Source organism: Nonomuraea typhae (assembly GCF_009760925.1).
Taxonomy (GTDB): Bacteria; Actinomycetota; Actinomycetes; order Streptosporangiales; family Streptosporangiaceae; genus Nonomuraea; species Nonomuraea typhae.
In genome coordinates this window covers 507,085-622,427 of the sequence record NZ_VRLV01000001.1, presented here as the reverse complement: position 1 = coordinate 622,427, position 115,343 = coordinate 507,085, and the positions used below count along the sequence as shown (strand labels likewise).

General features: G+C 71.5%; 98 protein-coding genes and 1 tRNA gene (1 of these 99 running past the window's edge). 44 read left to right on the top strand and 55 right to left on the bottom strand.

Going from position 1 to position 115,343, the window contains the following annotated elements; all coding sequences use genetic code 11:
* Positions 1 to 98: 98 nt before the first annotated feature.
* A complete protein-coding gene (locus FVE25_RS02860; protein WP_157244781.1) occupies positions 99 to 1,394 on the top strand; it encodes a M4 family metallopeptidase in 1,296 nt (431 codons plus the stop codon).
* A gap of 760 nt (positions 1,395 to 2,154) precedes the next feature.
* On the opposite strand, the gene rpsA is transcribed toward FVE25_RS02860, so the two are convergent.
* From rpsA to polA, 3 genes are all read right to left on the bottom strand, one after another.
* A complete protein-coding gene (rpsA, locus tag FVE25_RS02855; protein ID WP_157244780.1) occupies positions 2,155 to 3,639 on the bottom strand; it encodes a 30S ribosomal protein S1 in 1,485 nt (494 codons plus the stop codon).
* Positions 3,640 to 3,853: 214 nt separating this feature from the next.
* Positions 3,854 to 5,017, bottom strand: coding sequence for a polysaccharide deacetylase family protein (locus tag FVE25_RS02850; protein WP_246266556.1), 1,164 nt, complete (start codon positions 5,015 to 5,017; stop codon positions 3,854 to 3,856).
* A gap of 148 nt (positions 5,018 to 5,165) precedes the next feature.
* On the bottom strand, positions 5,166 to 7,841 hold the full coding sequence (gene polA, locus FVE25_RS02845; protein WP_246266554.1) for a DNA polymerase I: 2,676 nt from the start codon (positions 7,839 to 7,841) through the stop codon (positions 5,166 to 5,168).
* A gap of 137 nt (positions 7,842 to 7,978) precedes the next feature.
* On the opposite strand from polA, the gene FVE25_RS02840 reads away from it, so the two are divergent.
* From FVE25_RS02840 to FVE25_RS02815, 6 genes are all read left to right on the top strand, one after another.
* Positions 7,979 to 8,323 carry a PaaI family thioesterase gene (locus FVE25_RS02840; RefSeq protein ID WP_157245473.1) on the top strand — a complete coding sequence of 115 codons (345 nt, stop codon included), beginning with the start codon at positions 7,979 to 7,981 and terminating at the stop codon, positions 8,321 to 8,323.
* A 482-nt stretch (positions 8,324 to 8,805) separates the two neighbouring features.
* A complete protein-coding gene (locus FVE25_RS02835; protein ID WP_246266552.1) occupies positions 8,806 to 10,113 on the top strand; it encodes a branched-chain amino acid ABC transporter permease in 1,308 nt (435 codons plus the stop codon).
* A gap of 11 nt (positions 10,114 to 10,124) precedes the next feature.
* On the top strand, positions 10,125 to 11,111 hold the full coding sequence (locus tag FVE25_RS02830) for a branched-chain amino acid ABC transporter permease (protein ID WP_157244778.1): 987 nt from the start codon (positions 10,125 to 10,127) through the stop codon (positions 11,109 to 11,111).
* On the top strand, positions 11,101 to 12,039 hold the full coding sequence (locus tag FVE25_RS02825; protein WP_157244777.1) for an ABC transporter ATP-binding protein: 939 nt from the start codon (positions 11,101 to 11,103) through the stop codon (positions 12,037 to 12,039). Before FVE25_RS02830 ends, FVE25_RS02825 begins: the two co-directional genes overlap by 11 nt.
* Complete coding sequence (locus tag FVE25_RS02820) at positions 12,036 to 12,821, top strand: ABC transporter ATP-binding protein (RefSeq protein WP_157244776.1); 786 nt, start codon at positions 12,036 to 12,038, stop codon at positions 12,819 to 12,821. The genes FVE25_RS02825 and FVE25_RS02820 overlap by 4 nt, the downstream gene beginning before the upstream one ends.
* Before the next feature lie 60 nt (positions 12,822 to 12,881).
* Positions 12,882 to 13,331, top strand: coding sequence for a hypothetical protein (locus tag FVE25_RS02815; RefSeq protein ID WP_157244775.1), 450 nt, complete (start codon positions 12,882 to 12,884; stop codon positions 13,329 to 13,331).
* 52 nt (positions 13,332 to 13,383) lie between these two features.
* On the opposite strand, the gene FVE25_RS02810 is transcribed toward FVE25_RS02815, so the two are convergent.
* A complete protein-coding gene (locus FVE25_RS02810) occupies positions 13,384 to 14,679 on the bottom strand; it encodes an ABC transporter substrate-binding protein (RefSeq protein WP_157244774.1) in 1,296 nt (431 codons plus the stop codon).
* Between the two features lie 210 nt (positions 14,680 to 14,889).
* Positions 14,890 to 16,179, bottom strand: a complete 1,290-nt coding sequence (locus FVE25_RS02805; RefSeq protein ID WP_157244773.1) for an ABC transporter substrate-binding protein — start codon at positions 16,177 to 16,179, stop codon at positions 14,890 to 14,892.
* 178 nt (positions 16,180 to 16,357) lie between these two features.
* Between FVE25_RS02805 and FVE25_RS02800 the strand changes: the two genes are divergently transcribed.
* Positions 16,358 to 17,197 (top strand): hypothetical protein, encoded by an 840-nt coding sequence (locus FVE25_RS02800; RefSeq protein ID WP_157244772.1) that lies wholly within the window; start codon positions 16,358 to 16,360, stop codon positions 17,195 to 17,197.
* A 29-nt stretch (positions 17,198 to 17,226) separates the two neighbouring features.
* Here FVE25_RS02800 and FVE25_RS02795 read toward each other — a convergent pair whose 3' ends face one another.
* Positions 17,227 to 17,802 carry an ANTAR domain-containing response regulator gene (locus tag FVE25_RS02795; protein ID WP_157245471.1) on the bottom strand — a complete coding sequence of 192 codons (576 nt, stop codon included), beginning with the start codon at positions 17,800 to 17,802 and terminating at the stop codon, positions 17,227 to 17,229.
* A 125-nt stretch (positions 17,803 to 17,927) separates the two neighbouring features.
* Between FVE25_RS02795 and FVE25_RS02790 the strand changes: the two genes are divergently transcribed.
* Positions 17,928 to 18,011, top strand: a tRNA-Leu gene (locus FVE25_RS02790).
* 12 nt (positions 18,012 to 18,023) lie between these two features.
* Here the strand turns inward: FVE25_RS02790 and FVE25_RS02785 are convergent.
* Together FVE25_RS02785 and FVE25_RS02780 are read right to left on the bottom strand one after the other, a co-directional pair.
* Entirely contained in the window at positions 18,024 to 19,217 is a 1,194-nt protein-coding gene (locus tag FVE25_RS02785; protein ID WP_157244771.1) for an ABC transporter permease, read from the bottom strand.
* The gene (locus FVE25_RS02780) at positions 19,217 to 19,813 is read right to left on the bottom strand and encodes an ATP-binding cassette domain-containing protein (RefSeq protein ID WP_157244770.1); all 597 of its coding nucleotides are present in this window, start codon (positions 19,811 to 19,813) and stop codon (positions 19,217 to 19,219) included. Before FVE25_RS02780 ends, FVE25_RS02785 begins: the two co-directional genes overlap by 1 nt.
* Between FVE25_RS02780 and FVE25_RS02775 the strand changes: the two genes are divergently transcribed.
* On the top strand, positions 19,802 to 20,233 hold the full coding sequence (locus FVE25_RS02775) for a sensor histidine kinase (protein WP_246266550.1): 432 nt from the start codon (positions 19,802 to 19,804) through the stop codon (positions 20,231 to 20,233). The genes FVE25_RS02780 and FVE25_RS02775 overlap by 12 nt on opposite strands.
* Before the next feature lie 76 nt (positions 20,234 to 20,309).
* Complete coding sequence (locus tag FVE25_RS02770) at positions 20,310 to 20,885, top strand: pentapeptide repeat-containing protein (RefSeq protein WP_157244768.1); 576 nt, start codon at positions 20,310 to 20,312, stop codon at positions 20,883 to 20,885.
* Here FVE25_RS02770 and FVE25_RS02765 read toward each other — a convergent pair.
* Complete coding sequence (locus FVE25_RS02765; RefSeq protein ID WP_157244767.1) at positions 20,864 to 21,238, bottom strand: hypothetical protein; 375 nt, start codon at positions 21,236 to 21,238, stop codon at positions 20,864 to 20,866. The genes FVE25_RS02770 and FVE25_RS02765 overlap by 22 nt on opposite strands.
* Before the next feature lie 79 nt (positions 21,239 to 21,317).
* Between FVE25_RS02765 and FVE25_RS02760 the strand changes: the two genes are divergently transcribed.
* Both FVE25_RS02760 and dapD read left to right on the top strand, forming a co-directional pair.
* Complete coding sequence (locus tag FVE25_RS02760) at positions 21,318 to 21,737, top strand: pyridoxamine 5'-phosphate oxidase family protein (protein ID WP_157244766.1); 420 nt, start codon at positions 21,318 to 21,320, stop codon at positions 21,735 to 21,737.
* Positions 21,738 to 21,755: 18 nt separating this feature from the next.
* Complete coding sequence (gene dapD / locus FVE25_RS02755; protein ID WP_157244765.1) at positions 21,756 to 22,718, top strand: 2,3,4,5-tetrahydropyridine-2,6-dicarboxylate N-succinyltransferase; 963 nt, start codon at positions 21,756 to 21,758, stop codon at positions 22,716 to 22,718.
* Between the two features lie 597 nt (positions 22,719 to 23,315).
* On the opposite strand, the gene pyk is transcribed toward dapD, so the two are convergent.
* Genes pyk through FVE25_RS02740 form a run of 3 tightly spaced genes read right to left on the bottom strand, consistent with a single transcriptional unit; the run spans position 23,316 to position 26,874 of the window.
* Positions 23,316 to 24,746, bottom strand: a complete 1,431-nt coding sequence (pyk, locus tag FVE25_RS02750) for a pyruvate kinase (protein WP_157244764.1) — start codon at positions 24,744 to 24,746, stop codon at positions 23,316 to 23,318.
* Positions 24,747 to 24,791: 45 nt separating this feature from the next.
* On the bottom strand, positions 24,792 to 25,178 hold the full coding sequence (locus FVE25_RS02745; RefSeq protein WP_157244763.1) for a DUF2784 domain-containing protein: 387 nt from the start codon (positions 25,176 to 25,178) through the stop codon (positions 24,792 to 24,794).
* Positions 25,179 to 25,191: 13 nt separating this feature from the next.
* Positions 25,192 to 26,874: a S8 family peptidase gene (locus FVE25_RS02740; RefSeq protein WP_157244762.1), complete on the bottom strand. Its 1,683-nt coding sequence runs from the start codon at positions 26,872 to 26,874 to the stop codon at positions 25,192 to 25,194.
* A gap of 155 nt (positions 26,875 to 27,029) precedes the next feature.
* Here FVE25_RS02740 and FVE25_RS02735 point away from each other — a divergent pair, with 155 nt between their 5' ends.
* The gene (locus tag FVE25_RS02735) at positions 27,030 to 27,821 is read left to right on the top strand and encodes a neutral zinc metallopeptidase (RefSeq protein WP_157244761.1); all 792 of its coding nucleotides are present in this window, start codon (positions 27,030 to 27,032) and stop codon (positions 27,819 to 27,821) included.
* Positions 27,822 to 27,881: 60 nt separating this feature from the next.
* Here the strand turns inward: FVE25_RS02735 and FVE25_RS02730 are convergent, their stop codons facing one another.
* Positions 27,882 to 28,748 carry an alpha/beta fold hydrolase gene (locus FVE25_RS02730; RefSeq protein WP_157244760.1) on the bottom strand — a complete coding sequence of 289 codons (867 nt, stop codon included), beginning with the start codon at positions 28,746 to 28,748 and terminating at the stop codon, positions 27,882 to 27,884.
* Positions 28,749 to 28,854: 106 nt separating this feature from the next.
* Between FVE25_RS02730 and FVE25_RS02725 the strand changes: the two genes are divergently transcribed.
* Together FVE25_RS02725 and FVE25_RS02720 are read left to right on the top strand one after the other, a co-directional pair.
* On the top strand, positions 28,855 to 29,343 hold the full coding sequence (locus FVE25_RS02725; protein ID WP_157244759.1) for a hypothetical protein: 489 nt from the start codon (positions 28,855 to 28,857) through the stop codon (positions 29,341 to 29,343).
* Positions 29,330 to 30,142, top strand: a complete 813-nt coding sequence (locus FVE25_RS02720) for an alpha/beta fold hydrolase (protein WP_219825275.1) — start codon at positions 29,330 to 29,332, stop codon at positions 30,140 to 30,142. Before FVE25_RS02725 ends, FVE25_RS02720 begins: the two co-directional genes overlap by 14 nt.
* A gap of 46 nt (positions 30,143 to 30,188) precedes the next feature.
* Here the strand turns inward: FVE25_RS02720 and FVE25_RS02715 are convergent, their stop codons facing one another.
* Together FVE25_RS02715 and gltB are read right to left on the bottom strand one after the other, a co-directional pair.
* Positions 30,189 to 31,670, bottom strand: a complete 1,482-nt coding sequence (locus FVE25_RS02715; protein WP_157244757.1) for a glutamate synthase subunit beta — start codon at positions 31,668 to 31,670, stop codon at positions 30,189 to 30,191.
* Positions 31,671 to 31,679: 9 nt separating this feature from the next.
* Positions 31,680 to 36,188, bottom strand: coding sequence for a glutamate synthase large subunit (gltB, locus tag FVE25_RS02710; protein ID WP_157244756.1), 4,509 nt, complete (start codon positions 36,186 to 36,188; stop codon positions 31,680 to 31,682).
* A gap of 209 nt (positions 36,189 to 36,397) precedes the next feature.
* Here gltB and FVE25_RS02705 point away from each other — a divergent pair, with 209 nt between their 5' ends.
* Positions 36,398 to 37,924, top strand: coding sequence for a bis-aminopropyl spermidine synthase family protein (locus tag FVE25_RS02705; protein WP_157244755.1), 1,527 nt, complete (start codon positions 36,398 to 36,400; stop codon positions 37,922 to 37,924).
* Positions 37,925 to 38,065: 141 nt separating this feature from the next.
* Here the strand turns inward: FVE25_RS02705 and FVE25_RS02700 are convergent, their stop codons facing one another.
* The 19 genes from FVE25_RS02700 to FVE25_RS02610 all read right to left on the bottom strand — a co-directional run bounded on the left by FVE25_RS02700 (position 38,066) and on the right by FVE25_RS02610 (position 61,125).
* Positions 38,066 to 38,662, bottom strand: a complete 597-nt coding sequence (locus tag FVE25_RS02700) for a hypothetical protein (protein ID WP_157244754.1) — start codon at positions 38,660 to 38,662, stop codon at positions 38,066 to 38,068.
* Between the two features lie 49 nt (positions 38,663 to 38,711).
* On the bottom strand, positions 38,712 to 39,521 hold the full coding sequence (locus tag FVE25_RS02695) for a hypothetical protein (RefSeq protein WP_157244753.1): 810 nt from the start codon (positions 39,519 to 39,521) through the stop codon (positions 38,712 to 38,714).
* The gene (locus tag FVE25_RS02690; RefSeq protein ID WP_157244752.1) at positions 39,518 to 40,222 is read right to left on the bottom strand and encodes a VIT1/CCC1 transporter family protein; all 705 of its coding nucleotides are present in this window, start codon (positions 40,220 to 40,222) and stop codon (positions 39,518 to 39,520) included. Before FVE25_RS02690 ends, FVE25_RS02695 begins: the two co-directional genes overlap by 4 nt.
* Entirely contained in the window at positions 40,219 to 41,316 is a 1,098-nt protein-coding gene (gene lgt, locus FVE25_RS02685) for a prolipoprotein diacylglyceryl transferase (protein WP_246266548.1), read from the bottom strand. Before lgt ends, FVE25_RS02690 begins: the two co-directional genes overlap by 4 nt.
* A gap of 114 nt (positions 41,317 to 41,430) precedes the next feature.
* Positions 41,431 to 42,183: a DsbA family protein gene (locus tag FVE25_RS02680; RefSeq protein ID WP_157244750.1), complete on the bottom strand. Its 753-nt coding sequence runs from the start codon at positions 42,181 to 42,183 to the stop codon at positions 41,431 to 41,433.
* On the bottom strand, positions 42,183 to 42,644 hold the full coding sequence (locus FVE25_RS02675; RefSeq protein ID WP_157244749.1) for a MauE/DoxX family redox-associated membrane protein: 462 nt from the start codon (positions 42,642 to 42,644) through the stop codon (positions 42,183 to 42,185). Before FVE25_RS02675 ends, FVE25_RS02680 begins: the two co-directional genes overlap by 1 nt.
* Positions 42,645 to 42,788: 144 nt before the next feature.
* A complete protein-coding gene (locus FVE25_RS02670) occupies positions 42,789 to 46,631 on the bottom strand; it encodes an endo-alpha-N-acetylgalactosaminidase family protein (RefSeq protein WP_157244748.1) in 3,843 nt (1,280 codons plus the stop codon).
* 44 nt (positions 46,632 to 46,675) lie between these two features.
* Positions 46,676 to 47,482, bottom strand: a complete 807-nt coding sequence (locus FVE25_RS54930; protein ID WP_157244747.1) for a helix-turn-helix domain-containing protein — start codon at positions 47,480 to 47,482, stop codon at positions 46,676 to 46,678.
* 41 nt (positions 47,483 to 47,523) lie between these two features.
* Positions 47,524 to 51,561: an endo-alpha-N-acetylgalactosaminidase family protein gene (locus tag FVE25_RS02660; RefSeq protein WP_157244746.1), complete on the bottom strand. Its 4,038-nt coding sequence runs from the start codon at positions 51,559 to 51,561 to the stop codon at positions 47,524 to 47,526.
* 176 nt (positions 51,562 to 51,737) lie between these two features.
* Positions 51,738 to 52,538 carry a tryptophan synthase subunit alpha gene (gene trpA, locus FVE25_RS02655; RefSeq protein ID WP_157244745.1) on the bottom strand — a complete coding sequence of 267 codons (801 nt, stop codon included), beginning with the start codon at positions 52,536 to 52,538 and terminating at the stop codon, positions 51,738 to 51,740.
* 11 nt (positions 52,539 to 52,549) lie between these two features.
* A complete protein-coding gene (gene trpB, locus FVE25_RS02650) occupies positions 52,550 to 53,755 on the bottom strand; it encodes a tryptophan synthase subunit beta (protein WP_219825332.1) in 1,206 nt (401 codons plus the stop codon).
* A gap of 38 nt (positions 53,756 to 53,793) precedes the next feature.
* Positions 53,794 to 54,612: an indole-3-glycerol phosphate synthase TrpC gene (trpC, locus tag FVE25_RS02645; RefSeq protein WP_181019425.1), complete on the bottom strand. Its 819-nt coding sequence runs from the start codon at positions 54,610 to 54,612 to the stop codon at positions 53,794 to 53,796.
* 121 nt (positions 54,613 to 54,733) lie between these two features.
* A complete protein-coding gene (locus FVE25_RS02640) occupies positions 54,734 to 55,183 on the bottom strand; it encodes a DUF2752 domain-containing protein (protein WP_157244744.1) in 450 nt (149 codons plus the stop codon).
* A gap of 17 nt (positions 55,184 to 55,200) precedes the next feature.
* Positions 55,201 to 55,704: a CD225/dispanin family protein gene (locus tag FVE25_RS02635; protein ID WP_157244743.1), complete on the bottom strand. Its 504-nt coding sequence runs from the start codon at positions 55,702 to 55,704 to the stop codon at positions 55,201 to 55,203.
* 129 nt (positions 55,705 to 55,833) lie between these two features.
* Positions 55,834 to 56,430 carry a DUF4190 domain-containing protein gene (locus FVE25_RS02630; RefSeq protein ID WP_157244742.1) on the bottom strand — a complete coding sequence of 199 codons (597 nt, stop codon included), beginning with the start codon at positions 56,428 to 56,430 and terminating at the stop codon, positions 55,834 to 55,836.
* Positions 56,431 to 56,529: 99 nt separating this feature from the next.
* Positions 56,530 to 57,090, bottom strand: coding sequence for a Trp biosynthesis-associated membrane protein (locus FVE25_RS02625; RefSeq protein WP_157244741.1), 561 nt, complete (start codon positions 57,088 to 57,090; stop codon positions 56,530 to 56,532).
* Positions 57,087 to 57,425 carry a phosphoribosyl-AMP cyclohydrolase gene (gene hisI, locus FVE25_RS02620; RefSeq protein WP_157244740.1) on the bottom strand — a complete coding sequence of 113 codons (339 nt, stop codon included), beginning with the start codon at positions 57,423 to 57,425 and terminating at the stop codon, positions 57,087 to 57,089. The genes FVE25_RS02625 and hisI overlap by 4 nt, the downstream gene beginning before the upstream one ends.
* A gap of 56 nt (positions 57,426 to 57,481) precedes the next feature.
* Positions 57,482 to 59,251, bottom strand: a complete 1,770-nt coding sequence (locus FVE25_RS02615) for an ABC transporter ATP-binding protein (protein WP_157244739.1) — start codon at positions 59,249 to 59,251, stop codon at positions 57,482 to 57,484.
* Positions 59,251 to 61,125: an ABC transporter ATP-binding protein gene (locus FVE25_RS02610; RefSeq protein WP_181019475.1), complete on the bottom strand. Its 1,875-nt coding sequence runs from the start codon at positions 61,123 to 61,125 to the stop codon at positions 59,251 to 59,253. The genes FVE25_RS02615 and FVE25_RS02610 overlap by 1 nt, the downstream gene beginning before the upstream one ends.
* 117 nt (positions 61,126 to 61,242) lie before the next feature.
* Between FVE25_RS02610 and FVE25_RS02605 the strand changes: the two genes are divergently transcribed.
* The 3 genes from FVE25_RS02605 (at position 61,243) to FVE25_RS02600 (ending at position 63,639) form a co-directional block, all read left to right on the top strand.
* Entirely contained in the window at positions 61,243 to 61,872 is a 630-nt protein-coding gene (locus tag FVE25_RS02605; protein WP_157244737.1) for a TIGR03085 family metal-binding protein, read from the top strand.
* A 185-nt stretch (positions 61,873 to 62,057) separates the two neighbouring features.
* Positions 62,058 to 62,219 (top strand): hypothetical protein, encoded by a 162-nt coding sequence (locus tag FVE25_RS53700; protein WP_181019424.1) that lies wholly within the window; start codon positions 62,058 to 62,060, stop codon positions 62,217 to 62,219.
* 61 nt (positions 62,220 to 62,280) lie between these two features.
* Positions 62,281 to 63,639, top strand: coding sequence for a glutamine synthetase family protein (locus tag FVE25_RS02600; RefSeq protein WP_157244736.1), 1,359 nt, complete (start codon positions 62,281 to 62,283; stop codon positions 63,637 to 63,639).
* On the opposite strand, the gene FVE25_RS02595 is transcribed toward FVE25_RS02600, so the two are convergent.
* The 10 genes from FVE25_RS02595 to hisD all read right to left on the bottom strand — a co-directional run bounded on the left by FVE25_RS02595 (position 63,636) and on the right by hisD (position 70,021).
* The gene (locus tag FVE25_RS02595; RefSeq protein WP_157244735.1) at positions 63,636 to 63,950 is read right to left on the bottom strand and encodes a nuclear transport factor 2 family protein; all 315 of its coding nucleotides are present in this window, start codon (positions 63,948 to 63,950) and stop codon (positions 63,636 to 63,638) included. The genes FVE25_RS02600 and FVE25_RS02595 overlap by 4 nt on opposite strands.
* An 8-nt stretch (positions 63,951 to 63,958) precedes the next feature.
* Positions 63,959 to 64,723, bottom strand: a complete 765-nt coding sequence (gene hisF, locus FVE25_RS02590) for an imidazole glycerol phosphate synthase subunit HisF (protein WP_157244734.1) — start codon at positions 64,721 to 64,723, stop codon at positions 63,959 to 63,961.
* Positions 64,720 to 65,109: a Rid family hydrolase gene (locus FVE25_RS02585; protein WP_157244733.1), complete on the bottom strand. Its 390-nt coding sequence runs from the start codon at positions 65,107 to 65,109 to the stop codon at positions 64,720 to 64,722. The genes hisF and FVE25_RS02585 overlap by 4 nt, the downstream gene beginning before the upstream one ends.
* Before the next feature lie 79 nt (positions 65,110 to 65,188).
* Positions 65,189 to 65,911, bottom strand: coding sequence for a bifunctional 1-(5-phosphoribosyl)-5-((5-phosphoribosylamino)methylideneamino)imidazole-4-carboxamide isomerase/phosphoribosylanthranilate isomerase PriA (gene priA, locus FVE25_RS02580; RefSeq protein WP_157244732.1), 723 nt, complete (start codon positions 65,909 to 65,911; stop codon positions 65,189 to 65,191).
* Complete coding sequence (locus FVE25_RS02575; protein WP_157244731.1) at positions 65,912 to 66,241, bottom strand: hypothetical protein; 330 nt, start codon at positions 66,239 to 66,241, stop codon at positions 65,912 to 65,914.
* A 7-nt stretch (positions 66,242 to 66,248) separates the two neighbouring features.
* The gene (gene hisH, locus FVE25_RS02570; RefSeq protein WP_219825274.1) at positions 66,249 to 66,878 is read right to left on the bottom strand and encodes an imidazole glycerol phosphate synthase subunit HisH; all 630 of its coding nucleotides are present in this window, start codon (positions 66,876 to 66,878) and stop codon (positions 66,249 to 66,251) included.
* Positions 66,875 to 67,030, bottom strand: a complete 156-nt coding sequence (locus FVE25_RS53695) for a hypothetical protein (RefSeq protein ID WP_181019423.1) — start codon at positions 67,028 to 67,030, stop codon at positions 66,875 to 66,877. Before FVE25_RS53695 ends, hisH begins: the two co-directional genes overlap by 4 nt.
* Positions 67,027 to 67,620, bottom strand: coding sequence for an imidazoleglycerol-phosphate dehydratase HisB (gene hisB, locus FVE25_RS02565; protein WP_157244729.1), 594 nt, complete (start codon positions 67,618 to 67,620; stop codon positions 67,027 to 67,029). Before hisB ends, FVE25_RS53695 begins: the two co-directional genes overlap by 4 nt.
* Positions 67,617 to 68,687 (bottom strand): histidinol-phosphate transaminase, encoded by a 1,071-nt coding sequence (locus FVE25_RS02560; protein ID WP_157244728.1) that lies wholly within the window; start codon positions 68,685 to 68,687, stop codon positions 67,617 to 67,619. Before FVE25_RS02560 ends, hisB begins: the two co-directional genes overlap by 4 nt.
* Positions 68,684 to 70,021 carry a histidinol dehydrogenase gene (hisD, locus tag FVE25_RS02555; RefSeq protein WP_157244727.1) on the bottom strand — a complete coding sequence of 446 codons (1,338 nt, stop codon included), beginning with the start codon at positions 70,019 to 70,021 and terminating at the stop codon, positions 68,684 to 68,686. The genes FVE25_RS02560 and hisD overlap by 4 nt, the downstream gene beginning before the upstream one ends.
* A 170-nt stretch (positions 70,022 to 70,191) precedes the next feature.
* Here hisD and FVE25_RS02550 point away from each other — a divergent pair, with 170 nt between their 5' ends.
* Positions 70,192 to 71,445 (top strand): MFS transporter, encoded by a 1,254-nt coding sequence (locus FVE25_RS02550; protein ID WP_157244726.1) that lies wholly within the window; start codon positions 70,192 to 70,194, stop codon positions 71,443 to 71,445.
* Entirely contained in the window at positions 71,442 to 72,908 is a 1,467-nt protein-coding gene (locus tag FVE25_RS02545) for an amidohydrolase family protein (protein WP_157244725.1), read from the top strand. The genes FVE25_RS02550 and FVE25_RS02545 overlap by 4 nt, the downstream gene beginning before the upstream one ends.
* A 53-nt stretch (positions 72,909 to 72,961) precedes the next feature.
* Here the strand turns inward: FVE25_RS02545 and FVE25_RS02540 are convergent, their stop codons facing one another.
* Entirely contained in the window at positions 72,962 to 74,089 is a 1,128-nt protein-coding gene (locus FVE25_RS02540) for an MFS transporter (protein WP_246266546.1), read from the bottom strand.
* An 84-nt stretch (positions 74,090 to 74,173) separates the two neighbouring features.
* Between FVE25_RS02540 and FVE25_RS02535 the strand changes: the two genes are divergently transcribed.
* From FVE25_RS02535 to FVE25_RS02525, 3 genes are read left to right on the top strand one after another with little or no spacing between them, the layout of a single operon-like run.
* Positions 74,174 to 74,899 carry a helix-turn-helix transcriptional regulator gene (locus FVE25_RS02535; RefSeq protein WP_157244724.1) on the top strand — a complete coding sequence of 242 codons (726 nt, stop codon included), beginning with the start codon at positions 74,174 to 74,176 and terminating at the stop codon, positions 74,897 to 74,899.
* 47 nt (positions 74,900 to 74,946) lie between these two features.
* Positions 74,947 to 75,453, top strand: a complete 507-nt coding sequence (ybaK, locus tag FVE25_RS02530; RefSeq protein WP_157244723.1) for a Cys-tRNA(Pro) deacylase — start codon at positions 74,947 to 74,949, stop codon at positions 75,451 to 75,453.
* Between the two features lie 10 nt (positions 75,454 to 75,463).
* Positions 75,464 to 76,834, top strand: coding sequence for an amidase (locus FVE25_RS02525; protein WP_157244722.1), 1,371 nt, complete (start codon positions 75,464 to 75,466; stop codon positions 76,832 to 76,834).
* Here FVE25_RS02525 and FVE25_RS02520 read toward each other — a convergent pair.
* Positions 76,831 to 77,310, bottom strand: coding sequence for a hypothetical protein (locus FVE25_RS02520; RefSeq protein WP_246266544.1), 480 nt, complete (start codon positions 77,308 to 77,310; stop codon positions 76,831 to 76,833). The genes FVE25_RS02525 and FVE25_RS02520 overlap by 4 nt on opposite strands.
* Before the next feature lie 141 nt (positions 77,311 to 77,451).
* Here FVE25_RS02520 and murA point away from each other — a divergent pair, with 141 nt between their 5' ends.
* The 3 genes from murA to FVE25_RS02505 all read left to right on the top strand — a co-directional run bounded on the left by murA (position 77,452) and on the right by FVE25_RS02505 (position 83,970).
* On the top strand, positions 77,452 to 78,756 hold the full coding sequence (gene murA / locus FVE25_RS02515) for a UDP-N-acetylglucosamine 1-carboxyvinyltransferase (protein ID WP_157244720.1): 1,305 nt from the start codon (positions 77,452 to 77,454) through the stop codon (positions 78,754 to 78,756).
* A 58-nt stretch (positions 78,757 to 78,814) separates the two neighbouring features.
* Complete coding sequence (locus FVE25_RS02510; RefSeq protein ID WP_246266542.1) at positions 78,815 to 81,016, top strand: transglycosylase domain-containing protein; 2,202 nt, start codon at positions 78,815 to 78,817, stop codon at positions 81,014 to 81,016.
* Positions 81,017 to 81,120: 104 nt separating this feature from the next.
* Complete coding sequence (locus tag FVE25_RS02505) at positions 81,121 to 83,970, top strand: AAA family ATPase (protein ID WP_157244719.1); 2,850 nt, start codon at positions 81,121 to 81,123, stop codon at positions 83,968 to 83,970.
* Positions 83,971 to 83,988: 18 nt separating this feature from the next.
* Here FVE25_RS02505 and FVE25_RS02500 read toward each other — a convergent pair whose 3' ends face one another.
* From FVE25_RS02500 to dnaE, 5 genes are all read right to left on the bottom strand, one after another.
* The gene (locus FVE25_RS02500; protein WP_219825273.1) at positions 83,989 to 87,456 is read right to left on the bottom strand and encodes a M28 family peptidase; all 3,468 of its coding nucleotides are present in this window, start codon (positions 87,454 to 87,456) and stop codon (positions 83,989 to 83,991) included.
* Between the two features lie 181 nt (positions 87,457 to 87,637).
* A complete protein-coding gene (locus FVE25_RS02495; protein WP_246266539.1) occupies positions 87,638 to 88,636 on the bottom strand; it encodes a TolB family protein in 999 nt (332 codons plus the stop codon).
* A gap of 2 nt (positions 88,637 to 88,638) precedes the next feature.
* The gene (locus FVE25_RS02490) at positions 88,639 to 89,808 is read right to left on the bottom strand and encodes an MFS transporter (RefSeq protein WP_157244718.1); all 1,170 of its coding nucleotides are present in this window, start codon (positions 89,806 to 89,808) and stop codon (positions 88,639 to 88,641) included.
* A complete protein-coding gene (locus FVE25_RS02485) occupies positions 89,809 to 91,098 on the bottom strand; it encodes a galactose-binding domain-containing protein (protein ID WP_157244717.1) in 1,290 nt (429 codons plus the stop codon).
* Between the two features lie 165 nt (positions 91,099 to 91,263).
* Entirely contained in the window at positions 91,264 to 94,791 is a 3,528-nt protein-coding gene (dnaE, locus tag FVE25_RS02480; protein ID WP_157244716.1) for a DNA polymerase III subunit alpha, read from the bottom strand.
* A 215-nt stretch (positions 94,792 to 95,006) separates the two neighbouring features.
* Between dnaE and FVE25_RS02475 the strand changes: the two genes are divergently transcribed.
* The 7 genes from FVE25_RS02475 (at position 95,007) to FVE25_RS56155 (ending at position 103,919) form a co-directional block, all read left to right on the top strand.
* Entirely contained in the window at positions 95,007 to 96,299 is a 1,293-nt protein-coding gene (locus FVE25_RS02475) for an amino acid permease (RefSeq protein WP_157244715.1), read from the top strand.
* A gap of 192 nt (positions 96,300 to 96,491) precedes the next feature.
* Positions 96,492 to 98,564: a serine/threonine-protein kinase gene (locus tag FVE25_RS02470; RefSeq protein WP_181019422.1), complete on the top strand. Its 2,073-nt coding sequence runs from the start codon at positions 96,492 to 96,494 to the stop codon at positions 98,562 to 98,564.
* Positions 98,565 to 98,574: 10 nt separating this feature from the next.
* Positions 98,575 to 100,323, top strand: a complete 1,749-nt coding sequence (locus tag FVE25_RS02465) for a serine/threonine-protein kinase (RefSeq protein ID WP_157244713.1) — start codon at positions 98,575 to 98,577, stop codon at positions 100,321 to 100,323.
* Entirely contained in the window at positions 100,320 to 101,150 is an 831-nt protein-coding gene (locus FVE25_RS02460; protein ID WP_157244712.1) for an AraC family transcriptional regulator, read from the top strand. The genes FVE25_RS02465 and FVE25_RS02460 overlap by 4 nt, the downstream gene beginning before the upstream one ends.
* A gap of 25 nt (positions 101,151 to 101,175) precedes the next feature.
* On the top strand, positions 101,176 to 101,838 hold the full coding sequence (locus FVE25_RS02455) for an AzlC family ABC transporter permease (RefSeq protein ID WP_157244711.1): 663 nt from the start codon (positions 101,176 to 101,178) through the stop codon (positions 101,836 to 101,838).
* Complete coding sequence (locus FVE25_RS02450) at positions 101,835 to 102,146, top strand: AzlD domain-containing protein (RefSeq protein WP_157244710.1); 312 nt, start codon at positions 101,835 to 101,837, stop codon at positions 102,144 to 102,146. The genes FVE25_RS02455 and FVE25_RS02450 overlap by 4 nt, the downstream gene beginning before the upstream one ends.
* Positions 102,147 to 102,155: 9 nt before the next feature.
* The gene (locus FVE25_RS56155; RefSeq protein ID WP_157244709.1) at positions 102,156 to 103,919 is read left to right on the top strand and encodes a serine/threonine-protein kinase; all 1,764 of its coding nucleotides are present in this window, start codon (positions 102,156 to 102,158) and stop codon (positions 103,917 to 103,919) included.
* Positions 103,920 to 104,002: 83 nt separating this feature from the next.
* Here FVE25_RS56155 and FVE25_RS02440 read toward each other — a convergent pair whose 3' ends face one another.
* Complete coding sequence (locus FVE25_RS02440; protein WP_157244708.1) at positions 104,003 to 104,629, bottom strand: SMI1/KNR4 family protein; 627 nt, start codon at positions 104,627 to 104,629, stop codon at positions 104,003 to 104,005.
* A 396-nt stretch (positions 104,630 to 105,025) separates the two neighbouring features.
* Here FVE25_RS02440 and FVE25_RS02435 point away from each other — a divergent pair, with 396 nt between their 5' ends.
* The 8 genes from FVE25_RS02435 to FVE25_RS02405 all read left to right on the top strand — a co-directional run bounded on the left by FVE25_RS02435 (position 105,026) and on the right by FVE25_RS02405 (position 112,672).
* The gene (locus FVE25_RS02435) at positions 105,026 to 105,364 is read left to right on the top strand and encodes a TcmI family type II polyketide cyclase (RefSeq protein WP_157244707.1); all 339 of its coding nucleotides are present in this window, start codon (positions 105,026 to 105,028) and stop codon (positions 105,362 to 105,364) included.
* Positions 105,361 to 107,013, top strand: a complete 1,653-nt coding sequence (locus FVE25_RS02430; RefSeq protein WP_157244706.1) for an acetyl-CoA carboxylase carboxyltransferase subunit alpha — start codon at positions 105,361 to 105,363, stop codon at positions 107,011 to 107,013. The genes FVE25_RS02435 and FVE25_RS02430 overlap by 4 nt, the downstream gene beginning before the upstream one ends.
* Positions 107,006 to 107,437: an acetyl-CoA carboxylase biotin carboxyl carrier protein gene (locus FVE25_RS54915; protein WP_157244705.1), complete on the top strand. Its 432-nt coding sequence runs from the start codon at positions 107,006 to 107,008 to the stop codon at positions 107,435 to 107,437. The genes FVE25_RS02430 and FVE25_RS54915 overlap by 8 nt, the downstream gene beginning before the upstream one ends.
* Positions 107,434 to 108,795, top strand: coding sequence for an acetyl-CoA carboxylase biotin carboxylase subunit (locus FVE25_RS02420; protein ID WP_219825272.1), 1,362 nt, complete (start codon positions 107,434 to 107,436; stop codon positions 108,793 to 108,795). The genes FVE25_RS54915 and FVE25_RS02420 overlap by 4 nt, the downstream gene beginning before the upstream one ends.
* 111 nt (positions 108,796 to 108,906) lie before the next feature.
* Positions 108,907 to 109,617, top strand: coding sequence for a dolichyl-phosphate beta-glucosyltransferase (locus FVE25_RS54240; RefSeq protein ID WP_219825271.1), 711 nt, complete (start codon positions 108,907 to 108,909; stop codon positions 109,615 to 109,617).
* On the top strand, positions 109,614 to 111,332 hold the full coding sequence (locus FVE25_RS02415) for a glycosyl transferase (RefSeq protein WP_219825270.1): 1,719 nt from the start codon (positions 109,614 to 109,616) through the stop codon (positions 111,330 to 111,332). The genes FVE25_RS54240 and FVE25_RS02415 overlap by 4 nt, the downstream gene beginning before the upstream one ends.
* Before the next feature lie 73 nt (positions 111,333 to 111,405).
* Positions 111,406 to 111,933 carry a SigE family RNA polymerase sigma factor gene (locus tag FVE25_RS02410; protein ID WP_157244704.1) on the top strand — a complete coding sequence of 176 codons (528 nt, stop codon included), beginning with the start codon at positions 111,406 to 111,408 and terminating at the stop codon, positions 111,931 to 111,933.
* Complete coding sequence (locus FVE25_RS02405) at positions 111,920 to 112,672, top strand: hypothetical protein (RefSeq protein ID WP_157244703.1); 753 nt, start codon at positions 111,920 to 111,922, stop codon at positions 112,670 to 112,672. Before FVE25_RS02410 ends, FVE25_RS02405 begins: the two co-directional genes overlap by 14 nt.
* A gap of 188 nt (positions 112,673 to 112,860) precedes the next feature.
* On the opposite strand, the gene FVE25_RS02400 is transcribed toward FVE25_RS02405, so the two are convergent.
* From FVE25_RS02400 to FVE25_RS02390, 3 genes are read right to left on the bottom strand one after another with little or no spacing between them, the layout of a single operon-like run.
* A complete protein-coding gene (locus tag FVE25_RS02400) occupies positions 112,861 to 113,790 on the bottom strand; it encodes an RluA family pseudouridine synthase (RefSeq protein WP_157244702.1) in 930 nt (309 codons plus the stop codon).
* Positions 113,787 to 114,353, bottom strand: coding sequence for a signal peptidase II (lspA, locus tag FVE25_RS02395; RefSeq protein WP_281367793.1), 567 nt, complete (start codon positions 114,351 to 114,353; stop codon positions 113,787 to 113,789). Before lspA ends, FVE25_RS02400 begins: the two co-directional genes overlap by 4 nt.
* Positions 114,317 to 114,706, bottom strand: coding sequence for a TraR/DksA family transcriptional regulator (locus FVE25_RS02390; RefSeq protein ID WP_181019421.1), 390 nt, complete (start codon positions 114,704 to 114,706; stop codon positions 114,317 to 114,319). The genes lspA and FVE25_RS02390 overlap by 37 nt, the downstream gene beginning before the upstream one ends.
* A gap of 405 nt (positions 114,707 to 115,111) precedes the next feature.
* Between FVE25_RS02390 and ileS the strand changes: the two genes are divergently transcribed.
* Positions 115,112 to 115,343 carry the start of an isoleucine--tRNA ligase gene (gene ileS, locus FVE25_RS02385; protein WP_246266535.1) on the top strand. 2,966 nt of this gene lie beyond the right edge of the window, so only the first 232 of its 3,198 coding nucleotides appear in the window; the start codon lies at positions 115,112 to 115,114; its stop codon lies off the right edge, out of view.

The window sequence follows — 115,343 nt, the reverse complement described above, 5'->3', positions numbered from 1 at the left end:
CCCGGCCGGCCCACGGGAGAGAAGATCACGCGGATCTTCCTGCCCTGACGCGTCATGTCCGCGGCCGGGGAGGAAGCCCGGGGAAGGAACAGAGCATCGTGAAAGCTCGCACGACCTTAGGCGGCGTCGCCTTGGCCCTCGTCCTCACCATGCTGCCGGTCGCGGCCGACGGGCATGGCCACTACAACGGCCTGGTCAAGATCGACGTCTCCGAGTCGAACGGCACGTACACCCTCACCGATCCGACCCGGCCCGGCCTGCGCTGCTCCAGGCCGGGAAACGCCCCGCTGCCCGCGGGGGTCGTCATCGGCAACGGCCAGCCGCGGGACACGACCACGGCGTGTGTCGACGTGCTGTACGGCGCGCAGCGGATGTCCGACATGCTGCGCGACTGGCTGGGCCGTAACGGCATCAACGGAACCGGTGGTTCCTTCCCCGCCTGCGTCGCCTCCTCCGTCGGCTGCCCCGTTCCCTTCCCCCTCTCCCCAAACCTGCGGGGCTTCCTGACCTCCCTGGACCTGGTCGGCCACCAGTACGGCCACGCCGTCTACGCCACCACCCCCGGCGGCACCGGCTCAGGCAACGAGAGCGGCGGCCTGCTCGAGGGAACGAGCGACATCCTCGGCACCCTCACCGAGGCATACACCGCCAACCCGAACGACCCGCCCGACTACGAGATCGGCGAGGAAGCCGGCCCGCCGCTCCGGATCATGTACCAGCCCAGCCGCGTGTCCGGCCACCCCGACTGCTACGGCCCGCAGATCCCCGCCACCGAGCCACACGCGGCGGCCGGCCCCCTGAACCACTGGTTCTACCTCCTGGCCGAAGGCAGCAACCCGGGCGGCGGCAAGCCCGCCAGCCCCATCTGCGCCGGCGGCCCGGCCACGGTCACCGGCATCGGCCTCGAGAAGGCCGGCAAGATCTTCATGGGCGCCCTCTACCGCAAGACCTCGAACTGGCGCTACACCAGCGCCCGCACCGCCGCCGTCCAGGCCGCCCTGCAGCAGTACGGCCCGTCCGAGTGCGCCGCGGTGAAGTCCGCCTGGTCGGCCGCGGGGGTCCCCGCCCAGCCCACCGAACCCGCCTGCCTCACCCTGCCGGACGAATGCACCATCTCCCTCAACCCGGCCTCCGCCACCGCCCTCCCCGGCACCTCCGTCACCACCACCATCGCCACCCACGGCAACGGCCGGATCGCGCAACTGTCCCTGCGCGGCCTGCCGGCGGGCATGACCGGCATCATCACCCCGACAACCATCACGTGCGGCCAATCGGCCCAGCTGACCCTGACCATCGCCGCCTCAGTCCCACCCGGCACCTACGCGCTCACCCTCACCGCCACCACCGCCTCCGGCGAGCGCTCCACAACCTTCACCCTCACCGTCACGTCCTAACTCACCGATTAGCTCACCGATAAGCTCACCGATAAGCTCACCGCGCCGTAGTTCTCGCGCCCTCTTGTACGGCGAGGCCGCGCCCGCTCCTTGCGCCCTCTTGTACGGCGAGGCCACGCCAGCCGCGCCCCGCCGTCAGGGGTGACCCCCGATCGGGGCGCTGGCCGACAGTCGCACGTGGTCCCCGCCGTTACACCGCCAGGAACCACGCGCCAGCGCCTCCGGTCACCTCCCGGTTACACCTGCCCAAGCCGGAACACCTCCGGCGCACCCAAGACACCCCGGCCAACGCCATCGCGAAGCAGAGCGGCGGCGGGCCAGGCCCCGGGTCCCTGGGGCCTGCCCTGGCCCCGTGCACGAGCGCCGCCCGCCCCTGCTCCGGCCTCGAACCCCGCCACCCTGAAGCCCCGCACCCAGAAGCCCCGCCCCCAGCCTCCGCATCCCGAACCCGCCACCCTTACGCCCCGCACCCAGAAGCCCCGCCCCGAGCCTCCGCATCTCGAACCCCGCCACCCTGAAGCCCCGCTCCGGAACCCCGCGCCTAAACCCCTGCCACCCTGAAGCCCCGCTCCGGAGCCCCCGCATCCCGAACCTCGCCACCCTGAAGCCCGCGCCAACCGGTGACCGGCCAAGCCCGCGCCCCAAGCCCAGCCCATGAAGCACCGAAGCGAAGGACCCACCGGAACGGGTGAGAAAACAGCGAAGCCCCGCACCCAGGTCGGGTGCGGGGCTTCGCCGGTTAAGCGGTTAGCCGGGCAGGTTAGCTCTGGCCGCCGGCGAGCTTCTCGCGCAGGGCGGCGAGAGCTTCGTCGGAGGCGAGGGCGCCGCTGGCCGGGGCCGAGGTGGACGAGCTGCTGGCCGGGGCCGGCGTCTCACCGCTGTAGGACGAGGGAGCGGCCTCGCCGGCCTCCGCCTCGGCCTTGCGGGCCTCCTCGATCTGCTTCTTGTGGGCCTCGAAGCGGGTCTGGGCCTCGGCGTACTGCCGCTCCCACTCCTCGCGCTGACGGTCGAAGCCCTCGAGCCATTCACCCGTCTCGGGGTCGAAGCCCTCGGGGTAGATGTAGTTGCCCTGGTCGTCGTAGGTGGCGGCCATGCCGTACAGGGTCGGGTCGAACTCGACCTCGGTGCCGACACCCTCGTTGGCCTGCTTCAGCGACAGGCTGATGCGACGGCGGTCGAGGTCGATGTCAATGATCTTGACGAAGATCTCGTCGCCGACCTGGACGACCTGCTCCGGGATCTCCACGTGGCGCTCGGCCAGCTCGGAGATGTGGACCAGGCCCTCGATGCCCTCTTCGACCCGGACGAACGCGCCGAACGGCACCAGCTTGGTGACCCGGCCGGGGACGACCTGGCCGATCTGGTGGGTGCGGGCGAACTGCTGCCACGGGTCTTCCTGCGTCGCCTTGAGCGAGAGGCTGACGCGCTCGCGCTCCATGTCGACGTCGAGGACCTCGACGGTGACCTCCTGGCCGACTTCGACGACCTCGGAGGGGTGGTCGATGTGCTTCCAGGACAGCTCGGAGACGTGGACGAGTCCGTCGACGCCACCCAGGTCCACGAAGGCACCGAAGTTGACGATCGAGGACACGACGCCCTTGCGGACCTGGCCCTTCTGGAGGGTGTTGAGGAACGTCTGGCGGACCTCGGACTGCGTCTGCTCGAGCCAGGCGCGGCGGGACAGGACCACGTTGTTGCGGTTCTTGTCCAGCTCGATGATCTTGGCTTCGAGCTCGCGGCCGACGTACGGCTGGAGGTCGCGCACGCGGCGCATCTCGACCAGGGAGGCGGGCAGGAAGCCGCGCAGGCCGATGTCGAGGATGAGACCACCCTTGACGACCTCGATGACGGTACCGGTGACGATCCCGTCCTCGTCCTTGATCTTCTCGATCGTGCCCCAGGCGCGCTCGTACTGAGCGCGCTTCTTGGACAGGATCAGCCGGCCCTCCTTGTCCTCCTTCTGGAGAACCAGGGCCTCGACGTGCTCGCCGACCTCGACGACATCCGCCGGATCCACGTCGTGCTTGATCGAGAGCTCACGCGAAGGGATAACGCCCTCGGTCTTGTAGCCGATGTCGAGAAGGACCTCGTCTCGATCGACCTTGACGACGGTGCCCTCGACGATGTCGCCGTCGTTGAAGTACTTGATGGTCTCGTCGATCGCTGCGAGGAAGGCTTCCTCGGACCCGATGTCGTTGACCGCTACCTGCGGGGTGCTCGAGGTGGCCTCGGTGCTGCTCGTCATGTGTGGAATTGCTCCGAACGCGGACAGGATGTCGATGTGGCGATGCGCGGCAGGCCCTCTTCCGCATCAAGCCGAGGAGTTACGACATCGACGTGACCGAGCGCGAGCCCGCTCCGTCTGAGGCACGCGCGAGCCCACAGCGCAGCGATCAGCATATGAGACCCAGCGGCGAGGGTCAATCCGAGAGGTGAACGACCTTCACCGGAACCCCCGGCTAATAGGCGTTGACCTGGGCCCTTCGCTTGGGATTGATATTACCCTGAAGTTTCCGGGGGATGGAGATGCGTTCGGGATCCCCGTCCGACACGTATCGCCAGCCGGGGTGCTTCTCCAGCCACTCGAGCCAGTACTGCGAGCACCACTTGCGGCATTCGCCCTTTTTGCCGTTACTTTGGATCCGCTGGATTGCGCCCGGGTCGTAGCCCTTGGCGAAGGGCGACAGCGACGGCTCGGCCCCGGCCAGAAAAACTCCGTCAAACTTGTACGGCGTGCCGCCCCACTCCCCCTTGGCCGCGGCCTTCTTCTTGTGCGGCAGGTTCCCGAACGGCAGCGCCAGCGTCGTGGACGGCGGCACCCCAAGCCTCTTCAGCATGCGCTCCAGCCGGACGATCTGCTCGCGCGCCTTCTTCGTGCTCAGCGCCCGCAGGTTGGGGTGGGACCAGGTGTGGTTGGCCACCTCGAAGCCCTGCCGGTGCAGCCACTGGACGGCGGCCGCCTGCTCGGCCTCCTTCTGCAGCCCGAAGGGGTAGTGGTTGACCCAGAACGTCGCGACCGGCCGGAACGACGGATACCTCCTGGCCACGTCGTTGATGATCGCCACCGCGGTGTCCTTCTTGGGCTGCCCGGCGGCGTCGAGCCCGAAGTGGCTGGAGTGCCCGTCGTCGAAGGTCAGCACCACCGGGAACTTCCCCGCGGGCACCGCGATGCGCCCGGCGGCGAACTCGGCCGCGGTGATCGGCACGTACCCCTGCTTGGCCAGCTTCTCCAGCTCCCGCCGCAACTGGTCGGGAGTGCGGTCGATCGAGGCGTAGCGCTTCTTGATGATCCGGTGATACATGATCACCGGCACCAGCCCGGCCTCGTTGGCCTTGACCTGCTTGGCGAACTCCGGCGTGGCCACCACCGCCGGCGGCTGGCCGGTCCCGGGGCCGGGCTCGGACGGCTGCGCGGACGGCGAGACGGGGGCGGTCGCGGGCGGGGTGGCGGTGCTGGTGGGAGTGGCGGCCCTCGGCGGCTGCCGCAACGACGCCTGCCCCGTCTTGGCCGCCGGCGCCGGCGGGTCCTCGCCGGGCAGGACCATCAGCGCGAGGACCGCGAGGAGGATGACCGCGACGTTGGCTGCGCCGATGACACGAGTGGAAGACAGTGAGGGCCGCACAGAACTCCCGTGCTGGTCGGAGAAACTGAAGGTTTAAGGGTAGTCCAGAACTTCCGCCCAGACGGCCCGCACACCATCGTGTCCACCATGTCACGTATCACAGTGCATATCGTGAGATGTCCGGTACGGCCAGCCGTACCGGACAGGCTCAGTGACCCGCGTCCTCCCAGGTGCGGCCGACGCCCACGGATACCTCGAGCGGGACGCGCAGCTGGTAGGCGGCGTTCATCTGGTCGACGACCAGCTGCTTGAGCTGCTCCAGCTCGCCCGGCGCCGTCTCGAAGACCAGCTCGTCGTGGACCTGCAGCAGCATGCGCGAGCGCAGCCCCTCCTCGCGCAGCGCCTCGCGCACGTTGAGCATGGCGACCTTGATGATGTCGGCCGCCGAGCCCTGGATGGGCGCGTTGAGCGCCATGCGCTCGGCCATCTCGCGGCGCTGGCGGTTGTCGCTGGTCAGGTCGGGCAGGTAGCGGCGGCGGCCCATGATCGTCTCGGTGTAGCCGTCGGTGCGTGCCTGGGAGACGATGGCGTTGAGGAAGTCGCGCACGCCGCCGAACTCCTCGAAGTACTCCTCCTTCAGCGCCCGCGCCTCGGCCACCGGGATGTTGAGCTGCCCGGCCAGCCCGAAGTCGGACAGGCCGTAGGCCAGGCCGTAGTTCATCGCCTTGATGCGCGCCCGCAGCTCGCCGTCGACCTGCTCCGGCGGCAGGTCGAAGACGCGCGAGGCGGTGGCGGCGTGGAAGTCGTGGCCCGACTCGAAGGCGGCGATCAGCGACTCGTCGCCCGACAGGTGGGCCATGATGCGCAGCTCGATCTGGCTGTAGTCGGCGGTCAGCAGCGTGTCGTAGCCCTCGCCGACCGTGAAGCCCTGCCGGATGCGGCGGCCCTCGGCGGTGCGGATCGGGATGTTCTGCAGGTTGGGCTTCTCCGACGACAGCCGGCCGGTGGCGGCGATGATCTGGTTGAAGGTGGTGTGGATGCGGCCGTCGTCGGCGATCTCCTTGATCAGGCCCTCGACGGTCTGGCGCAGCTTCTGCTGGTCGCGGTGGCGCAGCATGATGACCGGCAGCTCGTGGTCGGTCTGGGTGGCCAGCCAGGCGAGCTGGTCGGCGTCGGTGGAGTAGCCGGTCTTGGTGCGCTTGGTCTTGGGCAGGTTGAGCTTGCCGAAGAAGATCTCCTGCAGCTGCTTGGGCGAGCCGAGGTTGAACTGCTCGCCCACCACCCGGTGGGCCTCCTCCACGGCCTGCTTGACCGCGGCGGCGAACTGCGCCTCCATGCCGGTGAGGTAGTCGCGGTCGACGGCGATGCCGGCCCGCTCCAGCTCGGCCAGCACGCGCACCAGCGGCAGCTCCACGTCGCCCAGCAGCTGGGTGCCGCCGCGGCCGGCCAGGAACGCCTCCAGGGAGTCGGCCAGCTCGCGCACGGCGTGGGCGCGCAGGGCGAGGTCCTTGGCCGGGGCGTCCTCGTCGTCGCCGAACAGCGCCGCCTGCCCGCCGGACTCCTCCTCGACCTTGAGGTCGCGGTGGAGGTAGCGGCGGGCGAGGTCTTCGAGGGCGAAGGTGCGCTGGCCGGGCATGGCGAGGTAGGCGGCCAGGGCGGTGTCGGCGCTGAGGCCCTTCAGATCCATGCCCTGGGTCCACAGGGCCAGCAGCGGGCCCTTGGCGTCGTGCACGGCCTTCGGCCGGTCCTCGCCGGCCAGCCAGGCGCCGAGCGCGGTGAAGTCGGCCTCGGTGAGCTTGGCCGGGTCGATGTGGGCGGCGGTGCCGTCGGGCGAGGCGACGGCGATGGCGTCGATGCGGCCGGTGCCGCTGCCGTAGACGCCGCGGAAGGCCAGGCCCGCGCGGCCCTCGGGCATGGCGGCCAGCCAGCCGGCGACCCGGTCGGGGCCGAGGATGACGGTCTCGACCTCGAAGCCCTGCTCGGGCTCCTCCTCGCCGGAGCCGAGCGTCTTGAAGACGCGCTCGCGCAGCTCGCCGCGGATCTGGAGGGTGTCGAAGAGCTTGTTGACCTCCTCGCGGTCCCAGGCGCCCTGGGCGAGCTCGGCCGGGTGGACCTCCAGCGGCACGTCGCGCAGCAGCTCGGTGAGCCTGCGGTTCATCAGCACCTGGGCCACGTGCTCGCGCAGTTTGTCGCCGACCTTGCCCTTGACCTCGTCGACGCGGTCGACCAGCTCGGTCAGCGAGCCGAACTCGCGCACCCACTTGGCGGCGGTCTTCTCGCCGACGCCGGGGATGCTCAGGAGGTTGTCGCTCGGGTCGCCGCGCAGGGCGGCGAAGTCGGGGTACTGCTGCGGCGTGAGCTCGTACTTCTCGTAGACGGCCGCGGGCGTGAAGCGGGTCATGTCGCTGATGCCGCGGCGCGTCATCAGGACGGTCACCTGGTCGTTGACCAGTTGCAGCGCGTCGCGGTCGCCGGTGACGATCAGGACGTCCATGCCCTCGCCGGCGGCGCGGGTGGCCAGGGTGGCGATGAGGTCGTCGGCCTCGAAGCCCGCCTTGGACAGGCGCGGGACGCGCAGCGTGTCGAGCAGCTCGAAGATGAGCTGCATCTGGCCGCGGAAGTCTTCCGGCGTCTCGCTGCGGTTGGCTTTGTACTCGCTGTACTCCTCGTGCCGGAACGTCGGCTCGGAGCGGTCGAAGGCCACCGCGACGTGGGTGGGCCGCTCGTCGCGCAGGACGTTGGTCAGCATGGAGGTGAACCCGTAGACCGCCTCGGTGTGCTGACCGTCGGTGGTCATGAGGTTGGCATCCTTGAGCGCGTAGAACGCGCGGTAGGCCAGCGAGTGCCCGTCAAGCAGCAACAGGCTCGGTCGGTCAGGGGTCACGTCATTCTTCGGCACATCCGAAGCCTAGTCTCCAACTGCGACAGAAAACCTGAGCTCGGAAGACTGGAGGCTCCTCCTTGACGCAGATAGACCCGGTGTCGATCGACTCCATCCACCAGGGGACGCTCGCCGAACGCATGGGCATCGAGATCCTTCACGCCTCGCCGGAACGCGTGGTCGGCCGCATGCCGGTCGAGGGCAACACCCAGCCGTACGGCCTGCTGCACGGCGGCGCGTCGGTCGTGCTCGCCGAGAGCCTCGGCTCGATCGGCGCGGCGATCCACGCGGGCGAGGGCCGCATCGCCGTGGGCATCGAGATCAACGCCACCCATCACCGCTCGGCGAAGTCCGGTCACGTCACGGGCGTGGCCACGCGGCTGCACGGCGGCCGCTCACTGGCCACCTTCGAGGTCGTGATCACCGACGACGCGGAACGGCGCGTCTGCACCTCCCGCATCACGTGCATGCTGATGGAACGCTAGACACCCGAGACGAGTTCGGCTCACCCTTTGCACACGGCCCCCATGGGTCGCTACGGTTGTCCGGACAGAGCCCGCGGGGAGGCCGAGTAGATAACGTGTCCGGCCGGGGAAGCCCGACATGGTCCCAAAGGTCCCCCTCGGGCTCGCTTTTTTACGGTGATAAATAGCCGGTCATCCCACCTTTTACGGCGCGACGCACACTTCCCCCGTATCCGCAGCCTTTCCGACCGATCGTTATGGTCTCGTTTTCGTACGGCAGGCGGCCCGCGCCAGGTGTATACCTTGATTTAGCCCCTGACCAGGCGTCTTTTTTGCTCACATCACTGTGACACCCGCATCACTAATTGGTGACGAACGGTTCGGAACCGGACGTTGCCGGAATAGGCTCCCGCCACAGCATCCCAGTTGTGCCTGCGATGCCCGCGTGTCGAGATGGAGGGGTACAACCCAAGCCCCGCCTTGACCTAATAGAGGGAGCACCATTGCGCAGAGCCGTGATCGCGTTCACGGCCTTCCTGGGTGGACTCGTCTTCCTGCTCGCCGCACCCGCCTACGCGGGCCCGGCCGACTGCCAGGGAGTCAGGGGAACACTCAAACTCCAAGGCCAGCCAGTGAACGGCGTAAAAATCGTCGTGACCTCAGAAGACGGAAAACCCGTCAAAGAGGCCACCAGTAACGCCGAAGGCACATGGGACGTCCAAGTCGACAAACCGGGCAAGTACAAGGTGACCCTGGACGTCGGCACACTCCCTCAGAACGCCGAGGTCAGGGGCGGTAACAACGTCCGGACCCCGACGGTTTATGAGAAGAACTGCTCCACCGTCCTGTTCGCCCTGGTGCCCAAGTCCGGCGGCGAGCCGACTCCGGGCGCGCCCGCCACCCCGGCCGAGACCGAAGGCGGCTCCGGCTTCTGGCAGCAGGCTGCCCAGCTCACCTTCGAGGGCTTCAACCTCGGCCTGATCATCGCGCTGGCCGCGATGGGCCTGTCGCTCATCTTCGGCACCACCAAGCTCACCAACTTCGCCCACGGCGAGCTGGTGACGCTCGGCGCCCTGCTCGCCTACCTCTTCAACGTCGGCTTCGGCCTCGGGGTCATCCCGTCCGCGATCATCGCGGTGATCCTCGGCGGCGGCTTCGGCTACCTCCAGGACCGCTTCTTCTGGGGTCAGCTGCGCAGGCGCGGCACCGGCGTCATCGCCATGATGATCATCTCCATCGGCGTGGCGATGTTCCTGCGCTTCCTCTTCCTGTTCCTCTACGGCGGGGACAGCGAGCCGTACACCGAGTTCAACGCCCAGGCAGGCGTCACGGTCGGGCCGATCACCGCGGCGCCCAAGAACTTCATCATGATGGGCATCGAGCTCGTCGTGCTGATCATCGTCGGCATCGCGCTGCTCAGGACCCGCACCGGCAAGGCCGCCCGCGCCGTCGCCGACAACCCGGCGCTGGCCGCCTCGTCCGGCATCAACGTCGACCGGGTCATCCGCGTCATCTGGACCGCGGGCGGCGCCATCGCGGCGCTGGCCGGCATCATGCTCGGCCTGTCGCAGACCGTGAAGTACACGATGGGCCAGGACATCCTGCTGCTCATCTTCGCCGGCGTCACCCTCGGCGGCCTCGGCACCGCGTTCGGCGCGCTGGTCGGCTCGCTCATCGTGGGCCTGTTCATCCAGCTGTCCACCCTCTGGATCTCGCCCGAGCTGAAGAGCGTGGGCGCGCTGGCCGTACTCATCATCGTCCTGCTCTTCCGGCCGCAGGGCATCCTCGGCCGCCGCGAGCGGATCGGCTGACGGGGGGAAACATGGACTGGTTCAACATCATGGTGACCACCGTCGAAGCCGCGGTGGGCGTCGAGACGGTCTACTACATGCTGGCCGCGATCGGCATCAACCTGCACTTCGGCTACACCGGCCTGCTCAACTTCGGCCAGGCGGCCTTCCTGGGCGTCGCCGCGTACGGCCTGGCCGTCACCGTGGCCACCTTCGGCCTGCCCTTCTGGATCGGCATCGGCATCGGCCTGGTCGCGGTCGTCCTGCTCGCCCTGCTGCTGGGCATCCCGACCCTGCGGCTGCGCGCCGACTATCTGGCCATCGTCACGATCGCGGCGGCCGAGATCGTCCGCCTGATCTTCCGCTCGGTGACCTTCAAGGACATCTTCGGCGGCTCCGACGGCCGATACGCCTTCTCCGACGGCTTCTTCGCCATGAACCCCTTCTCCAAGGGCGAGTACGGCATCGGCCCCTTCACCTTCAACGAGCGCGTCACCTGGGTGCTGCTCATCGGCTGGATCCTCGTCGCGCTCTCGTGCCTGGTGATCTACCTGCTCATGAAGAGCCCGTGGGGCCGCGTGCTCAAGGCCATCCGCGAGGACGAGGAGGCCGTGCGGGCGCTGGGCAAGAACGTCTTCTCGTACAAGATGCAGTCGCTCATCCTGGGCGGCCTCATCGGCAGCTTCGGCGGCTACGTCTACGCGCTCGGCTTCGCCTCGGTGCAGCCCGACACGTTCTCCACCGAGCTCACCTTCTACGCCTACACGATCGTCATCCTCGGCGGCGCGGCCCGCGTGTTCGGCCCGGTCGTCGGCTCGGTGATCTTCTGGGTGCTGCTGGTGTTCATCGGCAACCTGCTGAACGAGCTGATCGGCGCGGGGTACATCTCCTGGATGTCGGTCAACCAGATCGGCAGCGTCCGGTTCATGCTCGTCGGCCTCGGCCTCGTCCTGCTGCTGGTCTTCCGCCCGCAGGGTATCTTCGGCGACAAGAGGGAGATCGCACTCGATGCACGCTGAAACCACCGTCACAGAGCGCAAGGCCGCGGCGCTGGCCGCGTTCAAGGAGCTCGAGCGCGAGCCCGGCGTGCCCAAGCCCGACCCGATCCTGGTCGTCGACAACGTCGTGCGCCGCTTCGGCGGCCTCACCGCGGTCGACGTCCAGCACGTCGAGGTCCAGCGCGGCTCGATCACCGCGCTGATCGGACCCAACGGCGCCGGCAAGACCACGTTCTTCAACCAGCTGACCGGCTTCGACACCGCCGACGCCGGCGAGTGGACGTTCAACGGCGCCAAGATGAACGGCGTGGCCGCCCACAAGGTCGCGCGCTCCGGCATGGTCCGCACGTTCCAGCTGACCAAGGCCCTGTCGAAGCTGACGGTCATCGAGAACATGCGCCTGGGCGCCCAGCGGCAGAAGGGCGAGAACTTCTTCCGCGCGCTGATCCCGGGCTCCTGGCGGGCCCAGGAGGACGAGATCACCCAGCGCGCCGACGAGCTGCTGACCCGCTTCAAGCTCGACGCCAAGCGCGAGGACTTCGCCGGCTCCCTCTCCGGCGGCCAGCGCAAGCTGCTGGAGATGGCCCGCGCGCTCATGGTCAGCCCCGAGCTGGTCATGCTCGACGAGCCCATGGCCGGCGTCAACCCGGCGCTCACGCAGTCGCTGCTGGGCCACGTCAAGGACCTGCGCGAGCAGGGCATGACCGTGCTGTTCGTCGAGCACGACATGGACATGGTCCGCGACATCAGCGACTGGGTGATCGTCATGGCCCAGGGGACCGTCATCGCCGAGGGGCCGCCGGACACCATCATGTCCGACGCCCGGGTGATCGACGCCTACCTCGGCGCCCACCACGACGCGCCGCTGTCGGACGAGGAGCTGGAGGAGCAGCTCCACGAGGCCGAGGCCGCGCTGGAGGCCGAGGCCGAGGAGGAGGCAGGCAAGTGAGCGGCAATCCGGAATCCAAGGCTGCGGTCACCGACCGCAGCGCCCATCTGGCGGGGGCCGAGAACGCCGTGCTCCGCTGCGACGAGCTCATCGCGGGCTACCTGCCGGGCGTCAACATCCTCAACGGCTCCGACCTGTACGTCGGGGAGGGCGAGCTGATCGGCATCATCGGCCCCAACGGCGCCGGCAAGTCGACGCTGCTCAAGGCCATGTTCGGGCTGGTCAACATCCGCAGCGGCACGGTCGTGCTCAAGGGTGAGGACATCACGAACATGAAGGCGCACCAGCTGGTCTCCCGCGGGGTCGGCTACGTCCCGCAGACCAACAACGTGTTCCCGAGCCTGACGATCGAGGAGAACCTCGAGATGGGCGCCTACCAGGTGCCCGCGAAGTTCAAGGAGCGCTTCGAGTTCGTGGCCGAGCTGTTCCCGGCGCTCAAGGAGCGGCGCAAGCAGCGCGCGGGCTCCCTGTCGGGCGGTGAGCGGCAGATGGTGGCCATGGCCAGGGCGCTCATGACCGAGCCGTCGGTGCTCCTGCTGGACGAGCCGTCGGCCGGCCTGTCGCCCAAGCTGCAGGACCTGGTCTTCATCCAGGCCCAGCAGATCAACAAGGCGGGCGTGACCGTGATCATGGTGGAGCAGAACGCGCGGCGCTGCCTGCAGATCTGCCACCGCGGTTACGTGCTGGACCAGGGCCGCAACGCCTACACCGGCACCGGCCGCCAGCTGGCCAACGACCCGAAGGTCATCGAGCTCTACCTGGGCACGCTGGCTCGAGCGTAATCGCCGGAGGTTGCGGGAAGGGGTCCCATTGGGGCCCCTTCGCCGCGTTTAATGAGCTTTGTGCGACGCATTACGGCCATCGCCCTGTTAATGCCCATCCTCGTGGCCTGCCAGAACAGCCCGCCGCCACAGGCGCAAAAGAGCCGGGTCCCTTCCCCGTCCGCTTCCCTGACGTCGGACAAATTCAGCACCGGCGGCGACGCCGACGACGATCCGTGCACCCGCGTGGTCTCCTCGATCGGATATGCGGGGCTGCTCCTCCTGCCCGCCGGAAAGGAGGACGAGCAGAACTTCGAAAACGCCGTCCTGGGCCGCCTGGCGGAACTGCGGGGCATCGTGCGGGAATTCGGCCCCCGTCTCCCCGGCGGCCTCCGGGGCGAGGCTGAGTCGGTCGAGAAGGCCACCCAGGGGCTGGCCAAGGCGGACACCCCCAGGAAGACCCAGGTCGCCTTCCTGAAGGACTACCGGGCCGCCGCGGACCGGATCGTCCAGGGCTGCAAGACCTCGTGAGAACGCGAAGAAGCCCCGGAACCTCGCGGTCCCGGGGCTTCCCCCTGGCTACTTAGCCGGCGATGTTGCCGGTGCGGTAGTCGATGGCCTTGGCCGGGTACTTGTTGTCGTCCCCGTACTGGTAGATGCCGATGGTCGCGGTCGCCGGGTCACCGGCGTCGTTGAACTCGACCGGACCGCTCACGCCGTCGTAGTCGATGTCCTTGCCGGCCTTCAGCAGGTCGACGCACGACTTGAAGTCGTTGCACTTCTCGCCGCCCTTGCTGACCTCACCCAGCTTGGTGGCGATGTCGGTGCCCGCGTCGCTCTTGGCGGCCTCGGCGGCCAGGGCGATCAGGTTCGCGGCGTCGTAGGACTCCGGCGCGTAGCTGAAGTCCTCGAGCTTCGGGTTGACCTCGAGCAGCTTCTTCTGGAACGTGTCGGGAGCCGCGGCGCCGGGCAGCGTGCCCTTGACGCCCTTCAGGGTGCCCTTCGGGAACTTCAGGAAGTTCGTGTTGGACAGGTTGCCGTCGACCATGTACCAGTGGTGCTTGTCGGCGGTCAGGCCCTGCTTGACCAGCTCCTGGACGACCTTGTTGGTCTCGGCGAAGCCGATGAGCACGATGCCCTTCGGGTTCTTGGCCTTGACCTTGGCGACGTCGGCCGAGAAGTCCGCGGCCTTGGGGTCGTAGATGATCTTCTCGACGACCTCGCCGCCGCCGGCGATGACGGCCTTCTCCGTGGAGTCGGCCAGGCCCGTGCCGTAGGAGTCCTGCAGCGCCAGGATGGCGACCGTGTCGTCGCCGTCGGCCACCGCGAGGTCACCCAGCACGCGGCCCTGCAGGATGTCCGGCGGAGCCGTACGCCAGAACAGGCCGTTGTCCTTGTAGTTCGTGAGCTCGATGGAGGTGTTGGCGGGCGAGAAGTGCACCACGCCGGCACCCGTGATCTTGTCGATGACCGACAGCGACACCGACGAGGAGGCGGCGCCGATGATGGCGTCGGCCTTCTTGGCCAGCAGGCTGTCCACCGACTGCGAGGCGATCTGCGTCGTCGTGTCACCGGAGTCGGTGTGCGACACCGAGACCTGCTTGCCGAGAACGCCGCCCGCCGCGTTGATCTCCTTCACCGCCAGGTCGACGCCGGCGAACTCCGGCGGGCCGAGGTAGGCCAGCGAGCCGGTCTGCGGGAGGAGGGTACCGAGAGTAAGCGTGCCGTCGCCCTTGCCGGCAGTGGCCGAGGTCGCCGGCGCAGCCGAATCGGTGGCCTGCGTGCCGGCGGTGTTAGCGCCGCCGCCACAGGCCGTCAGGGCGAGGCTCGCCGCAGCCGCGACGGCGAGCGCGCGCCCGAGTGGGGCAATGCGGGTCATGAAGTGTCTCCTTCATCCAGGCCGGGAGGCTGTCAGCACCGCCGACGGTCCCGATCGAATGAGCGAAACGTACAAAAAGCCGTGAGCGTTCAGCTAGATGCCTGGAAGAACTGTCGGCACTTGGATGCTGAGTCGTAATCACTCCTCAACTTATCGACAAAACCCGCAGGTAGCGGCCGGTGACCTGGGAAACCGGCCGCTACCCGGCAGTTACCCGGAGATGTTCCCCGATCGATACTCCAGCGCCTTCGCCGCGTTGAAGGTGTTGTCCTCCCCGAATTGGTAGATGCCAATCGTGGCGGTCGCCGGGTCGCCCGCGTCGTTGAACTCCACCGGGCCGCTCACGCCGTCATAGTCGACGTCCTTGCCGGCCTTGAGAAGCTCGGCGCAGGTTTTGAAGTCGCTGCACTTCTCGCCGCCCTTGCTGACGTCGGCGAGTTTGCCGGCGATCGCCGTGCCCGCGTCGCTCTTGGCCAGTTCGGCGGCCAGGGCGATCAGGTTGACCGCGTCGTATGCCTCCGGCCCGTAGCTGAAGACGTCCAGCTTCGGGTTGACGGCCAGCAGGCGCTTCTGGAACGGCCCGGGCGCCTCGGAGCCCGGCAGCGTGCCCTTGACGCCCTTCATCGTGCCCTTCGGGAACTTCAGGTAGTTGGTGTTCGACAGGTTGCCGTCCACCATGTACCAGTGGTGCTTGTCGCTGCTCAGGCCCTGCTTGACCAGCTCCTGCACGAGCTTGCTGGTCTCGGCGAAGCCGATGAGCACGATGCCCTTCGGGTTCTTCGCCTTCACCTTGGCCACGTCGGCCGAGAAGTCGGCCGCCTTGGGATCGTAGAGAATCTTCTCCACGACCTCGCCCCCGCCGGCGAGGACAGCCTTCTCGGTCGAATCGGCCAGGCCGGAGCCGTAGGCGTCCTGCATGGCCACGATGGCGACGGTGTCGTCGCCCTGCGAGACCGCCAGGTCGCCCAGCACCCGGCCCTGCAGCACGTCCGGCGGCGCCGTACGCCAGAACAGGCCGTCGTCCTTGGCGTTGGTCAGCTCGATGCCTGTCGCCGAAGGCGAGAACATCAGCGTCCCCGAGCCGGTGATCTTGTCGAGGATCGTCAGCGACACCGACGACGCCGCCGCGCCCACGATCGCGTCGACCTTCTTGGCCAGCAGGCTGTCGGAGGACTGGGCGGCGATCTGGGTCGTGGTGTCGCCGGAGTCGGTGTGCGCGACGGAGATCTGCTTGCCGAGGACGCCGCCCGCGGCGTTGATCTCCTTCACCGCCAGGTCGACGCCGGCGAACATGGGCGGGCCCAGGTAGGACAGGCTGCCGGTCTGGGGCAGCACGGTACCCAGGCTCAGGGTGCCGTCACCCTGAGCGGCGGACGGCCCCGCCGCCGATGACGACCCGCCCGCCGGGGTCCCGGCCCGGTCGGTGCCGGTGCCTCCGCAGGCCGCGAGTGCGAGGGCCGAGACCGCCGCGGTCACGGCGGCCAACGCTCGCCGAATCATGGATTGTCTCCTTCATCCAGACGTGCAGTGGAACTTGGTGCTAGGGATGTGGAGTTCGCGAAATCCACGATCAGCATGACTCCCGAAATATCCGGCGGGAGCGGCCGGGACCTTACGATGCGCAGTCGTGACGACTCCTTAACCTGGCGCCACCGCCGCCCCCGCCTACTGTGGCGATGTGAAGCGCACCACCTCCCTCATCGCCCTGGCCCTGCTCACGGCCGCCTGCGCAGGCACTCCAGAGCCCCCCTCGACGGCCCCGCCGCCCGGCCTCACCGTCACCCTCACGCAGGGCCGATCCGACATGCCCAAGCACATGCTCAGCGTGCTCATGGCCAACAGCGCGAGCACCCCCGTCTGGGTCTCCGACGTGCGCCTGACCGGCCCTTCCTTCAAGGACACCGCCTTCGCGCGGATGGACACCGCCGTCAAGACCGTCCCGGTCGCGCTGCGCATCCCGTACGGCGAGGCCAACTGCGCGGCGGGAGCCGTACCGGACCTGCGCCCGGCGACGGTGGTCGCGCACGTCAGGACCGGTGACGGGCCGCTGCGCGAGGTGACCTGGGCGCTCCCCCACCCCGACCCGCTGCTGCGCAAGCTGTTCGCCGAGGAGTGTGAGGCGTTCCTCGTCAAGCAGGCGGTCGAGATCGGCTTCGGCCCGGCGTGGGAGGAGAAGGACAAGGCTCTCCACGGCGTTGTTACCGTCAGGAGACGCAATGGCAACGAAGCCGTGACCATCAAGGAGTTGTCAGGCAACGTCCACTATGAGCTGAAAGCCGACGGCGCGACGCTCGCACCGGGCACGGCGCAACTGGACATCCCCGTCCGGATCACCCCCGGCCGCTGCGACCCCCACGCCTTCGCCGAAGCCAAGATCGCCATGCTCTTCAACGCCCGCGTGGCGCTAGGCGCCGGCGAGCCGAGGTATCTGGTGTTCCGCTCGGACGCCGTCCAGACCCCCGGCGGGCGCCTGGACGAGCTCATCCTCGGCTACGCCCGCAAGACCTGCGGGCTGTGAGCCCGCGGCGGCGATGAATCTCCGGGCGGCTATGCGTCTCCGATGGCCTTGGCCGCGTCGGCCACCACGATCTGCGCCACCTCGCGCATGCTCAGCCGCCGGTCCATGGACGCCTTCTGGATCCAGCGGAACGCCTGCGGCTCGCTCCACCCGTGCGCGGCCATGAGCAGGCCCTTGGCCCGTTCGACCAGCTTGCGGGTCTCCAGCCGCTCCGACAGGCTGGAGACCTCCTCGGCCAGCGCCACCATCTCCTCGTGCCTGCTGACCGCCATCTCGATCGCGGGCACCAGGTCCGCCTTGGTGAACGGCTTGACCAGGTAGGCCATCGCGCCCGCGTCCCTGGCCCGCTCGACCAGGTCGCGCTGGGAGAAGGCGGTGAGGATCAGGCACGGGGCGACCCGGTCGGCGACGATGCGCTCGGCGGCGGAGATGCCGTCCAGCACGGGCATTTTGACGTCGAGGATGACCAGGTCGGGTTTGAGCTGCGTGGCCAGCAGGATCGCCTGCTCGCCGTCGCCCGCTTCGCCGACGACGACGTAGCCGTCTTCCTCAAGCATCTCCTTGAGGTCGAGGCGGATCAGCGCCTCGTCTTCCGCGATCACCACTCGCCGCTGCGTACTCACGAGCAGAAGAGTACCGATGTCCGCTACATTAGATCCACGCCGGTGCCCCTTCCTGATCATCTCAGGTATGGGTCCCGGATCAGATCGGGACATTTCCCGATTCACCAGCCGGAATGATGGAATAGGCAGACATCGGCGCCTCAAAAGCGCCTGCTCGAAAGGGCGTGCGGGTTCGAGTCCCGCTTCCGGCACCCCTCAGCTCCCTAGCCCGCGTGCAGCGCCAGCGTCGGCGACACGCGGGCGGCCCGCACCGCCGGATAGAGCCCGGCCACGGTGCCGATGACCAGAGTGGCGGCGAAGCCTCCGATGACCGCCCAGAGCGGCACCACCCACGGCATTCCCCCCGCCAGCGCGAACACCCAGGTGGCCGCTGCGCCCAGGAGCACGCCCGCGAGCCCGCCGAGCCCCGACAGCAGCAGCGACTCCGCCACGAACTGCAGGCGGATCTGCCCCCGGGTGGCGCCCAGGGCGCGGCGCAGGCCGATCTCGTGGCGGCGCTCCAGCACCGAGATGATCATGGTGTTGGCCACCCCCACGCCGCCGACCAGGAGGGCGACGCCGCCCAGGCCGAGCAGGAGGTTGGTGAAGGCGCCGGCCGAGGCCGCCTTGGCCTGCAGGGCCGAGGACGGGTCCGTCACCTCGACCTCCTCCGGGTGCCGCGGGCTGACCGTGCGGGGCAGCAGGTCGCGGACCTTCACCACGCTCTCGTCGGTGGAGCGTTCGTAGATGGCGCTCGGATGGCCGTCGAAGCCCAGCAGGTCCTGGGCGGCGTGCCAGCCCACCAGGGCGGAGCGCTCGATCTCCTCGGCCATCGGCAGCGGGGCCAGGATGCCGGTCACGGTGAAGTAGCGGCCGCCGATGTAGACCTGGCGGCCGGGTTCGGTGATGCCGAGCCTGCGGGCGGCGACGTGGCCGAGGACGACGGAGGGGTAGCGGCCGGTGGCGGCGTTGAGCCAGGCGCCCGTGGCCATGCTGCCGCGCAGCGTGCGCAGCAGGGACTCCTGGGCGGCCGCGACGGTGATGCCGTTGGTGTCGCGTTCGTCGATCCGGTCGCTGCGATAGACGGAATGGGCGACGCCGCCGATGGCTGCCACCCGCTCGACGCCGGCGATCCGGGCGGCCATCGCGGGCGCCTCCTTGGGAAGTTCGGCCGCCTCGCCGGAGAACATCGAGTCGCCGGGCGTCACGACGAGCATGTTGGTGCCCAGGCTGTCGAGCTGACGCATGAGCTGTTCCCTGCTGGAGGCCGAGATGCCGACCACGGCGATCATGGTGGCGATGCCGATCGCGATGCCGAGCGCCGACAGCACCACGCGCATGGGCCGGTTGCGCAGCCCGGCCGACCCGACCAGGGCGACGTCGCGGGGCCGCAGCCGGGCGGGAGCCAGTCCGGCCATCAGCCGATCACCCGCCCGTCGCGCACGCGCACCTGCCGCGGCAGGGTGGCGGCGATCTCGGCGTCGTGGGTGATGACCGCGATGGTCGCGCCCTCGCGATTCAGCTCGTGCAGAAGCTCGAGTACGGCACCGCCGGACGCGCTGTCCAGGGCGCCGGTGGGTTCGTCGGCCAGCAGCAGGTCGGGCGCGCCGACGACCGCCCTGGCGATGGCGACGCGCTGTTTCTGCCCGCCGGACAGCTCGTGGGGCCGGTGGGACATGCGGTCGGCCAGGCCGACGCGGTCGAGGGCCGCCGCGGCCCGGCGGCGGCGCACGGCGGCGGGCAGGCCGGTGTACAGGAGGCCGTCGGCCACGTTGTCCAGGGCGGTGACGCCGGGCATGAGGTGGAACGCCTGGAAGACGAAGCCGATGTGCCGGGCGCGCAGCGCCGACAGCTCACGGTCGCGCAGCGCGGCCGCCTCGTGGCCGACGATGCGGACGCCGCCGCTGGTGGGCAGGTCGAGCGTGCCGACGATGTGCAGGAGCGTGGACTTGCCGGAGCCGGAGGGTCGGCGTCCGAGCAGGGCCTGGAGCGGCGCGAGCCGGTGGCCGTGCACGACATCGCGGCGGCACTGGGCGACGACGCGGGCGCCGAGGTCCGCGGCGAGCCTTTGGTGGTCCCGGGCGACCCGGTCCTGCTGGAGCGCCTGGTCCAGAACCTGGTGGCCAACGCCGTCCGTCACAACCACCCCGGCGGCCGGGTGGAGATCACCACCGGGCCCGAGGGCCTGACGGTGTCGAACACCGGCCCCGAGGTGCCCGCCGAGGTGGTGCCGTTGCTGTTCGAGCCGTTCCGCCGCCTGCACGAACGCCAGCACACACCGGGCGAGGGGGTGGGGCTGGGGTTGTCGATCGTGGCCTCCATCGCCCGGGCCCACGACGCGACCGTCTCGGCCACGGCCAACCCCGGAGGCGGCCTGACGGTCAGGGTGGCGTTCGGCGTCCTTCAGCCTGCGTACGGCGGGCGGGCCGTATGATCCGCTGGTGGAGTGGTCAGAGCAGGTCTACACAGACACGGATTTTTCCGGACTTCAAGATGAGGACCTGTGGATCATGGGCTGTGTCCTCGAACGCTGTGACTTCACCCGGGCTGGCTTCGACTACCTGGCGGTCTTCAACTCCCGTTTCGTCGACTGCGTGTTCCGGCGCACCCGCATCACGTCCTCCATGTGGCATCGGGCGCGCTTCGAGCGGTGCCTGTTCGACCGATCCCGCCTGACCGGCGTCGGCGACGACGTCGACTTCGTGGACTGCGTCTTCACCGGGCGGAACAAGGGTCTGGTGTTCTGGGGCGATGAGGTCACCGGGAACGACTTCACCGAGGCCGACCTGGCGGGGGTGAGCTTCGACGGCGTCGACTTCCACACGCAGCGGATGCCCGACCGGCCCGATCACGCGCTGATCGACCGCGCCGCCGAACGGGCGCGAACCGCACACCAGATCGTCGGGACCTGGCCGGAGGAGCGGCACCGCCGGATCGCGGAGCACGCCCTCGAGTCGCTGGTTCATCGGTCGCGGGAGGATGGCTACGCGCTCCTGGTGCGCTCGGACCTGGGCTACAAGCTGCCGCCCTGGCGCAAGCAGGAGTTGTTCGACGCCCTGCGCGGTCAGGCGAACGACCAGCGGTAGAGGTTCTTGCCGGTCGCCACGGCCGCAGCGGCCACATCACGCAGGTCGCGCGTGCCCGCGATCTCCTCCTGGCTCAGCAGTTCCTCCTCGCAGTATTCCGCCAGCCGTTCGTCGGTGATCGCGGCCAACCCGGCGACGGTCGCGGCCGGCGCCCGCCACACTGCGAACTGCTTGTCGCACGCCACCTTGACGTGGTCGCCGAACTCGCTCACGTCGCGGCCCAACAGGTCGGCGGTGAGCTGGTCGAGGGTGACGCCGAACTCCCAGTCCGCCGCGTACGGCAGGCCCAGTGCCTGCGGGCCCCGGAGAAGGTCCAGGTCGGCGGCGGCGGTGAAATACATCCGAAGCAGCACGCGGCAGACCCTAGTGGGGTGCCGTTCGCATGGGTAGAGCTAGGGTCGGGGACAAGGACGTGATCTTCGGGGGGTTGCCGTGGCGTTGAGCGTTGCCGATCGGGAGGCGTTTCTGGCCGGGCCGCACATCGGGGCGGTGGCGGTGGATGCGGGTGAGGGGCGGGCGCCGCTGAACGTGCCGATCTGGTACGACTACGCGCCGGGCGGGCTGGTGTCGTTCCTGACCGACGGAGATTCGGTCAAGGCGAAGCTCATCGGCAAGGCCGGCAGGGTGTCGATGCTGGCGCAGCGCATCCATCCGACATATCGGTATGTCTCCGTCGAAGGGCCGGTTGTCGCGAAAAATCCAACAACGGTGGAGGAAATGACTGGGATTGCCGCTCGGTATATGGCTGACGACGCCGTCAGCGGGTACGTCGGCCAGTCGAACCTGGCCGTGCTCGTCACCTTCCACATGCGGCCCGAGCACTGGCTGTCGGCGGACCTCGGCACCATCTGACCCGGTATTTTGGGCACCGTGACTGCTATCGATCCCACTGCGACCGGCGCCCACGGCATCGGCCTGGCCACCATCGCCGCAGACGGCACCGTGCTCGACACCTGGTTTCCCTCGCCCGAGCTGGGTGAGCCCGGCTTCAGCGGCACCGAGAAGCTGCTCGGCGACGAGGCCGGTGACCTGGCGGCGCTGACCGGCCCCGACCCGGTGCGCGGCGTCGAGGTCGTCGCCGTGCGCACCGGCATCGCCAAACTGTCGGCGGCCCCGGCCGACGCCCACGACGCCTACCTGCGGCTCCACCTGCTGTCCGCGCGCCTGGTGCGTCCCCACGGGCTGAACCTGGACGGCTTGTTCGGGCTGCTGGCCAACGTCGTGTGGACCAGCCACGGGCCGTGCGCGGTCGAGAGGTTCGAGCAGACCAGGGTCCGCCTGCGCGCCAAGGGCGCCGTGACCGTCTTCGGCGTGGACAAGTTCCCCCGCATGGTCGACTACGTGCTGCCGTCCGGCGTGCGCGTCGCCGACGCCGACCGCGTCCGCCTCGGCGCCCACCTGGCCGCCGGCACGACCGTCATGCACGAGGGCTTCGTCAACTTCAACGCCGGCACGCTGGGCGCCTCCATGGTCGAAGGCCGCATCTCGGCCGGCGTGGTCGTCGGCGACGGCTCGGACGTGGGCGGCGGCGCCTCCATCATGGGCACGCTGTCGGGCGGCGGCAAGGAGGTCATCGCGATCGGCGAACGCTGCCTGCTGGGGGCCAACGCCGGCGTGGGCATCTCGCTCGGCGACGACTGCGTGGTCGAGGCCGGGCTGTACGTCACGGCCGGCACCAAGATCGCGCTGCCGGACGGGCGCGTGGTGAAGGGCAAGGAGCTGTCGGGGTCGAGCGGGCTGCTGTTCCGCCGCAACTCCCAGTCGGGCGCGGTGGAAGCCGCCCCCCGCTCCGGCATCGGCACCGAACTCAACGCCGCCCTCCACGCCAACTGACTAGCCCCGGCTCCCCTCCAACCAACCACCCTCCGCGGCCCCGCCTCCCCGCCCTCTCTTCACAGCGCCTGAGGAGCGGGTGGCCGCCGGGGAGAAGGTCCGCGGTGGGCACGGGGAGGCTCGGGGCAAGGGTGCGTGGGCCGGGGTGTGCGGTCGCCCTTAGGCAGCCGGGGTCACGCGGGCGGGCCAGCTGAAGCGCGTAGTGGCTGATGCGCGGACCAACTGGGGCGTGGTCCCTGGTGCGCGGACCAGCTGAGGCGTGGTCGCTGGTGCGCGGACCACCACCTGAGGCACGTGGTGGCTGGTGTGCAGGTCTGGGCCTGGCACATGGGGCGCATGGCAAGGCGTCCCGCATGGAGCGCCTGGCAGGGCAGCCGCGGAATCGGCTGCCGGGCGCCGTAACGGCGCCCGGCCACGTCCGACGTGAGAAGCGATCCCCCCGACCTGGGCCCGCCCACGACGGCGGGTGGGGGTAAGGGGGCTTCGCCGTAAGTAAAAAAGGGGGACCGCCGACGGCGGGTGAGGGTACGGGGGCTTCGCCGTGGGGACCGTCGGCGGCGGGCGGGGGCTTCGGCGTAACGACGAGGAGAGCCGCCGCTAGTGGGCGTGGGAGACCGCGGAGCCGATGGTGTGGACGCGGAGGGCGTTGGTCGAGCCCGGGGTGCCGGGAGGCGAGCCGGCCACGATGACGACCTTGTCGCCCTTCTCCAGGCGGCCCAGCGACAGCAGGGACGCCTCCACCTGGCGCACCATGTCGTCGGTGTGGTGCACGAACGGAACGTGGAACGTTTCGACGCCCCAGGTGAGCGAGAGCTGCCCGCGCACGTGGGGCGCGGAGGTGAAGGCCAGCAGCGGGATGGGCGAGCGGTAGCGGGCCAGGCGGCGCGCGGTCTCCCCCGACATGGTGAAGGCGATCAGGGCCTTGGCCCCCACGATGGCGCCCACCTCGGCGGCGGCGCGGGCGATGGCGCCGCCGGTGGTCTCGGGCAGGCGGTCGAGGCTGTGGGTGGCGTGCAGAGAGGTCTTCTCCGCGGCGCAGGCGATGCGGTCCATGGTGGAGACCGCCTCGATCGGATAGTTGCCGACCGAGGTCTCGCCGGACAGCATGACGGCGTCGGCGCCGTCCATGACCGCGTAGGCGACGTCGGAGGCTTCGGCGCGGGTGGGGCGCGGGGCGCTCATCATCGAGTCGAGCATCTGGGTGGCGACGATGACCGGGCGGGCCTTCTCCCGGCACAGCTCGATGATGCGCCGCTGGACGATCGGCACCTCTTCCAGGGGAAGCTCGACGCCCAGGTCGCCGCGGGCGACCATGATGCCGTCGAACGCCTCGACGATCTCCGGCAGGCGGTCCACGGCCTGCGGCTTCTCGATCTTGGCGAGGAGCGGCAGGCGGACGGCCTCCTGCTCCATGATGTTGCGGACCACGTCGGCGTCGGAGGGGCGGCGCACGAACGACAGGGCGATCATGTCGAAGCCGGTGCGCAGCGCCCAGCGCAGGTCGGCCTCGTCCTTGTCGGTCAGGGCGGGGGCGGTGACGTTGACGCCGGGCAGGTTGAGGCCCTTGTTGTCGGAGATCATGCCGCCGATGACGACGCGGGTGGTGACGCGCTGGCCGTCGACGCGGGTGACCTCGAGCACGAGGCGGCCGTCGTCGACGAGGATGGTGTCGCCGGCGCGGACGTCGTTGGCCAGGCCCTTGTAGGTGGTGGAGACCTGCTCGCGGTCGCCGGGCACGTCCTCGGTGGTGATGGTGAAGACGTCGCCGAAGCCGAGGCGGACCGGGCCCTCCTCGAAGGTGCCCACGCGGATCTTCGGGCCTTGCAGGTCGGCGAGCACGCCTACGCCGCGGCCGAGGTCGGCCGCCACCTCCTTCACCCGGTCGTAGACCTCTTTGTGCAGTTCATGGTTGCCATGAGAGAGGTTGAAACGGGCGACATCCATACCAGCGGCGATCAGCTCACGCAGACGCTCGGGGGTGGATGTGGCGGGGCCTAGTGTGCAGACGATTTTCGCGCGACGAGTCACGGGTCCCACCCTATATTGGTACAGACCACTGCCGGGATCGGATGCCTAATCCCCACTGCCGGCCAGCGTTCCGGAAAGCCTCCATCGACGTCGGAGAACGTAGCCGACGTAGGAGAACAGCACGAGAACGGCCACACCCCAGCGCGCCAAGAGTGTGTATTCCTCTGGGTAGATCACGCCCTCGACGTAGTGGTCGATGAAGCCGGTGCCGGACAGCCCCTGCTGGCCGGCGCGCTCACGGGCCCAGTTCTCGGCGACGGTCAGCGGGCACTCGATGCCGGTGGTGATGGAGAGCACGCCCCAGGCGACCACACCCAGGTGGATCCAGATCGTGCGCGGCCACCGCCAGGCGAGAAAGCCGCCGACCGCCATGTAGAGCAGGAAGGCGAAGTGCACCAGCATCGCGGCATCGGCGATGAGGCGGTACCCCATGACCTCAATGTAGCTACTTGACGGCCGTCGTGGCGTTCAGGGCGTTGACCAGGCCGTGGCCGTAGAAGCCGTTCTTGTCCTTGCCGCCTTCGCACGTGTGGGTCTGGGCTTCGCCGTACACGCGGTAGACGTAGGCCCGCGGGGACGGGCAGGGGCGCGGCGTGGCCGTCTTGTACAGGAGCTTCTCGACCGTGGCCGGGTCGAGTTCGAGGCCGCCCTTGCCGGGCTTGCCGAAGCGGCTGATGAGGAGGGCGGCGACGCCGGTGGCGTGCGGGGCGGCCATGGAGGTGCCGTCGAGATACTGGTAGTAGGAGCAGGCGCCGCCGGCGCAGTCGCGGAGGACCTCGCCGTTCTTCGGCCGGCCGTCGCGGTCGAGCTTGCCGGCGGCGCGCAGGGCGGATTCCGGGGCGGCGGCCAGGATGGAGCGGGTGGGCGAGACGGTCGGCCCGTCCAGGGCGTCGCCGCCGGGCGCGGACAGGTCGGCCTGCTCGAGGCCGTAGTCGCTGTAGATGGCCTTGCGGCCGGAGGGGCCGAGCGCGGTGATCGAGATGACGCCGCCGGACTCCGCCGGCACGTTGAGGCAGGAGTTGTCGACCCGGCGCACGCGCTCGTCGCCGCGCGGGTAGCCGGGGCTGGCCTTGTCGAGCTTGGGCTTGCCGAGGTCGGCGGATCCGTTGCCGAGCGCGGAGATGAGCGTGACGCCCTTGCCCCGGGCGTAGTCGAGGGCCCGCTGCATGCCGGTGACGACGGCCCGCTGCTCGGAGCGCTCACGCTCGCTGTCGGCGGCGTTGTTCGTGCAGTTGTACAACCACGGGTCGACGTAGTAGCTCATGTTGACCACGTCCACCCCGATGTCGGCGGCGTAGGTCAGGGCGTCGAGGCTGGGCTTGAGGAAGAAGAAGCCGGAGTCCTGGCCCGCCCGCAGGTTGACCAGTTGCACGCCGGGGGCCACGCCGGCGATGCCGACGCCGTTGACCGGGGAGGCGATGGTGCTGGCCACGTGGGTGCCGTGGCCGTCGTCGTCACGGTCCACCGGGTCCTGGCAGCTCGCGACCTCGCAGGCGCCGTCCAGGGTCTCGCCGTTCTGGTCCTTGGGACGGTCGGTGACGAAGTTGCGGGACAGCCCGCGGTTGAAGTTCGGGGCGATGTCGGGGTGGTTGCCGTCGATGCCGGTGTCGATGACGCCGACCAGCACCTTCCTGGAGCCTTTGAACGCGGCGTTGGCCAGGTCGGCGCCGATCATGCGCATGTCCCACTGCCGTCCGGCCAGCGGTTCGCCGGCCTTGGGGCGGCCTTCCCTGGCGGAGATGTCCGGGACCGCGGCGCCCTTCGCGGGCCGGGCGGTCGCGAAGCCGATGCGCCGGTCCGCGGTGACGCCCACGATGGCCGGGTCGGCGTCAAGGGCCGCCGCGAAGCGCTCCCCGACCGCCCTGGCCTGCACGTATCCGAGCCGTTCTTCAGTCCGTACGGCGGAGCCGCCCGCCCGGCCGATCGCGGCGAGCGCTTCGCGCCGCTTGCCGTCGGCGTAGAAGACGAGGAAGTCGCCCGAGGCGCCGGCCCGGGCCGGAGCGGTGATCCCGGCCCCGGTGATCCCGGGGCTGCCGGGAAGGCCCGGGGTGGCGGGGAGGGCGGTGGCGCAGGCGGTCAGGGAGGTCATGACGGCCAGGCCGGCCAACCCCGAAGTGATCCGCGGCATTTGTCCCCCAATGTTCCTGCCCAGGTCTCGCATCTTTTCCGACACTCACCAATCGACGCAACTTCATCCCGATATTTCGGAATCCAGTGATAAGTGCAGTGGCTTTCAGGCCGGCGGCAACCGGGTTTCAAGGGCGGCCCGGCACCGTGAACCCCATGAGAGCCTTCGCCGCCGCCGCGATCTCCGCCGCGGCCCTGATCAGCCTCGCGCCGAGCCCGGCGATGGCGGATCAGCCCGCCTACCCGATCAAGAGTCGCCGGCTCACCCACAACGCCCTGTACCAGACGGGCCAGTTCCAGCAGGGTGCCTGCAAGACTCCGGCGCTGACCGACCGCGGCCACGGCACCGTGCGCGGCTACCTGACCACGTCCTTCGGCTGCCTGAACACGGCCTGGAGCAAGCACATGCGGGCCGCCCGCTTACCGCTCGGCAAGCCGTCGTTCCGCTACTACACCAAGGGCTCCGAGCCGTTCTGCCAGGTGAAGGTGGAGGACGTCCTGCCCGGCGCCTACTGCAACCCGACCGGCCAGATCGGCGTCTACCTGCCCGGCGTGGTCAGGGAGTACGCGCCGGAGGTGGGGTTCATGCTGGTCATGGCGCACGAGTACGGCCACCACGTGCAGCGGGAGAGCGGCATCTTCGCGGCCGCCGTCAGCGAGAAGTACGTCTCCAAGGCCCACGAGCTCGAGGCCCAGCGCCGCTACGAGCTCCAGGCCGACTGCCTGGCCGGCGTCTACGTCAGCAGCGTCTGGGAGGCCCAGCGGCGCTCGCTGCCGGAGTGGGGCACGATCATCGCCGTCGCGTGGGCGATCGGCGACGAGAAGGGCGCCAAGACCAACGATCACGGCACCCGCGACAACCGGGCCCGCTGGTTCAACAAGGGGTTCGCGGCCGAGTCGCCGTCGGCCTGCAACACCTGGACGGCCCCCTCGGGCAAGGTGGCCTGAGGCCCATGAACCGCGGCCGGCCCCGGACAACGGAGTCCGGGGCCGGCCGCACTGTTCGCGCTACTGACTGAGAACCCTGCGCAGGGTGGCGGCGAACTCCTCGGGCTTGCCCGGCATCCCGAACTCGCCTCCGGCGAAGCCGCCGTGGTGGCTGGGGAAGGTCACGGGCGTGCTGCCGAGCCGCTCGGCGACGGCCAGGCCGCCCCGGTGCGCCATCTCGCCCTCCGACTCCTCCCCGACCGCGACCACGATGCGGGTGGAGGCGGCGCGCAGGGCGTCGAAGTCGTGGTGGTAGTGGGTGCAGGTGATGAGGTTCTGCGCGAACAGCACGTCGTCGCGGGTCCCGTCGTCCTCGGTCGGGAAGCCCATCTGCGCGACGTCGGGCAACTGGACGCCGGACAGGTCGCCGGGCAGCGGCCCGCGAATCGACGTGATGGCCATGAACTGGGCCATGGCGGGGGCGAAGCCGTCCTTGTCGTAGGTCTGGCGCATGTCCTGGATGAGGGCGAGCGCCTGCTCGCGGTCGGGCAGCTCCTGGGCCGCGGGCGGCTCGTGGGCCACGAGCGTCCTGACGTCGCCGGGGTGCTTGGCGACCAGGGCGAGCGCGTTCACCGCGCCGCCGCTGCTGGCCAGGAGGTCGACCGGACCCAGCCCGAGCTCGTCGATGACCCGGTGCAGGTCGGAGGCGTGCAGATCGGGCGTGGACTCCCCGGCGCCCTCGGCGCGCACGCTGCGACCGGCGCCGCGCGGGTCGTAGGTGACCACCGTGCGGTCGGGGAAGTGCCCCGCCAGCGTGCCGAAACCGGTGGCGTCCATCGGCGAGCCGATCATCATCAGCGGCGGCTCCGTGCTCCCTTCGGCCGGCCGTACGTCATAGGTGATCGTGGCACCGGGCACCTCGATGGTGCGGGTCTGGGGTTCGGTCATGGTTCGCTCCTTTGCGCTCGCTCACATTACAGACCCTCCGGGTGACGAAAACTCACCGCGCCGCCTACTTGACGTTTCTGCGCAAGTACTTGCTATCGTCTGTCAAGTGAGTACGAGCGAGCACGTCGCCCTGGCCCAGGAGCTGATCGGCCTGGTCGAGCGGCGCATCACCGACCCGCTGGAGATCCTGTTCGGCTCGGCGGAGCAGGTGGAGCCCATCAGGAAGCAGCTGCGCGTCGAGGCCGAGGTGTGGGCCGCGCAGCTGCTGGGCCCCGATCACGCCCTCGCGGTCCGTACGGCGGCGCGGTTGATCGCCGCCGCCTTCCCGGGAGACGGCCCGTTCGACCCGCCGGACGCCTGGTGGCGCACCGCCTTCGGCCGGGCGGTGGCCCGTCGGGCCGGGCACCCGGGCAGGGAGGCGGTGCCGTTCGCCACGGCCGGAGCGATGCTCGGCATCACCCGGCAGGGCGTCCACGACCTCGTCAAGCGCAACAAGCTCGACCGCCACCCCGACGGCGGGGTCACCACGCGATCCGTTCACGCCCGGCTGAACCAACCCCTGGAGCCTCATGCCTCTCGACGTGACCATCACTGACCACGACATCCCCCTGGCCGTCCGCGACCACGGCGGTCTCGGCGAGCCGGTGCTCCTGCTGCACGGCCTCGGCGGCACCCTGGAGTCCTGGGACGCGGTGCACCTGGCGGGCCACCGGACGCTCGCCATGGACCTGCGCGGCCACGGCCACTCCGGCGACGGCCCGTGGGACTGGGAGAAGGCCCTGGACGACGTCGAGGCGGTGATCGCGCACTTCGCCCTGGGCAACCCGGTCGTGGCCGGGCATTCGCTGGGCGGGATGCTGGCCGTCCAATGGGCTCTTCGCCACCCGGACTGCCCCGCGATCGTCAACCTCGACGGCCTGCGCTCGGCCGAGAACGACCCGGGCAACTACCCGGGCATCGACCCCACGAGGGAACTGGCCGCGCTCAAGGCGGCCTTCGACGCGCAGGCGGCCGCGATGGCCCTGCCGCTGTCCCCGGAGATGCGGGCGCGGTTCCCCGCACGGGCGCTGACCGAGCGCGACGGCCAGGTCTACGCCCGCCCCGGCGCCGCCCTGCTGGAGGCGGTGCGCCACAGCCCGGAGTTCCGCGACACGATCCCGCTCCTGCGCCGGGTCGGCTGCCCGGCCCTGGTGGTGATCCCGGCCCAGGACCCGCCGGGCGCGCCGGCCTCGGAGCTGATGCCCGCCTTCCGCCGGGGCGTCCGGCGCGACCTGACCGGCCTGCCGGACGCCGTCCGGGTCGAGGAGATCGCGGCTAGCCACGACATGCTGGCCGAACAGCCCAAGACGGTATCCGGGCTGATGACCGCCTTCCTCACCGGCATCGGACAGTGAAGCGGAGCGGGCCGACCGGCCCGCTCCGCCGTACCGTGCGGTGGTTCTACACCAGCGCCCGCGCGGTCGGGAGGATCGGGTACGGCAGCGCCGTCTCCCCCGTCAGGAACGCGTCCACCCGTGAGGCGGCGGCGCGGCCCTCGGCGATCGCCCAGACGATCAGCGACTGCCCGCGGCCGATGTCACCGGCGGAGAAGACGCCCGGGACGTTGGTCATGTACGAGGCGTCGCGGGCGACGTTGCCCCGCTTGTCGTAGTCCACGCCCAGGTCCTCCAGCAGGGCGCCCTTCTCCGGGCCGACGAAGCCCATCGACAGCGTGACCAGCTCGGCCGGGATCTCCCGCTCGGTGCCCGGGATCGGCTTGAAGCCGCTCTGCGGGCCCTCGACCTCGACCAGGCGCAGCGCCCTGACGTTGCCGTCGGCGTCGCCGGCGAAGCCGAGGGTGGAGACGGCGTAGACCCGGTCGCCGCCGCCGTCCGCCAGTTCCTCGTGCGCGCTCTCCATCTTGAACAGCGTCGGGAACGTCGGCCACGGCTGCGAGCCGGGCCGGGCGCCCGGCGGCTTCGGCATGATCTCCAGCTGGGTCACCGAGGCGGCGCCCTGGCGGATGGCGGTGCCGATGCAGTCGGCGCCGGTGTCGCCGCCGCCGATCACGACCACGTGCTTGCCGCGGGCGTTGATGACAGGTGAGTTCGCACCCGCGCCGGACTCGGGCGCATCAGATACTGCCCGGTTGGCCGGCGGCAGGTACTCCATCGCCTGGTAGACGCCCTTCAGCGAGCGGCCCTCGACCGGGAGGTCACGCCACTGGGTGGCGCCGCCGGCCAGCACGACCGCGTCGTACTCCGCGCGCAGCTGCGCGGCGGTGACGTCGACGCCCACGTTCACCGACGTGCGGAACTCGGTGCCCTCGGCCCGCATCTGCTCCAGGCGCCGGTCGATGTGCCGCTTCTCCATCTTGAACTCGGGGATGCCGTACCGCAGCAGCCCGCCGACGGCGTCGGCCCGCTCGAAGACCACCACGTCGTGGCCCGCGCGGGTGAGCTGCTGGGCGGCGGCCAGGCCGGCGGGGCCGGAGCCGACGACCGCGACCCGCTTGCCGGTCTTCACCGCGGGCGGCTGCGGGCGCACCCAGCCCTCGGCGAAGGCCCGGTCGATGATCTCGACCTCGACCCGCTTGATCGCCACCGGGTCGGAGTTGATGCCGAGCACGCAGGCGGCCTCGCACGGGGCGGGGCACAGGCGGCCGGTGAACTCCGGGAAGTTGTTGGTGGCGTGCAGGCGTTCGATCGCCTCCTGGAAGTCCTCGCGGTAGACGAGGTCGTTCCACTCGGGGATCAGGTTGCCCAGCGGGCAGCCGTTGTGGCAGAACGGGATGCCGCAGTCCATGCACCGGGCGGCCTGCTGGTTGAGCTTGGCCGGAGGGAAGCCGGCGTAGACCTCCTTCCAGTCCTGGATGCGCACGTCCACGGGACGGCGCGCGGGCAGCTCCCTGCCGTGCGTGAGGAAACCCTTCGGGTCGGCCATGGAAGCCCCCTATCCCTGAACCGCGGCGGCCATGACCGCCTCGTCGACGTCGCGTCCTTCGATGCGGGCGGCCTCGGCGGCCTGCAGCACCCGCTTGTAGTCGGTCGGCATGATCTTGGCGAAGCGGCCGAGCGCCTTGTCCCAGTCGCCCAGCAGCTCGGCGGCCACGATGGAGCCTGTCTCGGCGAAGTGCCTGCTCACGGTCTCGTGCAGGAACTGCGCGTCCTCGGCGGTGAGCTCCTCGATCGCGACCATCTCCCGGTTGACCCGGTCGACGTCGAGGTCGAGCAGGTAGGCGATGCCGCCGGACATGCCCGCCGCGAAGTTGCGGCCGGTCGGCCCGAGGATGACGGCGCGGCCGCCGGTCATGTACTCGCAGCCGTGGTCGCCGACGCCTTCGACGACCGCGGTGGCGCCGGAGTTGCGGACGCAGAAGCGCTCGCCGACGACACCCCGGATGAACGCCTCACCCGACGTCGCACCATAAAGTGCGACATTTCCGGCGATGATGTGGCCGTCCAGCGGCGCCGCGTCGTGCGGCTTCACCGTGATGCGCCCGCCCGACAGGCCCTTGCCCACGTAGTCGTTGGCATCACCGGTCAGCCGCAGCGTGAGGCCGCGCGGGATGAAGGCGCCGAAGGAGTTGCCCGCCGAGCCGGTGAACGCGACGTCGATGCTGTCGTCCGGCAGGCCCTCGCCGCCCCACTTCTTGGTGACGCGGTGGCCCAGCATGGTGCCGACGGTCCGGTTGACGTTGCGGATCGGCAGGTCCAGCTTGACCGGCTCGCCGTACTGGATCGCACCCTCGGCGAGCTGGATGAGGGTGTTGTCCAGCGCGTGCTCCAGACCGTGGTCCTGCTGCTTGGTGCGGCGCAGGTCGCTGCCCAGGGGCAGCTCCACCTGGTGCAGGATCGGCGCCAGGTCCAGGCCGGCGGCCTTCCAGTGCTGCTCGGCGGCGGTGACGTCGAGCAGCTCGGCGTGCCCGATCGCCTCGTCCAGCGAGCGGAAGCCCAGCTCGGCCAGGTATTCGCGGATCTCCTCGGCGATGAACTCGAAGAAGCTGACCACGAACTCCGGCTTGCCGGTGAAGCGCTTGCGCAGCTCCGGGTTCTGCGTGGCCACGCCCACCGGGCAGGTGTCCAGGTGGCAGACCCGCATCATCACGCAGCCGGAGACGACCAGCGGCGCGGTGGCGAAGCCGTACTCCTCGGCGCCCAGCAGCGCCGCGATGACGACGTCGCGGCCGGTCTTGAGCTGGCCGTCGACCTGCACCACGATCCGGTCGCGCAGGCCGTTGAGCAGGAGCGTCTGCTGGGTCTCGGCCAGGCCGAGCTCCCACGGGGCGCCCGCGTGCTTGAGCGAGGTCAGCGGCGAGGCCCCGGTGCCGCCGTCGTGGCCGGAGATCAGCACCACGTCGGCGTGCGCCTTGGAGACGCCCGCGGCGACCGTGCCGACGCCGACCTCCGCGACCAGCTTCACGTGCACCCGCGCGGCCGGGTTGGCGTTCTTCAGGTCGTGGATGAGCTGGGCCAGGTCCTCGATGGAGTAGATGTCGTGGTGCGGCGGCGGCGAGATGAGGCCGACGCCGGGCGTGGAGTGCCGGGTCTTGGCGATCCACGGGTACACCTTGTGGCCGGGCAGCTGCCCGCCCTCGCCGGGCTTGGCGCCCTGGGCCATCTTGATCTGCAGGTCGTCGGCGTTGACCAGGTACTCGGAGGTGACGCCGAAGCGGCCGGAGGCCACCTGCTTGATCGCCGAGCGCCGGGAGACGTCGTAGAGCCGGTCGGGCTCCTCGCCGCCCTCGCCGGTGTTGGACTTGCCGCCGAGCTGGTTCATCGCGATGGCCAGCGTCTCGTGCGCCTCGCGGGAGATGGACCCGTAGGACATCGCGCCGGTGGAGAACCGCTTGACGATCTCGCTGACCGGCTCGACCTCCTCGATCGGGACCGGCGTGCGCCCCTGCTTGAGCCTGAACAGCCCGCGCAGGGTCATGAGCCGCTCGGCCTGCGAGTCGACGAGGCTCGTGTACTCCTTGAAGATCTCGTACTGCCGCGTGCGGGTGGCGTGCTGCAGCTTGAAGACCGTCTCGGGGTTGAACAGGTGCGGCTCGCCCTCGCGCCGCCACTGGTACTCGCCGCCGACCTCCAGCCGCCGGTGCGCGTTCTCGGCGCGCGGGTAGGCCCGCCGGTGCCGCAGCGCGACCTCCTCGGCCAGTACGGCGAAGCCGACGCCGCCGAGCCGCGAGGTGGTCCCGGTGAAGCAGGAGTCGACGACCTCGCCGCCCAGGCCGAGCGCCTCGAAGATCTGCGCGCCGGTGTAGGAGGCGACCGTGGACACGCCCATCTTGGACATGACCTTGATGACGCCCTTGCCGTACGCCTTGATCAGGTTGCGCACCGCCTTGTGCTTGTCCAGGGGCAGCACGCCGCTGTCGACCAGGTCCTCGACGGTCTCGATGGCCAGGTAGGGGTTGACCACGCCGGCGCCGTACCCGACGAGCAGCGCCATGTGGTGGCACTCGCGGGCTTCACCGGTCTCGACCACGAGGCCGATCTTGGTGCGGGTCTTCTCCTGGATGAGGTGGTGGTGCACCGCGCCGGTCAGCATGAGCGACGGGATCGGCGCCATCTCGGCCGAGGAGCCGCGGTCGGACAGGATCAGGATGCGCGCGCCCTGCTCGATGGCCCGGGACGCCTCGGCGCGGATCTCCTCCAGCCTCCGCAGCAGCGCCTCGCCGCCGCCCGCCACCGGGTAGAGCCCGGAGATGGTGTGCGGGTGGAAGCCGGGCAGGTCGCCCTCGTCGTTGATGTGGATGATCTTGGCGAGCTCGTCGTTGTCGATCACCGGGTAGGGCAGCACGAGCTGGCGGCAGGACGTCGGCCCGGGGTCCAGCAGGTTGCCCTCGGGGCCGAGCACGCTGGCCATCGAGGTGACGACCTCTTCCCGGATGGCGTCCAGCGGCGGGTTGGTGACCTGGGCGAACAGCTGCGTGAAGTAGTCGAACAGCAGCCGGGGCTTCTCGCTCAGGACCGCCACGGGCGTGTCGGTGCCCATCGACCCGATCGGCTCGGCGCCGGTCCTGGCCATCGGCGACAGGATGACGCGCAGTTCTTCCTCGGTGTAGCCGAAGGTCTGCTGCCGCTTGACCAGCGCCTCGTGCGTGGGGATCTCGCGCGAGCGGGCGCGCAGTTCCTCGAAGCGCACCAGCCCGGCGTGCAGCCACTCCTCGTACGGCAGCGCCGCGGCGAGCTCGGCCTTGATCTCGTCATCCTCGATGATCGTGCCGCGGGCGGTGTCGATGAGGAACATCTTGCCCGGCTGCAGCCGGCCCTTGCGCACGACCTGCTCGGGCTTGAAGTCCAGCACGCCCGCCTCGGAGGCGAGCACGACCAGGCCCTCGGCGGTCACCCAGAAGCGGCCGGGACGCAGGCCGTTGCGGTCGAGGACGGCGCCGGCCAGCGTGCCGTCGGTGAAGGTGATGGAGGCGGGGCCGTCCCACGCCTCCATCAGCGAGGAGTGGAACTCGTAGAAGGCCCGGCGGGCCGGGTCCATCGCGGTGTGGTTCTCCCACGCCTCGGGGATCATCATGAGCACGGCGTGCGGCAGGCTGCGCCCGCCGATGTGCAGCAGCTCCAGGCACTCGTCGAAGCTGGCGGTGTCCGAGCCATCCGGGTCACAGATGGGGAAAAGTCGCGAAATATCGCCCGGGATCAGCGGCGAGGCCAGCAGCGCCTCACGTGCCCGCATCCAGTTCCGGTTCCCCTTGACCGTGTTGATCTCGCCGTTGTGCGCGATGTACCGGTACGGGTGGGCCAGCGGCCAGCTCGGGAAGGTGTTGGTGGAGAAGCGCGAGTGCACCAGCGCGATCGCGCTCTCGAAGCGCGCGTCGGTCAGGTCGGGGAAGAACGGCTCGACCTGGCCGGGCGTCAGCATGCCCTTGTAGACGATCGTGCGCGAGCTCAGCGAGGGGAAGTAGACGTCCACCTCGTGCTCGGCCCGCTTGCGCAGGCAGAAGGCCAGCCGGTCCAGCTCCAGCCCGGACTCCCCGCCGGGCCCGGCCACGAACAGCTGGCTGAAGAACGGCATGACCGCCCGGGCGCTCGGCCCGGGAAGCTCCCTGTCGACCGGCACGTCCCGCCAGCCGAGCACGGTCAGGCCCTCCTCGGCCGCGATCTCCTCGATCATGCGCACGCCGATCTCGCGCGCCTCGGAGTCACTGGCCAGGAAGGCCATGCCCACGGCGTACTCACCCGCCGCGGGCAGCGCGAAGTCCACGTTCGCGCGCAGGAAAGCATCGGGGATCTGCGTCAGGATCCCGGCTCCGTCGCCGGTGTCCGGCTCGCTACCCTTGGCCCCCCGATGATCAAGATTGCACAGCGCCTCCAGGGCCTTCTCCACGATGCCGTGGCCGCGTCGCCCATGGACGTCGGCCACCATGGCCACTCCGCAGGCGTCATGCTCGTTGGCGGGGTGGTAGAGGCCCTGGGGCTCAGGGAACCCGAGGTGGGCAGCAGGCATTGAATCCCTCCCGTCGTCTCTTCGTCTTGTTGCTCTTGGTGCTTCAAAGGCGAGGGACGACGTTGGCCCTGCTGCAGTTGTGCGTCCGAGGTTACAACACGTTGCCGGAATGGTGCCCGGCAGGTCCACATCGCGAACATTCGCCGTGTTCCGGGATGCGGACTTCCGTGTCCCAAACCCCGGAATCCCAGGACCGATAAGCTTCCCCCATGGAGCGCGAAGGGGTCGAACGCCTGCTCGAGGCGGCCGGAATCGACAGCAGGCGGTACCGGCACGCGCTGGCCCTGCTCTGCGACGGCCAGTGGCAGACGCCGGCCGGCCTGGTGAGGGAGACCGCCACCTCCCGGCGGGGCATCGAGGCCCTGCTCAGGGAGCTGCCCGGCCTGGAACGCTCCGGCGAGCGCCTGCGCGTGCCCCTCGAGCACGCCGGCGACTACCAGGACCTGTTCGCCCTGGCCCCGCCGCCCGCCGACCCGGTCGCCCACCTGCTGCCCCACTACGGCCACGTGCTGGAACGGCTGGAGGAACTGGTCGCCAAGGCGCCCCGCGGCCGCCACACGCTCGACCACGTCGCCGCCACCCCCGAGACCGTGCTGCGCCGGGCGCTGCTGCTCGGCACCCGTTTCTGGCTGCCCGGCGCCAGGCTGCTGTGCGTCGGCGACCACGACCTCACCTCGCTGGCCGTCCGGCTCGTCCACCCGGCGACCGAGGTCACGGTCGTGGACATCGACGAGCGCATCCTGGCCTACCTCGACGAGCAGGACCTCGGCGTGCGCACCCGCTGGGCCGACCTGCGCCTCGGGCTGCCGGCCTCCGCCCGCGAGCACGACCTGGCCATCACCGACCCGCCCTACACCCCCGAGGGCATCGGCCTGTTCGTCGCCCGCGCCCTGGAAGGGCTCAAGCCCGACGGCCGCGTGCTGCTGGCCTACGGCGCCGGCGAGCGCATGCCGATGCTCGCCTTCAAGGTCCAGCAGGCGCTGGCCGCCCTCAACCTGCTGAACGAGGCCGTCTACCCCGACTTCAACCGCTACCTGGGAGCCGAGGCCATCGGCTCGGCCGCCGACCTGTACGTGCTGCGCCCCACCACCAAGACCGCCCCGGCCGTCGCCGCCCGCCTCGACCGCGTCGCCACCGCCATCTACACCCAGGGGCCGCAGTCCGTGGAGTCCGGCGCCGGGCACGCCTTCGACCTGGCCGGCTTCGAGCCCGACCTGCTCGTGGGCGAGTGGCCCAAGGAGCTCGGCCGGCCACGGGTCAAGCTGTCCACCTGGCTGGCCAAGCCGTACGCGGCCGCGGCCGGGCGGGTGGCGGTAGCCGTACCGGCCGGGCTGGAGGCGGCGCTCCCCCGTCTGCTGCTGGCCACCCGCGCCGCTCACGTGCGCGCCTACCTCGCCGCCCCCGCACCCCCGCCCGACGTGCTCGCCGCCGTCTACGACCTGACCGCCGACGGCACCCGCATCGACGCGGTACGGCAGGCGCCCCCGTCCGACCCGGCGGCCGGAGTGGTGCGCAAGATCCTGGACGGCGCCCATGCCAAGCTGGCCAACACCTGGCGGGAGGCGCTCATCGCGGCGGCCGGGCAGCGCGGTGAGAGCCTGACCAAGAACGCGGCCCGCGCCGCCATCAGGGCCGCGGCCCCGTGGGCGGAGGGCATCACGCCGCTGGAGGCGCCGCTCCACCACCTGCGCGCCCTGCCCGCCGCCGTGGCCGCCACCCTCAAGCCCACCGCCTAGGAGCGGGCCGCTCAGCCTCCCAGGTCCACGCAGGCGCGCTCAGGTGGCCTCAGGCACTTTTCCCCACCGCCCGGCACGCCGCAGGCCAACACAGGCAGCCTCAGACCCTCACAGATGCCCCAAAACCACCCAAACCTACCCTCAGATGGCCTTCAAGACACGGGACTGCACCACGCGGCCCAGCCCGTCGAGATCGACCTGCGCCCGGGTGAGGTCCACCTTGGCGCCCTCCTCGGCCGGGCCGACCCAGCTCACCGTCACGTAGTGGCCCAGGGCACGAGCCTGCGCCCAGCTTCGGGCGGCGTCGAACTCGGCCACCTGCGCCAGGAAGCCCTCCCCGCGCAGCGCCGTCACCAGCGCGTCGGCGGCCCGGCCGTCGGGCAGGTTGAAGATGACGAACTGCCCGCTGACCGAAGGGCCGGTGTAGGTGGCGCGCAGGGCCTGCGAGCAGCCGGGCGCCTCGGGCCCGGCGAGGGCGTCTGCGCAGTCGTCCAGCAGTTCGGTGGCGCCGCGGGTCAGCTCGCCGAGCTTCGCCGTGGCAGGGGTGAACACCTCCTCGCCGGTCAGCGGGGCGGCGTCGCTCCGGCGGGAGTCGATGGCGGCGTACATGGCCGAGGTGGGCTCGGCTCGCAGCGTCGCCGGCCGTACCGGACCGCCTCGCGTCAGAACCCAGGCGGCGGCCCCCGCCGCGAGGACCACCAGCGCCGCCACGGGCACCGCGACCCGCGCCCGCATCATCGGCCGCCCCCACCGGGCAGGGCCGCGCCGCGCGCGGCGGGACCCGGGGTCACGACGGCTTCCCGGTGATCGCCACGACCCGGCGGTAGACGGCCTTCTCGGCGCCGCGCAGGGCGAGGGTCAGCGAGACGAAGTCGTCCTTGGCCGTGGGCTCGGCGCCGTCGGTGCGGCCGACCCAGACCAGGCCCACGTAGTGTCCGAGGGCGTATCCGCCGCCCTGGGTGTAGCCGCTGGGCAGGAAGGCCGCCTTGTCGCTCTGCAGCGCCACCGACCAGCCGCCCCGGTAGCCCTCCTTCAGCCCGTTGACCATCGCCTCGGCCGCCTTGGCGTCGCGCAGGTTGAGCAGGGTGTACTGGGCCACGTACCGGCCGTCGCCGCTGCGGTAGAGGCCGCGGGCGGCCTGGGTGCACTCCCCGGCCTCGGCCAGCGCCTGCAGCTCCGGCCCCCAGAGCACCGACGCGCAGGTGTCGCCCAGGTCGTGCGCGACGAGCTTGAGCGTGAGCTTGTTCTCCCCGGTCAGCGTCTTGCCGGCGAACACCTCTTTGTCGGTGAGCGGCTTGGCGTCGCGGGTGCGGTCGCTGACCACCTCGAACAGCTTGGGCGAGCTCCACCCGTGGAAGGAGTTCGGCCGGGGGGTGCCCACGCCGCCCACGGCCGCGGTGGCCGCGCGCTCGGGCAGGTAGCTGGAGCCCATCGAGCCGACCACGGCCACCAGCCCGACGGCGACGACCAGGACGCCGAGCACCGAGGCGATGATCACGAACAGGCGCTGCTGCTCGGGACGCAACCCCATGTCGGTGAGCAGCGGAAGCTGCCAGTCGGACGGCGGAGTCCGCCGCCGCTTCCTGCTGCTCCTCACAGCCCCGTGCCTCCGATCAGGTTGCCGAGCGCGAACGTCAGCCCTGCCGCGACCGCGCCGACGACGAGCTGCCGCAGTCCTGAATACCACCAGCTGCGCGCGGTCACGGCCGAAACCAGCGCCCCCGCCCCGAACAACGCCACGCAGGACAGGATCGCCGACACCGTGAGACTCGTCACCCCGAACAGGTACGGCAGCAGCGGCAGCACCGCGCCGACGGAGAAGGAGACGAACGACGACAGCGCCGCCACCCTGGGCGCGGGCAGATCCTTGGGGCTGACGCCCAGCTCGTTCTGCGCGTGCACCTCCAGCGCCCGCTCGGGGTTGGCCGAGATCTGCCGTGCCACCTGCGCCGCAAGGTCGGGGGCGACCCCCTTGCGGACGAAGTCCTCGGCCAGTTCCAGCCGCTCGGACTCGGGGTGCCGGTCGAGCTCGCGCCGTTCGACGGCGATCTCGGCGAGGGCCAGCTCACGCTGGCTGGCCACCGAGACGTACTCGCCGCCGGCCATGGAAAAGGCCCCGGCCGCCAGGCCCGCGACCCCGGCCAGGGCGATGACCTTGGTGTTGCCTGTGCCGCCCGCGACGCCGGCGATGAGCGCGAAGTTCGACACCAGTCCGTCCATCGCCCCGAACACCGATGGCCGCAGCCATCCGCCGGTGACGTCGCGATGCCGGTGGTGCCGCTCCGCGCCCTCGCTCATCGCGCGTTCTTGTCCTCTTCCGATCCGGCTGCCGCCGTCGGTACGGCTACCGCGTCGTCGTCCTTGCCCGCGGTACCGTCCTTGGCGTCACCGTCGTCCTTGGCAGCCCCGTCGCCCGTGGCAGCCTCGTCGTCCTTGGCCGCCCCGGCGCTCTCGGCATCGCCGTCGGCGGCAGTGGCCTTGGCCGGCTCGCCGGCCTGCGACGAGTCCGCGGACGCTCCGCCGGAATCGCCGGTGTCCGCGCCCTTGCCCGCCGAAGTGGCCACCTCGGCGGACTCGTCCGCCTGCTCGGCGCCGTGGGCCGGATCGGCCTCCGCACCGGCGGCGCCCGCCGGGCCGTCGCCCGTGCGCGGCAGCACGTACTCCTCGGTGTCCTTGTTGCGCGTGAGCCACAGGTAGGCGAGCGCGCCGAGGAACAGCACGATGGCGGTCCACTGGTTGATGCGCAGGCCCAGGAACGTCACGGCGTGGTCCACGCCGCCCACGGGGTCGATGCGCAGCCCCTCGATCCAGAACCGGCCCAGGGTGTATCCGGCCACGTAGAGCGCGAACAGCCGGCCGTGCCGCAGGGCGAACCGCTTGCCCGCCCAGATGAGGACGAAGGCCAGCGCCACGTTCCAGAGCGACTCGTACAGGAACGTCGGGTGGTAGGTCCCGTCGACGACGCCGTCCTTGTTGAGATCGATCTCCAGCCCCCACGGGAGATCGGTCTTGGCGCCGTACAGCTCTTGGTTGAACCAGTTGCCCCAGCGGCCGATCGCCTGGGCGATGGCGATGCCCGGCGCGACGGTGTCGGCGACGGCCGACAGCGAGATGCCGCGTTTGCGGCACGACAGCCAGACGCCTACGCCGCCCAGCGCGATGGCTCCCCAGATCCCGAGTCCGCCGTTCCAGATGAACAGCGCCTCATAGGGCTCGTTGGGGGCTTGGGGGCCGAAGTACAACTGCCAATCGGTGATGACGTGGTACAGGCGGCCACCGATGAGACCGAAGATGACCGCGGGCACGGCAATATCGATCATGGTGCCCGGCGCGCCGCCGCGGGCACGCCATCGGCGCTCGCTCATCCAGACGGCGACAATGACGCCGAGCACGATGCAGAGCGCATAGGCCCTGATGGGAATCGGTCCGAGATACCAGACCCCATCGGGCGGGCTGGGAATCGCAGCAACAAGGGGCATGTCAGGTGAGGGTAGCGGACGTGCGGCCTATTTGGCTGCGTTGAGGACGGCCTCACGCAGCGCGGAAGGCGAGAAAAGGAGGTTGTTGTCCAGCTCCTTGCCGTTGAGCTTGACAGTTGGCGTGCCCATAATGTTTTGCGCCTTGTCGACTTTTTCGGTGTAAGTCTGTTGAGTGGCGGCGTATTTCTGCTGGGTCACGCACTGTTCGAAGCCGGGCGCGGTGACCCCGGCCTCCTTGCCCCAGGCGAGAAGCTGGTCGATCTTGAAGCCTTCGACGGTCTCGCTCGGCTGGTTCTTGAACAGCAGGTCGTGGAAACCGACCCACTGCTTGCCGTCGGTGACGCAGCGGGCGGCGGCGCCGGCGCGCAGGGAGTTGCCCTTCGTCGGCTCCTGGTCGAAGATCGTGATCGGGTGGTAGACCACCTTCGCCTTGCCCTCGGCCGCGAGGTTCTTGAACGTGGGCCCGCTGACGCGCTCCAGCTCCCTGCATGCGGGGCACTGGAAGTCCTCGTAGATGTCGATGACCGGCTTCTCCACGCCGGCGTTGCCCATCGTCACGCCCGCGTCGGCCGCGACGGCGACGGGCGCGAGGTTGGCGCCGGCCTGCTCGGCCGTGGAGCGGTTGACGTTCCACAGGTAGCCGGCGCCCAGCGCCGCCACCGCCACGACCCCCGCCGCGGTGTAGGTGATGACGCGCCGGCGTTGTTCCCGCTTGCGATCGGCGGCCTGCTGCTCCTTGATCCGTTCGCGCGCCGACTTCTCGCGGTCGCCCTTGCCCATCAGTCGTTCTCCTTGTCGTTGTGCAACCCGAGAGCACCGTCCAGGGCGAAGCGCCCCGGCGGGAACCACGCGGTCCAGACGCCCAGCAGCACCAGGCCGAAGTCCCGCAGGATGTCGACCAGGTACGTGGGCTGCTGGCCCGCCTTCAGCTCTCCCCCGCCCCCGAAACAGCCGCAGTCGATCCGGTAGCCCCTCGCCCACGCCCAGGCGATGCCGAAGACGAAGGCGAGCATGAGCAGCCCGGCCACGACCGCCGCCACCCGGGTCATGAGGCCGATCACGAGCAGGATGCCGATGATGATCTCCACGATCGGCAACGCGTAGCCCACGGCGGTGGCCAGCGACTCGGGCAGCAGTTGGTAGGCCTTGACCGCCACGACCGACTCGGTAGGATTGCCGATCTTCAGCCCCCCGGCCGCGATCAACACCCCGCCCAGGCCCAGCCGAGCGACAGTCGTCACCCAGGGTATCGCCAATCTGACGTTGCGTGACGGTTGCGACGCGGCCACGGTGATCTCCTTTATGTCTTCGCCTGCGACAGGGCACAGTACTCGCAGGACATCCGATCACGGGGCGGATAAGCGTCGGCTAAGCCAAAACCTTGCTCATCCACACTGGAAACGGGCCTCACCCCAATCCGCGTGATCGTTGCCGATCCCGTCGCCGCCGTCGTCCACGACGAGGTCGGCGTAGCGGGCGCCGGTCAGGTCCGAGGTCAGCTCATGGGCCGGATCCGGACCTCGCAGGACCGGGCTCCGCGCCCTGAGCACCCCGTCGGCCAGCACGCTGAAGCGCACCGACCCGCGGGGCACGGCCTGGGAGTCGTCCACCCCGGTGAAGGCGCTGAACGAGGTGCAGCGCCCGCCCAGGAAGAAACGTACCTTCGCCGGAGCGTGGGTGCCCAGTCCCTTGGCGAAGACCCGCCCGCCGACGGTCAGCGGCGAGCCGTCGCCCTGCGCCCTGTCACCGTTGGACTGGTCCCGCTCGACCGGTCCCCAGCCGTTCTCCGCGGCGACCCACGGCAGGTCACCGGCCCACACCGGCCCGGACGGCGGCGGCGGAAGGGTCTTGACGACCGCGAGCGCCTCGACGCTCCCGCCCGCGTACGCCGCCACCGCCCTGAGCTCGTAGTCCCCGTAGGCGGCGTCGGCCGGTGGCGTCACCTTCCACACGGTGGTGAGCGCCGCGCCGGGCCCGGTCTCGCCGCTCCCCTGCCCCTCGGCCGTCCATCCTTCCGGTACGGCCAGCCGTACCCGCACGGAGACGGGCGTGTCCTCCAGGTTGGTGAAGACGGTCGTGACGTCGGCGGGCACGCCCTGTTCCAGGGTCGGCGAGGCGGGGGTGATCGACAGCGTGGCGCAGGCGACGATGTCGCCGGCCGGGCCGAGGTCCTTGACGGCGAAGTCGTCGAGGACGAAGTCGGCGCCCGCCTGCTCCGCCTTCAGCGAGCGCAGCCCCACCCATACCTCGCCGCATCCGCCCACGACCCGCTCGGTGAAGCGGGTGGTCGCGAGTTGCCGGGGTATCGGGGTGCGCCGGGTCTCGACGCTCGTGCCGCCCTTGTCGTAGCCGGTCACCCAGGCATAGGTGTCGTCCTGGGCGTTCTGGTAGGAGAAGGAGACCTCGTAGGCGCGGCCGTGCTCGAAGCGGGCGGTCTGCGGGAGCGTCCGGTAGACCAGGCCCTGCCGTTCCTCATGGGCTTTCAGCGACCACCGGCCCGCCAGCACGTCGTCGACGGTCTTGCCGTTCCAGCCCTGTTGCGTGTACGGCTCGTGCCGCTCGGCCAGGTGGGTGCGGGCGTCGAAGGAGCCGCCCGCGTCGCCCTTCACGAACGGGCCCCATCCGGCCTCCGGCGCCTCGAAGCCCGCGTGGCCGGGGGTGGTCTCGGTCACGCGCACGTCGTCCACCCGCACGTACCCGTCTCCGGCCCCGGTGGCGAGGCGCAGGGTGAGCGGGCCGCCGGTGGCGGTGAAACGCACCCGCAGGCGCTGGAAGTGGGTGTCGTGCTTCTCGTCGGAGGCGATGTAGTTCTTGGCCGTGGACCGGTCGATCCGGACTTTCTGCCCGCCGATCTCCAGCGTGGTCTCGCGTGTCCTGCCGGGTTCGATCTCGGCGAACGCCTCCGCCGCGTAGAGCCTGCCGGGGCGCAGGCCGGTGACCCGCTGCTCCAGGGAGGCGGCGCCGTCGAGCTGGGCGTAGCGGTGGCCGAGGTCGCTGGTGGGCAGGCTGACCCGGCCGCTGGTACGCCAGGCGCCGTCGCCGTTGAAGCCGGGGTCACGCAGCCCGCTGCCCTCGCCCCAGCCGGGCTCGCCGGTCTTGCCCGGGTTCCTGGCATACAGCACGTACGGCACGCCGGGCTCGGCGGTGATCGTGATCTTCCCGCCCTGCGGGACCAGGGTGCCCGCCTCGACCCGGCCCTGGGTGGTCAGCTTGTAGAGCCTGAGCGGCCGATCGGCCTCCCACGTGGTCTGCCCGCCCGCGGGGTTGAAGTGATACAACCTCCCCTCCCACGGCAGCAGGTAGGTCGACCCGTCGAGCACCTTCCGCCCACCGGCGAACAGCTCCCGCCTGCCGTTCTTCACGGTGCCGCGCACACCGCCCTCGAACACGATCTCGTCGGCGTTCCAGTCGGTGATGGCGTAGTGCTGCAGGAACTTGACCGGCAGGTTGTGCTCCCAGATGTTGCGGTAGAAGGCGTTCCAGTTGTTCTCCGCCGTCCAGCCCTCGAACTCGACGATGCGGGCGTTGCCGAGGATGGGATGGGCGTTCCAGACGTCCTTCTCGTGGTTGCGGATGAACCGGATGATCTGCGAGTTGAGCCCCTTGTTGGTGACGCCGCCGTAGTTGAGGTCGGTCGCCCAGTGTGCCCAGAGCGACGAGCGCTCCAGCTTGTCCGACCACTCGGTGGTCACCTGCCAGCCCTGCCTGCGCAGCTCGGCCAGCGTGCGGTCGGCGACCCAGCCGAAGGGGCGGAAGACGTCCACGTAGAGCACGGCCAGGTTGCGGTCGGTCTCGGCGCGCAACTGGGCGAAGCGCTCGGCGAGGGTGCCGGCGGCCAGGTCGCGGCGCTGGTCGATGCGGTAGGACTGGTCGAGCCAGTTCCAGCCCTTGGCGTTCTTGTCGACCAGGCTCTCGCTGAAGGTCCTGGCCTCGGGGTAGGACTCGGTGGCGTTCACGTGCACGCCGAACGTGGCGTTCCAGCGCCGGCCGGACTTCAGGAGCGTGTTGAGGTCCTTGAGGCCGCCGGCCCGGGTGTTGTAGTTGCCGCCGTAGTCCGGGTGGGCCGAGTCGTGACCCTCCGACTGATACCCCTTCAGGATCGCAAGCTGGCCCAGCCCGTCGGTGGCCAGCGAGATGCGCTTGACGTCGTCCAGCGTACGCAGGAACGGATGCGTGGCCTGGCTGCTGAAGTTGAACGGGATGTGGGTCACCACGCGCCCGCTGGTCTGGGCGGCGCCGCGCGCGGTGACGGCGATCTGGCGGAAGGCGATGGCGCCGTCCTGCCAGTCGACGCCCCCGTCGGCGTTGGCATCCGGCGTCACCACCACCTTCGCCCAGGGCAACTCCTCGGTGAAAGGCGCCCCGGCCGCCCGATACGTCCACTGCCCACTCCACACACCCACCCGCACCACACCGTCCGCACCCTTGCGCGCCTGATGCCACAGGCGGGCGGCGTCCTTGTCGGTGGCTCCGGCGGGCTGGTCGTAGACGGAGTTGGTCTCGACGGCGGCGGCCAGCCGGGCGGTGTTCACGATCCCGTACGTCGCACCGACCGGCTGCGCCTCGGGCTGCGTGCGCGAGTCGACGGCCGTGAAGACGTCGGCGGTCCGGGTCGAGTTCGGATCCAGCCGCGTGAACGCCGTCGCCGCCCCCTCCTGATCACTCGCCACCGACACCAGGTCATGCCCGGGCAGCTCGATCGTGCCCACGCGGAACGCCGCGGTGTCGCGCACGGACTCGACGGCGAAGCTCACCACGCGCCGCCGTACGCTGATGGCCGCTTCCAGCTCGACGCCGGTGAGCGCGGCGAAGGTCAGCCGGTAGCGGGCGGTCGTCCCGCCGGCGCCGGTCAAGGTCACGGTCGCGGGGTACGGCGTGCCGTTCAGCACCACGGGCGGCACCGCCGTACCGCCGCCCAGGGTGTCGCCGGAGGCGCGGTCGGTGTAGCCGAGCACGCGCGGGAAGGCCGGATCCACCTCGACGGCGAGCTCGCGCGAGGCGAGCGTCAGTGGGCGCGCGACGTCGGCGGGGCTGGGGGTGAGGCGCTGCGTGCCCGGCTCCGGCGGCCCCGACGGGGGTTCTTCCGGCGACGGCAGCTCGTAGCCCGGCGGCGAAGGCCCGGGCGAGGGCGATGAGGGTGGCGGATCCGGCGGCGGGGCGGGGTGAGCGGGGACGGCGAGCGTCACCGTGAGCAGGGCGGCCAGCGGCGCGGATAACCAGTAGCGCATGGGACTCCTCCGGAGGATCACCCCATTCTCACAAGAGTCCTGACTTATCCGAAGCGCTGGGCGCGAAACTCGCTCGGCGGCTGCCCCGTCCGCCGGGCGAACAACCGGGTGAAGTACGCCGGATCGTCATAACCCACCCGGCGGGCGATCGCCGCCACCGGCAGGTCGGTCCCGGCCAGCAGGTCCTTGGCCTGGTTGAGCCGGATCGTCAGCACGTAGTCCTTGGGACTGCACCCGGTCAGCCGGCGTACCCTGCGGCGCAGGTCGGCCAGCGGCAGTCCGAGCCGCCTGGCGTGCTCGGCCACCGAGATCGGCAGGCAGGCGTCCCTGGCGAGCGCCTCCAGCACGCCGCCCGGATCCTCGTCCACGCGGGCGTGCCGCAGCGCCACCAGCACCTCGTGCACGATCGCCGAGGTCTCCACCTCCACGTACGGGCTGCCGCCCCGGCACACCTGGGCGATGCGGCCGATGGCGCGGGCGGCGGGCTCGGCGGTGGCCAGCGGTGTCACCGGGCGGCCGTCGCCGAGGAAGCCCAGTTCGGTGTAGGCGGTCACGGCCGGGCCGGTGAAGTCGACGAACCATTCGGTCCAGCCCGGCTCGTGCGGCGCGTAGTGGTGCTGGACGCCGGGGCGCAGCCACAGCACGGCCGGGGCGTCCACCTCGACGGGCGCGCCGCCCGCCTCGGCGAACCAGCCGGCGCCTTCGGTGACCACGACCGCGACGTGGTTCTGCATGGTGCGCGGGCCCACGGTCGGCAGGCGGCCGTCCTGGTGGCCCACGCCCAGGCAGACCAGGCCGAGGCCGCGGTGGGCGGGGCCGGGCGTGAGGTAGTGCATCCACTGCCGGAACATGCCTCACGCCCTCCCTCCACGCCGGAGGGGATCCTAGCGCCTCACCCGCACGTGAACCGAGCGCCTGCCCAGTCGCCGTGGTCGTTGCCGTTGCCGTCGCCGCCGTCGCCGATGACGAGGTCGGCGTAGCGGGCGCCGGTCAGGTCGGCGGTGATCGCGTGGGCGGCGTCGGCGGCCCGCAGCACCGGGCTCTGCGACTTGACCACCCCGTCGGCCAGCACGGTGAACTGCACCGACCCGCGCGTCGGCTGCGCGTCGTCCACGCCGGTCGAGGCGGTGAAGGCGGTGCAGCGTCCGCCGAGGTAGTAGCGGATCCGGCTGGGGGCGTGCGCGCCCAGCCCCTTGGGGAAGACCACGCCGCCGATCGTGAGCGGGCTGCCGTCCCCCTCGCCCTGCGGGCCGTTGGACTGGTCCCGCTCGACGGGCCCCCAGCCGTTGTCGGCGCTGACCCAGTCGTGGTCGCTGGCCCACACCTGGCCGGACGGCGGCGGGGGCAGCGTCCTGACGCTCACGGCCGCCGCGACCCGCTTGCCGCCGTAGACCGCCTCGGCCGTGAGGTCGTAGGCGCGGTAGGGGGCGTCGGCGGGCGGGGTCACCTTCCACGTGGTGGTGAGCGCCGCGCCGGGCTGCACGGTGCCGCTCCCCTGCCCGCTGACCTGCCAGCCCTCGGGTACGGCCGGCGTCACGCTCACCTCGGCCGGGCCGTCCTCGAGGTTGGTGAAGACGGTCGTGACGTCGTTGGCCACGCCCGGCTCCAGCACCGCGCCGGGCCGGATCTCCAGCGAGGCGCAGGCCGGCGGATCGGCGGCCGGGCCGAGGTCCTTGACGGAGAAGTCGTCGAGGATGAAGTCGGCGCCCGCCTGCTCCGGCTTGAGCGAGCGCAGCCCCACCCACACGTCGCCGCACCCGCCCACGACCCGTTCGGTGAACCGGGCGGTGGTGCGCTGCTCGGCGATCGGGGTGCGCCGGGTCTCGACGCTCGTACCGCCCTTGTCGTAGCCGGTCACCCAGGCATAGGTGCCGTCCTGGGCGTTCTGGTAGCTGTAGGAGACCTCGTAGGCGCGGCCGTGCTCGAAGCGGGCGGTCTGCGGGAGCGTCCGGTAGACCACGCCCTGCCGTTCCTCGTGGGCCTTGAGCGACTCCTCGCCGGACAGCACGTCGTCGACGGTCTTGCCGTTCCAGCCGGCCTGGGTGTAGGGGGCGTGCTTCTGCGCGATGTGGGTGCGCGGGTCGGTGCGCCCGCCCGCGTCGCCCTTCACGAACGGGCCCCAGCCCTGGTCGACGTTCTCGAAGTCCTCGCTCGGGCCGGGCTTGGCGGTGGCCACCAGGCGCACGTCGTCCACCCGCACCGCGCCGTCGCCCGCGCCCGCCGTGACCGTGATCCGGTCGCTGCTCCGGCGGGCGGCGAAGACGGCCTTCACCCGCTGGAAGTAGGTCCCGTGTTTCTCGTCGGCGGCCACGTGGTTCCTGGCCGTGGACCTGTCCAGGCGGACGCTCTGGCCGCCGATCTCCAGCGTGGTCTGGCGGGACTTGCCGGGTTCGACCTCGATCCAGGCCGAGGCGCTGTAGGTCCGGCCCGGGGTGAGCCCCTTGACGTTCTGCGCGATGGCGGCGGGCTGCCCGGCCGCCAGCAGCGCCACCCGCTGCCCGTTGGCGTTCGTCTCGGCCGAGACCTGGCCGGTGCGCTCCCAGGCGCCGTCGCCGTTGAAGCCGGGGTCACGCAGTCCGCTGCCCTCGCCCCAGCCGGGGTCGCCGTTCTTGCCCGGGTTCTTGGCGTACAGCACGTACGGCACGCCGGGCTCGGCGGTGATCGTGATCTTCCCGCCCTGCGGGACCAGGGTGCCCGCCTCGACCCGGCCCTGGGTGGTCAGCTTGTAGAGCTTCAGCGGCCGATCGGCCTCCCACGTGGTCTGCCCGCCCCCGGGGTTGAAATGGTACAACCTCCCCTCCCACGGCAGCAGGTAGGTCGACCCGTCGAGCACCTTCCGCCCACCGGCGAACAGCTCCCGCCTGCCGTTCTTCACGGTGCCCCGCACGCCGCCCTCGAACACGATCTCGTCGGCGTTCCAGTCGGTGATGGCGTAGTGCTGCAGGAACTTGGCGGGCAGGTTGTGCTCCCAGATGTTGCGGTAGAAGGTGTTCCAGTTCACCTCGCCGGTCCAGCCCTCGAACTCCTCGATCCTGGTGTTGCCGAGGATCGGGTGAGCGTTCCAGACGTCCTTCTCCTGGTTGCGGATAAACCGGATGATCTGCGAGTTGAGTCCCTTATTGGTGGCGCCGCCGTAACTCATGTCGGTCGCCCAGTGCGACCACAGGGAGGCGCGTTCCAGTTTGTCCGACCACTCGGTGGTCACCTGCCAGCCCTGCCTGCGCAGCTCGGCCAGCGTGCGGTCGGCCGTCCAGCCGTGGCTGTAGTACACGTCGATGTAGAGCAGGGCGAGGTTGCGGTCGGTCTCGGCGCGCAACCGGGCGAAGCGCTTGGCCAGGTTTCCGGTGGTCAGGTCGGTGCGCTGGTCGATGTAGTACGACTGGTCGAGCCAGTTCCAGCCCTTGGCGTTCTTGTCCGCCAGCGTCTCGCTGAACGTCTTGGCCACCGGATACGCCTCGGTGGCGTTGACGTGCACGCCGAAGGCGGCGTTCCACTGCTTGCCGGACTTCAGGAGCGTGTTGAGGTCCTTGAGGCCGCCGGCGCGCTTGTTGTAGTTGCCGCCGTAGTCCGGGTGGGCCGAGTCGTGCCCCTCCGACTGATACCCCTTAAGCAGCGCGAGCTGGCCCAGCCCGTCGGTGGCCAGCGAGATGCGCTTGACGTCGTCCAGCGTACGCAGGAACGGATGCGTGGCCTGGCTGGCGAAGTTGAACGGGATGTGGATGGCCACCCGGTCCCTGGTCTGCTCGGACCCGGCCGCCTTGACGCCGATGCCGCGGAAGGCGATCGCGCCGTCCTGCCAGTCGACGCCCCCGTCGGCGTTGGCATCCGGCGTCACCACCACCTTCGCCCAGGGCAACTCCTCGGTGAAAGGCGCCCCGGCCGCCCGATACGTCCACTGCCCACTCCACACACCCACCCGCACCACACCGTCCGCACCCTTGCGCGCCTGATGCCAGAAGCGGGCCGCGTCCACGTTGGTCGCGCCCGAGGGGCGGTCGTAGGAGGAGTTCGACTCGATCGCCGCCGCCAGCCGGGCGGTGTTCACGATCCCGTACGTCGCACCGACCGGCTGCGCCTCAGGCTGCGTCTGCGCCGTCACCCCGGCGAACACGTCGGCGGTCCGGGTCGAGTTCGGATCCAGCCGCGTGAACGCCGTCGCCGCCCCCTCCTGATCACTCGCCACCGACACCAGGTCATGCCCCGGCAGGTCGATCGTGCCGACCCGGAACGCCGCGGTGTCGGTGACCTTGTCGATCCGGAACGTGGCGGTCCGGTCCCGCACGCCGATCGACGCCCGCAATTCGACCCCGCTCAGGGCGGCGAAGGTCAGCCGGTAGTGCGCGGTCCGCCCGTCGGTGCCGGTCAGCGTCCCGGTCACGGGGTACGGCGTGCCGTTCAGGACCACGGAGGGGACGGTGGTGCTGCCGCCCAGCCGGGCGCCGGAGGCGCGGTCGGTGTACCCGAGCACCCGGGGGAAGGCCGGATCCAGCGCCACCGCCAGTTGGGCGGAGGAGATGGTCACCGGTTCGGCCACGGGCGGCGCCGGGGTGGCCGGGGCGAAGGTCTGGGCCCGCGCCTCGGGCGTGACCACGGGAGCCTCCGGCCGCACGTCCGGCGGCGCGTCGGAAGGAGGGCCACTCGAGGACGGGCCGCCGGAGGGCGGGGCAGAGGACGGGCCGCCGGAGGGCGGGGCAGAGGACGGGCCGCCGGAGGGCGGGGCAGAGGACGGGCCGCCGGAGGGCGGGGCATTGGAGGACGGCGTGTCGGCGCCGGCCGGCGGCGGACTCTGTTGCGGGCCGGAGGCCGTGATGGCGTCGGCAGGGGCCGTGAGGGCGCCGGTGGAGGGGACCGGGTCGGCCAGGGCGGCGGCGGGCGTGGCGAGGGTGGCCAGCGCGAGAACGCCGGCTAACGCGGCGGAACGTCGACGCATGTGCGTCCTTTCGCGAAAAGGGTTCGTGCCGACACCCTGACGCGATCACCCGGCCGGTTAAATGGACAAACCATGCGCCTTGTTGCACTTTTGCGCCAAAGATCTGGATAAACCACGCACAAATGCGAAGAAGCGCGGCCTCCATCAGGAGAGCCGCGCTTCGCCGTACCAGACCGTCAACCCCGCGAACGAACCCCCGCGGCCATGTCCCGCGCCAGCTCGGCGCAGGCGGCGCGGCCGGCGGCCTCGTCGGGCGCGTCCAGCAGGCGGCGGATGAAGGCCGAGCCCACGATGACGCCGTCGGCGTAGCCGGCCACCTCGGCCGCCTGCGCGCCGGTGCCGACGCCCAGGCCCACGCACACGGGCAGGTCGGTGCAGGCGCGCGTGCGGGCCACCAGATCCTCGGCGGCGACGTTCACCGTCTCGCGGGCGCCGGTCACGCCCATGAGGGAGGCCGCGTACACGAACCCGGTGCAGCACTCGACCACGGCCTTGATGCGCTCCTCGGTGGAGCTGGGCGCGACCAGGAAGACGGTGTCGAGGCCGGCCTCGACCGAGGCGGTGCGCCAGGGGCCGGCCTCCTCGGGCGTCAGGTCGGGCGTGATCGTGCCCACGCCGCCCGCGCCGGCCAGATCGCGGGCGAACCGGTCGGCGCCGTAGCGGTCGATCGGGTTCCAGTAGGTCATGACGAGCGTGGCGGCACCGGTGGCCGCGACGCCCTCGACCGTGCGGAACACGTCGGCGATGCGGGTGCCGTTGGTCAGCGAGCGGTGCACCGCGTCCTGGATGGTCGGCCCGTCCATGAGCGGGTCGGAGTACGGCAGGCCGATCTCGATGACGTCGCAGCCCGCCTCGACGAGGGCCGCGGCGGCGGCGATGGCGCCGTCCTTGGACGGGAACCCCGCGGGCAGGTAACCCACGAGCGCCGCCCGGTTGTCCGCCTTGGCCTTGGCGAACACCGTCTGAAGAGTGGTCATGATGGAGAACCCTAGAGGTTGAAGTACTTCATGGCCGTGCCCATGTCCTTGTCGCCACGCCCGGAGAGGTTGACCAGGATGGTCTTGTCCGGGCCCAGCTCGCGGCCGAGCTTGAGCGCCCCGGCCAGGGCGTGGGAGGACTCGATGGCGGGGATGATGCCCTCGGTGCGGGCCAGCAGCGAGAACGCCGCCATGGCCTCGTCGTCGGTGACGCCGTGGTAGGTGGCGCGGCCGCTGTCCTTCAGCCAGGCGTGCTCGGGGCCGACGCCCGGGTAGTCGAGCCCGGCCGAGATCGAGTGGGACTCGATGGTCTGGCCCTCGTCGTCCTGCAGGACGTAGGTGCGCGAGCCGTGCAGGACGCCGACCGAGCCGGCGGTCAGCGTGAGCGCGTGCTCGCCGCTCGCCAGGCCGTGCCCGCCCGCCTCGTAGCCGTGCAGCGCGACGTCCTTGTCACCGATGAAGGCGTGGAAGATGCCGATGGCGTTGCTGCCGCCGCCGACCGCCGCGCAGACGGCGTCGGGCAGGGCGCCGGTCAGCTCCAGCATCTGGCGGCGGGCCTCGACGCCGATGATGCGGGCGAAGTCGCGCACGATCTCGGGGAACGGGTGCGGGCCCGCGACGGTGCCGAACAGGTAGTGGGTGGTGTCCACGTTGGTCACCCAGTCGCGGAACGCCTCGTTGATGGCGTCCTTGAGGGTCTGGGAGCCGTTGGTCACCGGGATCACGGTGGCGCCGAGCAGCTTCATCCGGGCGACGTTGAGCGCCTGGCGCTCGCAGTCGACCGCGCCCATGTAGATGACGCACTCCAGGCCGAGCAGCGCGGCGGCGGTGGCGGTGGCCACGCCGTGCTGGCCGGCGCCGGTCTCGGCGATCACCCGCCGCTTGCCCAGGCGCTTGGTGAGCAGGGCCTGGCCCAGCACGTTGTTGATCTTGTGGGCGCCGGTGTGGGTGAGGTCCTCGCGCTTGAGGACGACCCGGGCGCCACCGGCCTCCTCGCTGAAGCGGGGCACGTCGGTCAGCGTCGTGGGACGGCCGGCGTAGGTGCGCAGCAGGTGGTCGAACTCGCGCAGGAAGGCCACGTCGGCCTTGGCCTTCTCGTAGACCGCGGCGACCTCGTCGAGCGCCGGGATCAGCGCCTCGGGCACGTACCGGCCGCCGAAGATGCCGAACTTGCCGTGCACGTCGGGGTCGTCGCCGAAGGCGCCGTTGCCCGCCAGGTCGGCGGCGGTGAGGATGGAGCCGTCTTGTGCCACTGCTATCCCTCTGATCCGTGGTCGGGGCGCGTCGCGGGGTGGGCGCCTGCGGTCACCAGCGCCTCCACGGCCTTGCGCGGGTCCTTGCCGGTGACCAGGCTCTCGCCCACGAGCACGGCGTCGGCGCCGGATCGCGCGTAGGCGAGCAGGTCGTGCGGGCCGCGCACGCCCGATTCGGCGATCTTGATGATGTCGTCGGGGATCATCGGCGCGATCTTGCTGAAGACGTCCCTGTCGACTTCCAGGGTCTTCAGGTTGCGGGCGTTGATCCCGATGATCCGGGCGCCCGCCGCGATCGCGCGCTCGGTCTCCTCCTCGGTGTGCACCTCGACCAGCGGCGTGAGCCCGATGGACTCGGCCCGCTCGATCAGCGACACCAGCGCCTCCTGCTCCAGGGAGACGACCATGAGCAGCGCCAGGTCGGCGCCGTAGGCCCTGGCCTCCCACAGCTGGTAGGCGGTGACGATGAAGTCCTTGCGCAGGATCGGGATGTCGACGCGGGCGCGCACCGCGGCCAGGTCGTCCAGGCTGCCGCCGAAGCGGCGCCGCTCGGTCAGCACGCTGATCACGTGCGCGCCGCCCGCCTCGTAGTCGGCGGCCAGCGCGGCCGGGTCGGCGATCGCCGCCAGCGCGCCCTTGGACGGGCTGGAGCGCTTGACCTCGGCGATCACCGAGACCTTGTCGCCGCCCAGCGCCGCGTAGGCGTCCCGGGCGGCCGGAGCCCGACCGGCCCGCTCCTTGAGCTCGTCAAGCGACACGGCCTGCTGGCGTGCGGCCAGATCCGCGCGCACCCCGTCGAGGATGTCGTCGAGCACACTCACGCGCTGGGGTCCCTCCGGTCGGCAGTGTTGGGGGCGGTCGGGAGTTCGCCTCGCGTACGCTCCCGGCCTGCTCTTGCGATGGTATCGGCCCGCCGCCGGTCACCTCACCATCGGGGCCCACCTAGGGGGCTAGAAAAGCTCCGAACGGAAGATTCCGGACGACCCAATAGACGATCACCACGACCAGCAGGCCCCAGATGTAGGCCGGATGGGACAGCGACAGGCGTCTGGGCGTGCCCTTCCAGGCGCGCACCAGCCACCGCGCCCACCAGAACACCAGGAACGGCAGCACGGCCACGGCCAGCGGGTTCATCCCCAGCGCGGTCACCGGGTCGAGGTGGGCCAGCGCGTGGATGGTGCGCAGCGTGCCGCAGCCCGGGCAGTACAGCCCCGTCCCGAACGCCTGGGCGGTCAGCCACAGGAACGGGCAGGTGGGGTAGTGCCCCGGCTCATTGGGGTCCACCGTCCCGACGAAGGCGAACACCGCCGCGGTGCCGGCGGCGACGCCGAGCGGCGGGAGCACGGCTTTCCATCGATCCGTCCCCCGCCGCTCGAGGTTCGCAAGGCTCATGAGGTCAAGTATCGCCTTTAGTAGGACGAGTAGCTCGTGGACACGGCGGCGGCGATGATCACAAAGTAGATCACCATGCCGATGCCCAGCAGGACGTAGTAGATGATGCCGCCGATCAGCGCACGCTTCCACCACGTCTTGGCCTCCTCGGAGGCCTGGATCGCACCCTGGTAGTCGCCCACCTGCCACTTGGAGTTGACCTGCGTCGACTTCACGATCGACACGATGCCCAGCGGGAGGCAGCAGAAGATCGTGGTCAGGATCGCCCACACCAGGTGGTTGTCCGGCGGGTTCTGCGGGGCGCCGTAACCGCCGCCGGGCTGGCCGTAGCCGCCGCCGTAACCACCGCCGCTCGGGGGCTGCTCGCCGTAGCCCCCGCCGCTGGGCGGCTGCTGGCCGTAGCCGCCGCCACTCGGCGGCTGCTGTCCATAGCCGCCGCCGCTCGGCGGCTGCTGGCCGTAACCACCCCCGGGGGGCGGGGCACCGTAGCCGCCGCTGCCGCCCTGGTTTCCATAGCTCATGACTGGAGACTCCTCGTGTGGTGCTTGTGGCGAGTTGCCCGCCGCAGCATAGCGAGGTACCACGCCCTACATGGGGAATTGTCCATCATGCGGATGATTTGTGACCTGACCGCAAGGAGGAGGACACCCTCAGTAAGTCGAGGAGCTCGCGACCCCGAGCATCATCAGGATGAAACCCCCGAACATCAGCCAGGCGATGACCCAGGCCACGATCGTGATGTAGGAGGTGACCAGGCCGGCGACCGCCATGCTCCGGCCCTCGACGCCGCTCCGCTTGATCTGCGCCAGCGCCACGTGCCCGCAGATCGCGCCCGGGATGCTGGTCAGGCCGCACAGGACCAGGCCCACGATGCCCAGGACCAGCGAGGTGATGGCCATGCCGTTCGTCTGCGGCCGGGCGGGCTGGGCGTACGGCGACGGCTGCCCGTAGACCGGCGGGGTGTAGGCGGGGGGCTGCGCGTACGCCTCGGCCGCGCCGTAGCCGCCGGAGGGCTGGCCGTAACCGCCGGAGGGCTGGCCGTATCCGTAGGGCGGCTGCTGCCCATAGGGATCCGGCTGGCCGTAACCCCCGCTGCTCGGCTGCTGCACCCCGTACCCGCCGCTGCTCGGCGGCTGCTGGCCGTACCCGCTGCTGCTCGGCGGCTGCTGGCCGTACCCGGATTGGCCGTATCCGCCCCCGCCGGACGGCTGCTGGCCGTAACCGCCGTCCTGGTTGCCGTATGTCATGCGCCACGCCTTTCCCGTCAGACTGGCCCTCGCACGGAAGCGTAGGCCAGGAACCACGATCAACAGCGAAAACCCCGTGTGCCGAGGGCATTTCCTCACTCAGCCGGTAGGGTCGTCGCCCCGGTCCAGCGCCTCCCACATGGAGCGCTCATCGGCCGGCCCGTCCCCCGCGGGCCGGCGGTCGTAGCGGGCCGACATGCCCGTCCACCGCCCGCCGCGCACCACCGCGAGCACCCCGCCCACCAGGACCACCACCGCCCCGGCCCCGGCCGCCACCGGCCAGAAGGGCGCCACCGTGTACACCGGGGAGGCGACGGCCCGCAACGCCGGCACCGTCCTGGCCCAGGCGGCGATCGACCCGGACGACAGCGCGTCCACGATGAGCCACCCCAGCCCGGCCCCGCACAGGGCCAGCAGCGCGCCCACCACGCGGCGTCCGGCGCCCTTGGTCGCCAGGACGGCCACCACCCCGGCCAGCGAGGCCAGCCCCACGGCCGTCAGCCCGTGGCCGAGGTCGCTGCCCGCCGCCTCGGCCACGGAGCTCCCCGCCGCCGGGTTCCCGGCCGCGGCCGCGCTCACCCACGCGCGTCCCGAGGCCAGCAGCACCAGCAGGCACCCGGCCGCGGTGGCCGCCGCCCAGGCCCACGTCTCCCTGTTCACGGCAGCAGGGCGCCGGCGTCGAAGCAGGTGCGGTCGCCCGTGTGGCAGGCCGCGCCCACCTGGTCCACCTTGAGCAGGAGCGTGTCGCCGTCGCAGTCGAGCGCCACGGCTTTCACGTGCTGGACGTGGCCCGAGGTCTCGCCCTTGACCCAGTACTCCCGGCGGCTGCGCGACCAGTAGGTGGCCCGGCCGGTGGTCAGCGTCCTATGCAGCGCCTCGTCGTCCATCCAGGCGAGCATGAGCACCTCGCCGGAGTCGTGCTGCTGGACGATCGCGGGCACCAGCCCGTCGGGGCCGCGCTTGAGCCGCGCGGCGATGTCGGGATCCAGGGACATGCCGCCATTCAACCAGGCCCGCCGCGTGCCCATTCCGCCAGCACCGGGCAGAACGCTCACGTGCGGGCGGCCGAGACCCAGGAGGCGTGCAGCCCGGCGTACACCCCGTCCTGCGCCACCAGCTCGTGGTGCGGCCCCCGCTGCACGAGCCGCCCGGCGTCGAAGACCAGGACCTCGTCGGCGTTCTCGGCCGTCGAGAGCCGGTGGGCGATCGAGATGGCGGTGCGGCCGCGGGTGACGCCTTCCAGGGCGCGGGCCAGCCGTACCTCGGTGGCGGGGTCGACGGCCGAGGTGGCCTCGTCCAGCAGCAGCAGGTCGGGGTCGGCCAGGTAGGCGCGGGCCAGGGCGACGAGCTGGCGCTCGCCGGCCGACAGGGACTCGCCGCGCTGGCCGACCGGGGTGGCCAGGCCGGCGGGCAGGCCCTCGAGCCAGTCGGCCAGGCCGAGCTCGGTCAGCGCGAGCGTGATCTCCTCGTCGGTGGCCGACGGCCTGCCGTACCGGATGTTGTCGGCGAGGCTGCCGTCGAACAGGAAGCCGTCCTGCGGGACCATGACGATGCGTTCACGCAGCGAGGAGAAGCGCACGTCGCGCAGGTCGTGGCCGTCGACGGTGACGCGGCCGGAGGCGGGGTCCATGAGGCGGGTCAGGAGCTTGGCGAAGGTGGTCTTGCCGGAGCCGGTCTCACCGACGACGGCGATGCGCGAGCGCGGCGGGATCTCCAGGCTCACCTCGCTCAGCACGGGCGCGCCGCCCGGGTAGGAGAAGTGGACGTCGTCGAAGGCGACGGCGATGGGGCCGCGCGGGAGCGTGACGCCGCGCTCGCCGGGGTCGGCGACGTCGGCCGGGGTGTCGAGGACGCCGAGGATGCGGCGCCAGCCCGCGACGGCGTTCTGGGCCTCGTTCAGGATCTCCGTCGCCATCTGCAGCGGGGAGACGAACAGGGTCACCAGGAACAGGAAGGCGACGAGCTTGCCCGCCGTGATGCCGCCGGCCAGGCCGAGCTGGACGCCGAGCAGGACGATGCCGGCGATGGCCAGGGCGGCGACGATCTCGGTCAGGGGGAAGACGAAGCCGACGATGGTCTGGGCCTTGATCTGGGCGCCGCGGTTGGCGTCGACGGCCTTGTCGATGCGCTCGGCGGTGCGGCGCTCGGCGGCGTGGGCGCGGATGACGGCGGCGCCGACGACCGACTCGCTGACCGCGGCCAGCATGTCGCCGGTGCGCTCGCGCACGATGGTGTAGGCGCGCGACAGCAGGCGCTGGAAGCGCGGCAGGGCGATCATGAGCGGGACGAAGCAGGCCCACACCAGGAGCGTCAGCTGCCAGGAGTAGACGACCATGAGGATGGTGGCGACGAACAGCTGGCCGACGGCCACGATGATCATCAGGCCGCCCCACTGCATGAAGGTGCTGATCTGGTCCACGTCGTTGGTGACGCGGGAGACCAGGGCGCCGCGGCGCTCGGTGTTCTGGGTGAGCACCGACAGGTCGTGCACGTGCCGGAAGCCGCGCACGCGCAGCGTGGCCAGGGACGCCTCGGTGGACTTGTAGAGGCGCACGTTCATGAGGTATCCGGCCAGCGCCGTCAGCACGACCGCGGCGGCGCACGCCGACACCGCCCCGATGATGTAGGCCATGTCGGGCCTGCCGCTCTTGAGGCCGGTGTCGATCGTCTGCTGGACGGCGATCGGCACGATGATCTTGCCGATCGTGGCGACCACGGCCAGGGCCATCGTCCCGGCCAGGCCGGTGCGGAACTCGGGGGTCAGCGACAGACCCCGCCTGACCGTGGCCAGCGCCGAGCGCTCCACTCCTTGCAGCGCCATCAGGCGCTCACCCCTTCGGCTTCGTCCTCGGTCAGGTCTTCCGCGTCGGCCGCGATGGCCGCCCGCTCGGCCTCCTCGCGCTCGTAGGCGGTCACCAGGTTGCGGTAGCCCTCGCAGCGGGCCAGCAGTTCCTCGTGGGTGCCCCGGTCCTCGACCCGGCCCCGCTCCAGGAAGACCACCTCGTCGGCCAGGGCGATCGTGGCCATCCGGTAGGCGACGACGATCGTGGTCGACGACTCGGCGGTCCTCATGGTCGCGCCCGCTCGGGCTCCGTTGGCATCGTTCCTCGCTCTCTCCGCCCGAGCTCCTGCGCTCCGGTCGCGCAGGCCGTACAGGATCTTGGCCTCGACCTGCGGGTCCACGCTGGAGGTGGCGTCGTCGAGGATGAGCAGGCGTGGGCGGCGCACGATCGCGCGGGCCAGTGCGATGCGCTGGCGCTGGCCGCCGGACAGCGTGGTGCCGCGCTCGCCGACGCGGGTGGCGAGCCCGTCGGCCAGGCGCGCGACGAAGCCGTCGGCCTGGGCCAGCCGCAGCGCCGCCCACACCTCCTCGTCCGGCACGTCCAGGCCGAGCGTGACGTTGCCGCGCACGGTGTCGTCGAACAGGAACGTCTGCTGCGGCACCAGCGCCGCCGCGCGGGCGACCGCGCCGTAGGCCAGCTCGCGCAGGCCGGTGCCGTCCAGGCGGATCTCGCCCGCGCCCGGGTCGATCAGCCGCACGAGCAGGTGCGTGAGCGTGGACTTGCCCGAGCCCGTGGGTCCCACCAAGGCCACGGTACGGCCGGCCGCCACGTCGAAGCTCACCCCGTGCAGCACCTCGCTGTCGCCGTAGGCGTAGGAGACGTCCTCGACCTCCACCCCGGCGGGCCGGACGCCGTCCGGCTCGGCGGCGCCGTACTCCATGGACCCGGTGGCGTCGAGCACCGACTGCACCCGCGTCCAGCCGACCACGCTGCGCGGCAGTTCCGCCAGCACCCAGCCGAGCGCCCGGATCGGGAAGGCCAGCAGGGTGAACAGATAGGCGACCTGCACCAGCTCGCCGGAGTTGATCGCACCGTTGGTCAGCCGGAGCGCCCCGACGGCCAGCACGATGAGCACGCCGAGCGTGGGCAGGGCCTCCAGCATGGGGTCGAACAGGCCGCGTACCCGGCCGACGGCGATGTTGGCGTCGCGCAGTTCGTGGGCGCGGCGGCGGAAGCGGTCGGTCTCCAGGGCCTCGCGGCCGAGCGTCTTGACCACGAGCGCGCCGTCGAAGCTCTCGTGGGCGATCTCGCTGACCTCGGCGCGCAGTTGCTGGGCCCGGGTGACGAGGGGGCTGAGCCTGCGCTGGTAGACGAGGTTGAGCACGGCGATGGCCGGGAAGATCAGGAAGCCGACCAGGGCGAGGACGGGGTCGGTGAGGAGCATGCCGATCGCCGCGGTGAACAGCATGACGATGACGCCGACGGCCATGGGCAGCGGGGCCAGCGGGGCCCAGGCCGCCTCGGCGTCGGCGCTGGCGTTGGACAGCAGTTGCCCGGTGGGGTGCCGGTGGTGCCAGGCCAGGGGCAGGCGCAGGTACTGCTTGGTGACCTCGCGCCGCGACCTGGCCTGCATGCGGTATTGCACGACGCCGGCGAAGATGCGCCGCCCGGCCACGCCGATGGCCTTGAGCAGCGCGGTGCCCATGATCAGCAGGACCGCGGTCCAGAGCGCGCCGGCGGTGATGTCTCCGGCCTCGAAAGCGGGCAGGACGGCGTTCTCCGTGGCCCAGCCGAGCGCCCACGCCGAGGCCACGGTCATGCCGCCGTACACGCCGCTGGCCAGGACGGCGATCGCGAACACCGCTTTCTCCGTGCGGACGGCCACCCCAAGGACACCCAGTCCTTGACGCATCACGGCCGAGGTGACCTTGCTCGCCACTCGGGGGGATTCCTTCCACCAGGGGACATTTCTACATAAGTCACTATCACGGCTGATCACTCCGTTATTCCCACAGGTAGGCTGGGTCTCGTGACTCACGCCCGTGCCGAGCGCGCCGCGCTCTGCGATCTGCTCGACCGGATCGGCCCCGACGCGCCCACGCTGTGCACCGGATGGACCACCTATGACCTGGCCGCCCACCTGGTTCTGAGAGAGCGCAGGCCCGACGCCGCGGCCGGGATCGCGTTGCGCCCGCTGGCCGGCTACACCGCCTCGGTGCAGAACGGGCTGAAGGCCAAGCACTCCTTCCCGGAACTGGTCGCCATGGTCCGCACCCCGGGCGGGATCTACGGGCTGCTGCCGTTCGCCGACGAGGCGGTCAACACGCTGGAGTACCTCGTCCACCACGAGGACGTGCGCCGCGCCCAGCCCGGCTGGGAGCCACGCGAGCTGCCCGCCGACCTCGACCAGCTCATCTGGAAGCGGCTGTCGGTCGGCGCCCGCCTGATGCTGCGCCGCTCGCCGGTCGGCGTGATCCTGCACCGGCTGGGCGGCGGCGTGGCGATCGGCGGCGCCCAGGAGGGGCCCAAGGTCGAGGTGACCGGGAAGGCGGGCGAGTTGCTGCTGTTCTGCTTCGGCCGCCAGCAGCACGCCCGGGTCGATCTGACCGGCGACGAGGACGCCGTCGCGCGCCTGCTCAACGCCACGCTCGGCGTCTGAGAGCCGGGGATCCGTCTCAAGTAGCGGAATTACTGCGCGGCAAGCGCCCCCTCGGGCCCCCAAGCCCGTACCATGGCAGGGGAAAGAAGCCCCCCGGTTATGATCAAGAACATCTTCATAGAAGATGCCAGTGATCGCCCAGATCCGGGTATATACGGCTGGGAATGGACTGCAGGAGGCCCCCTATGCAGGTCAAGAAGGTGGTCACATACGTCGCCGTGGCGTTTGTGATCTTCTACTTGTTCACCCGGCCGGAACAAGCCGCTGCCGCCGTGAACGGCGTATTCGACGGAATTTTCAACGGAGCCAACTCACTCGCGACGTTCTTCAGCCGCGTCCTGGCCTGAGAAGCGGGCCTGTCTGCGGAAGATGCTTCCGTGAGCTGCCCGTTCGTGCTACGCAGACAGGATGGGAGATCGTCAGAGCGCCACCAGGGCCCATCAGCCCGACCCCGCCGTGCGCCGCATCCTGGAACGCGCGGAGATCGACGGGATCGAGCTGATCCGATTCCTCTATGCCGACCACGGTGGCGTCATCCGTGGCAAGGCGGCCTCGAGATCGCGGCTGGCCGAACGGCTGGACACGGGGATCGGCCACACGGTGGCGATGATGGCGATGAACATGCTCGACCAGCTCCAGGAGGTCGAGCAGCTCGGCCCCGTCGGCGAGGTCAGGCTCGTGCCTGACCCCGCGACCTTCGTCCCCCTCCCCTACGCGCCGGGCGCCGCGGCCATGCTGGCCGACCAGCGCAACCCCGACGGCAGCCCGTGGGCCGCCTGCTCGCGCACCTTCCTCAAGGACGCCGTCGCCACCCTCGCCACCGAGGGCTACACGCTGGTGGCCGCCTTCGAACCGGAGTTCACCCTCGGCCGCCGCCTGCCCGGCCCCGACGGCGGGCCCGACCGGCTCGTCCCCCTCGACGACACCCTCTGCTACGCCGCCACCGGCTTCGACACCGCCCACGACTACACCATCCGCCTCATCCGCGCCCTGGAGACCCAGGGCCTGCGGGTCGAGCACTACCACCCAGAGCTCGGCCCGGGCCAGCAGGAACTGTCGGTACGGCACACGCCCGCCCTGCGCGCGGCCGACAACCACGTGCTCTACCGCGAGACCGTGCGCGGCGTGGCCATCCGCATGGCCATGTGGGCCTCCCTGGCGCCCAAACCCCTGGCCGACCAGGCCGGCAACGGCGCCCACCTGCACCTGTCGCTGTGGTCGGGCGGCCACAACGCCTTCGCCGGCGACGACGTGCGCGGCTGGTTCATCGGCGGCCTGCTCGCCCACCTGCCCGCCCTGACCGCGCTCACCTGCGGCAGCGTCAACAGCTTCCGCCGTCTCGGCCCGCGCCTGTGGTCCAGCGCCTACGCCGTCTACGGGCCGGACAACCGCGAGGCCGCGGTGCGCGTGTGCTCGCCGCTGGGCGACAGCGGCGAGATCAACCTGGAGCTCAAGCCGTCGGACTCCTCCGCCAACCCCTACCTGTCACTCGGCGCGGTCATCCACGCCGGGCTGGACGGCATCCGCCGCAAGCTCGACCCCGGCGACCCGGTCGCCGTCGACCCCGACACCGAGCCCGGCCGGCACCCGCGCCTGCCCGCCACGCTCACCGAGGCCCTGAACGCGCTGGAGGCCGACGACGTGCTCATGGCCGCCCTCGGCCCGCTGCGCAGCCGCGCCTACCTGGCGGTCAAACGCTCGGAGGCGGCGGCGTTCGGCGAACGCGACGCCGCCTACGAGCTCTACAACCACATGCGCGCCTTCTAAGCCTGCCCGGTCTCGAAGCGCCTGATCTTCGAGCCGTCCGGGGTGAGGATGAAACGCCAGCGCGTCGTCATCTCACCCCACGTGTCGTTGCGGAACCGGGCGAGCATGGTCAGCCCGTCCGGTTCCTGGGACTCGACGGTGAAGCGGCCGCCCGCGGAGAAGATCTCCCGTTCGGTCCAGTTGTCGAGGTCCCGCTCCGAGCCGTCGTCGGACATCGTGGCATCCGGAGCCAGCGTCGCCGCGAACGCCGATCTGTCACCGTTGTTGACGGCGGCGATGAACGCCGCCACCACGGGATTGTGAGCAGTCATACCGCCCGTTATCCCCTGACCGGGTAACCCGCCGCCCGCAGAGTGTTCTTGACCTCGGAGATCTTCAGCGTGCCGAAGTGGAACACCGAGGCCGCCAGCACCGCGTCGGCGCCCGCCTCGATCGCCGGTGGGAAGTCCGCCAGCGTGCCCGCGCCGCCGCTGGCGATCACCGGCACCCGCACCGCCGCCCGCACCGCCCGGATCATCTCCAGGTCGTAGCCGTCCAGCGTGCCGTCGCCGTCCATCGAGTTGAGCAGGATCTCGCCCACGCCCAGTTCCTCGCCGCGGGCCGCCCACTCCACCGCGTCGATGCCGGTGCCCTTGCGGCCGCCGTGGGTGGTGACCTCGAAGCCGCTGGCCGTACCGGGAGCGCGGCGCGCGTCCACCGACAGCACCACGCACTGCGCGCCGAAGCGGCGCGAGCACTCCGTCAGCAGCTCGGGACGGGCGATCGCGGCGGTGTTCAGCGACACCTTGTCCGCCCCCGCCCGCAGCAGCCGGTTGACGTCCTCCACCGCGCGCACCCCGCCGCCCACGGTCAGCGGGATGAACACCTGCTCGGCGGTCCTGCGGACCACGTCGAGCATCGTCCCCCGCTCCCCCGAGGAGGCGGTGATGTCCAGGAAGGTGAGCTCGTCGGCGCCCTCGGCGTCATAGCGCCGCGCCAGCTCGACCGGGTCGCCCGCATCGCGCAGGTTCTCGAAGTTGACGCCCTTGACCACGCGCCCCGCGTCCACGTCCAGACACGGGATCACCCGCACCGCCACCGTCATGCTCGTTGCGCCTCTATCTCGATCTCGACCAGCATCCGCGGGTCGACCAGGCCGGCCACCCGCACACCCGTGCACGCCGGCCGCACCCCGGCGAAGACCTCGGCGATCGCGGCGCCGACCTGGTCGAAGTGGCGGTGCTCGACGACGTAGTAACGGATCATGACGACGTCGTCGCGGGTCAGCCCGCCCGCCTCGACCGCCTCCAGGGCGATGGCCATGGCCGTCCTGGACTGCCGGTAGGGGTCGCCCACGTGCTGGACCTCGCCGTCCACCGTGGCCGTGCAGCCGGAGACGACCACGCGCCCGCCGACGACGACCGCCCGGGCGTAGCCGTAACGCTCCTCCCAGACTCCGCCCGAGAACACCCTCGTCCCGGTTCGCTCCATGCCTGTTGTGCGAAGGCCCTGCTCACGAAGGCTCTGTTCGCGAAGGCTCATGCCGCCCATCACGCCCCCTCCCACCGAACTAAACGCGGACCGCATCCAGCGCGTTCTCCAGCGTGAACGCCCGCGCGTACAGCGCCCGGCCGACGATGGCGCCCTCCAGGCCCTGGGGAACCAGGCCGGCCAGGGCCACCAGGTCCTCCAGGCTGGAGACGCCGCCGCTGGCCACGACCGGCCGCCGCGTGCGCGAGCAGAACTCGGCCAGCAGCTCGAGGTTCGGGCCCCGCAGCGTGCCGTCCTTGGTCACGTCCGTGACCACGTAGCGCGGGCAGCCGTCGGCCTCCAGCCGCTCCAGCGTCTGCCACAGATCGCCGGCCTCCTCCGTCCAGCCGCGCGTGGCCACGGTGGTGCCGCGCACGTCCAGCCCGACCGCGATCTTGTCACCGTGCTCGGCGATGATCTTCCGGCACCACTCCGGGCTCTCCAGGGCGGCGGTGCCGATGTTGACCCGGCGGCAGCCCGTCGCCAGCGCCGCGGCCAGCGAGGCGTCGTCACGGATGCCGCCGGACAGCTCCACGTTCACGTCCAACCGGCCGATCACCTCGGCGATCTGCTCGTGGTTGCCGCCCCGGCCGAAGGCGGCGTCGAGATCCACCAGGTGGATCCACTCCGCACCCGCCTCCTGCCAGGCCAGTGCGGCGGCGAGCGGGTCGCCGTAGCCGGTCTCCGTCCCCGCCTCACCCTGGACGAGGCGTACGGCCTGGCCGTCCACGACGTCCACGGCCGGGAGCAAAACAAGCGACATTCAGATCCTCCGGTTGAAGGCAAGGGTCACGACGACAGGGACGAACAACACCGAGAAGACGAGCACCCCGAAGCTGATCGCGGGCGTGCGCCAGATCAGCCACACCACGAGCTGCACGACGAGGAAGACACCCAGGACGATCACGTTCTGGATGCGATGGCGGCGGGCCAGCACCCCGCCCTGGCGGGCGAAGCGCACCGGCCGCGGCGCAATCCGCGACAGCAGGACGCGGCGGCGCGCGGCCCGCGCCTGCCGCTCCTCATTGCGCCGCATCGCCTCCGCGCGCTCGGCCTCGCGCAGGGCGCGCCGCCGCGCACGCTCCTTGCTCACCGCGGGGTCACAGCGTGCCGACCCAGTTCTTCAGGAGTACGGCTCCCGCGTCCCCGGACTTCTCGGGGTGGAACTGGGCGGCCATCAGCGGCCCGTTCTCCACGGCCGCCACGAACGGCACGCCGTGCTCGGCCCACGTCACCACCGGCTGGGCGAACCCGTCGCCGGGCGTCAGCTCCCACTCGCGCACGCCGTAGGAGTGCACGAAGTAGAAACGCTCCTCCTCCACGCCCGCGAACAGCACGCTGTCCTGGGGCGCCTTGACGGTGTTCCAGCCCATGTGCGGCAGCACCGGGGCCTCCAGGCGCTCGACCGTGCCCGGCCACTCGCCGCAGCCCTCGGTCTCCACGCCGTGCTCCACGCCGCGGGCGAACAGCACCTGCATGCCGACGCAGATGCCCAGCACCGGACGGCCACCGGCGAGCCGGCGGCCGATGATCTGCTCGCCGCGCACGGCCGTCAGCCCGGCCATGCACGCCGCGAACGCGCCCACCCCGGGCACGACCAGGCCGTCGGCGTTGAGCGCGGTGTCGAAGTCGGCGCTCACCGTCACGTTCGCGCCGGTCCGCGCCAGCGCGCGCTCGGCCGAGCGCAGATTGCCCGAGCCGTAGTCGAGCACCACGACGTCCTTGGTCACCACCACAGCACCCCCGCCGTGATCGCCATGACCCCGCCGAGGGCGCAGAACACCGCCCCCAGCTTCAGCCCCTGCTTGAGCAGCGAGAACACCCCGCCGAACAGGAACAGCCCGATGAACACCATCGCGTAGGCGATCAGGTTCTCACTCATAGCACGCCCTTGGTCGAGGGCACTCCCGAGGCGCGCGGGTCGGGCTCGCTCGCCTCGCGCAGCGCCCTGGCCAGCGCCTTGAACTGCGCCTCGACGATGTGGTGCGCGTTGCGCCCGTAGGGCACGTGCACGTGCAGGCAGATCGCCGCCTGCGCCACGAACGACTCCAGGATGTGCCGGGTCATCGTCGTGTCGTACTCGGGCCCGATCATGGGCGCCATGCCCTCGGGCTCGGAGTGCACGAGGTACGGCCGGCCCGACAGGTCCACGGTCACGTTGGCCAGGGACTCGTCCAGCGGGCACGACGCACTACCGAACCGCCTGATGCCCGACTTGTCGCCCAGCGCCTGCCGGAAGGCCGCGCCCAGCGCCAGCGCCGTGTCCTCCATCGTGTGGTGGGAGTCGATGTGGAGGTCGCCCTCGGTCTTGACGGTCAGATCGAACAGCCCGTGCTTGCCCAGCTGGTTCAGCATGTGGTCGTAGAACCCCACCCCGGTGGACACCTCGACCTGCCCCGTGCCGTCGAGGTTCACCTCGACCAGCACCGTCGTCTCCTTGGTGGCCCTCTCCACGCGGCCGATCCTGCTCACAGCACTCCCTCCAGAGCGGCGCGGAAGGCCGCCATCTCCTCACCGGTGCCGATCGAGACCCGGAGCCACTGCGGTGGCCCGACCTCGCGAATGAGCACTCCCCGGTCGAGGAGCCCCTGCCACACCGCCTTGCGGTGTTCGAACCGGCCGAACAACACGAAATTGGCGTCCGAATCGGCCACCGTCAACCCCTGAGCACGCAGCCACGCCACGGTCTCGTCCCGCTCCCGCCGCAGCGCCGCCACCCCGCCGAGCAGCTCCGCCCGGTGCCGCAGCGCCGTACGCGCCGCCACCTGCGTGAGCGTCGACAGGTGGTACGGCAGGCGGACCAGCAGCAACGCCTGCACCACCGCCGGATGCGCGGCCAGATACCCCACGCGCGTCCCGGCCATCGCGAACGCCTTGGACATCGTCCGCGTGACGATCATCCGGGGGAACTCCGGCAGCAGCGTCAGCGCCGACGGCGTGCCCTCCCGGGCGAACTCGGCGTATGCCTCGTCCACCACCACCATGCCGGGCGCAGCCTCCAGCACCGCCCGGATCGTCGCCATCGGCAGCGCCGTGCCCGTCGGGTTGTTCGGCGAGGTCAGGAAGACGATGCTCGGCCGGTGCTCCTCGATCGCGGCCACCGCCTTGCCCGGGTCGAGGGTGAAGTCCTCCTCCCGCATGCCGTCCACCCACTCGGTGCTCGTGCCCGAGGTGATGATCGGGTGCATGGAGTAGGACGGCTCGAAGCCCAGCGCGCTGCGGCCGTGGCCGCCGAACGCCTGCAGGATCTGCTGGAGCACCTCGTTGGAGCCGTTGGCCGCCCACACCTGCTCGCCGGTGAGCCCGTGACCGAGGTAGGCGGCCAGGTCGGCGCGCAGCTCCACCGCGTCGCGATCGGGGTAGCGGTTCAGCGTGGCGGCGCTGCGGCGCACCTCCTCGGCCAGGTCGTCGACCAGGGCCTTGGAGGGCTCGTAGGGGTTCTCGTTGGTGTTGAGCCGGATCGGCACGTCGATCTGGGGCGCGCCGTAGGGCGTCCTCCCCCGCAGATCGTCGCGCAGCGGCAGGTCTTCCAGCCTCACGTGTTCGGCACTTCCCAGGAGCTGAGTTCGCTTAGTTCGCCTTCGGCAAAACGGGCGCGGATCGCCGCGCCGTGGGCGGGCAGGTCTTCGGCGTCGGCCAGCACCGACACGTGCGCGGCGGCCTGCGCCAGCGCCTCGCGGGTGTAGTCCACCACGTGGATGCCGCGCAGGAACGTCTGCACCGACAGCCCGCTGGAGTGACAGGCGCAGCCGCCCGTCGGCAGCACGTGGTTGGAGCCGGCCAGGTAGTCGCCCAGCGACACCGGCGCGTAGGTGCCCACGAAGATCGCGCCGGCGTTGCGCACCCGCGCCGCCACCGCGGCCGCGTCGGCGGTGTGGATCTCCAGGTGCTCGGCCGCGTAGGCGTCGACCACCTTCAGCCCGTCCTCCAGCCCGGACACCAGCACGATCCCCGACTGCCTGCCGCCCAGCGCCTCGGCGATGCGGTCGCCGTGCTTGGTGGCCGCCACCTGGCCCGGCAGCTCCCGCTCCACCGCCTCGGCCAGCTCCACGCTGTCGGTGACCAGCACCGCGGCGGCGATCACGTCGTGCTCGGCCTGGCTGATCAGGTCGGCCGCCACGTGCGCCGGGTCGGCCGTGGCGTCGGCCAGGATCGCGATCTCGGTCGGGCCCGCCTCGGAGTCGATGCCGATACGGCCCTTGAGCAGCCGCTTGGCCGCCGCCACCCAGATGTTGCCCGGCCCGGTCACCATCGCGACCGGGGCGCACTCCTCGGTGCCGTAGGCGAACATGGCCACCGCCTGCGCGCCGCCCGCGTTGTAGACCTCGTCGACGCCCAGCAGCGCGCACGCCGCCAGGATCGTCGGGTGCGGCAGCCCGCCGAACTCCCGCTGCGCGGGGCTGGTGACCGCCAGCGAACCCACCCCGGCCTCCTGCGCCGGGACCACGTTCATGACCACGCTCGACGGGTAGACCGCGCGCCCGCCCGGCACGTACAGCCCCACCCGCTCCACCGGCACCCACCGCTCGGTGACCGTGCCGCCGGGCACCACCTCGGTCGTGGTGTCGGTGCGCCGCTGGTCGCGGTGGACCTTGCGGGCCCGCCTGATCGACTCCTCCAGCGCCGCCCGCACCTTCGGGTCGAGCTCGGCCAGCGCCCGGCCGATCTCCTCCTCCGGCACGCGCGCGGAGGCGGTCTCGACCCCGTCGAACCTGGCGGTCAGCTCCCGTACGGCTGCCGCCCCGCGATGGCGCACGTCCTCGCAGATGGGCCGCACCTTCTCCAGGGCGGCCTCGACGTCGAGTTCGGCGCGGGGCAGCACGTCGCGCAGGTTCTCCGGAAGGGAACCGCGCATGTCGATACGGGAAATCACCTTCCCTAGTCTACGGAAGGTCGCCACCCCTCCCCGTTTCGTCCACCATCCGGACGGTTCGTCCTCCAGCACAGTGCCTCCCCGCACACTTCATCCTCCTCCACGAAGCTTTCGCGCGCCGGGCTGACGCAGGGTTGCCGAAAGGCATTCCAGGCCCCGGAGGACCACGCATGGGACTAGCCGAAACCACCCCCGCCCTGCCGCCCGCCCAGGTCCGCAGAACCGCCGCGGTCACGGTCGGCCTGCTCATGGGCGTGTGGGTGATCGACTACATCGACCGCGTCATGATGGCGGTCGCGCTGCCGTTCATCGGCGCGGAGTTCTCCCTCACCAAGACCGAGCAGGGCTGGCTCATCACCGTCTTCTCCATCGTGTACCTGCTGTGCCAGGTGCCCGGCGGCATCCTCGCCGACCGCTACGGCGCCCGCCGCCAGCTCATGGTCTCCCTGGTGCTGTGGTCGGTCTTCACCGCGCTCACCGGCCTGGCCTGGGGACTGGTCTCGCTCCTGGTCATCCGCGCGTTGTTCGGCGTCGGGCAGGGACTGTTCCCCGGCGCCTCCTTCAAGGCCATGGCCGAACGCACCACCCCCGAGGCGCGCGGCCGGGCCGCCGGATCCATGCTCGCCTCCAACCAGCTCGGCGCCGGCGTCGCCCCGCTCATCGTGGCGCCGCTCATCCTCGTGCTCGGCTGGAAGCACACCTTCTGGGTCACCGCCGCGGCCGGGGTGGTCATCGGCTTCCTGCTCTGGAAGATGCTGCCGCCGCCCCTGCCCGCCCACCTCAACGGCTCCGACCGCACCGGACGCCACGCCGTACCCTTCTCCGACGTGCTGCGCTCGGCCTCGGTGTGGAAGTTCGCCGCGCTGTTCTGCGCGACCAACATGCTCGGCTACGGCATGATGACCTGGGTACCCAGCTACCTGCTGGAAGAACGCGGCATCTCCCTCATCGGCACCGGCATCCTGAGCGCCATCCCCAGCCTGGTCATGTGCGCCTCCACCTTCGCCGGCGGCTGGCTGTTCGACCGCTACTTCCACGACCGCGCCCGGCTCTACGTCATCCCGCTGCTGCTGGTCACCGCCGCGCTGCTCGTGCTCATGCTCCGGGCCGAGACCGCCGCCGGCTTCACCGTCTACCAGACCCTCGCCCTGGCCGTGGCGGGCCTGTCCACCATGGGCATCCTCGGCATGCCGTTCCGGGCGCTGCCGCCCGCCGTCATCGGCTCCGGCATGGGCGTCGTCAACGTCGGCGGCCAGATCGCGGGCGTCCTGGCCCCCGTGCTCATGGGCGCGCTCGTCGATCGTTTCTCCTACGCCGCCGCCTTCGGCCTGCTCATCGCCACCACCGTGCTCGGCGCGCTGATCGCCGTCATCGTCCCGCAACGCCCGGAACAGTTCACCCTCGCCACCAAGGAGACTGTGTGACCGCCTACGACCTGGTTCTGGCCAACGGCCGCGCCATCGACCCGGAGACCGGCCTGGACGCCGTCCGCGACATCGGCATCGCCGGCGGCGTCATCCGCGCCGTCTCCGGGACGCCCCTGACCGGGGCCACCCGGCTCGACCTCGGCGGCCTCGTCGTCTGCCCCGGCTTCATCGACCTGCACAGCCACAGCATGGACGTGGCCGGGCACCGCCTCCAGGCCCTCGACGGCGTCACCACCGTCCTCGAACTCGAAGCCGGCGCCTACCCCGTCGCCGCCGCCTACCGCAGGGCCGCCGCCGAGGGCCGCCCCCTCAACCACGGCTTCGCCACCTCCTGGGCGGTGGCCCGCATGGCCGTCCTGCTCGGCGTGGAGACCGGCGGCGACCTCGAGGACTTCCTCGCCCACATCGGCCACGAGGACTGGCAGCGCCCCGCGCCACGCCCCGCCGTCGAGCGCATCCTCGGCATGCTCGAGGCCGACCTCGCCGACGGCGCCCTCGGCATCGGCATCCTCGTCGGCTACGCCCCGCGCATCGACCCCTCCGAGTACCTGGCCGTCGCCGCCCTGGCCGCCTCCGCCGGCCTGCCCACCTACACCCACGCCCGCGAACTCGTCGAACAGGACCCCGCCACCCCCATCGACGGCGCCGAGGAGATCGTCCGCGCCGCCGCCGAGACCGGCGCCCACATGCACTACTGCCACGTCAACAGCACCTCCATCCGGCACGTGGACCGCGTCCTCGGGCTGGTGGAGAAGGTCCGCGCCGAAGGCGCGCGCGTCACCACGGAGGCATACCCCTACGGCGCCGGCATGACCGGCATCGGCGCCGCCTTCCTGGCCCCCGAACTCCTGCACCGCCGCGGCCTGACCGCCCACGCGATCGGCCTGCTCGGCGCCGACGGCCGCCTGACCGGCGATGACGCGCTGCGCGCCGCCCGCCGCGACACCCCGGGCGCCGCCGCCTTCGTCCACCTGCTCGACGAGGACGACCCCGCCCAGTTCGCCTTCATCCAGCGGGCGCTGGCCTTCCCCGACGCCGCGGTCGCCACCGACGCCGTCCCGCTGCTGTGGCGCTCCGGCACCCCCGACCCGCTCGCCTGGCCCCTGGCCCCCGACGCCGTCACCCATCCCCGTACGGCCGGCACCTACGGCCGCACGCTGCGCCTCGCCCGGGAGACCGGCGTCCTCAGCCTTCAGGAAGCGGTACGGCGCTGCAGCCTCGTGCCCGCCGACGTGGTCGGCACGGGGGTGCCCGCGATGCGGCGCAAGGGCCGGGTGCAGGTGGGCTGCGACGCCGACCTGACCGTCTTCGACCCCGACGCCGTCACCGACCGCGCCACCTACACCGACACCGCCCACCCGTCCTCGGGCTTCACCCACGTGATCGTGAACGGCTCGTTCGTGGTCCGCGACTCCCGGATCGTCCCCACGGCCCTCCCCGGCCGCCCGGTCCGGGGCTGACGCCGCAAACCGGGGATCCCAGCCCATTCCTCCGGGGCTGGGATCCCGTCCCGTCACCGCGACGGCACCGCGACCGCCGGCTCCCGCAACGGCCGCGCCAGCAGCCAGGCCAGCAGCGGCATGACCGCCAGCGCCAGCAGCGCCACCCGCAGCGACGTGGCCTCGGCCAGCGCCCCGACCAGCGGGCTGGCCACTCCCCCCGCGCTGACCGCCAGCCCGAGCGTGACGCCGCTGGCCGTACCGGCATGGCGGGGCAGATAGTCCTGCCCGAGCGTGACGTGCAGCGAGAACGGCACGTACAACGTCACCCCCGCGGCCGCCGCGAACACGTACAGCCCCGGCCCCGGCACGAGCACCACCCCGGCGAGCGCGGGCACCGCCAGCGCGTACGCCAGCCGCAGCGTCCGCACCCGCCCCAGCCGCGTGGCCAGCCGCCCGCCCAGGATGGTCCCCACGGCCCCGCCCGCGAACTGCAGGAACAGCGCGACCGCCCCGGCCGTGCCCCCTCCGGCGTACAACGCCACGAACGTGCTCAGCCCGATGTAGCCCACCGACCGCAGCCCCATCACCAGCGCCAGCCGCACGAACGCCGGCCAGTCGTCCTTCGCGTCCGTCCCGGTACGGCCGGCCCCCGCGCCCCGCCCGGCCGAGCGCATGGCGGCCACCGTCACCAGGCAGCCGAGCGCGGCGGGAAGCACGAGCAGCGGCGAGGCGGCCAGCCCGCCCCACGACAGCAGCGGCGTCACCAGCAGGGGCGCCACCGCGAACCCGAGGTTGCCGCCCAGCGAGAACCAGCTCATCCCCACGTGGCTGCCCCCACTGACGGTCCTGGCCAGCCGGGCCGACTCCGGATGGTAGGCCGCCACGCCCAGCCCCGACAGCGCGATCGCCAGCCACGTCAGCGGGTAGGAGCCCGCCGGTCCGGCCAGTCCCGCCCCCAGCCCGGTCACGAGCATGCTGACCGGGATCAGCCAGGCCAGCCGCCACCGGTCGGCGACGGCCCCGAACAGCGGCTGCACGATCGACGACAGGAGCGTGGCGGCCAGGACGATCCCGGAGGCGGCCACGTACCCGTAGTGACGCTCGGCCACCAGGAACGGGACGACGGCCGGGACGGCGCCCTGGTAGAAGTCGACGCTGGCGTGGCCGGCGGCCAGCACGCCCATTCTGTTGATGCGCACCCTTCGATCGTGACCCGGCGAGGCGGTGGCGCGCTTCCGATAAAGTGCCAACATATACCGGAAATCCGCCACATGGAGGCCGGGATGCCCGTCCGTCACACGCCCGAGGCGCCCACCGGCGTCCGCCCGCTGCCCGGCGGCGGCCTGATCGACGCGCACCGCCACGACGACCACCAGATCGCCTACCCCCGCCAGGGCGTCATCTCGATCACCACCGACGCGGGCACCTGGGTGGCGCCGGGCAACCGCGCCCTGTGGATCCCGGCCGGAACCGTCCACGAGCACCGCGCCTACGGGCGCACCGACCTGCGCCTGATCGGCCTGGGCGAGAACCCGCTGAACCTGGACCGCCCGGCCGTCCTGGCCGTCACGCCGCTGCTGCGCGAGCTGATCGTGGCCTGTTCGGAGGAGCCGGACGACCCGCTGCTGCGCGCGGTGCTGCTGGACCGGCTGCGCCGGGCGCCGGCCCCCGAACGGCCCGTGCACCTGCCCGCGGCGCGCGATCCCCGGCTGGCGGCCGTGTGCGCGATGGTCGTCGCGGATCCGGCCGGGGAGCGAACGCTGCCGGAGCTGGCCGCCGCCGCGGGCACCAGCGACCGGACGCTGGCCAGGCTCTGCCGGGCGGAGTTCGGGATGACGTTCCCGCAGTGGCGCGCCCAGTTCCGGCTGCACCACGCGCTGGTGCTGCTGGCCGAGGGGGCTCAGGTGACGACGGTGGCCCATCAGTGCGGGTGGTCGTCGGCCAGCGCGTTCATCGACGCCTTCCGGCGGGTGTTCGGGCACACGCCGGGGCGGGCCTTCCACACGTGAGCGCCTTTACGTTGTAGATCATCGGCTGGTGAGTACGATCAACGGCTGTGAGCAAGAAGAGCAAGGGAGGCGGCCAGGGCACCCCCGCCACGGTCGCGCTGACGAAGGCCGGGGCCGACTTCGCCCTCCACCCCTACGAGCACGACGCCGGCGCCCACGCGTACGGCGAGGAGGCGGCCGACGCGCTCGGCCTGCCGTACGAGCAGATCTTCAAGACGCTGGTCGCCGAGGTGGAGAGCGGGCTGGCCGTGGCCGTGGTGCCGGTGGCGGCCAAGCTGGACCTCAAGGCGTTCGCCGCCGCGCTCGGCAGCAAGCGGGCGGCCATGGCCGACGCCGCCAAGGTGGAGCGGGTCACCGGGTACGTCGTGGGCGGCATCAGCCCGCTCGGCCAGCGCAGGCCGCTGCCGACCGTGGTGGACGAATCGGCGCTCGCCTTCGCGACCATCTACTTCTCGGCCGGGCGGCGCGGGCTGCAGATCGAGACCGCCCCCGGCAACCTCGTGGACCTCACCCGGGCGGCCACCGCTCCGATCGCCAAGACCGCGGGTTCGTAAGATTCATCATGTGACCGATCTGCACTACCTGACCGCGACCGAGATGGTCCGGCTGCTGCACGCCCGCGAGATCAGCGCCGTGGAGCTGCTCCAGGCCCATCTCGACCGCATCGAGCAGGTCAACCCGCGCGTCAACGCGATCGTGACGCTGGACGCCGAGCACGCCATGGACATCGCCAGGGCGCTGGACTCGGTCACGCCCGCCGGCCCGCTGCACGGGCTGCCGATCGCGCACAAGGACCTCGTGGACACCGCGGGCATCCGCACCACGTACGGCTCGCCGGCCTTCGCCGACAACGTCCCGGAGCGCGACGACCTCATCGTGCAGCGGCTGAAGGCGGCGGGCGCGATCACGATCGGCAAGACGAACACGCCCGAGTACGGCACCGGCTCCCACACGGTCAACGAGGTGTTCGGGGCCACCCGCAACCCCTACGACCTCAGCCGTTCGGCGGGCGGCTCGAGCGGCGGCGCTGCGGCGGCCCTGGCCTCGGGGATGATCCCGCTGGCCGACGGCTCGGACATGGGCGGGTCGCTGCGCAATCCCGCCTCCTTCTGCAACGTCGTGGGGCTCCGGCCGACGCCCGGCCGGGTGCCGTCGATCTCCGACAAGGCGGCCTGGTTCACGCTGGCCGTCCCCGGGCCCATGGCCAGGACCGTGGACGATCTCGTGCTGATGCTCCAGGCGGTCTCCGGGTTCCATCCCGGCTCGCCGTACGCGATCACCGAGCCGTTCACGCCCGAGCCGCGCGAGGGCGTCGAGCACCTGCGGGTGGCCTGGAGCCCCGACCTCGGCGGGCTGCCCGTCGATCCGCGCACCGCGGCCGTCACCGCCACCGCGCCGCAGGTCTTCGAGGAGCTCGGCGCCCGCGTCGAGCAGGTGGACCTCGACCTGTCCGGCGCCGAGGACGCCTTCCGCATCTACCGCGCCTGGTATTACGCGCTGGCCTTCCCCGACCTGGAGATCCTCGGGCCCAACACGCGCTGGAACGCCGAGCGGGGCCGCGAGGTGTCCGGCGCCGACCTGGCCCGCGCCGAGCAGCTGCGCACCGCGGTGTACCAGCGCATGAACGCCTTCTGGGAGCGCTACGACGTGCTGCTGGCCCCGGTCAGCCAGGTCCCGCCGTTCCCGGTCGGCGAGCCGTACGTGCGTGAGGTCGACGGCGTGGTCATGCCCGACTATCTGGCCTGGATGCGCTCGGCGTACTGGATCAGCGTCCTGCACGCCCCGGCGGCCAGCGTCCCGGCGGGCTTCACCGGCGACGGGCTCCCGGTGGGCGTGCAGATCGTCGGCCGCCCGTTCGCCGACGCCCGCGTGCTGCGCGCCGCCCGCGCCTTCGAGCAGGCCACCGGGTACGGCTGCCGCCGCCCGGCCCTCTAGACCCCGTACGGGTTGCGCAGCGGGGAGTCCCGGTAGCCGTGCACGCCCTCGAGGATGCCGAAGATCGCGACGGCCAGCAGCGGCCAGGCCACGAGCACGCCGTGGGCGGTCAGCTTGAGCGAGCCGGCCACCACCTTGAGCCCGGGCGCCGCGGCCTCCACGGTGACCACGCCGAGGGTGACGCTGGAGCCCACCCAGAGGGTGAGGAAGGCGGCCAGCACGCCGCCGGCGCACAGCCCGGCCAGCACGGCGAGCTGGTCTTCGCGCCTGCCGAACCAGGCGGCGGCCCCGCACAGCAGGCCCAGCCCGCCGGTGATGGCGGCGAACCAGCCGTCGGCGGCGATGAGCGCCTGGGTGGAGGGGTCGGCCAGGACGGTGGCGCCCTTGTCGGTGACCGTCATCGGCGCGCGCGGGGAGGCGTAGGACCAGGCGAGCCCGGCCGCGACGCCGAGAACCGCGAGAACGAGCACGGTCACCGCGAAAAGCCGCACATGCCGTACCACCCGACTCCCCCTCACATCTCTGCCCGAACCGCTTGATGGTATCCCGGTACCTACCTGAACACGCTGAGGTGGACATCGCACCAGCGCGTCCCGGAACGCGGGACAATGTCCGGCATGAGCGATGAAGAGGTCTGGCTGATCGACCCCTCGGGACCACTGCGGGGGGACGTCGTCGTCCGGGGATCCAAGAACGGCGTCTCCAAGCACATGGTGGCCGCCATGCTGGGCAGCGGCGAGAGCACGATCGGCAACGCGCCGGAGGTCGGCGAGGTCGGCATCACCGCCGCGATGCTGACGGCGCTGGGCATCAACGTCGAGATCGACGGGGGCGAGATCCGCATCGAGCAGGGTCCGGAGATCCGGCCCCGGGTGCCGGAGGAGTACACCGGCCTCAACCGCATCCCCATCCTCATGCTCGGCCCGCTGCTGCATCTGGCGGGCGAGGCGTTCGTGCCGCTGGTCGGCGGCGACCCGATCGGCCGGCGGCCCATCGACTTCCACGTGGACGCGCTGCGTCAGATGGGCGCCGAGGTCGAGGTCCAGGAGGGCGGCGTCTACGCCAAGGCCAAGCGGCTCAACGGCGCCCGGCTGCAGCTGCCCTACCCGAGCGTGGGCGCCACGGAGACGGTCCTGATGTCGGCAGTGCTGGCCGAGGGCAAGACTGTGCTGAAGAACGCGGCCATGGAGCCCGAGGTCGTCGAGCTGGCGCTGTTCCTGCAGCGCATGGGCGCCAGGATCGAGCTGTCGCCCGATCGCAGGATCGTCATCGAGGGCGTCGACCGCCTGCACGGCGCGCAGACGTGGCTGGCCGGCGACCGGATCGAGGCGTTCTCCTATCTGGCGGCCGGCCTGGTCACCGGTGGCGAGGTGCGCGTGCACGGCTGTCCCCAGGACCGGCTGGTGACCGCGATCACCACGCTGGCCAGGATGGGCGCCCAGTTCGAGATCAACGACGAGTACCTCTGCGCGACCGCCCCGCCCGAGGGCCTGCGCTCGGCCGCCGTGCACACCGACACCCATCCGGGCTTCATGACGGACTGGCAGACCCCGCTCATGGTGCTGTTCACGCAGAGCCAGGGCATGTCGGTGCTGCACGAGACCGTCTTCGAGAACCGCCTGGTCTACGTGCCCGCGCTGCAGGAGATGGGCTGCGAGATCGAGGTGTTCGACCAGTGCCTGGGCGGGCCGGCCTGCCGCTACCACGACACCAACGCCAAGCATTCGGCGGTCGTGCGCGGCGTCTCCCGGCTCAAGGGCGCAGACGTGCGGCTGCCCGACATCCGCGCCGGGTTCTCCGCGGTGCTGGCGGCCGCGGTGGCCGACGGCACGTCCACGCTGCGCGGCGTGCACCACATCGAGCGCGGCTACCACCGGCCGTTCGAGCAGTTCAAGACCCTGGGACTGAACATCCAAAGGTAGCGGTAAAGAGTTGGAAGCGGGCGTTTGCCGCTGATCACCCGGTCGTATAGCAACCTTCGTGACTGTCCTCAAATCCGTCGGCGCGCTGGGCATGGTGGGGGCTGTGGGCGGGCTGCTGGCCGGCGCGCTGGCCGTGCCGACCGTGGGCGGGGCGGGCCTGACGGCCAAGCTCCTGGCCTCGACCTTCACCGACCTGCCCCCCGCGCCCCGCGAGGAGCCGCTGTCGCAGGTGACGCGGCTGCTGGACAAAGAGGGCAAGGTCTTCGCCCAGTTCTACACGGCCAACCGCACCCAGGTGGCGCTGGCCAAGGTGGCGCCGGCCATGCGCGAGGCGATCGTCGCGATCGAGGACGCCCGCTTCTACGAGCACGGCGGCCTCGACGTCAGGGGCACCCTGCGGGCGCTGATCACCAACAGCCAGGCGGGCGGCATCCGGCAGGGCGGTTCCTCCCTCACCCAGCAGCTCGTCAAGAACATCCTGGTGGAGAACGCGCAGAGCGCCGACGAGCGCGACCGGGCGCGGGCGCAGAGCCTCGGCAGGAAGATCACCGAGCTGAGGTACGCGCTGGCGCTGGAGGAGAAGTACCGCAAGGACGAGATCCTGGAGCGCTACCTCAACATCGCCTACTTCGGCGCCGGCGCCCACGGGGTGGAGGCGGCGGCCCAGCGGTTCTTCGCCACCACGGCCGCCCGGCTGACCCTGACCCAGGCGGCCACGCTGGCCGGGGCGGTCCGCGCGCCGTACACCACCGATCCCTCACTCGGCCGCAAGCACCAGGCGAAGCTGAAGGAGCGGCGCGACCTCGTGCTGGACCGGATGGCCGGGCTCGGCATGATCACCGCGGCGGAGGCCGCGGCGGGCAAGCGGGCCGGGCTCGGCATCGAGCTGGCGCCGCAGCCCGGCGGCTGCGCCCAGAGCGAGTATCCGTACTACTGCATGTACGTGCAGCGGGAGCTGCTGACCAGCCCGGCGTTCGGCAACACGCCGGCCGAGCGGCAGAGCAGGATGGCCAGGGGCGGCCTGACGATCCGCACCGCGCTCGCGCCGAAGGCGCAGCGGGCGGCCGAGCGCGCCATCCGGGCCCGGGTGGACGCCGAGGACACCGAGGTGGCCGCCGAGGCCATGGTCGAGCCGGGCACGGGCAAGATCCGGGCGATGGCCGCGAGCAAGCGCTTCGGCACCAACCCGGGCGGGCGGGACAACGGGCCCGGCACCACGTTCAACCTGCCGGCCGACGTGGCCCACGGCGGCGGCATGGGGTTCCAGGCGGGCTCGACGTTCAAGGTGTTCACGCTGGCCACCGCGCTGGAGCAGGGCTGGCGGTTCGGCCAGGGGTTCCAGACGCCCGGGGCGCTGGTGCCCGCGCACGGCTACCGCGACTGCCGGGGCAACGCCGTCAACGCCCCCGGCGCCCGGGTCTACAACGCCAGCGGCGAGGGCAGGGGCGGCCCGCACAGCCTGGAGACCGGCACGTGGAAGTCGGTCAACATCTTCTACATGATGCTGGAGCAGAAGGTCGGCCTGTGCAATGTGGTCAAGACCGCGCAGGCGCTCGGCGTCACCCGGGCCGACGGTACGGCGCTGCGGGAGGTGCCGACGTTCACCCTCGGCGTCAACGAGATGGATCCGGTCACCGTGGCCGCGGCCTTCGCCGCCTTTGGCGCCCGGGGCCTGTACTGCAAGCCGCAGGCCATTCTGGAGATCTCCGGGGACGGCGGGCGGACGGCGGTGCCGCCCTCCTGCGAGCAGGCGCTGGAGAAGCGGGTGGCCGACGCGGTCACCTACGTGCTGCGCGGGGTGTTCGGCCAGGGCACGATGAAGGGGCAGAGCATCGGCCGCCCGGCGGCGGGCAAGACGGGCACCAACAACGGCTACACCTCGGCGTGGTTCGCCGGGTACACGCCGGATCTGGCGGCGGCGGTCAGCGTGGGCGACATCCGGGGCTCCTACCGCTACCCGCTGACCGGGGTGCGGATCGGCGACGCGTACTACGGCTCGGTGCAGGGCGCCTCGCTGCCGGGGCCGATCTGGGTGAGCTCGATGGAGGCGGCGCTGCGCAACCGACCGGCCACCGGCTTCGTATATCCAGATATGTCACGCTTCGGTGGCGGCTACACGCCGGGCCTGAAGGAGATGCTGGCGGCCGAGCGCAAGGCGGCCCGCGACCGGTTGCCCCGAGGTGAACGCAAGCGCTGGAAACGCGGCGGCCAGCACCGGAAAAACCATAAAATCCGCTGGAAACGGCACCACCAGCGCTAAGACTTGACACAACATCGCAACCGCTCAGTTATGGAGCGGGATTGAACCGGTCGTCGCTGGTGGATAACGTCCGGGAGGATTCACCGAGCCGTTCGGAGTCATTCATGCGCGACTGGCCAGGTTTAGTCGGGCGGGATGCCGCGTTGCACACGTTGCGCGAGGCGATGACGCGGCCCCCGTCCGTGGCTTTGGTGGAGGGAGAACCGGGGATCGGCAAGACGACCCTGGTACACGCGGCGGCGGCCCATGCCCGCACCGCCGGGCGCACCCTTCTGCTCGGGCACTGCCATCAACTCCGTGAGCCGTTCCCCTACGGACCCGTCTTCGAGGCCCTGCGCGACCTCGGATCCCGGCTGCCCCAGGCGGCGGCCCTCAACCCCGTCACCGGCGCCCTGCGCGGGCACTTACCCGAGCTGGGCGACGTGCTGCCCGCGCCGCCCGCGCCGCTGACCGACCCGGACGCCGAGCGCCATCGCCTGTTCCGGGCCGTCCACGGCCTGCTGGACGCCGCCGGGCCGACCGTGCTCGTCGTCGAGGACCTGCACTGGGCCGACGACGGCACCCAGGACCTGCTGCGCTTCCTGCGCCGTCGGCCGCCGGACGGCCTGTCGCTGGTCATGACCTACCGCAGGAGCGACCTTCCCGCGGCCGGGCTGCTGCTCGGCCCGGCCTACCGCCACTCCCCCGAGGCCACCAGCGTGGTCATCCCGCTCGGCCCGCTCGACGCCCGCGACGTCGGCACGCTGGCCGCCGCGCTGCTCGGCCGCGACGATCTGCCCGCCGCCTTCGCCACCCGGCTGCACGAGCGCACCTCGGGCATCCCGTTCCTGGTCGAGGAGGTCGTGCGCTCGCTGGGCGACGACCGCCGCCCCGAGGCGCTGGAGCACGCCGGCGTCCCGCTGCTGCTGCGCGAGTCGATGACCGAGCAACTGGCCAGGCTCTCCCCCGCCGCGCTGGCCACCGTCCGGGCCGCCGCCGTCCTGCGCCTGCCCTCGGGCGAGCCGCAGCTGGCCGCCGTCGCGGGCGACGCGGGCGGGCTGGTCGAGGCGCTCGCCCTCGGCGTCCTGCACGAATACCCCGGCAACCGGTACGGCTTCCGCCACACGCTGGCCCAGGAGGCCGTCTACGACACCATCCCCGGCCCCGACCGCAGGCTGGGCCACGAGCGGGCGGTGGAGGCGCTGGCCGCCCTCGACCCGCCGCCGCTGGTGCAGCTCACCTTCCACGCCCGCCGCTCGGGCGACGCCCGCGCGTGGATCGCGTACGGCGCCGCCGCCGCGGAACGCGCCGCCGCGCTCGGCGACACCCCGGTCGCCATCCAGGTGCTGGAGGACATGGTCGCCGACCCGGGACTGCCCGGCTCCGAGCGGGTCGCGCTCGTGCTGGAGCTGGCCCGGCTGGCGCTGGCCGGATTGGCCTACCCCCGGGTCGCCCGGTTGCTGCGCCACCTGCTGGCCGACGACCGTCTCTCCCGCGACCTGCGCGGGGAGGCCAGGCTCGCGCTCGGGCTGATGGTCTTCGGCCAGGGTGGCGACGTGGCCACCGGCCGCCCGGCGATCCTGGCCGCCGTGGAGGAACTCGACGACCGGCCGGCGCTGGCCGCCAGGGGCCTGGCCGGGCTGGCCATGCCGGGCTGGGGCGCGGAGTCCCTGCCCACCCACGAGAAGTGGATGTCCAGGGCCGAGGAGCTGGTCGCGACCGCCGACCATCCCGAGATCGCCGCCGCCGTCCAGGGCAACCGGACGGCGCTGGCCATGTCGGTCGGCCTGCCCGAGGCCGGCCGGCTGGCGCAGGCGCTGCCCGCCACCGACCCCTCGGCCGCCGTCCGGCGGCAGGTGGCGCGCGCCTACTGCAACCTCTACGACCTGGCCGCCACGCTGGGCCGCTACGCCGAGGCCGAGGACTTCGGCCGCCGCGGCCTGGCCCTGGCCGAGGAGACCGGGGCGTTCTTCCCCGCCTACCTCGCCCAGGGCGTGGCGCTGCGGGTGGATCTCATGACCGGCCGCTGGGACGGCCTGGCCGTCCGCGCGCTCGCCGCCGTCGAGAGCAAGGAGGAGAGCCCGGTCGCGGCGCTGGAGGCCCACTACGTGCTCGGCCGGCTGGCGCTGGCCTCCGGCGAGTGGGCCGAGGCCGCCGCCCACCTGCGCGCCTCCGGCCTGGACGAGCCGGACGAGCGCTACCTGCCGCTCGTCCTGGCCGCCTGGGCCGGGCTCATCGAGCTGCATCTGGCCCGCTCGGAGGTGGCCGAGGCGGTCAAGGAGGCCGGCCGGGCGACCGGGCGGCTGGCCGCCAAGGGCGTGTGGGCGTGGGGCGACCAGGTCGTCCCCGCCGCCGTCGAGGCGCTGCTGCGCGACGGCCGCGCGCCGGAGGCGGCGGAGCTCGTGCAACGCTTCGCCGCGGGCCTCACCGGCAAACAGGCCCCCTCGGCCGCCGCCGGTCTCCACCTGGCGCGCGGCATGCTGGAGGCGGCCGGCGGCCGCCACGAGTGCGCCGCCGAGGCGTTCGCGCTGGCCCGCGCCGCCTGCGCGGCCCTGCCGCAGCCCTACGCGGCCGCGCGGGCCGGGGAGTCCGAGGCGGGTTCGCGCCGCGCCCTGGGCGACCGTACGGCTGCCGCCGAGGCGCTGGCCGAGGCGGCCGACCGCTTCGCGGCGCTGGGCGCCACCCGGGACGCCGCCCGGTGCCGGCACGCGTTGCGCGAGTGCGGGGTGGCCATGCCGACCGTCAGGCGGAAGAGCGCCGGTGTGCTCTCTCCGCGGGAGCGCGAGGTCGCCAGGCTCGTGGCGCTGGGCCGTACCAACAAAGAGATCGCGGAGGTGTTGTTCCTGTCGCGCCGCACGGTCGAGACCCACGTGGCGACCCTCCTGCGCAAGCTCGGGGTGCGCTCGCGGACGGAGGTCGTGTCCGCGCTCGCCGCTGAGGGGGTCCCGGCCGCCGAGCGGCCGGGACCCGGGTGAATCACCGGTGGTGCGTCATCAGACCTTGATGCTCCACCAGTCGAGGACGCCCTGGTCCTGGGCGTAGATGTCCTCGATGTACAACACCCACGAACCGGCGGCGTTCTGGTTCACCGGTACGGACCAGGTCTGGGTGCCGAACGGCGTGCAGGAGGTGCCGCCGGCCGCCCTGATCTGGTGCCACGTGCCGCTCGGGCCGCGCAGCCAGATGTCGAGGTCCTCGAGGCAGGTGTGGTTGCTGGTCGCGGTCACCGTCACCGGCGACTGCGCCCTGCCGGTCGCGTTGGAGGTGACCGGGCTCTGGATGTAGGTGAAGTCGCGGATCTGGTAGTCGGTGTCGTTGCGGAAGGTCCGGCCGCCGGTGTCACCCGACACGGTCAGCGTGAACACCGTGGTCTTGGTTCCGGTCTCTCCCGAGCCGGTGATCGTCACCGGGTACGTGCCCGACGGGGTCGAGGTACTGGTGGTGATCGTCAGCGTGGAGTTGTTGCCGGAGGTGACCGAGGTCGGGTTGAAGGTGGCACCGGCGCCGGAGGGCAGGCCGGTGGTGCCGGTGAAGTTGATCGTCTGAGCGGTGCCGGCGGTGGTCTGCGTGTTGATCGTCGTCGTGGCCGGGTTGCCGGCCTGGACGGTGCCGGAGGCGGGGTTGGCCGCTATCGAGAAGTCACGGATGGGCGGGTTGCCGTCGCCCACGGCGAGCTTCCAGATGGCCCAGGCGGCCGCGTCCGAGGCCCGGTCGAGCACCGTGTCGTTGATGTTGGCGGAGGTGTCGCAGGCGGCGTGGTAGCACCGGTCGTATGCCTGACCGGCGGTGCCGCCCCACTTGGTGGCCTGGGCCTGCGTCTTGGTGAAGCTCGCGCCGGCCGCGACGCCCGACGTGGCGATGCCCGCGTTGCGGAACGAGGCGTCGTCGGAGCGGTTGGCGCCCTCGGTGTTCTCCTCCGGCTGCAGGTTCAGCCGGTCGTAGAACGCCTTGAGGTGCTGGGCGGCGGTGGTGTTGATGTTGTTGATGAAGTAGCCGCCGTTGGGCGAGCCCACCATGTCGTAGTTGTGGTAGACCTGGATCCGCTGGCGCTCGGCCGTGCTCAGCGAGGCGATGTAGCCCTCGGAGCCGTTCAGGCCCTGCTCCTCGTCACTCCACCAGCCGAAGCGCACGTGCTTGAGCATGTTCGGCCGCTGCGCCGCCAGGGTCAGCGCCACTTCCAGCAGCGCCGACGAGCCCGAGGCGTTGTCGTTGATGCCCGGTCCGGCCGTGACGCCGTCCAGGTGCGCGCCGGCCATGATGACCTGGTTCTCGTCACCGCCCGGCCAGTCGGCGACCAGGTTCGGGCCCGCGCCGGAGGTGCAGGTCGACCCGCACGCCACGCGGCGCACCGTGTAACCGGCCTGCTGGAGCCTCTGCTCCACGTACGACACCGAGGCGGTGTAGCCGGGGCCGGTCGAGCGGCGGTTGCCGCCGTTGTTGGTGGCGATCGTCTGGAACTGGTTGATGTGCGCCTTGACGTTGGTCAGGCTGATGTCCGGCGGATCGACGGTCCCGGTTCCCACCGTCAGCCGGAAGGTCGCCGTGTGGGTGGCCGTCGTGCCGGTGCCCGTCACCGTGATGGTGTGGGTGCCCTGCGGCGTGTTGGCGCTGGTGGTGACCGTGAGCGTGGAGTTGTTGCCGCTGGTCACCGAGGTGGGGTTGAAGGTCGCGCTCGCGCCGGCCGGCACGCCGGAGGCGCTCAGGTTGACCGTCTGCGCGTTGCCCGCGGTCGTCTGCGTGACGATCTGCGTGGTCGCCGTCTGCCCGGCCTCCACCGACCCGGTGGCCGGGTTGGTGTTGATGGAGAAGTCCTGGTTCGGCGCCTCACAGGTGGGCTCGCCGGACTGCACCGGCACGCTCACCGCGTTCCACGCCGCCTTGGTGGTGGCGCACTCGACGCTGTTGGCGCCGTAGAGCTCGACCGCCGCGGCCAGCGACGCCGAGCGCACGTTCGCGTAGCGCCACGACGAGGTCTTGCGGCCCAGGGCGCCCATGAAGATCTTGCCGGCCTTCTGGATGCCGATGCCGGTCACCGAGCTGGGGCCGCCGGAGCAGATCGGGCTGGTCGGCTTGCCGCCACCCGGGTTGCTGCCCTCGGCCAGCAGGTAGAACCAGTGGTTGAGCGGACCGGCCGCCGCGTGCACCTCGGTGTTCGGGATCGAGGTGGACCAGCAGTTCGGGTCGCCGACCCGGTTCGGGTTGTACATGTACCTGATCGGGCCCTGGCCGACCAGGTTCACCTCCTCGCCGACCTCGTAGTCCGCCGGGTCGTCGGCGTTGGCGGCGAAGTGCTCGGTCAGCGCGCCGAAGATGTCGCCGGTGCTCTCGTTGATGCCGCCGTTCTCGTTGCCGGAGCCGGCGCCGCCGGGCGTGGTCTGGAAGATGGCGTGGCCGTACTCGTGGGCGACCACGTCGATCGGGGTGACCTGGCGCTGGCTGTCCTGGGAACGGCCGAAGTTGGTGTAGCTGCCGTTCCAGTAGGCGTTGACGTCGCTCAGGCCGACCCGCGCCGGGAAGCCGCCGCCGGTGCCGTTGACGCCGTTGCGGCCCAGCCAGTCACGGAGCATGTTCCACTCGCGCTGGGCGCCGTACAGGACGTCCACGCAGGCGGTCTCGAGGTTGGTGCCGGAGTTGTTGCCCCACACGTCGTCCGGCCCGGTGTACGGCGAGCCGTTCTGGCCGCCGCACTGGTAGCCGGGGCGGGTGGTGTCGACCATGCGGTACGTGCCGGACTGCTGGCTCGTGTCGATGGTCACGTTCGGGTAGTAGTAGCCGTTGCCGGTGCCCAGGTTGCCAGCCGTGGCGGCGGTGGCGGACTTGGCCCGGTCCTTGGCGACGGCGCCGAGGTTGCTGTATCTGACCAGGTCGTAGCTGTCGGCGACCTTGCCGGTGCGGGCGTCGACGAAGACGTGCTGCTTGCTCGGCTTGCCGGCGGCCACGCCTTCGACCACGGTCTCCCAGGCCAGCTTCGGCGTCTTGCCCCAGGCCAGCACGACCAGGCGTGGCGTGCCCGCGGCGTCGACGCGCGAGAGCCTGGTCTTGGAGACGCGGATCGCGCGCTCGGCGCTGATCCGCGGCTCGACGGCCAGGTCGGCCGGTGCGGGGCCGGTGGCCGCGGTGGTGTCGCGTACCCGGCCCTGCGAGTCGGTGACGACGACCGCGTCGCCGCCGACCATCGGCAGGCCCTTGTAGGTGCGGTCGTAGGACACGTAGAACATGCCGCTGGCGCCGGCCGTCACGGCGCGGCGCCAGTAGGTCTCGTCAGGGCCCTTGCGTAATTCGTCCAGTCCGCTGGCCACGGCCCGGTCGGCCGCTGTGGCGGCAAGGCCCTGCGGATCGGAGGCGGTCAGGCTCTGCTGGGGTTTGGCGCCCGGAGGCGCTGTGGCGGCGGCCGGGTTGATCACCATGGCGGCCGTGGCGGCCAGCCCGGCGACTGCCGCGAGGACGGATCTGCGTCTCACTCGCCAGTCCTTTCAGGTTCCGTCCACGCTGGCCCGCACGGGCGTGCGGACCGGCGTGGAGGATGGGGGGTGTGGCGGCTTGACACTAAGACCGGACCGCTTGATGGGATATCCGTATCGATATCGGTATGCGTACGGAAATTACGGTGAAGCCCGGTTTGGGCGGTCAGGTGTAAGACCCTCAGCGGACGGCGGCGGGCGAGGACGCCTCCCCGGCCAGCAGGCGCGGCGCGCCCGAGCCGTCGGCCGGGACCGACCACACGTCCCTGCCCTTGGCGTACATCACCGTCCGCTCGTCCAGCCAGGCCGCCTGGTCGTCGATCGAGGCCGGCTCCGCCAGGGGCGTCTCCCTGCCGGTGGCCAGGTCCAGGGCGTGCAGGCGCCACGGCCCCGGGCTGACGCGCTTCTTGTAGACCAGGGTCGTGCCGTCCGGCGACAGCGACGGGCACTCGGCGTTCTCCCGCAGCGTGCGGGCCCGCCAGTTCGCGAAGTCTCCTTCCACCAGGTAGGTCTTGCCCTTCGTGCCCAGCGTCGCGTAGAAGCGGTTGTCGTCGGCGGCGAACGTGATGCCCCAGTAGTTGACGTCCGCGGAGTGGTAGCGGCGGCCGTCGATGCGCACCGGGATCTCCTCGATGTTGGTGATCACGTAGCCGGTGCGCGTGTCCAGGATGCCGCTCCAGGTGGAGAAGCCGCCGCTGTTGTAGGACTCGCCGGTGACGAAGACCGTCCAGGACGCCATCCGGCCGCTGGCCGAGACCCGGGCGCGGCTGGGGACGCCGGCCAGCCGTACCCTGCGGATCTCCTTCAGGTCGCGGCCGAGCACGATCGCGTCGGTCGTGGGCGGCGCGCCCGCGCGGGTGGTCAGGCAGAGGGTGGTGCCGGCGGCGGTGTAGGTGCGATCGCACCGGAGCGCGCTCACCGTGGGCGCGGCGCCCGTGGCCGGCAGCGGCGCCGCGGCGAGCCGCCCCGAGGTGCGGAACACCAGTTGCCCGGGGCGGCCCGGATCCACCGCGCCGGCGGCCGGGCCCTCGCTCCGGGCGGCCGACCACCAGGCGTAGCCGGTCGCCGCCCCGGCCAGCACCACCACCGCCAGCACCACGGCCAGGAGCCTGCCGCGCGGCGACGGCCCGGCCTCCCCCTCCGGTTCCCCGGAGACGTCACGGATGATCGTCTGGTCCACGCTCACAACACCCTCCAGGCCACGATCATCGACACCGCCAGCCCGGCCGCCATGACCAGCAGGCCCTGCCCGGCTCCCAGCGCCGTCCACAACACGCCGAACCCGATCGAGGACACCATCCGCGCCGCCGCCTGCCCGGTCTGCAGCACCGCCAGGCCGCTGGTTCGCAGGCCCTCCGGCAGCATCGGCCCGGCCAGCGCCATCAGCACGCCGTCCGTGGCCGCGTAGAACGCCCCGTGCAGCACCAGCACCGGCAGCAGCCAGCCCGGCCCCATCAGCACCAGGTAGGCGGCCAGCAGCGCCACATGCCCGGCGACGAACACCGCGGCCCTGCCGTACCGGTCGGACAACCTGCCCACGGGTACGGCCAGCAGCAGGTAGACCGCGGCCGTGCCCAGCGGCAGCAGGGGGAACAACTCCGGCGCGAACCCCAGGCGGCGCTGCAGCATGAGGTAGACGAAGGCGTCGCTCACGGTCACCAGCCCGAGCAGGCAGGCGGCCAGGCACACCCGGCGGAACGCGCGGTCCTTCAGCACCGCCACCCGCAGCGACGGGCGCGGCGCCAGCGGGCCGCGGCGATCGCGCACCACCGCGGCCAGCATCACCACGCCCAGCGCCGCAACGCAGAAGCTGGTGACGAAGACCGCGTCGTGCGCGCCGCCGGTCGCCGCCAGCAGGCCGAAGGCCGCCAGCGGGCCGAGCAGCGCCCCGGCGGTGTCCATCGCGCGATGCACGCCGAAGGCGGTGCCGAGGCCGTCCACCGGCGCGCTCAGCGTGATCAACGCGTCGCGCGGCGCGGTGCGCAGGCCCTTGCCGGTGCGGTCGGCGGCGATGACGGCGCCCAGCGCGCCGACCGAGCCGCCCGCCGCCAGCAGGCCGAGCTTGGCCAGCGCCGACAGGCCGTACCCGATCCCGGCCACCAGCTTGCGCCGCCGCCACCGGTCGGCCGCGTGCCCGCCGGCCAGGCGTACCGCCGCCGTCACCCCGAAGTACAGCCCGTCCAGCACGCCGAACTGCACCAGGCTGAGCCCGAGCGTGCCGACCAGGTACAGCGGCAGCACCGCGGTGATCATTTCTGAGGAGATGTCGGTCACCAGGCTCACCGCGCCGAGCGCCACCACGTTGGCGGGCACGGCGCGCGAGAGCCTGGTGCCTTTGATCGACAGGTACATCTAGTGGCAGGTGTAGGTGGGGCTGGTGTCCTTGACCGCGCCGTCCACCCCGACGAGCTGCGAGGTGAACGTGGTGTCGGTGAACGACAGCTTCACCACGCCGTAGGTGCCGCTCAGGCGCTTCTGGCTGTTCGGCTGAACGTTCTCGATGTTGTACGGCGAGGCCCCGCCCATGCCGCCGAGGATCTCGACGATGCCGTTGGGATCGGCCTGGGCGTCCGGGTTCTGCGGGGCGAAGCGCTCGTAGTGGTGGTCGTGCCCGTTGAGCACCAGCTCGGCCCCGGCCGCGTACAGGCGCTGCCACACCGGGCGGCTGACCGGGTCGTTGCCGTGCTCGCCCGAGCTGAACAGCGGGTGGTGCCAGTAGGCGGCCACGCACCGCTTGGTCGTGGCGGCCAGGTCGGCGCTGAGCCAGTCGAGCTGGGCCTGGCTGTCGAAGGAGTTGGAGTCCAGGGCGATGAAGTGCCAGGCGCCGCGGTCGTAGCTGTAGTAGCTCTTGCCCTGCGGGTAGGCGATCGACCCGAAGTACGACTTGTAGCCGGCCAGCGGGCCCGCCGGGTCGTAGGTCTCGTGGTTGCCCGGGCTGGGCTTGGTCTTGGCCTTGAAGCGGCCCCACGACTTGTCGTAGTAGTTGCGGAAGTCCGACAGCAGGGCGTCGTCGTACTGGTTGTCGCCCATCGTGATGACGAACTCGGGGTTGAGCTGCTCGACCAGCGTCGCGGTCTTCAGGTGCATGCACGAGGAGCCGGAGGAGCACTGCTGGGCGATGTCACCGGCCGCCGCCACGGTGAAGGAGGGGCCGCCGGGGTCGGGGCCGCCGCCGAACACCTGCATCTCCCACAGCGAGTAGCCGTAGGGGGTGCCGCGCTGCGTGCCGTACATGCGCACGTAGCGGGCGGAGGCGCTGACGGTCAGGTCGTCGGTGCCGCCGTCACCGGTCGTGGTGGAGTAGACGGTGGTCCAGCTCGCGGCGTCGGGCGAGACCTGGATCTGGTAGGCCTTGCCGTAGGCGACCTCCCAGAACAGCTTCACCCGCGAGATCTGCTGGGTGCTGCCCAGGTCGACGCGGATCCACTGCGGGTCCTGGCCTTCCAGGGAGGCCCAGCGGGTGGAGGTGAAGTTGCCGTCGAAGGCTTTGCCGGAGCTGTAGGAGCTGCCCTCCTTGGAAGAGGAGGCAGCGGGTTTGCCCTGAGAGAGCAGGGTCTCGGCGGCCGACTGCGCCGTGGCGGGCGTCAGCAGGGCGACCAGTAAGGAGAGGATGGCGAGCAGGGACCAGCGGGCTCTGGACATGGCGAATCTCCTGGGGGGCGAGATTGGGGCATGACCCGTCGAGCAGCCGGGATAGCGAGTGGATCTCGCCAAGCACGTCACCCCGCGCAGGGGCCGCGCCAAGCCGCTTACCAGGCGATCGTGGCAAGCGGCAGGGCGAGGTGTCAAGATAGTTAGGAAGGTTTCTTAACCTCCAAGGCAGGCCGGGCCGAGGAGTTGCTTCAGGTCGCCCATGAGCGCAGGCGACGGAGTGACCCGCAGACGGTCCTCCACCCGCAGGACCGTGGTCTTGGGGCCGTGGTGCACCTGCAGGTGCACCTCGGAGGTGCCCGGATGGGTGGTCAGGATCTCCTTCAGCCGCGAGACCACCGGCGGCGTGCAGCGGCCCAGCGGCAGGCTGACGGTCAGCGGGCCGCCCGCCTCCTGGGTGAGGTCGGGCGCGGTCACCTCCATCGCGATGATCTTGGCGACGTCCTCGCGCTTGTCGATGCGGCCCTTGACGAAGACGATCGCGTCCTCGGCCAGGATCGTCGAGCACAGCTGGTAGGCCGAGGGGAAGATCATGACCTCGATGGCGCCTTCGAGGTCCTCCAGCTGGGTCAGCACCCAGGTGTCACCCTTCTTGGTGACCTTGCGCTGCACGCCCGACAGGATGCCGCCGACGGTGACGACCATGCCGTCGGCGCGGGAGTCGTCCTGCAGGGCCGCGACCGAGCAGTCGGCGCCGGAGGCCAGGATGTGCTCCACGCCGAACAGCGGGTGGTCGGAGACGTACAGGCCCAGCATCTCCCGCTCGAACTGCAGCAGGGTGTTCTTGTCCCACTCGCCGACCGGGATCTGCACGTCGAAGGTCTGGTCCTCGCCGCCCTCGATCGCGCCGAACAGGGAGTCCTGGCCGATCGCCTCGTTCTTCTTGATGTCGATGATCGCGTCGACGGCCTGCTCGTGCACCATGACCAGGCCCTTGCGGACGTGGCCGTGGGAGTCGAAGGCGCCCGCCTTGATCAGCGACTCGATGACCCGCTTGTTGCAGACGATCGCCGGGACCTTGCGCAGGAACTCCTTGAAGTCGGCGAAGCGCCCCTTCTCCTTGCGCGCGCCGATGATGCCGTCGACGACGTTGCCGCCGACGTTGCGGATGGCCGACAGGCCGAAGCGGATGTCGGTGCCGCGCGGGGTGAAGTCGAAGTCGGAGTCGTTGACGTCCGGCGGGAAGACCTTGATGCCCATGCGGCGGCACTCGTTGAGATAGAGCGCCGACTTGTCCTTGTCGTCCTTGACCGACGTCAGCAGCGCGGCCATGTAGGCGGCCGGGTAGTTGGCCTTGAGGTAGGCGGTCCAGTAGGAGACCAGGCCGTAGCCGGCGGTGTGGGCCTTGTTGAAGGCGTAGTCGGAGAACGGGAGCAGGATGTCCCACAGGGCCTTGATGGCGGCGGCCGGGAAGCCGTTGTCCTTCATGCCCTTCTCGAAGAACTCGTACTGCTTGTCCAGCTCCGACTTCTTCTTCTTGCCCATCGCGCGCCGCAGCAGGTCGGCGCCGCCGAGGGAGTAGCCGGCGACCTTCTGGGCGATGGCCATGACCTGCTCCTGATAGATGATCAGGCCGTAGGTCGTGTCGAGGATGTCCTTGAGCGGCTCCTCGAGCGCCTCGTGGATCGGGGTGATCTCCTGCTGGCCGTTCTTGCGCAGCGCGTAGTTGGTGTGGGAGTTGGCGCCCATCGGGCCCGGCCGGTACAGGGCCAGGGCCGCGGAGATGTCCTCGAAGTTGTCGGGGCGCATCAGGCGCAGCAGCGAGCGCATGCCGCCGCCGTCGAGCTGGAAGATGCCGAGCGTGTCGCCGCGCGCCAGCAGCTCATAGGTCTTGACGTCGTCCAGCGGCAGGTCGAGCAGCTCGATCTGGTTGCCGGTGTCGGCCTCGATGTACTTCAGGCAGTCGTCGATGATCGTGAGGTTGCGCAGGCCCAGGAAGTCCATCTTCAGCAGGCCGAGCGTCTCGCAGGTCGGGTAGTCGAACTGCGTGATGATCGCGCCGTCGGAGTCGCGGCGCATGATCGGGATGTAGTCGGTCAGGACCTCCGAGGACATGATGACGCCCGCGGCGTGCACGCCGGTCTGCCGGATCAGGCCCTCCAGGCCGCGCCCGAGGTCGATCGTGGACTTGACGTCCACGTCCTCGTCGTAGAGCTTGCGCAGCTCGCCCGCCTCGGCGTAGCGGGGGTGGTCCTTGTCGAAGATGCCCGACAGCGGGATGTCCTTGCCCATGACGGCGGGCGGGAACGCCTTGGAGACCCGGTCGCCCAGCGCGTAGGGGTAGCCCAGGACGCGGCCGGCGTCCTTGATGGCGGCCTTCGCCTTGATGGTGCCGAAGGTGGCGATCATGGCGACCTTGTCGGCGCCCCACTTCTCGGTCACGTAGCGGATCACGTCAGCGCGCCGGCGCTCGTCGAAGTCGATGTCGACGTCGGGCATCGAGACGCGCTCGGGGTTGAGGAAGCGCTCGAAGATCAGGCCGTGGGGGATCGGGTCGAGGTCGGTGATGCCCAGCGCGTAGGCCACCAGCGAACCGGCGGCGGAACCACGGCCGGGCCCCACCCGGATGCCGTTGTTCTTGGCCCACATGATGAAGTCGGCGACCACGAGGAAGTAGCTGGGGAAGCCCATCTGGAGGATGACGCCGAGCTCCTTCTCGGCCCAGGCGCGGTGCTCCTCGTCGATGCCGCCGGGGAAGCGCCGCTCCAGGCCCTTCCAGACCTCCTGGCGGAAGAACTGCTCCTCGGTCATGCCGTCGGGGATCGGGAAGGTCGGCATGAGGTTCTTGTGCTCGAAGAACCCGTCCGGCTCGACCTTCTCGGCCACCAGCAGCGTGTTGCGGCAGCCCTCGGCCCAGATGTCGGAGGAGTCGACCGCGCGCATCTCGTCGGCGGACTTGATGTAGTAGCCGGAGCCGTCGAAGCGGAAGCGGTCGGGGTCGGACAGCTGCTTGCCGGTCTGGATGCACAGCAGGGCGTCGTGGGAGGAGGCGTCGGACTCGTAGGTGTAGTGGGAGTCGTTGGTCACCAGCGGCGGGATGTTCAGTTCCTTGCTGATGCGGGTGAGCCCGTCGCGGACCCGGCGCTCGATCTCCAGGCCGTGGTCCATGATCTCCAGGAAGTAGTGCTCCCTGCCGAAGATCTCCTGGAACTTCGCCGCCGCCTTCACCGCCTCGTCGTACTGCCCGAGCCTGAGCCTGGTCTGCACCTCGCCCGACGGGCAGCCGGTGGTGGCCATGAGGCCCTCGGCGTGCTCGGCCAGGATCTCGGCGTCCATCCGGGCCCACTTGCGGTGGAAGCCCTCGGTGTAGGCGCGCGAGGAGAGCTTCATCAGGTTGTGCAGCCCGCTCTTGTTGCGCGCCCAGATCGTCATGTGGGTGTAGTAGCCGCCCGCGGAGACGTCGTCCTTCTTCTGGTGCGGCTCGCCCCACAGCACCGGCTTCTTGTTCTGCCGCATCTCGGGGGCGACGTACGCCTCGATGCCGATGATCGGCTTCACGCCGGCCGCGGTCGCCTGCCTGTAGAAGTCGTAGGCGCCGTGCATGTTGCCGTGGTCGGTGATGGCGATCGCGGGCATGCCCAGCTCGCCGACCTGTTTGAACATCTGCTTGAGGCGGGCGGCCCCGTCGAGCATGGAGTATTCGGTGTGCACGTGCAGATGGACGAACGAGTCGCTGGACGACATGGAGCGGCGCCTCCCGGACGGACGTGGTGTGCGCTCCGACTCTAGTGGTCCGCGCCGACAATTCGGTGCCTGCCGCGAGAGCGGAAACGATCGGTGTGTCCCCCTCGTCGCGGACACGTGCGTGGATATCGTCGCCATTACGGAAAGCGACGAAAGGCAACACAGTGCAACCGGATGAAGGTTACACCCACGCACTGCACAACCGTCACGTTCAGATGATCGCGATCGGCGGCGCGATCGGCGTCGGCCTGTTCCTGGGCGCCGGCGGCCGGCTGGCCGCCGCCGGGCCCGCGCTCGTGCTGTCCTATGCGGTGGCGGGCCTGGCCGCCTTCTTCGTCATGCGCGCGCTCGGCGAGCTCGTCCTCTACCGGCCCACCTCGGGCTCGTTCGTGGAGTACGCCAACGAGTTCATCGGCCCGTGGGCCGCCTTCGCCAGCGGCTGGATGTACTGGATCAACTGGGCGTTCACCGGCATCGCCGAGCTGACCGCGATCGCCACCTACGTGCACCGCTGGGCCCCGCACTTCCCCACCTGGATCACCGCGCTGATCGCGCTGGTGTTCGTGCTGGCGGTCAACCTGCTGTCGGTGCGGCTCTTCGGCGAGCTGGAGTTCTGGTTCGCGCTGCTGAAGGTGCTGGCGATCGTCACCTTCCTCGTCGTGGGCCTGGCCGCGGTGCTGTTCTCCGTGGGCGAGGCCACCCCGGCCAACCTCACCGCCCACGGCGGCTTCTTCCCCAACGGGTTCGGCGTCGTGCTCATGAGCCTGCAGGCCGTCGTCTTCGCCTACGCCTCGATCGAGCTGGTCGGCATCACCGCAGGGGAGACCGAGAACCCCCGCGAGGTCATGCCCAAGGCCATCAACGGCGTCATCTGGCGCATCGCCGTCTTCTACGTCGGCTCGGTCGTCCTGCTGGCGATGGTCCTGCCCTGGACCGCCTACAGCGCCGACAACTCCCCCTTCGTCACCTTCTTCGGCAGCCTGGGCGTGCCGTGGGCGGCCGACGCCATGAACCTCATCGTGATCACCGCCGCGATGTCCTCGTGCAACTCCGGCCTGTACTCCACCGGCCGCATCCTGCGCTCCATGGCCATGAAGGGCGAGGCGCCGGGCTTCGCCGCGCGGCTCAGCGGGCGGCACGTGCCCATCGGCGGCATCCTGATGACCGCCGGCGTCTTCGTCGCCGGGGTGGCGCTGTTCTACTACGTCCCGGAGCGGGCCTTCAACATCGCCACCGCCGTCGCCTCCCTGGGCGTGATCACGACCTGGGGCACGCTGGTCTACTGCCAGCTCTGCCTGCGGCGGCGTGGGCACGTGTCCGCGTTCCGGATGCCGGGCTCGCCGTACACGAACTGGGCGACGCTGGCGTTCCTGGCGCTGGTGGTGCTGCTCATGCCGTTCGCCGACGCCGACCAGCGGGTGGCGTTCTTCCTGCTGCCGCTGCTGGCCGCGGCCATCGCCGCCGGGTGGAAGCTCACCTCGGTACGGCGCGGCCATCCCATCGGCTGAGCCGTACCCGCGCGGGGTGAACCAGGGGCGACCCGCGCGATGAACGGACGGCGACAATTGGCGTCCAGGAGCTTCGCCCTGCCCTCCACCTGCCAGACCTTCCTTCCCGAAGCACGGACTGACCCTCGCGTGAGTCGCCGATGATCCCCCGCTATGGGAGTATTTCTTGGCCTAGAGGAGGGTTTGAGGCCGTTGACGTCGGATCGTAAGCAGCGCGGTCGCCGCATCGCCGGCCGCTACCAGCTTCAGGAGCCCATCGGCAAGGGCGGCATGGGCATCGTCTGGCGGGCCCACGACGAGCTGCTCGATCGCACGGTCGCCGTCAAGGAGGTCCGCTACGCCGCCGCCCTGGGCGACGAGGTGCAGCTGCTCAACCGGCGGACGATGCGTGAGGCCCGCGCGGCGGCCAGGTTCGAGCACCCCAACGTGATCGTCGTGCACGACGTGATCGAAGAGGACGAGCGGCCCTGGATCGTCATGCAGCTCGTGCCCTCCCGCTCCCTGGGCGCGGTGATCAAGCAGGACGGGCCGCTGCAGCCGGGCCGGGTGGCCGAGATCGGCCTGGCCGTCCTCGACGCCCTGCACCGCGCGCACGAGTCGGGGGTCCTGCACCGCGACGTCAAGCCCGAGAACGTGCTGCTGGCCGACGACGGCCGCGTCGTGCTCACCGACTTCGGCATCGCCACCCTCGAGACCGAGACCCAGCTGACCATGACCGGCCTGGCCGGCACGCCCGCGTTCATCGCGCCCGAGCGGCTCAAGGGGCTGCCCGCCCGCCGCGAGTCCGACCTGTGGTCACTCGGCGCCACCCTCTACACCGCGGTCGAGGGCCGCTCGCCGCACGAGCGCGGCATGGCCCTGGCCACCATGCACGCGGTGCTCACCGACGAGCCCGACCCCTCCCGCAACGCCGGCCCCCTCAAGCCGGTGATCGACGGCCTGCTGACCAAGGAGCCGGTGCAGCGGCTGACGTACGAAGAGACCGCGCGCATGTTGCGCAGGGTCGTCATGCAGTCACACACTGAAGCGGTGGTTGCCGAGGACGACACACCCACCGACCCCAACCTCAAGCCCATCACCGCGGTGCCGGAGACCGGGACCAAGATCGCCCGGCCGACGCGCGTGGACACCGGCCTGGCCAGGGCCGTGTCCGACCGGGACGTGTCCGAACGGGACAGAGCCGACCAGAGCAGGGCCGAACGGGACAGGGCCGAACGGGACAGAGCCGACCAGAGCAGGGCCGAACGCGACCGGGCCGAACGCGAGCGCCGCGAGCGTGACCGGCTCGAACGCGAGCGCCTGGAGCGGGATCGGCAGGAACGCGACCGGCTGGAGCGCGAGCGGCTCGAACGCGAGCGGGCCGTGGCGGAACGCGAGCTCGCCGCCGCCACCGCCGAGCGTGAGCGGGTCCGCAAGCGCGAACTCGAACGCGAACGCGCCCGCGCCAGGGAGCGCGAGAAGGCCAGGGAACGCGACCGCGAGGCGGCGCGGGCCCAGGACATCGTCCTGTCCCATGAGCTGCCCGACGCCGACGACCCCGACTCCTGGCTCGCCCAGCCGTCCGCCGACTACACCCGCCCCGCGGGCAAGCGCGAGGGCCGCCGCTACGGCCCGATCATCGCGGCCGGAGCCGCCGTGATCCTCGTGGCCGGCATCGGCGGCTACCTCGGCCTGCGCTCGGCCCCGGACAAGAAGGAAGAGCCGAAGCGCCCCGAGCAGACGGCCGCGGTGACCTCCACCCCCGAGCAGAGCGCCTCCCCGGAGACCTCCCAGCCCGCGCCACCCAGCCCCACGCCGACCCAAGCCCCGTCCGACGGCGTGCTGCCCGCGGGCTGGAAGATGTACAAGGACAAGACCGGCTTCTCCATGGCCCTGCCCAAAGGCTGGGACGAGTACAAGCGCGAGGGCAGCCAGGTCTTCTTCCGCGGCCCCGGCGCCGGGTCGAACGCCTTCGTCTCGGTGGACCAGATCGACAAGGCGGGCCCCGACCCGGTCGCCGACTGGAAGAAGCAGGAGAAGGCGCTCAAGGACGCGTTCGGCGGCTACAAGAAGATCCACATCAAGAAGGTCGACTACATGGTGGCCGCCGCCGACTGGGAGTTCACCTGGAACACCAACACCGGCGAGACCCGCGTGCGCAACCGCGGGTTCGTCACCCCGGGCGGCATGGGCTACTCCATCTACTGGCACAACCTGGCCAGCCGGTGGAAGAAGGACCTGCACTTCTTCGACACCTTCGCGGCCACCTTCAAACCGGCCAAGTAGGCTGCACGGCGTGGAAAGGCTGGTCAGCAACCGATACCGCCTCATCGAACCGATCGGTGAGGGGGGCATGGGCGTCGTGTGGCGTGCCCACGACGAGGTGCTGGACCGGCCGGTCGCCGTCAAGGAGGTCCGCTACGAGGGCATCGGCGACGCCAGACGGGCCGAGCTGAACCAGCGCACGATCCGCGAGGCCAGGGCCGCCGGCCGGCTGGACCACCCGTCCGTGGTCGTCGTCTACGACGTCGTCGAGGAGGACGGGCGCCCCTGGATCGTCATGAACCTCGTGCGCTCGCGCTCCCTGGCCCAGGTCATCCGGGAGAACGGGCCGCTGCCGCCCGCCCGGGTGGCCGCCATCGGGGCCGCCCTGCTCGACGCGCTGCGCACCGCGCACGCCGCCGGGGTGCTGCACCGCGACGTCAAACCGGAGAACGTCCTGCTGGCGGCGGACGGCCGCGTGGTGCTGACCGACTTCGGGATCGCCACGCTGGAGGCCGAACAGGGCCTGACCGCCACCGGCGGCCTCGTCGGGACCCCCGCCTACATGCCGCCGGAGCGCCTCAACGGGCTGCCGGCCGTACCCGAGTCGGACCTGTGGGCGCTGGGCGCGACCCTGTACACCGCGGTGGAGGGCAAGGCGGCCTTCCGCGGCGACTCGTGGGCGGCCACGGTGGCCGCGGTGCTGCGTGACGCCCCCGACCCGCCGGTGCGCGCGGGCACGCTGACGCCGGTCATCGAGGGCCTGATGCGCCGCGACCCGGCCGGCCGCCTCCCGGCCGCCGAGGCCGCCGCGCTCCTGGCCGCCGTCTCCTCCGCCCCTTCCGGTACGGCGGAGCCGGGCGTCCCTCTCGCGCTCCGGACCGGACCTGCCGGAAACCAGGCGTGGGCCCACGGCCCGGCGCCGGACGGCGGCGCGTATCCCGGGGCGGCCCAGGACACGCTGCAGACCGGCGGCCCGCTGCCCGAGCACGGCATGCCCACCTCCACCGGCCAGGCCGGCCACGCGCCTGCGAGCGGTGACGCGGGTCCCGGCGGTCAGATGGGTTCAGGCGGTCACGCGCGTCCAGGTGGCCACGCGGGTTCCGGCGGCCGGGGCAGGCACGGGGGGCGCAGGCGTGGGAAGGCGCGCGGGCCGGCCGTCGCGGCGATCGCCGCCGGGGTGCTCGTGCTGGCCGGAGGCGGGTACCTGGTGTCCGAGCGGCTGAGCGGGCCCGCGACACCGTCCGCCGAGCCGTCCGTGTCCCCGTCCGTTTCGCCCTCGGCCCCGGCCACGGCCTCCCGGCCGGTGACGCCCGCCCCCTCCCCGGCGGTCCCCGAAGGCTGGCGGCGGGTCACCAGCAAGGCGGGCGGCTTCTCCCTCGCCGTGCCCGCGGGCTGGAAGGGCGCCAAGAGCAAGACCCGCGACAGCATCACCTGGACCGGCCCGCCGTTCGCCGACGGCCAGCTCATCGTGGAGTGGACCGACGACGCCTGGAGCGACCCCGTCCAGCACTGGCGCAACGTCGAGAGCGACATCCTGGGCAGGAAGGAGTTCACCGGCTACCGGCGCATCGGCCTGCGTCCCCTCACCTACCAGGGGGTTCGGGCGGCCGACTGGGAGTTCACCCGGCTCAAGGGCACGACGCGGATCCACGTCCTCACCCGGAGCTTCCGCACCGAGGACGGCCGGCCGTTCGCCATCTACTGGGAGCTTCCGGACAACCGCTGGGAGGCCCACGTGAACTACTTCAATGCCTTCGTGGAGTATTTTCGGGTGGTATGAAGGAGCAGGCCAGCTTCTGGCGGCACCCGGCGGCGCCTCAGGTCGACCTGCTCAAGGCGCGGTACGTCACCCACCGGTTCACCCGGCACACCCACGCCGAGTACGCGGTGGGCCTGATCCTCGACGGCGTGGAGGAGTTCGAGAACCGCGGCGGCACCCACCGGGCGGGCGCGGGCGAGATCGTGCTGGTCAACGCCGATTCGGTGCACACCGGTCACGCGGGCGCCGAGGACGGCTGGGCCTACCGCATGCTGTACCCGTCGGTGGAGGCCATGGCGGAGGTCACGGCCGAGCTGGCGCTGCCGTACGCCAGGCCGTTCTTCCCCGAGCAGGTGGTGCGGGATCCGGAGCTGGCGGGGCTGCTGGGCCGTACGCACACGGCGGCCGAGCGCGGTGACGACCTGACGGCCTCGACGCTGATGCGGACGCTGTTCGCGCGGATGATGCTGCGGCACTCGACAGGGCCGCGGACCGCCGCGCACGGGGCGACGGCGGGCGCGCGGGCGGTGCGCGCGGCGCTGGAGGTGCTGGACGGCCGGCTGGTGAACCCGCCGACGCTGGAGGAACTGGCCGAGACGGTGGGCGCGCGGCCCTTCCCGCTGCTGCGGGCGTTCAAGGCCGCGACGGGCCTGCCGCCGCACGCCTACCTGACCTCGCTGAGAGTACGGCGGGCCCGCTCCCTCCTGGGGGCGGGCAGCCCTCCCGCCCTGGTCGCCGCCGAGCTGGGCTTCACCGACCAGGCCCACCTGAACCGCCACTTCAAACGCATCGTGGGCGTCCCGCCCGCGGCATACCGGCGCTCTGCAGGAACGTACAAGACCGGCTGACGCCCAGCTTCCTAGCTTTACCCACATGGAACAGACAACAACCCGTTCCGCGGCAATCCGGGACGGTTTGGGCGTCGGGCTGGCGGTGGGCCTGTCCGGCGTCGCCTTCGGCGCCGCGGCCGTCACCGCGGGACTGGACGTGACCCAGGCGTGCGTGCTGAGCCTGCTGGCGTTCACCGGCGCCTCGCAGTTCGCCCTCGTCGGCGCCATCGGCGCGGGCGGCGACCTGCTCGCGGCCGCCGCCGGATCGCTGCTGCTCGGCACCCGCAACACGTTGTACGGCCTGCGCATGGCCGACGTCCTGCAGGTGCGCGGCGCCCGGCGCCTGGCCGCGGCCCAGGGCGTCATCGACGAGAGCACCGCCGTCGCCCTCGCCCAGCCGACGCCGGAGGCGGCCCGTGCCGGGTTCACCACCACCTTCGCCACGATCTACGTGATGTGGAACCTCACCACGCTGGCCGGCGCCCTCGGCACCTCCTTCCTGGGCGACCCCGGCGTGTTCGGCCTGGACGTGGTCGGCCCGGCGACCTTCCTGGCCATCCTGTGGCCACGCCTCAAGGCCGACCCCCGCCTGCGCGCCCTGGCCCTGACCGGCGCGTTCATCGCCCTGGCCACCACCCCGTTCCTGCCGCCCGGTGTGCCCGTGCTGGTGTCCGCGGTGGCCGTGCTGGTGGTGATGGTCCGATGACGCTCTGGTGGACGATCGCGCTGGTGTGCGCGGGCTGCTACGCACTGAAGCTGGCCGGGCTCTCGGCCCCGCGCCGCGTGCTGGACCACCCGCTGGTGCACCGCTTCGCCGAACTCGTGCCGGTCGCGCTGCTGGCGGCGCTGATCGGGGTGCAGATGTTCGCCGAACAGGGCAACCTGGTCTTCGACCTCGCCCGGACCGCCGGGCTGGCCGCGGCCGTGGTGGCGCTGCTGCTGCGCGCGCCCTTTCTCGCGGTCCTGGCCTCGGCGGCCGTGGTCACGGCGCTTGTGCGGCTGATTACGGGGTAGCCGCCCCGCATGTCCGATCCTGCAGGGCTCGTCGGCGGGCGTTACCGGCTCGTCAGGACCATCGGCCGCGGCGGCATGGGCACCGTCTGGCAGGCGCACGACGAGGTGCTCGGCCGGGACGTGGCCGTCAAGGAGCTCCGCCCGCCCCACAACCTGAGCGGACCGGAGCGCGCGGAGTTCGCCGCCCGCACCCTGCGCGAGGCCCGGGCGGCCGGCCGGGTCGCGCATCCCGGCGTGGCCGCCGTCTACGACGTGCTGGAAGAGGGCGGGCACCCGTGGATCGTCATGGAGTTCGTGCCCTCCCGCACCCTGGGCGCACGGATCCGCGAAGACGGCCCGCTCGCCCCGGCGGAGGCGGCGTGGATCGGCCTGCAGCTCCTGGAGGCCCTGAACGCCGCCCACGCCGCCGGAGTCCTGCACCGGGACGTGAAACCGGACAACGTGCTGCTCACCGACGACGGCCGCACCGTGCTCACCGACTTCGGCATCGCCACCACCGAGGACGACGCCTCCATCACCCGCACCGGCATCCTCGTGGGCACCCCCGCCTTCATCGCCCCGGAACGCGCCGCCGGAGGCGCCGCCCGCCCCGCCGCGGACCTGTGGTCGCTGGGCGTCACCCTGCACGTGGCCGTGGAGGGTCACTCCCCCTTCCGCCGCCCCCACGCCCTGGCCACCCTGGGCGCCGTCCTCCACGACCCACCCGCCCCGCTGTTCAGAGCCGGCGCCCTGGCCCCGGTCATCCTCGGCCTCCTCGAGAAGAACCCGGCCAACCGCATGACCGCCGAGGAGGCCGCCTACCGCCTCCACGCCATCACCACCGCCCGGCCTCCCGAACCTACGGGCCCGCTCCCCGCACCCGTCTCGACCGGCCGGTCGGGGAACGTGGGGTGGCCGGCCGGGGCCGCGGGGAGTGCGCCCGGCGGGGTGGGTCCGGCGGACGCCGATGCCACGCGCCCGACGGACATGAGCGCCGCGGGGCCTTTGCGCCCGGCGGGAACGGAGGCCGCAGGAGCCTCGCCCCCGGCGGGAACGGACGCGGCGGAAGCCGGCGCGGCTGGTGCGAGCGCGGCGGGTGCGGTGGGTGCGGGCGCGGCTGGTGCGGTGGGTGCGGGCGCGGCTGGTGCGGGTGCGGCGGGGGATTTGCGCCCAGGGGGTACGAACCCCGCAGGGGCTTCGCGCTCAAGGCGCACGAGTGCCGCTAAGGCTCCTCCGGTAGGAGCGGGCGCCGCGGGAGCGGGCGCGGCCGGGGCAGGCGCCGCGGCGGCGGGAGGGGGCACCGTGCCGGCGCGAGCGGGCACCGCTACCCGGCGCCGGACGTGGGGGGCGGGCCGGGTGAGCGCGATGGCCGGGGGCCTGGTCGCGGTCGCGCTGACGGCCGGCGGCTGGGCGTGGTTGTCAGGCCGGGAGACGACACCCCGGGCGCCGGTGACGCCGGTCGTGCAGAGCACACCCAGCCAGAGCGCCCCGCCCTCCGTGAGCTCCGCCCCGTCCGTGCCACCGTCGACACCGTCGTCCACCCCGTCGTCCACCCCGTCGGCCACGCCGTCAGCCGAGCCTTCGGTACGGCCCAGCACACCCGACCCCACCCCCACCCGCCAGCCGAAACCCACCAAGACCAAGCCGAAGCCCACCAAGACCCCCTCCCCCACCCGGTCGGCCACGAAGACCGACGACAAGCGCCCGGGAACGGTGGAGCCGTCGGAAGAGCAGGAGGCGGAGGACAGCTCCGAACAGTCCGGAGACAACACCGGCAGCGAGGAAACCGCCTAGGAGGTCGCACGGACAGGCCATCGTCGTCGACGCGTTCTCCGGCCTCGCCGGCACGATCATCCGCACTCCGCTCGTACGGCCTCCTACCGCTCCGGGTAGAAGCCCGGAGAGCCCAGCTGCCCGAACCAGCTCGGTGGCTCAGGCGCGGTGAACGCGTCGGCCATCGCGCCCAGCCAGGCGCCGAACGTGGGGAAGTCCGGGGTGGAGCTGGCCGGGTCCTCCCAGTCCCCGCCCTCGACGTAGCGTGCGCGCCCTTCCTGATCGTCGTAGTGGTGGTAGTAGACCGGGTATTCGCCGTCTGCGTCCGGCTGGGTGACGTCGAAGCACCAGACCGCCTCGTTGCCGGCATCGGCGAGGGCGAAGCCGACCAGGTGGTTGGTGGACAGCCACCGGCCGTCGCCGCGGTCCACGTGCTCCGGCATATGCACGAGATCGGAGTTCAGCTCGACGATGGCATCGTCACCGACGACGACGAACTCGATGTACCTGCCGGATGAGACGTCCCAGCGCTTACCGGCGAAGGTGTTGTGCTCGGCGAGGAAAGCCCGGTAGCTGGGCGGAGCCGTCCAGCCGACGGTTCCGAAATGGGGCTTCAGCCCTGTCTCGCGGTCGCGGACCGCTTCGGCGGAGGCGGGCTCCGACGCCGTGACGATGACCGTTCCGGATTCGGCGGCGCGGTGAAGGATTGCCAGACTCTCGTATATCGACATCGCGGTCCTTGATCGGGTGATCGTATGGCTACGTGGGCGTGGCCCGACAGCTGATAGGTGTCTGATTGTGGCCGATGACGGCGATGGGCGGGATCCGTACCGGCCAGGGGGCCAGGGCGGGCCGTAGCGGCGAGGACCCCGTCCGACGTGAGAAGCGACCCCCACGATCGGCGCCCGCCCACGACGGCGGGTGGCGTGGGGGCGGCCTGCCGTAACAAAGCAGACCGCAACCAAGCAGACCGCAACCAAGCAGACCGCAACAGCCTCCCTCCTCCCCGCGTTAGGGTCCTCCACCGCGCGGGGGAGGGCGCCAATCAGGCACGCGGTGGGCGACACCGGCGGCGGGCGCTTCCTACGGTGAGACGGACACAGCGGCTCGATCCACCAGGAGGTCACGTGTCCGAAAGGATCCTCATCGTCGCCAGGCTCAATCCGGGCAGCGCTTCCGAGGTCGCCCGCCTGTTCGCCGAGTCCGACACCGGCGGGCTCCCCCACGCGCTCGGCGTGCGAAGGCGCGAGCTGTACCACTACCACGAGCTGTATTTCCACGTCGTCGACTTCGCCGGCCCGGCCGGCCAGGCCATGGCCGAGGCCCGCGCGCGCAAGGACTTCCGCCGGCTCAGCGACGAGCTCAGCCCGCACGTGCTCCCCTACGACCCGGCCACGTGGCGCGGCCCGGCCGACGCGATGGCCACGCGCTTCTACCACTGGAGCCCGGCCGGTGGTGCGCTGTGACCGCGGTCGTCACCGACGAGTGGACGCTGTGCTCCGGCTGCTCGGCCATCGTCTACCTGCCGCGCCTGGCCCGCGCGCACTTCGTCTGCCCGGAGTGCGGGCGCCACCACCGCCTGACGGCGGCCGAGCGGCTGGACACCCTGGTGGACGAGGGTTCCTTCCGCCCCGCCGTACCCCAGGTGCGCGGCGCCGACCCGCTGGGCTTCACCGACACCCTCCCCTACACCGAGCGCCTGGACCGGGCCAGGGCCAGGACCGGCCTGGCCGACGCGGTGATCTACGGCGAGGCGTCGATCGGCGGCCGTCCGGCCGTCGTGGCCGTCATGGACTTCGCCTTCCTCGGCGGCAGCATGGGCTCGGCCGCGGGCGAGGCGGTCACCCGTGCCTGCGAGCTGGCCGCGCGCACCCGCACCCCGCTGGTCCTGGCCGTGGCCTCCGGCGGCGCCCGCATGCAGGAGGGCACGCTCTCGCTCATGCAGATGGGCAAGACCGCCCAGGCCATGCGCCGCCTCCGGCAGGAGGGCGTGCTGTCGGTGTGCGTGCTCACCGACCCCACCTTCGGCGGCGTGACCGCCTCCTTCGCCACGCTGGGCGACGTGCTGATCGCCGAGCGGGGCGCGCTCATCGGCTTCGCGGGCCCGCGGGTCATCGCCGCCGCCACCGGGGAGAAGCTGCCGGAGGGCTTCCAGAGCGCCGAGTACCTGTTCGCCCGTGGCATGCTCGACCGCGTCGAGCACCGCGACGGCCTGCGCCCCCTGCTGGCCAGGCTTCTGGCGCTGGCTGCCCAGCGCCTGCCCGAGCCTCCCGCCGCGCCGATCGTGGTGCGCGACGCCGCCGAGCTGACCCGCCTACCGCTCCCCCACGAGACGGTACGGCTGGCCCGCGACACCGCCCGCCCCACGGCGCTGGACTGCGTCTGGCACCTGTGCACCGACTTCGTCGAGCTGCACGGCGACCGCCTGCACGGCGACGACCCGGCGATCGTCGGCGGCTTCGCCCGGCTCGGCGGCGCCCCCGTGATGATCGTCGCGCACCAGAAGGGCCACGACACCAAGGAGCTGGTGGCCAGGAACTTCGGCCTGGCCCACCCCGAGGGCTACCGCAAGGCGCTGCGGCTCATGCGCCTGGCCGACCGGCTGGGCCTGCCGGTGGTGACGTTCGTCGACACCCAGGGCGCCGCCCCGGGCGTCGGCGCGGAGGACCGCGGCCAGGCGTGGGCCATCGCCGAGTGCCTGGCCGGGCTGTCGGAGCTGACCGTCCCGGTGGTGGCCACGATCATCGGCGAGGGCGGCAGCGGCGGCGCGCTCGCGCTGGCCATGGGCAACCGGGTGCTGATGCTGAGCAACGCCGTCTACTCGGTGATCAGCCCGGAGAGCTGCTCCACGATCCTGCACGGCGACCCCTCCCGCGCGGCGGAGCTGTCCTCGGCGCTGCGCATCACCGCGCCCGACCTGCTGCGGCTGGGCGTGGTGGACGGCGTCGTGCCCGAGCCGGCGGGCGGGGCGCAGGAGGACCCTGCGGCGGCCATGGACGCGCTGCGCGCGGCCGTCCTGGAGGCGCTGGGCGAGTTGTCCGGGGTGGAAGGGGCGCAGCTGCGCAAGGACAGGTACGAGCGGTTCCGCAGACTGGGGGTGGCCGAGGGTGACTGAGCAGGATCTGCACGCGGCGCTGCGACTGCTGCGCGAGGAGGTGGGCAATCTCGTCAAGACGGTGCCGGGGCCGGTGGCGTCGGTCTCGGTGCGCCTGGGCGAGTGCTCGCTGGAGGTGGCATGGGCGGGGGCCGCGCCCGAGGCGCCGCCGGCCGGGCAGCCCGTGGCGGAGGATCCGGGGCTCGCGGTCGTGACCGCGCCGCTCGTCGGCACCTTCTACCTGGCGCCCGAGCCCGGCGCGCCGCCGTTCGTGCGGGCCGGCGACCGGGTGGAGGCCGGGCAGACGATCGGCATCGTGGAGGCGATGAAGCTGATGAACCCGGTCGCCGCCGACTGCTCCGGCGAGGTCGTCGAGGTGGTCGCCGGCGACGCCGAGCCGGTCGAGTACGGCCAGGAGCTGATGCGGATCAGGGTGGACCGGTGAAGATCCTCATCGCCAACCGCGGCGAGATCGCGGTCAGGGTCGCCAGAACCTGCCGCGAGCTGGGCATCCCCACGGTGGCCGTCTACTCCACCGCCGACCGCGAGGCGCGGCACGTGGCCGCCTGCGACGAGGCGGTGCACATCGGCCCCGCCCCGGCCCGGCGCAGCTACCTCTACGTCCCGGCCGTCATCGAGGCCGCGCTGCGCACCGGCGCCGACGCGATCCACCCCGGCTACGGCTTCCTGTCGGAGGACGCCGACTTCGCCCGGGTCTGCGCCACCCGCGGCATCACGTTCATCGGCCCCCGCCCCGAGGTCATGGAGCTCGTCGGCGACAAGGCGCGGGTGCGCTCGATCATGGCCGGCGCGGGGCTGCCCGTGCTGCCCGGCAGCGAGGGCGCGGTGCCCTCGCCGGCCGACGCGGAGAAGGCCGGCGCCGAGATCGGCTACCCGGTGATCGTCAAGGCCGCCGCCGGGGGTGGCGGGCGCGGCATCGCGCTCGCCCGGGACGCCGCCGAGCTGCGCGAGGTCTACCGGGCCACGACCGCCTTCGCCCAGCAGGTCTTCGGCGACGGCTCCGTCTACATCGAGCGGTTCGTCCCCGCGGCCAGGCACGTCGAGGTGCAGGTGCTCGGCGACGACACCGGCCGGGTCATCCACCTGGGCGAGCGCGACTGCTCGCTGCAGCGCCGCAACCAGAAGCTGGTCGAGGAGGCGCCCTCCCCGCTGCTGCCCGAGGGCGTGCGCCGCAGGCTCGGCGAGTACGCGGTGGCCGGCGCCCGCCACGTCGGCTACACCGGCGCCGGCACCATGGAGTTCCTCGTGGACGCCGCCGGCAACGCCACCTTCATGGAGATCAACGCCAGAATCCAGGTCGAGCACCCCGTCACCGAACTGCTCACCGGCGTGGACCTGGTCGCCGAGCAGATCCGGGTGGCCGCGGGCGAGCCGCTGTCGCTGAGCCAGGAGCAGGTGACGCTGACCGGCGCCGCCATCGAGTGCCGTGTCAACGCCGAGGACCCCGCGGACGGCTTCCGCCCCACGCCCGGCCGCCTCACCGTCTTCCGCCCGCCCGGCGGCCCCGGCGTGCGCGTCGACTCCGGCTTCGCGCAGGGCGACCGGGTGCCGCCCGACTACGACTCGCTCGTCGCCAAGCTGGTCGTCTGGGCGCCCACGCGGGAACAGGCCATCGCGAGGGCGGACCGGGCGCTGGCCGAGTTCGCCGTCGAGGGCCCCGGCGTGGCCACGACCGTCCCGTTGCTGCGCACGCTGCTGGCCCAGCCCGAGTTCGCCACCGGCACGCACACCACCGGGTTCGTCACCGATTTCCTGTCCCGCGACGCACTGCCCGCCGGTTAGCGTGGATCGCCCCCGGCCGGACCCGGGGGCCGGGGGCGATCCCCTTCCCGCCGGATCCCGATGGGGCGCCGGCGTGCAACCTCCCGCGTGCCCGGCCCCGTCCAGGAGGGCATGAGCCAGACCCCGCCCGACCTCTCGGTCGTGATCCCCGCCTACGACGAGGAACACCGGCTCGGCGCCGCCCTGGCCGCCGTCGGCCGCCACCTCGACACCACGGGCCTGACCTGGGAGGTCATCGTCGCCGACGACGGCTCGGCGGACGGCACCGCCGCCCTGGCCGCCCGCGCCGCCCTGGCCGATCCCCGCGTGCGCCTGCTCGCCGGGCGCGCCAACCGCGGCAAGGGCCATGCGGTACGGCGGGGCGTCCTGGCCTCCCGGGGCCGGCAGGTGCTGTTCACCGACGCCGACCTGGCCACCCCGATCGAGGACCTGCACCTGCTGCGCGAACGCCTGGCGGCCGGGGCCTGCGCGGCGATCGGCTCGCGCGCCTGCCCGGGCGCCCGGGTGGAGGTGCCCCAGCGGGCCGCCCGCAGAATCCTGGGCACGCTGGGCAACCTGCTCATCCGCACGCTGGCCGTACCCGGGATCAGGGACACCCAGTGCGGCTTCAAGCTGTTCGACGGCGAGAAGGCGCGGGCGGCCTTCGCCCCGGCGCGCGTGGACGGGTGGGCGTTCGACGTGGAGATCCTGCGGTTGTTCGCGCGGGCGGGCTGGCGGGTGGACGAGGTGCCGGTGCGGTGGTCGCACCGGGCGGGTTCCAAGGTCCGGCCGCATCACTACCTACGCGTGCTCACCGAGATCTGCGGGGTGATCGCCCGATGAGGCACGGGTGGCGGGCCGACGCCGCGTTCGCGCTCGGCTGCCTGGCGCTGGCCGGCTACGTCCTGTCCGGCCTGTGGTCCGGCGGCTACCTCGTCGACGGCGGCCAGGACCAGAACCAGTGGGAGTGGTTCTTCGCCGTCACCGCCCGGAACGTGGCCGGCGGCGACTTCCCGCTCTTCACCACCCTCCAGAACCACCCCCTCGGGGTGAACCTCATGGCCAACACGGTCATGCTGGGCCTGTCGGTTCCGCTGACGCCGCTGACGCTCCTGCTGGGCCCGACGGCGACGTGGACCGTGGTGCTGACACTCGGGCTGGCCGGCAGCGCGTTCGCCTGGTACCGGCTGCTGTCGCGGCACGTGATCGCCTCCCGGGCCGCGGCCGGGGTCGGCGCGGCGTTCTGCGGGTTCGCCCCGCCGATCGTCTCCCACGCCAACGCCCATCCGAACTTCGTCGTCCTGTTCGTCATCCCGCTGATCTGCGCCCGCGTGGTGGCGTTGCACCGGCGCCGCCGGGTGCTGCGGGACGGGACGCTGCTCGGGCTGCTCGCCGCCTACCAGGTGTTCCTGGGCGAGGAGGCGCTGCTGCTGGCCTTCGTGGGCCTGGCCGTCTTCTGCCTCGGGTACGGCCTGGCCGTCTTCTGGCCCGGTTACGGCCCGGCCGGGCCGCAGGGGGCGCTGCCGGCGCTGCGGCCGATGCTGGGCGGGGTCTGCGTGGCGGCGCTGGTGTGCGTGGCGCTGACCGGGGCGGCGCTGGTCTACCAGTTCGCGGGCCCGCAGAGCTACGACGGGCTGATCCACGGTCCGGCGGGCAACGACGTGAAGGCGCTGGTGGCCCATGCCGGGCGGTCGCTGGCGGGCGACGAGGCGGTGGCCGGGTCGCTGTCGATGAACCGGACCGAGCAGAACGCCTTCTTCGGCTGGCCGCTGGCCGTGCTGGCGATCGGGATCGTGCTCTGGTTGCGCCGCAAGCCGGTCGTGGTGGGTGCGGGCCTGACGGCTTTCACGGGCGTGGTGCTGTCGCTCGGCCCTGAGATCACGTTCGGCGGCGCCGAAACCGGAATGGCCGGCCCGTGGGGAGTGCTGTCCGGCCTGCCGCTGTTCGAATCGGTGCTGGAGTCGCGCTTCACGCTCGTGACCGCCGCCGCCGTCGGCGTCCTGCTGGCCGTCGCCGCCGACCACGCCCTCGGCCTGTCCTGGACCGGGCTGCCCGTGCGGACGCTGCTCTGCCTCGCCCTCGCCGAAGCGCTCATTCCGGTCTTCCCGCTCCCGCTGGCCGCCGGGGACCGCGCGCCCACGCCCGCCTTCTTCACCACCGGCGCCTGGCGGGCCCACGTGGCGCCCGGCCGCTCCCTCGTGCCCGCCCCGCCCCCGGACGCCGGGGACGCCACCGCCCTGCGCTGGCAGATCGACGCCGGGCTCGGCTTCCCGATGCCCGAGGGCTACTTCGTCGGCCCCTACGGCCCCGGCCGGCAGGGCGTGTACGGCGTGGCGCCCCGGCCCACGGCGACCCTCCTGCGCGAGGTCCGCGACACCGGCCGGCTCCCGGCCATCGGCGAGGAGGAACGCCGCCTGGCCCGCGAGGACCTCGCCTTCTGGCAGGCCGACGCCGTCGTCCTCGGCCCCCACGAACGGCAGGAGGCGCTGCGCGCCGCCCTCACCCGGCTGCTGGGCGAGGGACGGCAGGAGGGCGGGGTGTGGGTGTGGGACGTGTGATGCAACCTTTCCCCCGCCCGGCCGTGTCTCACGAACGGAAGGATGTCCCGATCAACCCGGCGGGGAGGTGGCGGTGCGGGCCGCGCACGAACAGGACTACGTGGACTACGTCAACGCCAGGCTGCCGTCGCTGCGACGGCTGGCCCACCACCTGTGCAGGGATCCGCACCGGGCCGACGACGTGGTGCAGACGGCCATGACCAGGCTGTACGTGAACTGGGGACGCGCCCGGCAGGCGGCCGACCTCAACCGGTACGTGGACGCCATCGTGGTGCGCTGCTTCCTCAACGACCAGCGGCTCGGCTGGTGGAGCAGAGTACGGCTGGCCGGCGCCGTACCGGAACCGCCCGCGGCGCACGGCCCCGACGTGGAGACCCGCTCGGTCGTCCGGGCGGCGCTGGCGCAGGTGCCGCCCAGGCAGCGGGCGGTGCTGGTGCTGCGCTTCCTTCATGACCTGCCGGTGGCGGAGGTGGCCGAGATCCTCGGCTGCTCGGCCGGGAACGTCAAGAGCCAGTCCGCCCGCGGGCTGGCGACGTTGCGGAAGCTGCTGGGTGAGACGGCCGCGGGGTTCGAGGGGTTGGTGCGCGATGGATGCCGATGAGCGCGAGGCCAGGCGGGTACTGGCGCCGCTGCGTGAATCCGCCTCCGGCCAGGACGGGCCCGGGGTCAGTGTGGCGGCCGCGATGGCGGCGGGACGGAGACGGATCAGGATGAGGCGGGCCATCGGCGCGAGCGTGGCGGCGGCGGCCGTGGCGGTGATCGTCCCGGCAGTGGTGCTGACCCGCGCGGGCGATCCGCCGGGCAACGTGATCCCCGTCGCCCAGCCGGCCGAGGGTCGTACGGCGGAGACGCCCGCGACAGGAGAGCCGGGCACATCCCCCGCGGCGGAGGAGCCGGGTGCCACGCCCAGCCCGAGCCTTTCCACGACGCCGCCTCCGGAGCTGTTCCAGCCGGGCAGCCGGCCCGCGACCGTGGGATCGGCCGGCGGCTTCACCCCCGAGAGCGACGTGACCCATCGCGACCGCCAGCGCGTCACCCTGCGCCTGGACACCCCCCGCGCGGACGACCGAGGCGACGCGATCATCGAGATCTACCCCGGCGACCAGATCCCGCCGACGCTGGCCGAGGTCCTGCCCGCGGCACCCGGCGCCCCGGTCACGAAGGCGCCGCCGGTGCACGAAGGCGCCGCGTACTGGCTGGACGAGCCGGTGCTGCGGCCCGGGGCCACCGAGCTGGCCTGGCAGTGGAAGCCCGGCGCCTGGGCCGTGGTCTCGGTCACCGGGACCCGGGCCGACCGGGACAACGTTCACCGGGTGGCGCAGAGCGTGCTGCCGTCCTGACCACCCAGGTGGTCAAGGGGGCGCCGTTGCGGCGGGTCGTGTGTCCGGCGTGAGAAGCGACCCCCACGATCGGCGCCCGCCCGCGTCGGCGGGTGGGGTGGGGGTGGCCTGCCGTAAAAGACAGGGAACGCAACCGTGACCGCTACGGACAGACTGTGAGCACAGCCAGGCCGTGGGCGCGCCGGTGATCAGGACTCGGCGCGCACCAGGTCGAGGGCCTTCTGGAGGTCCTCGGGATAGTCCGTCGAGAACGACGTCCACTCGCCCGTGGACGGGTGCTCGAAGCCCAGCGAGACCGCGTGCAGCCACTGCCGGGTCACCCCGAGGCGGGCCGCCAGCGTCGGGTCCGCACCGTACAGCAGGTCCCCCACGCATGGGTGGCGCAGCGCCGACATGTGCACCCGGATCTGGTGGGTGCGGCCGGTCTCCAGCTTGATGTCCAGCAGTGAGGCCGCCCGGAACGCCTCGATCGTGTCGTAGTGGGTCACGGACGGCTTGCCGCCCGCCACCACCGCCCAGCGGCCGTCGCCGGCCGGGTGCCGGTCGATCGGCGCGTCCACGGTGCCGCGGAACGGGTCCGGATGCCCCTGGACCAGGGCGTTGTAGCGCTTGTCCACCGTGCGCTCCTTGAAGGCGCGCTTGAGGTGGGAGTAGGCGTGCTCGCTCTTGGCCACGACCATCGCCCCGGTGGTGTTGGCGTCCAGCCGGTGCACGATGCCCTGGCGTTCGGCGGCGCCGCTGGTGGCGATGGTGTGCCCGGCGCCGAGCAGGCCGCCGATCACGGTGGGCCCGGTCCAGCCGACGGTCGGGTGGGCGGCCACGCCGATCGGCTTGTTGACCACCACGATGTCGTCGTCCTCGTAGACGACCGTCATGCCCGGCACCGGCTCGGCCACCGGCATCGGCGTGGTGACCGGGGCGGGCATCGTGACGTCCAGCCACGCGCCGGCGTGCACGCGATCGGACTTGGCCGCCTCCCTGCCGTCCACCAGCACCTCACCGGAGCCGATCAGCTCGGCGGCACGGGTGCGCGAGAAGCCGAACAGCCGCGAGAGCGCGGCGTCCAGCCGCTCGCCCTCCAGCCCGTCGGGCACGGGCAGGCTCCGCTGCTCGGTCACTTCTTGATCTCCCTCGTGCCGTCGATCTGGAGGCCGCGCCAGGCCAGGATCACCGCCAGGATGCCGCCGCACACGATCGCCGAGTCGGCGATGTTGAAGACCGGAAAGTAGTCGATGATCGGGAAGTTGCCCGGCAGCACCTCGATGAAGTCCACCACGTGCCCCTGCAGCTGCGTCGAGCGGCCGAAGCCGGACGGCCAGCGCAGCAGCCGGTCGGTGAGGTTGCCGAGCGCCCCGCCCAGCAGCAGGCCCAGCGTGATCGCCCACGGCAGGCTGGCCAGCTTACGGGCGGTGCGGATGATCGCGACCACCACGCCCGCGGCGATGATGGTGAACACGAACGTCATCCCGGTCCCGATGCTGAACGCCGCGCCCGAGTTGAAGATCACCCGGAACTGCAGGACCCCCGGGATGATCACGTTGGGCGGCTCGCCTTCGAGCGTCCGCAGCACGACGGTCTTGGTGACCAGGTCGGCTACGTAGACGACGAAGGCGAGGCCGCCCAGCAGCAGCAGGAGCCTGCGTTTTACCTGCGCTCCTCCCGCTGCTTGCACGTCACGCACAGCGTCGCCCTCGGGAACGCCTGCAGGCGCTCCTTGCCGATCGGCTTCTGGCACGATTCGCACACTCCATAGGTCCCTGCGTCGATCCTGGCGATCGCACGTTCGTTCTGCGCGACCAGGTCGCGTGCATTCAGGGTAAGGGCGATCTCGCGTTCGCGCTCATAAGTCTTGGCTCCGGCGTCCGCCTGGTCGTCGCCGGCGCCCTGGGTCACATCACCCGAGGCGATCTCCGTCTCGTGGCGGAGAATGTCCGCGTTGAGCTCGTCGATCTCCCTTTGCAGGGACTCGCGAACCTCGGCCAGCTCCTGCTCTGACCACATCGACGGGGTAGCGGTCTGCGTGACTGCCGCCATGGCTGCCTCCATGCTGATCAAGGCCGTAAATGGTGCGGGCAGCTTAGGTGCCCGATAACGGATCGGCAAACGACCCGCCGATCGGTTTACCCCTCCCGTACTATCCCGCCCCGCGCATTCAACTCCTGCGCTGGAACGAGCATTCCCACCCCTTTGCCCGCCACGGACGCTGCCACCCGAAAACGGGGAAGTCTTTCGCCCCACTCTGCGTTATGGTTTGAGCCTGCAAGGCGTTGATGGGGCCCGACTGTGAGGGATATCACCCCGGAGCCGCCGGAAGAACGGCTCTTCCCGAGCTCACTAGAACCGGCCGCAGCCCGAACGAAGAGGGTCCCTATCCGGGGCCAAGAAGGGTGGTACCGCGGAGCCGCACGGCTTCGTCCCTTCACGCACCATGTCAGCCTCATGACCAGCGTGGAGGTCCCGCCCGAGATGTCTTCCCCTTCATTCCGCTCTCTTCCCGCGCAGGTCGACCTGCCCGCGCTCGAGCGCGAGGTCCTCGACCGATGGCGGGACGGGAAGATCTTCGAGCGCTCGATCGAGCAGAACGAAGGCAACCCGTCCTGGGTCTTCTACGAAGGCCCGCCCACCGCCAACGGCCTGCCCGGCGTCCACCACGTCGAGGCCCGCGTCTTCA

Bases quoted from the DNA above. Each gene is read 5' to 3' on its own strand.
- FVE25_RS02600 (WP_157244736.1), top strand. From the start codon at position 62,281: ATGGGAGATCGTCAGAGCGCCACCAGGGCCCATCAGCCCGACCCCGCC.
- FVE25_RS02415 (WP_219825270.1), top strand. From the start codon at position 109,614: ATGAGGCACGGGTGGCGGGCCGACGCCGCGTTCGCGCTCGGCTGCCTG.
- FVE25_RS02550 (WP_157244726.1), top strand. From the start codon at position 70,192: ATGGGACTAGCCGAAACCACCCCCGCCCTGCCGCCCGCCCAGGTCCGC.
- FVE25_RS53700 (WP_181019424.1), top strand. From the start codon at position 62,058: ATGCAGGTCAAGAAGGTGGTCACATACGTCGCCGTGGCGTTTGTGATC.
- FVE25_RS02595 (WP_157244735.1), bottom strand. From the start codon at position 63,950: ATGACTGCTCACAATCCCGTGGTGGCGGCGTTCATCGCCGCCGTCAAC.
- trpA (WP_157244745.1), bottom strand. From the start codon at position 52,538: ATGACCACTCTTCAGACGGTGTTCGCCAAGGCCAAGGCGGACAACCGG.
- FVE25_RS02670 (WP_157244748.1), bottom strand. From the start codon at position 46,631: ATGCGCTACTGGTTATCCGCGCCGCTGGCCGCCCTGCTCACGGTGACG.
- FVE25_RS02715 (WP_157244757.1), bottom strand. From the start codon at position 31,670: ATGGCCGACCCGAAGGGTTTCCTCACGCACGGCAGGGAGCTGCCCGCG.
- FVE25_RS02405 (WP_157244703.1), top strand. From the start codon at position 111,920: ATGGATGCCGATGAGCGCGAGGCCAGGCGGGTACTGGCGCCGCTGCGT.
- FVE25_RS02825 (WP_157244777.1), top strand. From the start codon at position 11,101: ATGCACGCTGAAACCACCGTCACAGAGCGCAAGGCCGCGGCGCTGGCC.
- FVE25_RS02640 (WP_157244744.1), bottom strand. From the start codon at position 55,183: ATGAGCCTTGCGAACCTCGAGCGGCGGGGGACGGATCGATGGAAAGCC.
- hisI (WP_157244740.1), bottom strand. From the start codon at position 57,425: ATGTCCCTGGATCCCGACATCGCCGCGCGGCTCAAGCGCGGCCCCGAC.
- priA (WP_157244732.1), bottom strand. From the start codon at position 65,911: ATGTCGCTTGTTTTGCTCCCGGCCGTGGACGTCGTGGACGGCCAGGCC.
- FVE25_RS02810 (WP_157244774.1), bottom strand. From the start codon at position 14,679: ATGACCCGCATTGCCCCACTCGGGCGCGCGCTCGCCGTCGCGGCTGCG.
- FVE25_RS02660 (WP_157244746.1), bottom strand. From the start codon at position 51,561: ATGCGTCGACGTTCCGCCGCGTTAGCCGGCGTTCTCGCGCTGGCCACC.
- FVE25_RS54930 (WP_157244747.1), bottom strand. From the start codon at position 47,482: ATGTTCCGGCAGTGGATGCACTACCTCACGCCCGGCCCCGCCCACCGC.
- FVE25_RS02485 (WP_157244717.1), bottom strand. From the start codon at position 91,098: ATGTCCAGAGCCCGCTGGTCCCTGCTCGCCATCCTCTCCTTACTGGTC.
- FVE25_RS02745 (WP_157244763.1), bottom strand. From the start codon at position 25,178: ATGGGGTACCGCCTCATCGCCGATGCCGCGATGCTGGTGCACTTCGCC.
- FVE25_RS02700 (WP_157244754.1), bottom strand. From the start codon at position 38,662: ATGATGCGGGCGCGGGTCGCGGTGCCCGTGGCGGCGCTGGTGGTCCTC.
- hisF (WP_157244734.1), bottom strand. From the start codon at position 64,723: ATGACGGTGGCGGTGCGGGTGATCCCGTGTCTGGACGTGGACGCGGGG.
- FVE25_RS02455 (WP_157244711.1), top strand. From the start codon at position 101,176: ATGGAACAGACAACAACCCGTTCCGCGGCAATCCGGGACGGTTTGGGC.
- FVE25_RS02450 (WP_157244710.1), top strand. From the start codon at position 101,835: ATGACGCTCTGGTGGACGATCGCGCTGGTGTGCGCGGGCTGCTACGCA.
- FVE25_RS02785 (WP_157244771.1), bottom strand. From the start codon at position 19,217: ATGGCCGGACTGGCTCCCGCCCGGCTGCGGCCCCGCGACGTCGCCCTG.
- FVE25_RS02805 (WP_157244773.1), bottom strand. From the start codon at position 16,179: ATGATTCGGCGAGCGTTGGCCGCCGTGACCGCGGCGGTCTCGGCCCTC.
- FVE25_RS02705 (WP_157244755.1), top strand. From the start codon at position 36,398: ATGGAGCGCGAAGGGGTCGAACGCCTGCTCGAGGCGGCCGGAATCGAC.
- FVE25_RS53695 (WP_181019423.1), bottom strand. From the start codon at position 67,030: ATGAGTGAGAACCTGATCGCCTACGCGATGGTGTTCATCGGGCTGTTC.
- FVE25_RS02390 (WP_181019421.1), bottom strand. From the start codon at position 114,706: ATGGCGGCAGTCACGCAGACCGCTACCCCGTCGATGTGGTCAGAGCAG.
- FVE25_RS02475 (WP_157244715.1), top strand. From the start codon at position 95,007: ATGATCGCGATCGGCGGCGCGATCGGCGTCGGCCTGTTCCTGGGCGCC.
- FVE25_RS02440 (WP_157244708.1), bottom strand. From the start codon at position 104,629: ATGTCGATATACGAGAGTCTGGCAATCCTTCACCGCGCCGCCGAATCC.
- FVE25_RS02585 (WP_157244733.1), bottom strand. From the start codon at position 65,109: ATGGAGCGAACCGGGACGAGGGTGTTCTCGGGCGGAGTCTGGGAGGAG.
- FVE25_RS02635 (WP_157244743.1), bottom strand. From the start codon at position 55,704: ATGAGCTATGGAAACCAGGGCGGCAGCGGCGGCTACGGTGCCCCGCCC.
- FVE25_RS54240 (WP_219825271.1), top strand. From the start codon at position 108,907: ATGAGCCAGACCCCGCCCGACCTCTCGGTCGTGATCCCCGCCTACGAC.
- dnaE (WP_157244716.1), bottom strand. From the start codon at position 94,791: ATGTCGTCCAGCGACTCGTTCGTCCATCTGCACGTGCACACCGAATAC.
- murA (WP_157244720.1), top strand. From the start codon at position 77,452: ATGAGCGATGAAGAGGTCTGGCTGATCGACCCCTCGGGACCACTGCGG.
- FVE25_RS02630 (WP_157244742.1), bottom strand. From the start codon at position 56,430: ATGACATACGGCAACCAGGACGGCGGTTACGGCCAGCAGCCGTCCGGC.
- FVE25_RS02610 (WP_181019475.1), bottom strand. From the start codon at position 61,125: ATGCGTCAAGGACTGGGTGTCCTTGGGGTGGCCGTCCGCACGGAGAAA.
- FVE25_RS56155 (WP_157244709.1), top strand. From the start codon at position 102,156: ATGTCCGATCCTGCAGGGCTCGTCGGCGGGCGTTACCGGCTCGTCAGG.
- FVE25_RS02730 (WP_157244760.1), bottom strand. From the start codon at position 28,748: ATGACCGAACCCCAGACCCGCACCATCGAGGTGCCCGGTGCCACGATC.
- FVE25_RS02460 (WP_157244712.1), top strand. From the start codon at position 100,320: ATGAAGGAGCAGGCCAGCTTCTGGCGGCACCCGGCGGCGCCTCAGGTC.
- FVE25_RS02840 (WP_157245473.1), top strand. From the start codon at position 7,979: ATGGGCATCGAGATCCTTCACGCCTCGCCGGAACGCGTGGTCGGCCGC.
- FVE25_RS02680 (WP_157244750.1), bottom strand. From the start codon at position 42,183: ATGGGCAAGGGCGACCGCGAGAAGTCGGCGCGCGAACGGATCAAGGAG.
- rpsA (WP_157244780.1), bottom strand. From the start codon at position 3,639: ATGACGAGCAGCACCGAGGCCACCTCGAGCACCCCGCAGGTAGCGGTC.
- FVE25_RS02690 (WP_157244752.1), bottom strand. From the start codon at position 40,222: ATGAGCGAGGGCGCGGAGCGGCACCACCGGCATCGCGACGTCACCGGC.
- FVE25_RS02735 (WP_157244761.1), top strand. From the start codon at position 27,030: ATGAGAGCCTTCGCCGCCGCCGCGATCTCCGCCGCGGCCCTGATCAGC.
- FVE25_RS02490 (WP_157244718.1), bottom strand. From the start codon at position 89,808: ATGTACCTGTCGATCAAAGGCACCAGGCTCTCGCGCGCCGTGCCCGCC.
- FVE25_RS02830 (WP_157244778.1), top strand. From the start codon at position 10,125: ATGGACTGGTTCAACATCATGGTGACCACCGTCGAAGCCGCGGTGGGC.
- FVE25_RS02615 (WP_157244739.1), bottom strand. From the start codon at position 59,251: ATGGCGCTGCAAGGAGTGGAGCGCTCGGCGCTGGCCACGGTCAGGCGG.
- FVE25_RS02505 (WP_157244719.1), top strand. From the start codon at position 81,121: ATGCGCGACTGGCCAGGTTTAGTCGGGCGGGATGCCGCGTTGCACACG.
- FVE25_RS02535 (WP_157244724.1), top strand. From the start codon at position 74,174: ATGCCCGTCCGTCACACGCCCGAGGCGCCCACCGGCGTCCGCCCGCTG.
- FVE25_RS02770 (WP_157244768.1), top strand. From the start codon at position 20,310: ATGGGCTGTGTCCTCGAACGCTGTGACTTCACCCGGGCTGGCTTCGAC.
- gltB (WP_157244756.1), bottom strand. From the start codon at position 36,188: ATGCCTGCTGCCCACCTCGGGTTCCCTGAGCCCCAGGGCCTCTACCAC.
- FVE25_RS02740 (WP_157244762.1), bottom strand. From the start codon at position 26,874: ATGCCGCGGATCACTTCGGGGTTGGCCGGCCTGGCCGTCATGACCTCC.